General features: G+C 66.3%; 118 protein-coding genes and 3 tRNA genes (2 of these 121 running past the window's edge). 59 read left to right on the top strand and 62 right to left on the bottom strand.

Annotated elements, in window-relative coordinates:
- Together Q9235_RS16410 and Q9235_RS16405 are read right to left on the bottom strand one after the other, a co-directional pair.
- Positions 1-34: the 5' end (the start) of a TRAP transporter small permease gene (locus tag Q9235_RS16410; RefSeq protein ID WP_306222862.1), read on the bottom strand. The gene continues 551 nt to the left of window position 1, outside the view; only the first 34 of its 585 coding nucleotides appear in the window; it begins with the start codon at positions 32-34; its stop codon lies off the left edge, out of view.
- 98 nt (positions 35-132) lie between these two features.
- A complete protein-coding gene (locus Q9235_RS16405; RefSeq protein WP_306222861.1) occupies positions 133-945 on the bottom strand; it encodes an alpha/beta fold hydrolase in 813 nt (270 codons plus the stop codon).
- A gap of 158 nt (positions 946-1103) precedes the next feature.
- Here Q9235_RS16405 and Q9235_RS16400 point away from each other — a divergent pair, with 158 nt between their 5' ends.
- Positions 1104-2003 (top strand): LysR family transcriptional regulator, encoded by a 900-nt coding sequence (locus Q9235_RS16400; protein ID WP_306222860.1) that lies wholly within the window; start codon positions 1104-1106, stop codon positions 2001-2003.
- 698 nt (positions 2004-2701) lie between these two features.
- On the opposite strand, the gene Q9235_RS16395 is transcribed toward Q9235_RS16400, so the two are convergent.
- Positions 2702-2786: transfer RNA gene (locus tag Q9235_RS16395), tRNA-Tyr, on the bottom strand.
- A 170-nt stretch (positions 2787-2956) separates the two neighbouring features.
- Positions 2957-3514: an AAA family ATPase gene (locus Q9235_RS16390; RefSeq protein WP_306222859.1), complete on the bottom strand. Its 558-nt coding sequence runs from the start codon at positions 3512-3514 to the stop codon at positions 2957-2959.
- Between the two features lie 98 nt (positions 3515-3612).
- Between Q9235_RS16390 and rlmB the strand changes: the two genes are divergently transcribed.
- From rlmB to Q9235_RS16375, 3 genes are all read left to right on the top strand, one after another.
- A complete protein-coding gene (rlmB, locus tag Q9235_RS16385; RefSeq protein ID WP_306222858.1) occupies positions 3613-4410 on the top strand; it encodes a 23S rRNA (guanosine(2251)-2'-O)-methyltransferase RlmB in 798 nt (265 codons plus the stop codon).
- A gap of 446 nt (positions 4411-4856) precedes the next feature.
- Complete coding sequence (locus tag Q9235_RS16380; RefSeq protein WP_422678201.1) at positions 4857-6530, top strand: MFS transporter; 1674 nt, start codon at positions 4857-4859, stop codon at positions 6528-6530.
- Positions 6531-6719: 189 nt separating this feature from the next.
- Positions 6720-6794: transfer RNA gene (locus Q9235_RS16375), tRNA-Thr, on the top strand.
- Between the two features lie 71 nt (positions 6795-6865).
- Here Q9235_RS16375 and Q9235_RS16370 read toward each other — a convergent pair.
- Complete coding sequence (locus Q9235_RS16370; protein ID WP_306222857.1) at positions 6866-7354, bottom strand: DUF3617 domain-containing protein; 489 nt, start codon at positions 7352-7354, stop codon at positions 6866-6868.
- A gap of 183 nt (positions 7355-7537) precedes the next feature.
- On the opposite strand from Q9235_RS16370, the gene Q9235_RS16365 reads away from it, so the two are divergent.
- The 5 genes from Q9235_RS16365 (at position 7538) to Q9235_RS16345 (ending at position 10955) form a co-directional block, all read left to right on the top strand.
- The gene (locus Q9235_RS16365) at positions 7538-7825 is read left to right on the top strand and encodes a hypothetical protein (protein ID WP_306222855.1); all 288 of its coding nucleotides are present in this window, start codon (positions 7538-7540) and stop codon (positions 7823-7825) included.
- 245 nt (positions 7826-8070) lie between these two features.
- Positions 8071-8427: a hypothetical protein gene (locus tag Q9235_RS16360; protein ID WP_306222854.1), complete on the top strand. Its 357-nt coding sequence runs from the start codon at positions 8071-8073 to the stop codon at positions 8425-8427.
- A gap of 120 nt (positions 8428-8547) precedes the next feature.
- Complete coding sequence (locus Q9235_RS16355) at positions 8548-8970, top strand: hypothetical protein (RefSeq protein ID WP_306222853.1); 423 nt, start codon at positions 8548-8550, stop codon at positions 8968-8970.
- Between the two features lie 76 nt (positions 8971-9046).
- Positions 9047-10030, top strand: coding sequence for an MBL fold metallo-hydrolase (locus Q9235_RS16350; RefSeq protein ID WP_306222852.1), 984 nt, complete (start codon positions 9047-9049; stop codon positions 10028-10030).
- Positions 10031-10181: 151 nt separating this feature from the next.
- Positions 10182-10955: an NAD kinase gene (locus tag Q9235_RS16345; RefSeq protein WP_306222851.1), complete on the top strand. Its 774-nt coding sequence runs from the start codon at positions 10182-10184 to the stop codon at positions 10953-10955.
- A 7-nt stretch (positions 10956-10962) separates the two neighbouring features.
- Here Q9235_RS16345 and Q9235_RS16340 read toward each other — a convergent pair whose 3' ends face one another.
- A complete protein-coding gene (locus tag Q9235_RS16340) occupies positions 10963-12177 on the bottom strand; it encodes a DUF2336 domain-containing protein (protein ID WP_306222849.1) in 1215 nt (404 codons plus the stop codon).
- A complete protein-coding gene (locus tag Q9235_RS16335) occupies positions 12174-13259 on the bottom strand; it encodes a lytic transglycosylase domain-containing protein (RefSeq protein WP_306222847.1) in 1086 nt (361 codons plus the stop codon). Before Q9235_RS16335 ends, Q9235_RS16340 begins: the two co-directional genes overlap by 4 nt.
- Positions 13260-13432: 173 nt before the next feature.
- On the opposite strand from Q9235_RS16335, the gene Q9235_RS16330 reads away from it, so the two are divergent.
- Genes Q9235_RS16330 through Q9235_RS16320 form a run of 3 tightly spaced genes read left to right on the top strand, consistent with a single transcriptional unit; the run spans position 13433 to position 15065 of the window.
- Positions 13433-13948, top strand: coding sequence for a MaoC family dehydratase (locus Q9235_RS16330; protein ID WP_306222845.1), 516 nt, complete (start codon positions 13433-13435; stop codon positions 13946-13948).
- A gap of 3 nt (positions 13949-13951) precedes the next feature.
- Positions 13952-14830, top strand: coding sequence for an HpcH/HpaI aldolase/citrate lyase family protein (locus tag Q9235_RS16325; RefSeq protein ID WP_306222844.1), 879 nt, complete (start codon positions 13952-13954; stop codon positions 14828-14830).
- A gap of 19 nt (positions 14831-14849) precedes the next feature.
- A complete protein-coding gene (locus Q9235_RS16320; RefSeq protein ID WP_306222843.1) occupies positions 14850-15065 on the top strand; it encodes a heavy-metal-associated domain-containing protein in 216 nt (71 codons plus the stop codon).
- Between the two features lie 6 nt (positions 15066-15071).
- On the opposite strand, the gene Q9235_RS16315 is transcribed toward Q9235_RS16320, so the two are convergent.
- Both Q9235_RS16315 and Q9235_RS16310 read right to left on the bottom strand, forming a co-directional pair.
- The gene (locus Q9235_RS16315; protein WP_306222842.1) at positions 15072-15677 is read right to left on the bottom strand and encodes a flavin reductase family protein; all 606 of its coding nucleotides are present in this window, start codon (positions 15675-15677) and stop codon (positions 15072-15074) included.
- A 4-nt stretch (positions 15678-15681) separates the two neighbouring features.
- Positions 15682-16251, bottom strand: a complete 570-nt coding sequence (locus tag Q9235_RS16310) for a nitroreductase family protein (RefSeq protein ID WP_306222840.1) — start codon at positions 16249-16251, stop codon at positions 15682-15684.
- A 157-nt stretch (positions 16252-16408) separates the two neighbouring features.
- Between Q9235_RS16310 and Q9235_RS16305 the strand changes: the two genes are divergently transcribed.
- Positions 16409-17272 (top strand): hypothetical protein, encoded by an 864-nt coding sequence (locus Q9235_RS16305; protein WP_306222839.1) that lies wholly within the window; start codon positions 16409-16411, stop codon positions 17270-17272.
- Positions 17273-17289: 17 nt separating this feature from the next.
- Here Q9235_RS16305 and Q9235_RS16300 read toward each other — a convergent pair whose 3' ends face one another.
- The 6 genes from Q9235_RS16300 to yidD form a co-directional block, all read right to left on the bottom strand.
- Complete coding sequence (locus Q9235_RS16300; protein ID WP_306222838.1) at positions 17290-18015, bottom strand: SGNH/GDSL hydrolase family protein; 726 nt, start codon at positions 18013-18015, stop codon at positions 17290-17292.
- A 23-nt stretch (positions 18016-18038) separates the two neighbouring features.
- Positions 18039-19262 (bottom strand): OpgC family protein, encoded by a 1224-nt coding sequence (locus Q9235_RS16295; protein WP_306222837.1) that lies wholly within the window; start codon positions 19260-19262, stop codon positions 18039-18041.
- A gap of 424 nt (positions 19263-19686) precedes the next feature.
- On the bottom strand, positions 19687-20304 hold the full coding sequence (locus Q9235_RS16290; RefSeq protein ID WP_306222836.1) for a GDYXXLXY domain-containing protein: 618 nt from the start codon (positions 20302-20304) through the stop codon (positions 19687-19689).
- Positions 20304-21593, bottom strand: a complete 1290-nt coding sequence (locus Q9235_RS16285) for a DUF2157 domain-containing protein (RefSeq protein ID WP_306222835.1) — start codon at positions 21591-21593, stop codon at positions 20304-20306. The genes Q9235_RS16290 and Q9235_RS16285 overlap by 1 nt, the downstream gene beginning before the upstream one ends.
- A gap of 204 nt (positions 21594-21797) precedes the next feature.
- Complete coding sequence (gene thrS / locus Q9235_RS16280; RefSeq protein ID WP_306222834.1) at positions 21798-23795, bottom strand: threonine--tRNA ligase; 1998 nt, start codon at positions 23793-23795, stop codon at positions 21798-21800.
- 65 nt (positions 23796-23860) lie between these two features.
- Positions 23861-24136 (bottom strand): membrane protein insertion efficiency factor YidD, encoded by a 276-nt coding sequence (gene yidD / locus Q9235_RS16275; protein WP_210339838.1) that lies wholly within the window; start codon positions 24134-24136, stop codon positions 23861-23863.
- A gap of 173 nt (positions 24137-24309) precedes the next feature.
- On the opposite strand from yidD, the gene Q9235_RS16270 reads away from it, so the two are divergent.
- On the top strand, positions 24310-25056 hold the full coding sequence (locus Q9235_RS16270) for a phosphatase PAP2 family protein (protein WP_306222833.1): 747 nt from the start codon (positions 24310-24312) through the stop codon (positions 25054-25056).
- Positions 25057-25063: 7 nt separating this feature from the next.
- Here Q9235_RS16270 and Q9235_RS16265 read toward each other — a convergent pair whose 3' ends face one another.
- Complete coding sequence (locus Q9235_RS16265) at positions 25064-25510, bottom strand: iron-sulfur cluster assembly scaffold protein (RefSeq protein WP_306222832.1); 447 nt, start codon at positions 25508-25510, stop codon at positions 25064-25066.
- 185 nt (positions 25511-25695) lie between these two features.
- Between Q9235_RS16265 and folE the strand changes: the two genes are divergently transcribed.
- From folE to Q9235_RS16250, 3 genes are all read left to right on the top strand, one after another.
- On the top strand, positions 25696-26340 hold the full coding sequence (gene folE, locus Q9235_RS16260; protein WP_306222831.1) for a GTP cyclohydrolase I FolE: 645 nt from the start codon (positions 25696-25698) through the stop codon (positions 26338-26340).
- Positions 26341-26630: 290 nt separating this feature from the next.
- Positions 26631-27038, top strand: coding sequence for a phosphoribosyl-AMP cyclohydrolase (hisI, locus tag Q9235_RS16255; protein WP_306222830.1), 408 nt, complete (start codon positions 26631-26633; stop codon positions 27036-27038).
- A gap of 202 nt (positions 27039-27240) precedes the next feature.
- Positions 27241-28218, top strand: a complete 978-nt coding sequence (locus tag Q9235_RS16250) for a patatin-like phospholipase family protein (RefSeq protein ID WP_306222829.1) — start codon at positions 27241-27243, stop codon at positions 28216-28218.
- Positions 28219-28243: 25 nt separating this feature from the next.
- Here the strand turns inward: Q9235_RS16250 and Q9235_RS16245 are convergent, their stop codons facing one another.
- Together Q9235_RS16245 and Q9235_RS16240 are read right to left on the bottom strand one after the other, a co-directional pair.
- Positions 28244-28675 carry a CBS domain-containing protein gene (locus tag Q9235_RS16245; protein ID WP_047578714.1) on the bottom strand — a complete coding sequence of 144 codons (432 nt, stop codon included), beginning with the start codon at positions 28673-28675 and terminating at the stop codon, positions 28244-28246.
- 195 nt (positions 28676-28870) lie between these two features.
- On the bottom strand, positions 28871-29683 hold the full coding sequence (locus Q9235_RS16240) for a rhomboid family intramembrane serine protease (RefSeq protein WP_306222826.1): 813 nt from the start codon (positions 29681-29683) through the stop codon (positions 28871-28873).
- Between the two features lie 412 nt (positions 29684-30095).
- Between Q9235_RS16240 and Q9235_RS16235 the strand changes: the two genes are divergently transcribed.
- On the top strand, positions 30096-30665 hold the full coding sequence (locus Q9235_RS16235; RefSeq protein WP_306222825.1) for a PAS domain-containing protein: 570 nt from the start codon (positions 30096-30098) through the stop codon (positions 30663-30665).
- Between the two features lie 127 nt (positions 30666-30792).
- A complete protein-coding gene (locus Q9235_RS16230) occupies positions 30793-31341 on the top strand; it encodes a PilZ domain-containing protein (RefSeq protein ID WP_422678200.1) in 549 nt (182 codons plus the stop codon).
- Positions 31342-31374: 33 nt separating this feature from the next.
- Here the strand turns inward: Q9235_RS16230 and Q9235_RS16225 are convergent, their stop codons facing one another.
- A complete protein-coding gene (locus tag Q9235_RS16225; RefSeq protein ID WP_306222821.1) occupies positions 31375-32019 on the bottom strand; it encodes a glutathione S-transferase family protein in 645 nt (214 codons plus the stop codon).
- 351 nt (positions 32020-32370) lie between these two features.
- On the opposite strand from Q9235_RS16225, the gene Q9235_RS16220 reads away from it, so the two are divergent.
- A complete protein-coding gene (locus Q9235_RS16220) occupies positions 32371-33006 on the top strand; it encodes a transglutaminase-like cysteine peptidase (RefSeq protein WP_306222818.1) in 636 nt (211 codons plus the stop codon).
- A 144-nt stretch (positions 33007-33150) separates the two neighbouring features.
- On the opposite strand, the gene Q9235_RS16215 is transcribed toward Q9235_RS16220, so the two are convergent.
- Both Q9235_RS16215 and Q9235_RS16210 read right to left on the bottom strand, forming a co-directional pair.
- Positions 33151-33681, bottom strand: a complete 531-nt coding sequence (locus Q9235_RS16215; protein WP_306222817.1) for a gamma carbonic anhydrase family protein — start codon at positions 33679-33681, stop codon at positions 33151-33153.
- A gap of 54 nt (positions 33682-33735) precedes the next feature.
- Positions 33736-34062, bottom strand: a complete 327-nt coding sequence (locus Q9235_RS16210) for a DUF6949 family protein (protein ID WP_306222815.1) — start codon at positions 34060-34062, stop codon at positions 33736-33738.
- Positions 34063-34224: 162 nt separating this feature from the next.
- Here Q9235_RS16210 and Q9235_RS16205 point away from each other — a divergent pair, with 162 nt between their 5' ends.
- The gene (locus Q9235_RS16205) at positions 34225-34944 is read left to right on the top strand and encodes a hypothetical protein (protein WP_306222813.1); all 720 of its coding nucleotides are present in this window, start codon (positions 34225-34227) and stop codon (positions 34942-34944) included.
- Positions 34945-34996: 52 nt separating this feature from the next.
- On the opposite strand, the gene Q9235_RS16200 is transcribed toward Q9235_RS16205, so the two are convergent.
- Complete coding sequence (locus Q9235_RS16200; RefSeq protein WP_047578697.1) at positions 34997-35209, bottom strand: DUF3126 family protein; 213 nt, start codon at positions 35207-35209, stop codon at positions 34997-34999.
- Positions 35210-35339: 130 nt separating this feature from the next.
- On the opposite strand from Q9235_RS16200, the gene Q9235_RS16195 reads away from it, so the two are divergent.
- Both Q9235_RS16195 and Q9235_RS16190 read left to right on the top strand, forming a co-directional pair.
- Entirely contained in the window at positions 35340-36755 is a 1416-nt protein-coding gene (locus tag Q9235_RS16195; protein ID WP_306222811.1) for a serine hydrolase domain-containing protein, read from the top strand.
- Positions 36756-36836: 81 nt separating this feature from the next.
- The gene (locus tag Q9235_RS16190) at positions 36837-37175 is read left to right on the top strand and encodes a hypothetical protein (RefSeq protein WP_306222809.1); all 339 of its coding nucleotides are present in this window, start codon (positions 36837-36839) and stop codon (positions 37173-37175) included.
- Here the strand turns inward: Q9235_RS16190 and Q9235_RS16185 are convergent.
- Positions 37172-38494, bottom strand: coding sequence for a serine hydroxymethyltransferase (locus Q9235_RS16185; protein ID WP_306222806.1), 1323 nt, complete (start codon positions 38492-38494; stop codon positions 37172-37174). The genes Q9235_RS16190 and Q9235_RS16185 overlap by 4 nt on opposite strands.
- 126 nt (positions 38495-38620) lie before the next feature.
- Here Q9235_RS16185 and Q9235_RS16180 point away from each other — a divergent pair, with 126 nt between their 5' ends.
- Positions 38621-39511 (top strand): LysR substrate-binding domain-containing protein, encoded by an 891-nt coding sequence (locus Q9235_RS16180; protein ID WP_306222804.1) that lies wholly within the window; start codon positions 38621-38623, stop codon positions 39509-39511.
- Between the two features lie 5 nt (positions 39512-39516).
- Here the strand turns inward: Q9235_RS16180 and cysE are convergent, their stop codons facing one another.
- Positions 39517-40365 (bottom strand): serine O-acetyltransferase, encoded by an 849-nt coding sequence (gene cysE / locus Q9235_RS16175; RefSeq protein ID WP_306222803.1) that lies wholly within the window; start codon positions 40363-40365, stop codon positions 39517-39519.
- Between the two features lie 189 nt (positions 40366-40554).
- Positions 40555-41322: an alpha/beta fold hydrolase gene (locus Q9235_RS16170; protein WP_306222801.1), complete on the bottom strand. Its 768-nt coding sequence runs from the start codon at positions 41320-41322 to the stop codon at positions 40555-40557.
- A gap of 117 nt (positions 41323-41439) precedes the next feature.
- On the opposite strand from Q9235_RS16170, the gene Q9235_RS16165 reads away from it, so the two are divergent.
- The 4 genes from Q9235_RS16165 (at position 41440) to Q9235_RS16150 (ending at position 44369) form a co-directional block, all read left to right on the top strand.
- The gene (locus Q9235_RS16165; protein ID WP_306222799.1) at positions 41440-42399 is read left to right on the top strand and encodes a heparan-alpha-glucosaminide N-acetyltransferase; all 960 of its coding nucleotides are present in this window, start codon (positions 41440-41442) and stop codon (positions 42397-42399) included.
- 79 nt (positions 42400-42478) lie between these two features.
- On the top strand, positions 42479-42730 hold the full coding sequence (locus Q9235_RS16160; RefSeq protein ID WP_306222797.1) for a zinc-finger domain-containing protein: 252 nt from the start codon (positions 42479-42481) through the stop codon (positions 42728-42730).
- An 84-nt stretch (positions 42731-42814) separates the two neighbouring features.
- The gene (locus tag Q9235_RS16155) at positions 42815-43996 is read left to right on the top strand and encodes an FAD-dependent monooxygenase (RefSeq protein ID WP_306222795.1); all 1182 of its coding nucleotides are present in this window, start codon (positions 42815-42817) and stop codon (positions 43994-43996) included.
- A gap of 58 nt (positions 43997-44054) precedes the next feature.
- Positions 44055-44369, top strand: a complete 315-nt coding sequence (locus tag Q9235_RS16150) for a hypothetical protein (protein ID WP_306222793.1) — start codon at positions 44055-44057, stop codon at positions 44367-44369.
- 57 nt (positions 44370-44426) lie between these two features.
- Here Q9235_RS16150 and chrA read toward each other — a convergent pair whose 3' ends face one another.
- The 3 genes from chrA to Q9235_RS16135 all read right to left on the bottom strand — a co-directional run bounded on the left by chrA (position 44427) and on the right by Q9235_RS16135 (position 48049).
- Positions 44427-45824 (bottom strand): chromate efflux transporter, encoded by a 1398-nt coding sequence (gene chrA, locus Q9235_RS16145; protein WP_306222791.1) that lies wholly within the window; start codon positions 45822-45824, stop codon positions 44427-44429.
- The gene (locus Q9235_RS16140) at positions 45821-46654 is read right to left on the bottom strand and encodes a sulfurtransferase/chromate resistance protein (protein ID WP_306222789.1); all 834 of its coding nucleotides are present in this window, start codon (positions 46652-46654) and stop codon (positions 45821-45823) included. Before Q9235_RS16140 ends, chrA begins: the two co-directional genes overlap by 4 nt.
- A 132-nt stretch (positions 46655-46786) precedes the next feature.
- Positions 46787-48049, bottom strand: a complete 1263-nt coding sequence (locus Q9235_RS16135) for a hemolysin family protein (protein ID WP_306228306.1) — start codon at positions 48047-48049, stop codon at positions 46787-46789.
- A 126-nt stretch (positions 48050-48175) separates the two neighbouring features.
- On the opposite strand from Q9235_RS16135, the gene Q9235_RS16130 reads away from it, so the two are divergent.
- Positions 48176-48823, top strand: a complete 648-nt coding sequence (locus Q9235_RS16130) for a DUF938 domain-containing protein (RefSeq protein WP_306228304.1) — start codon at positions 48176-48178, stop codon at positions 48821-48823.
- A gap of 48 nt (positions 48824-48871) precedes the next feature.
- On the opposite strand, the gene Q9235_RS16125 is transcribed toward Q9235_RS16130, so the two are convergent.
- From Q9235_RS16125 to Q9235_RS16115, 3 genes are all read right to left on the bottom strand, one after another.
- Positions 48872-48958 (bottom strand) — tRNA-Leu (locus tag Q9235_RS16125).
- A 72-nt stretch (positions 48959-49030) separates the two neighbouring features.
- The gene (locus tag Q9235_RS16120; protein ID WP_306222787.1) at positions 49031-49717 is read right to left on the bottom strand and encodes a DUF1190 domain-containing protein; all 687 of its coding nucleotides are present in this window, start codon (positions 49715-49717) and stop codon (positions 49031-49033) included.
- A 17-nt stretch (positions 49718-49734) separates the two neighbouring features.
- A complete protein-coding gene (locus Q9235_RS16115; protein ID WP_306222786.1) occupies positions 49735-51300 on the bottom strand; it encodes an AMP-binding protein in 1566 nt (521 codons plus the stop codon).
- A 191-nt stretch (positions 51301-51491) separates the two neighbouring features.
- Between Q9235_RS16115 and Q9235_RS16110 the strand changes: the two genes are divergently transcribed.
- Complete coding sequence (locus tag Q9235_RS16110) at positions 51492-52085, top strand: DUF2239 family protein (RefSeq protein WP_306222785.1); 594 nt, start codon at positions 51492-51494, stop codon at positions 52083-52085.
- A 140-nt stretch (positions 52086-52225) separates the two neighbouring features.
- Positions 52226-53119, top strand: a complete 894-nt coding sequence (locus Q9235_RS16105) for a DMT family transporter (RefSeq protein WP_306222784.1) — start codon at positions 52226-52228, stop codon at positions 53117-53119.
- Between the two features lie 10 nt (positions 53120-53129).
- On the opposite strand, the gene gpt is transcribed toward Q9235_RS16105, so the two are convergent.
- The 5 genes from gpt to Q9235_RS16080 form a co-directional block, all read right to left on the bottom strand.
- Positions 53130-53639: a xanthine phosphoribosyltransferase gene (gpt, locus tag Q9235_RS16100; protein WP_306222782.1), complete on the bottom strand. Its 510-nt coding sequence runs from the start codon at positions 53637-53639 to the stop codon at positions 53130-53132.
- Positions 53640-53761: 122 nt separating this feature from the next.
- Positions 53762-55561, bottom strand: a complete 1800-nt coding sequence (locus Q9235_RS16095) for a methyl-accepting chemotaxis protein (RefSeq protein ID WP_306222780.1) — start codon at positions 55559-55561, stop codon at positions 53762-53764.
- Between the two features lie 318 nt (positions 55562-55879).
- On the bottom strand, positions 55880-56647 hold the full coding sequence (locus Q9235_RS16090; protein WP_306222778.1) for a competence/damage-inducible protein A: 768 nt from the start codon (positions 56645-56647) through the stop codon (positions 55880-55882).
- A gap of 93 nt (positions 56648-56740) precedes the next feature.
- The gene (locus Q9235_RS16085; protein WP_306222777.1) at positions 56741-57592 is read right to left on the bottom strand and encodes an FkbM family methyltransferase; all 852 of its coding nucleotides are present in this window, start codon (positions 57590-57592) and stop codon (positions 56741-56743) included.
- Between the two features lie 64 nt (positions 57593-57656).
- Positions 57657-58838 (bottom strand): HD-GYP domain-containing protein, encoded by a 1182-nt coding sequence (locus Q9235_RS16080; RefSeq protein WP_306222775.1) that lies wholly within the window; start codon positions 58836-58838, stop codon positions 57657-57659.
- A gap of 208 nt (positions 58839-59046) precedes the next feature.
- Between Q9235_RS16080 and map the strand changes: the two genes are divergently transcribed.
- From map to Q9235_RS16040, 8 genes are all read left to right on the top strand, one after another.
- Positions 59047-59868, top strand: a complete 822-nt coding sequence (gene map / locus Q9235_RS16075) for a type I methionyl aminopeptidase (RefSeq protein WP_306222774.1) — start codon at positions 59047-59049, stop codon at positions 59866-59868.
- Complete coding sequence (gene radC / locus Q9235_RS16070; protein ID WP_306222772.1) at positions 59865-60608, top strand: RadC family protein; 744 nt, start codon at positions 59865-59867, stop codon at positions 60606-60608. Before map ends, radC begins: the two co-directional genes overlap by 4 nt.
- A complete protein-coding gene (locus tag Q9235_RS16065; protein ID WP_306222771.1) occupies positions 60608-60976 on the top strand; it encodes a DUF488 domain-containing protein in 369 nt (122 codons plus the stop codon). Before radC ends, Q9235_RS16065 begins: the two co-directional genes overlap by 1 nt.
- 207 nt (positions 60977-61183) lie before the next feature.
- On the top strand, positions 61184-62599 hold the full coding sequence (locus Q9235_RS16060) for a circularly permuted type 2 ATP-grasp protein (RefSeq protein ID WP_306222770.1): 1416 nt from the start codon (positions 61184-61186) through the stop codon (positions 62597-62599).
- Positions 62600-62672: 73 nt separating this feature from the next.
- Positions 62673-63614 (top strand): alpha-E domain-containing protein, encoded by a 942-nt coding sequence (locus Q9235_RS16055; RefSeq protein ID WP_306222768.1) that lies wholly within the window; start codon positions 62673-62675, stop codon positions 63612-63614.
- A 54-nt stretch (positions 63615-63668) separates the two neighbouring features.
- Entirely contained in the window at positions 63669-64496 is an 828-nt protein-coding gene (locus tag Q9235_RS16050) for a transglutaminase family protein (RefSeq protein WP_306222766.1), read from the top strand.
- Positions 64497-64554: 58 nt separating this feature from the next.
- On the top strand, positions 64555-65304 hold the full coding sequence (locus Q9235_RS16045) for a proteasome-type protease (protein ID WP_306222764.1): 750 nt from the start codon (positions 64555-64557) through the stop codon (positions 65302-65304).
- Between the two features lie 135 nt (positions 65305-65439).
- Positions 65440-67620 carry a putative bifunctional diguanylate cyclase/phosphodiesterase gene (locus tag Q9235_RS16040; RefSeq protein WP_306222763.1) on the top strand — a complete coding sequence of 727 codons (2181 nt, stop codon included), beginning with the start codon at positions 65440-65442 and terminating at the stop codon, positions 67618-67620.
- Positions 67621-67650: 30 nt separating this feature from the next.
- On the opposite strand, the gene Q9235_RS16035 is transcribed toward Q9235_RS16040, so the two are convergent.
- Together Q9235_RS16035 and Q9235_RS16030 are read right to left on the bottom strand one after the other, a co-directional pair.
- Positions 67651-68250: an exopolysaccharide biosynthesis protein gene (locus tag Q9235_RS16035; RefSeq protein ID WP_306222762.1), complete on the bottom strand. Its 600-nt coding sequence runs from the start codon at positions 68248-68250 to the stop codon at positions 67651-67653.
- A 119-nt stretch (positions 68251-68369) separates the two neighbouring features.
- Entirely contained in the window at positions 68370-68639 is a 270-nt protein-coding gene (locus Q9235_RS16030) for an usg protein (protein ID WP_306222761.1), read from the bottom strand.
- On the opposite strand from Q9235_RS16030, the gene bcsS reads away from it, so the two are divergent.
- A complete protein-coding gene (bcsS, locus tag Q9235_RS16025; protein ID WP_306222760.1) occupies positions 68620-69531 on the top strand; it encodes a cellulose biosynthesis protein BcsS in 912 nt (303 codons plus the stop codon). The genes Q9235_RS16030 and bcsS overlap by 20 nt on opposite strands.
- Before the next feature lie 7 nt (positions 69532-69538).
- Here bcsS and Q9235_RS16020 read toward each other — a convergent pair whose 3' ends face one another.
- From Q9235_RS16020 to Q9235_RS15975, 10 genes are all read right to left on the bottom strand, one after another.
- A complete protein-coding gene (locus Q9235_RS16020; protein ID WP_306222758.1) occupies positions 69539-71140 on the bottom strand; it encodes a molybdopterin-binding/glycosyltransferase family 2 protein in 1602 nt (533 codons plus the stop codon).
- A 9-nt stretch (positions 71141-71149) separates the two neighbouring features.
- Positions 71150-71842 (bottom strand): XdhC family protein, encoded by a 693-nt coding sequence (locus Q9235_RS16015; protein WP_306222756.1) that lies wholly within the window; start codon positions 71840-71842, stop codon positions 71150-71152.
- A gap of 3 nt (positions 71843-71845) precedes the next feature.
- Positions 71846-72475 (bottom strand): LysE family translocator, encoded by a 630-nt coding sequence (locus tag Q9235_RS16010; protein WP_306222755.1) that lies wholly within the window; start codon positions 72473-72475, stop codon positions 71846-71848.
- A 1-nt stretch (position 72476) separates the two neighbouring features.
- Positions 72477-72800 carry an XdhC family protein gene (locus tag Q9235_RS16005; RefSeq protein ID WP_047574650.1) on the bottom strand — a complete coding sequence of 108 codons (324 nt, stop codon included), beginning with the start codon at positions 72798-72800 and terminating at the stop codon, positions 72477-72479.
- A 41-nt stretch (positions 72801-72841) separates the two neighbouring features.
- Positions 72842-74041 (bottom strand): vWA domain-containing protein, encoded by a 1200-nt coding sequence (locus Q9235_RS16000; protein ID WP_306222754.1) that lies wholly within the window; start codon positions 74039-74041, stop codon positions 72842-72844.
- Between the two features lie 142 nt (positions 74042-74183).
- The gene (locus Q9235_RS15995; protein ID WP_306222753.1) at positions 74184-74561 is read right to left on the bottom strand and encodes a nuclear transport factor 2 family protein; all 378 of its coding nucleotides are present in this window, start codon (positions 74559-74561) and stop codon (positions 74184-74186) included.
- A gap of 31 nt (positions 74562-74592) precedes the next feature.
- Positions 74593-75507: an AAA family ATPase gene (locus Q9235_RS15990; RefSeq protein WP_306222752.1), complete on the bottom strand. Its 915-nt coding sequence runs from the start codon at positions 75505-75507 to the stop codon at positions 74593-74595.
- A 120-nt stretch (positions 75508-75627) separates the two neighbouring features.
- Positions 75628-76431 carry an FAD binding domain-containing protein gene (locus Q9235_RS15985; RefSeq protein ID WP_306222751.1) on the bottom strand — a complete coding sequence of 268 codons (804 nt, stop codon included), beginning with the start codon at positions 76429-76431 and terminating at the stop codon, positions 75628-75630.
- A 17-nt stretch (positions 76432-76448) separates the two neighbouring features.
- On the bottom strand, positions 76449-78812 hold the full coding sequence (locus Q9235_RS15980) for a xanthine dehydrogenase family protein molybdopterin-binding subunit (protein ID WP_306222750.1): 2364 nt from the start codon (positions 78810-78812) through the stop codon (positions 76449-76451).
- Positions 78813-78908: 96 nt separating this feature from the next.
- A complete protein-coding gene (locus tag Q9235_RS15975) occupies positions 78909-79409 on the bottom strand; it encodes a (2Fe-2S)-binding protein (RefSeq protein WP_306222749.1) in 501 nt (166 codons plus the stop codon).
- 288 nt (positions 79410-79697) lie between these two features.
- Here Q9235_RS15975 and Q9235_RS15970 point away from each other — a divergent pair, with 288 nt between their 5' ends.
- Entirely contained in the window at positions 79698-81053 is a 1356-nt protein-coding gene (locus Q9235_RS15970; RefSeq protein ID WP_306222748.1) for a methyl-accepting chemotaxis protein, read from the top strand.
- 9 nt (positions 81054-81062) lie between these two features.
- Here the strand turns inward: Q9235_RS15970 and Q9235_RS15965 are convergent, their stop codons facing one another.
- Complete coding sequence (locus Q9235_RS15965) at positions 81063-81515, bottom strand: SRPBCC family protein (protein ID WP_306222746.1); 453 nt, start codon at positions 81513-81515, stop codon at positions 81063-81065.
- A gap of 147 nt (positions 81516-81662) precedes the next feature.
- On the opposite strand from Q9235_RS15965, the gene Q9235_RS15960 reads away from it, so the two are divergent.
- Together Q9235_RS15960 and Q9235_RS15955 are read left to right on the top strand one after the other, a co-directional pair.
- On the top strand, positions 81663-82922 hold the full coding sequence (locus Q9235_RS15960; protein WP_306222745.1) for an aconitase X: 1260 nt from the start codon (positions 81663-81665) through the stop codon (positions 82920-82922).
- Complete coding sequence (locus Q9235_RS15955; protein ID WP_306222744.1) at positions 82913-83323, top strand: aconitase X swivel domain-containing protein; 411 nt, start codon at positions 82913-82915, stop codon at positions 83321-83323. Before Q9235_RS15960 ends, Q9235_RS15955 begins: the two co-directional genes overlap by 10 nt.
- Before the next feature lie 182 nt (positions 83324-83505).
- Here the strand turns inward: Q9235_RS15955 and Q9235_RS15950 are convergent, their stop codons facing one another.
- Positions 83506-84021 (bottom strand): flavin reductase family protein, encoded by a 516-nt coding sequence (locus tag Q9235_RS15950; RefSeq protein WP_306222743.1) that lies wholly within the window; start codon positions 84019-84021, stop codon positions 83506-83508.
- Positions 84022-84315: 294 nt separating this feature from the next.
- Between Q9235_RS15950 and Q9235_RS15945 the strand changes: the two genes are divergently transcribed.
- The 7 genes from Q9235_RS15945 (at position 84316) to Q9235_RS15915 (ending at position 90569) form a co-directional block, all read left to right on the top strand.
- Positions 84316-84642, top strand: coding sequence for a cupin domain-containing protein (locus Q9235_RS15945; RefSeq protein WP_306222741.1), 327 nt, complete (start codon positions 84316-84318; stop codon positions 84640-84642).
- Between the two features lie 396 nt (positions 84643-85038).
- The gene (locus Q9235_RS15940) at positions 85039-85962 is read left to right on the top strand and encodes a branched-chain amino acid ABC transporter permease (protein WP_306222740.1); all 924 of its coding nucleotides are present in this window, start codon (positions 85039-85041) and stop codon (positions 85960-85962) included.
- Between the two features lie 4 nt (positions 85963-85966).
- The gene (gene livM, locus Q9235_RS15935; RefSeq protein WP_306222739.1) at positions 85967-87352 is read left to right on the top strand and encodes a high-affinity branched-chain amino acid ABC transporter permease LivM; all 1386 of its coding nucleotides are present in this window, start codon (positions 85967-85969) and stop codon (positions 87350-87352) included.
- Positions 87352-88218, top strand: coding sequence for an ABC transporter ATP-binding protein (locus Q9235_RS15930; RefSeq protein WP_306222738.1), 867 nt, complete (start codon positions 87352-87354; stop codon positions 88216-88218). The genes livM and Q9235_RS15930 overlap by 1 nt, the downstream gene beginning before the upstream one ends.
- Positions 88215-88946, top strand: a complete 732-nt coding sequence (locus tag Q9235_RS15925; protein WP_306222736.1) for an ABC transporter ATP-binding protein — start codon at positions 88215-88217, stop codon at positions 88944-88946. Before Q9235_RS15930 ends, Q9235_RS15925 begins: the two co-directional genes overlap by 4 nt.
- A 2-nt stretch (positions 88947-88948) precedes the next feature.
- Positions 88949-89323: a DUF6867 family protein gene (locus Q9235_RS15920; protein WP_306222734.1), complete on the top strand. Its 375-nt coding sequence runs from the start codon at positions 88949-88951 to the stop codon at positions 89321-89323.
- A gap of 130 nt (positions 89324-89453) precedes the next feature.
- Positions 89454-90569: a branched-chain amino acid ABC transporter substrate-binding protein gene (locus Q9235_RS15915; RefSeq protein ID WP_306222733.1), complete on the top strand. Its 1116-nt coding sequence runs from the start codon at positions 89454-89456 to the stop codon at positions 90567-90569.
- A 94-nt stretch (positions 90570-90663) separates the two neighbouring features.
- On the opposite strand, the gene Q9235_RS15910 is transcribed toward Q9235_RS15915, so the two are convergent.
- The 8 genes from Q9235_RS15910 to Q9235_RS15875 all read right to left on the bottom strand — a co-directional run bounded on the left by Q9235_RS15910 (position 90664) and on the right by Q9235_RS15875 (position 97257).
- Positions 90664-90876 carry a hypothetical protein gene (locus Q9235_RS15910; RefSeq protein WP_306222732.1) on the bottom strand — a complete coding sequence of 71 codons (213 nt, stop codon included), beginning with the start codon at positions 90874-90876 and terminating at the stop codon, positions 90664-90666.
- Between the two features lie 92 nt (positions 90877-90968).
- On the bottom strand, positions 90969-91754 hold the full coding sequence (locus Q9235_RS15905; protein ID WP_306222731.1) for an alpha/beta fold hydrolase: 786 nt from the start codon (positions 91752-91754) through the stop codon (positions 90969-90971).
- A 37-nt stretch (positions 91755-91791) separates the two neighbouring features.
- The gene (locus Q9235_RS15900) at positions 91792-92370 is read right to left on the bottom strand and encodes an RBBP9/YdeN family alpha/beta hydrolase (RefSeq protein WP_306222730.1); all 579 of its coding nucleotides are present in this window, start codon (positions 92368-92370) and stop codon (positions 91792-91794) included.
- A complete protein-coding gene (locus Q9235_RS15895; protein ID WP_306222729.1) occupies positions 92367-93386 on the bottom strand; it encodes a cobaltochelatase CobT-related protein in 1020 nt (339 codons plus the stop codon). The genes Q9235_RS15900 and Q9235_RS15895 overlap by 4 nt, the downstream gene beginning before the upstream one ends.
- Positions 93387-93389: 3 nt before the next feature.
- Positions 93390-94697 (bottom strand): adenylosuccinate lyase, encoded by a 1308-nt coding sequence (gene purB, locus Q9235_RS15890; RefSeq protein WP_306228302.1) that lies wholly within the window; start codon positions 94695-94697, stop codon positions 93390-93392.
- A 140-nt stretch (positions 94698-94837) separates the two neighbouring features.
- Positions 94838-95521, bottom strand: coding sequence for a ribulose-phosphate 3-epimerase (gene rpe / locus Q9235_RS15885; protein ID WP_306222728.1), 684 nt, complete (start codon positions 95519-95521; stop codon positions 94838-94840).
- Between the two features lie 36 nt (positions 95522-95557).
- Complete coding sequence (locus Q9235_RS15880; protein ID WP_306222726.1) at positions 95558-96241, bottom strand: glutathione S-transferase family protein; 684 nt, start codon at positions 96239-96241, stop codon at positions 95558-95560.
- Between the two features lie 44 nt (positions 96242-96285).
- A complete protein-coding gene (locus Q9235_RS15875) occupies positions 96286-97257 on the bottom strand; it encodes a hypothetical protein (RefSeq protein WP_306222725.1) in 972 nt (323 codons plus the stop codon).
- A 264-nt stretch (positions 97258-97521) separates the two neighbouring features.
- Between Q9235_RS15875 and Q9235_RS15870 the strand changes: the two genes are divergently transcribed.
- The 3 genes from Q9235_RS15870 (at position 97522) to Q9235_RS15860 (ending at position 101117) form a co-directional block, all read left to right on the top strand.
- Positions 97522-98772 carry an NAD(P)/FAD-dependent oxidoreductase gene (locus Q9235_RS15870; protein ID WP_306222724.1) on the top strand — a complete coding sequence of 417 codons (1251 nt, stop codon included), beginning with the start codon at positions 97522-97524 and terminating at the stop codon, positions 98770-98772.
- 198 nt (positions 98773-98970) lie between these two features.
- Positions 98971-100110: a dipeptidase gene (locus Q9235_RS15865; RefSeq protein ID WP_306222723.1), complete on the top strand. Its 1140-nt coding sequence runs from the start codon at positions 98971-98973 to the stop codon at positions 100108-100110.
- A 179-nt stretch (positions 100111-100289) separates the two neighbouring features.
- Positions 100290-101117 (top strand): RNA methyltransferase, encoded by an 828-nt coding sequence (locus tag Q9235_RS15860; protein ID WP_306222722.1) that lies wholly within the window; start codon positions 100290-100292, stop codon positions 101115-101117.
- Between the two features lie 56 nt (positions 101118-101173).
- Here the strand turns inward: Q9235_RS15860 and Q9235_RS15855 are convergent, their stop codons facing one another.
- Positions 101174-103444 (bottom strand): TonB-dependent hemoglobin/transferrin/lactoferrin family receptor, encoded by a 2271-nt coding sequence (locus tag Q9235_RS15855; protein ID WP_306222721.1) that lies wholly within the window; start codon positions 103442-103444, stop codon positions 101174-101176.
- Positions 103445-103840: 396 nt separating this feature from the next.
- Here Q9235_RS15855 and Q9235_RS15850 point away from each other — a divergent pair, with 396 nt between their 5' ends.
- On the top strand, positions 103841-105118 hold the full coding sequence (locus Q9235_RS15850; RefSeq protein ID WP_306222720.1) for a flavin monoamine oxidase family protein: 1278 nt from the start codon (positions 103841-103843) through the stop codon (positions 105116-105118).
- Between the two features lie 6 nt (positions 105119-105124).
- Here Q9235_RS15850 and Q9235_RS15845 read toward each other — a convergent pair whose 3' ends face one another.
- The gene (locus tag Q9235_RS15845; protein ID WP_306222719.1) at positions 105125-106063 is read right to left on the bottom strand and encodes a bifunctional helix-turn-helix transcriptional regulator/GNAT family N-acetyltransferase; all 939 of its coding nucleotides are present in this window, start codon (positions 106061-106063) and stop codon (positions 105125-105127) included.
- 184 nt (positions 106064-106247) lie between these two features.
- On the opposite strand from Q9235_RS15845, the gene murI reads away from it, so the two are divergent.
- The 4 genes from murI to Q9235_RS15825 all read left to right on the top strand — a co-directional run bounded on the left by murI (position 106248) and on the right by Q9235_RS15825 (position 108631).
- Positions 106248-107114, top strand: coding sequence for a glutamate racemase (gene murI / locus Q9235_RS15840; protein WP_306222718.1), 867 nt, complete (start codon positions 106248-106250; stop codon positions 107112-107114).
- A gap of 61 nt (positions 107115-107175) precedes the next feature.
- Positions 107176-107427: a hypothetical protein gene (locus tag Q9235_RS15835; RefSeq protein WP_306222717.1), complete on the top strand. Its 252-nt coding sequence runs from the start codon at positions 107176-107178 to the stop codon at positions 107425-107427.
- Between the two features lie 168 nt (positions 107428-107595).
- Complete coding sequence (gene rpsD / locus Q9235_RS15830) at positions 107596-108213, top strand: 30S ribosomal protein S4 (protein ID WP_306222716.1); 618 nt, start codon at positions 107596-107598, stop codon at positions 108211-108213.
- 133 nt (positions 108214-108346) lie between these two features.
- Positions 108347-108631: a hypothetical protein gene (locus Q9235_RS15825; RefSeq protein ID WP_306222715.1), complete on the top strand. Its 285-nt coding sequence runs from the start codon at positions 108347-108349 to the stop codon at positions 108629-108631.
- Between the two features lie 63 nt (positions 108632-108694).
- Here the strand turns inward: Q9235_RS15825 and Q9235_RS15820 are convergent, their stop codons facing one another.
- On the bottom strand, positions 108695-108847 hold the full coding sequence (locus Q9235_RS15820) for a hypothetical protein (protein ID WP_170843344.1): 153 nt from the start codon (positions 108845-108847) through the stop codon (positions 108695-108697).
- 200 nt (positions 108848-109047) lie between these two features.
- Between Q9235_RS15820 and Q9235_RS15815 the strand changes: the two genes are divergently transcribed.
- Positions 109048-109290, top strand: coding sequence for a hypothetical protein (locus Q9235_RS15815; RefSeq protein WP_306222714.1), 243 nt, complete (start codon positions 109048-109050; stop codon positions 109288-109290).
- A gap of 95 nt (positions 109291-109385) precedes the next feature.
- On the opposite strand, the gene Q9235_RS15810 is transcribed toward Q9235_RS15815, so the two are convergent.
- On the bottom strand, positions 109386-109476 hold the final stretch of the coding sequence (locus tag Q9235_RS15810) for a Spy/CpxP family protein refolding chaperone (RefSeq protein WP_306222713.1). Its footprint extends 551 nt past the window's final position; only the last 91 of its 642 coding nucleotides appear in the window; the start codon falls outside the window, past its right edge — the gene reads right to left on this strand; the stop codon is at positions 109386-109388.

Genomic DNA, 109476 nt, shown 5'->3' with positions numbered 1-109476 from the left:
CCTCTGCGGTGCCGTCCTGGCTGTTATCCCCCATGCCCTCTCCCGGCGATCGCCGGCCTTCTTTTCGTTACTTCGACCCTCGATGACCCGCCGCAGCGCCTTATCCGGCCAAGAGGTCCACCACTTCGCCCCTCACGGCGCATGCGCGAGCAGAAAGTCGCGCGTGCGATTCATGGCGGCGTCCCGATACCCCTCGCCTTTCCAGGGAGCGATGACCTCCGCCTTCGTCAGCCGTTCGAGATCGGCCGACACGGAAGCCGGGTGCATGGTGTCGTCGCCTGGCATGAGAAGAGACGGCACGCCGCAGCGCCCCGTGAACTCGCGCGTCACGCTGAAGATGAAGTCGGTCGCGAACATGTTCCGGGCTGCGGCTTGCAGCAGCGCCGGCTCGACTCCCGGCCGCTGTACCAGCTTCTCCATCCATTGCCGGACCTCGTCATCGACCGCGTCGCGGTTGGTGTCGGACAGACCGATGGGATTTTGCAGGACCTGCGCCGATACCGTTCCAGGGGCGGCTTGTTCGAGCGCCAGCGCAAACGAGACGCCGATACAGCCCCCCATGACGTGACAACGGTCGACGCCGAGATGCTTCAGCAAGCGGAGATGATCGGCCGTATAGGATGCCCACCCATAGTCGGGACCGACCTCGGCCCAGGACGCCCCGGCATTGCGAACATCGAGGGCAATAACTCGGAAATGCGGCTCGAGCACCGGGATGGGGTCGCGCCAGGCTTGCGGCACGCCGGGCTTGGCGGGATTGGATCGCCAGCGTTCGATCCGGGAGCTCAGGAAGCCCGGCGCGAACAGTAGGACGGGATAACCGTCTTCCCTACCGGAAAGCTCGTAATGGAGCTCCCCCTCATCGATCGGTATCCTGGCCATCGTGCCTGCACTCCCCGACACCGGCGCTCGCGCGCCTTGCGTCGATCCTCCACGCGCGGGCATCGGCCGTGAGAAGTCCGATCCCGCTACAGGCGCATCGTTCACGGAGCCCGGATGTCTATGACCGAGAACCGTGCTTCGCCGTTGGGACCATCGATAACAGCTTGAAAGCCGCTTAAAAAATCGATTGTTTATGGGACTTATGATAACCTGAGACTATCATGAGCATTACCCTTTCGCAGGTCCGCGCGTTCGAGCGCGTCGCCCGTCTCGGCAGCTTCCACGCCGCTGCGAAACATGTCGGCATCACGCAACCGAGCATCTCCCAACGCATAAAGGATCTGGAGCACACCCTCGGCGTCGAGCTCTTCATCCGCAACGGGCCGCGCGTTTCACTGAGCTCAGACGGCCATGCGCTGCTGGAACACGCCGACCGGCTGCTAGAGAATGCGGACGATATGATCATGCGCTTCAAGCGCCGTGACCCGTTGCTCGGGCTCCTGCGCATCGGAGTCAACGAGAGCTTCGGCCTGGTGTGCCTGACCGACCTGATGCGCAGGCTCGAACGGCATTACCCGAAACTGAAGACATCCGTCATCGTCGGCGACACCAGCAAGGTCAGCGGCCTGCTGAACGATCACCAGCTCGACCTCGCCGTCATCTCGGAGGCTGGCGTCGCGAGCCATGTCCATCGCGTGCCGGTCGGCCGGAACGAGCTCGCCTGGATGGCAAGCGGCGATATAGAACTCCCGTCCGGGCCGTTGACGCCGGCCCAGATCGCGGCGCACCACCTCATCGTCAGCCCACAGACCGCGCGCCTCCACACCACCATGACAAACTGGTTCGCGCGCGCTGGCGTCGTTCCCGAGCGGGTCAGCACCTGCGACAGCTTATCGGTCACGATATTGATGATCCGGAGCGGCTTCGCGATCGGCCTCGTCCCGGTCCGCGTGGTGGCCGACGAACTTGCACAGGGCAGGATGGTGACCATCCCCGTCACGCCGACCATAGGAGCGCACGAGGTCTCGCTCTGCTACCAGATCGCACAACTGGGGCCGAATCTACAGGCGATCGTCGATCTGACCAGGGAGCTGATTGTTCATCACCAGCTTTTCAAGTAGCGGGTCTGGCGAGATCCGAGGAGCGCTTCCGATACCATAAAAGCACGGCCGAACGGCTCGCTGAACAGCATGCCTGTCTTCGAACGGCACGGTCTACCGCTATTACAAGTGCGCCTCAGCCATCAACAATGGCGCCGGTACGTGCAAGCTTAAGGCTATCTCTCGCGACGCCGCCGAAAACCGGGTGATGAGCGAACTCGTCGCATGGTTCATGACTCCTGATGGGATTGCCGGAATTCTGGCCGCCCTGCACCAACGTAGAGCTTCGAAACAGGAACGGTCCATCGCCGCATCGCCCAACTGCAGCACGAGGCCGTCGAAGCGGAGAAGGCGCTCCAGAATCTCTACCTTGCAATCGAATCCGGCATTCTCGATGCCGCCGAGCCCCCGCTCCAAGGCCGCGTGAAGGACATCCGGAAGAAGCGGGATAACGCTCAGGACGCGTTTAAGCGCGCCCGGGTCAATTTCGTCGACCAGTCCATGTTCGATGCGCAGGTCGTGGAAAAGTTTCAGCAGGCTCTGATCGAGCGGCTCTCCAATGGATCGGTCGAGGGCCGCAAAGTCTGGCTCAGTGCAATCGTCGGCGCCATCATCGTCGAACCCGGAAAATCCGCGTTATCGGCAAAAACGGCAATTTTGAAAGTAACTTGCGAAGCCAAGCCGCCGGTCGCGTCCCGGTTCGCAGTTCTGATCGGAAGTGGTGGGGGAAGCAGGACTCGAACCTGCGAAGGCATAGCCAGCGGATTTACAGTCCGCCCCCTTTGCCGCTCGGGACATTCCCCCGCCTGCGCCCTTGATCGGCTCTGTGAGCCCAGGGCCACCGATATGTCACTTTCGCGACGACCGGTAGGCGCGGCCGGACTTATGGTGACCGGGCCGCGCCCTGTCAACGGCAAAAAGACCGATGATGCGAATTCGTTGTGAAGGCGCCACGAGCCATCCCGGAAAACCGCTCACTTCGAGGCGCGCAACCGGTCGAGCAAAAAGCTGACCCGCTCGGCGACGCTCGCACGGGGCAGTTCGACGAGCGCATAGCCGTAGCGGGGATAGGTTGCAGCCATCGCCGCATAGGTGCGCCCCGCCTCGGCGAAATCCTGCTTGCGCTCGGCGTCCTGGCTGAAGATCTCGCGCCAGGGCGGCGCGATGAAGACCATGCGGTTGTAGCGCAACGACTGGGCCGCCCGCTCGACATGTTCGGGAATCGGCAAGCCGCAGAGCGCCAGATATCCCGCGATATCAGGAATGCCGCGGTCGAAAAAGACGCGTTCCCCCGCCGCAGCGGCCTCGGCATGGCCGTGCATGTCGGCCGCCAGCATCAGCCCGGCGAACAGGGCGGGATCGACCCAGGGCAGTCCCCTGCCGCCGATCGCCTGCTGGTCGCGGATGATCGCGCGCCCGGCCTCGGGCCGCACTGCATGGCCGCCCGCCGCCAGCGCCTCGATCAGGCTCGTCTTGCCCGCTCCCGGCCCCCCGGTGATCACGATCAATCGGTCGGTCTCGTCTGGCATCATGCGTCCTTTCCGCGTGGATGTGTTGGCTAAAGGCCGGTTCGCGCTGGCCAAGCGCGTCGCGCCGTGGCACGGCAATCCGGCAATCACTGGAGAGAGCGATGGCTCCGCCGTTCCGCCCGAAACATGCCAGGCCCGCTGGGGGCAGACAGGGCGCCCGCCGTAGCGACGGTCCGCCACCGCACCGGCCGGGCGATATCGACGAGGCCGTGCTCTACGGCGTGCATCCGGTCGTCGAGGCGCTGAAGAATCCGCAGCGCCGCCACAGGCGCCTGCTCGCCACCGAGAATGGCCTGCGCCGCCTGCAGGAGCAAATCGATCCTTTGCCGCTCCAGGCCGAGATCGTACGCCCCTCCGAGATCGACCGCCTGCTGACACCTGATTCGGTGCATCAGGGCCTCTACCTCGTCTGCGATCCCCTGCCCTCGCCCGATCTCGACAGCCTGCCGGACGACGCCGTCGTGCTCGCGCTCGACCAGATCACCGATCCGCACAATGTCGGCGCCATCCTGCGTTCGGCCGCCGCCTTTGCCGCGGCAGCGGTGATCGTCACGATCCGCCATTCCCCGGCCGCGACCGGGGTGCTCGCCAAATCCGCCTCGGGCGCGCTGGAGCATGTGCCGCTGATCGCCGTGCGCAATCTCGGCGACGCCCTGGAGACGCTGGGCAAGCGCGGCTTCCTGCGCGTCGGCTTCGATTCGGATGGCGATGTCGCCCTCGATGACGTCGCGTTGCGCCGCCCGCTGGTGATGGTGATGGGCGCCGAGGGCAAGGGCCTGCGCCAGCGCTCGCGCGAGCTCTGCGACCATGTCGCGCGGCTCGAGGTGCCCGGCACGATCACCAGCCTCAACGTCTCGAACGCCACCGCGATCGCGCTCTACGCGGCCAGCCGCCGCTGAGCGTATCCGCCACGGAGCGGCGGAGATAGACGATCATTCGCCCTCCCCGAGCGCGGTCTCATCCCGTCTCGGTGCAGCGCGCAGCGATGCGCCGCAGACACGTGATCGTGCAACGAGAAGGCGCCTTTTCCTGCGGACGATCCCGCATCTGCGCAGCAGCACGACGTGCCGCAGCACGTGCGGGATGACACCCTCTGCCGACACGCTGCCAGTACGCCACCACCCGCGTAGCGGCTCTTCACCGATAGTCTCATAGACGAACGGTGCAAGACCAAGTGCCTGATTGCCCCTGCGACAATCCGCGCGCAATCCTTTGAAGCGAGCTGGAATGACGGGACTCACCCGCCATCCGGCCGCGCGGCCACCGTCATTCAGAACGCGAACCGCGCGAAACGAGGTTGCCGGGCCACCCCGGCTTCAGGGCTTCTACAGGGGAGATAAGCGCCATGAGCATGGCATCGCAAGCATCGGGGACGAGGGCCGCGCCCCGCCCGATGACCAAGGAGGAACGGAAGGTCATTCTGGCCTCGTCGCTCGGCACGGTGTTCGAGTGGTACGACTTCTATCTCTACGGTTCACTCGCCGTCATGATCGGCGCGCACTTCTTCTCAGCGTTCGACGCCAACACCCGCGCGATCTTCGCGCTGCTGGCCTTCGCCGCAGGCTTCCTCGTCCGCCCGTTCGGCGCGCTCTTCTTCGGCCGGCTCGGTGACCTCATCGGCCGCAAATACACCTTCCTGGTCACGATCGTGATCATGGGCGCCTCGACCTTCCTGGTCGGCCTGCTGCCCAGCTACAACTCCATCGGCTGGATCGCCCCGGTCATCCTGATCGTGCTGCGCATGCTCCAGGGCCTCGCGCTCGGCGGCGAGTACGGCGGCGCGGCGGTCTATGTCGCCGAGCACGCTCCCGTCGGCCGTCGCGGCTTCTACACCTCGTGGATCCAGACCACGGCGACGCTCGGCCTCTTGCTGTCGCTCATCGTCATCCTGGTCATCCGCGTCAACATGGGCGAGGCCGAGTTCGCAGCCTGGGGCTGGCGCATTCCCTTCCTGCTCTCGATCTTCCTGCTCGGCATCTCGGTCTGGATTCGTCTCCAGATGCAGGAATCGCCGGCCTTCAAGAAGATGAAGGAAGAGGGCACCGGCTCGAAGGCGCCGCTCTCCGAGGCCTTTGGCCAGTGGAAGAACGCCAAGATCGCTCTGATCGCCCTGTTCGGCCTGACCATGGGCCAGGCGGTCGTCTGGTATACCGGCCAGTTCTACGCGTTGTTCTTCATCCAGAGCATCCTCAAGGTCGATCTCTACTCGGCGAACGTGCTGATCGCCTGGGCGCTGATCATCGGCACGGGCGGCTTCATCTTCTTCGGCTCGCTCTCGGACAGGATCGGCCGCAAGCCGATCATCCTGGCCGGCTGCCTGATCGCCGCGCTGACCTACTTCCCGCTGTTCGGCGCGCTGACCAAGGCGGCAAACCCCGGCCTCGCTGCTGCCCATGACAACGTCAAGGTGCAGGTCGTCGCCGATCCCGCCACCTGCGGCTCGGTCTTCGATCCGGTCGGCGTGCGCACCTTCACCCAGCCTTGCGACATCGCCCGCCGCACGTTGGCGACGCAGGCCATCGTCTACACCCAGACTCCGGCCCCGGCGGGCACCGCCGCCAAGGTCGTGGTCAACGGCAAGGACGTCGCCATCGACGCCAGCTTCGCTGCGAACATCGCCAAGGAAGCCATCGCCGCCGGCTACCCGGCTGCCGGCGACGCTCGCATCGTCAAGACCGGCTTCTTCGGCGCGCTCTTCGGCGGCCAGTCGCTGACGGTGATCGCGATCCTGACGGTGCTGATCATCTACGTCACGATGGTCTACGGACCGATCGCGGCGGCGCTGGTCGAGCTCTTCCCGACCCGCATCCGCTACACCGGCATGTCGCTGCCCTACCATATCGGCAACGGCTGGTTCGGTGGCCTGCTGCCCGCCACCTCCTTCGCCATGGTGGCCGGCACGGGCGACATCTTCTACGGTCTCTGGTACCCGATCGTCTTTGCCCTCGCGACCTTCGTGATCGGCTTGCTGCTGGTGCCCGAGACCAAGGATCGCGACATCATGACCTACGAGAACTGAGCTGAAGCAGCCAGTCTGACGAACGAGCCCCGGCCTCACGGCCGGGGCTTTTTCATGGAACGGAGACATGTCTATTTCATGCAGCCGAGATGCTTGCCCTCGCCGCCATCGGCTGGTAACCGCTAACCGCATCGTCGGAGGACCTTCCGCCCGACGACTGCCCCCGGCCGCGAGGCCGGGTGCGATGGCGCCGGCGTAGCACAGCGGTAGTGCAGCGGTTTTGTAAACCGAAGGTCGGGAGTTCGATCCTCTCCGCCGGCACCACGTCCATCGGGAGCCTCCACGCCCGCGCGACCGGCTCTTCCCGATATCGTCCTATCCGTCCCTGGCCGCGCTTACGGCGCAGGCTTCGCCGGAGGCATCGAGATCACCTTTCCGTCCGGCATGATGATGTCGCCCGGCTTCTGGCCGGGCGCGCAGTCGCCGAGGCGCTTCGCCTCGACCACGAGCTTGCGCTCCACCGGCGCGGGCTGACCGGGCATGCCGCTGATCTTGGTCGTGCCCTCGGTGCGGACGGAGGTCTGGAAATCGCCGGTGATGACGCTGTTGCCGGAAGCCTTGATCTGGCCGATCGTGCATTCCGTCTCCACCGCGTAGCCCGTGGCGGTCTTGGTCACCAGCATCTTCGAGCAGGCGCCGGCGGCCAGGCCACCGACGATCGACTGATCGGTACCGGGACCGACGCATTGCTTGGCGGTGGTTTCGCCCTCGTTACCCGTCGATTTGGTTTCCCATAGTCCTGGCTTGCGCTGGGGCATTTGCTGCTGTGCCGCCACAGGCAGCGCGACGAGGGTGCCGAGCACGGCGATCAACGCGAATTTCATGGACGGATCTCTCCAGGGTGAATCGGCGCGGGCCAAAACAAGACGGGCGCCAAGGCCAGAATGAGGCGGCGCCATGCACACCCAGTGGCGGGATCACACCGAAACCGCCTTGACAGACGGGCCTCTCCGGGAACGTTTGACGAGCCGAACAGTTACCTGTTTTGCCAAGCTCCGGAGGCTTCCATGAAAGCCATTGTCATCGCACTTGCCCTTCTGCTCCCGGCGGGAATCGCAGCCGCGCAAACACGCCCCTCGACCGTTTCGCGCCCCTGCGCAGCAAGCCAGCGCGATGTCCAGGTCAACGGTGCCATTGTTCTCGGAACCGGCGGCTACACCTATGACCGCTTCGTGCGCGATCGCAGCTTCTGTCTGGTGAATGAAGTAACCGACCCGGCCTTCGCGCCAAGCGCCGACACCCAAGCGTGCTTCGTCGGCTATCGCTGCAAGAGCAAGATGCGGTTCGACGATTGAGATAGCCGCCGGGCGGAACCTCGCGCCCTGCGCCACGTTTCTTCGTGGGGCGAAACCCCGGTTCATCCAGGGAGGTTCGCGTGCGTCGCTTTCTTCTCGTCACGGCTTCCGTCGCGCCGCTGCTTTTGGCCAGCGGTCTCGTTTTGCCCAGCGGTCTTGCGGCATCGGCCCAACCCCATTTTGGGGGCGCCGGCTTCAGGCATGGCGGCTTCCCTGCCCGCGGCATCGGCATGAGGCCGCACGGAATGCGGCCGGCATTCCCAGCCTATCGCCAGAATATCCGTGCCGGATGGCATGGCAGCGGCTGGGGCTGGCGCCGCGCCGGCCATTATCCCTATCGCGGATATCGCGGCGGTTATCCCTACTGGGGCACGGGTCTGGCTGCGGCAGCGACACTCGGAGCGATCGCGACCTATCCGGCCTACCCCGTCTATCCCACCTACCCGGTCTATCCGGCCTATGAGGCTGTGCCGGCCGCCGAAGGCGGGCAATGCAGCACGCCGGTGAAGACCTGCACGCTCTATGAGCCAGCGCCGCTGGGGATAGGCTGCTCCTGCCGCGTGCCGGGCGGCCATGCCCGCGGGGTGGTCGTCGGCCCTTGAGGCAAGCGCCGGCCGGTCTCGTCATTCCATGACTGGCCGGCAGCCGCGATCATCGGTAGAAGTCGCAGCTTGCGATGCCGGCATCGCCTCGCACGGATCTCTCTCTTTTTACGGACCCGAATGGACGACCGGTCTCACCTTCTGACGCTCGCAGCCCGATGCGAGGCTTCCAGCAAGCCCAATCGCGAGCTCGATGCCGATATCTACGAGGCTTTGGGCTTCGTCGTCCGGCGCAAGCCGGCTCAGCTGGTCAACCGCCGCACGCCGGCCGGCGGCATCTACCAGCATGGCTCCTTCTGGAAGACGCTCGGCACCGTCAGCGCGGATATCGATATCGCCGTGTCGCTGCTGCGGCAGAAGGCCCCCGGCTGGAACTGGAGCCTGCAATGTCTCGCGAACGAGGAGAGCCTGGCCTTCCAGGCGCTCGTCGCCGACTGCTCCGGCCAGGGCGTCATGGGTTCGCTCGCCCTCTGCGCCGCGATGCTGCGCGCGCTGGCGCGGCGCGAGCCGGCCGCACCGGAATCGGGCCTCACGGAAACTTGACCTTCCGGCAAGCCCTTGCGGTTGAAAGCAGGATGGCCGTCGCTAGTCTGCCAATCACCCGAGGGGAGACCAGACCATGCAGGACACAGAATTCTCGCGCCGTGCGGCCCTTGTCGGCGCCGGCGCGCTCGTTGCCGCTGCGACATTCGATCTGCCCGACATCAGCAAGGCCCAGGCACAAGGAGTTCCCGTGAACCAGGCTCCCGGTTTTTACCGCTACAAGGTCGGCGACATCACGCTGACCGCGATCAACGACGGCTTCGGCAAGCGCCCGCTCGAAGGCTTCGTCCGCAATGCCGAGCTCGCCGACGTCAAGAAAGCGATGGAGCAGGCCTTCCTGCCGCAGGATGCGCTCAACATCACCTTCACCACGCTGGCAATCCAGCAGGGCGGCAAGCTCACCCTGATCGACACCGGCAACGGCGATTCGGGCGCCCCGACCTCCGGCACCTGGATGGCGAATTTCAAAGCGGCCGGCCTCGACCCGAAGGATGTCTCCAGCGTCGTCTTCAGCCATTTCCACGGCGACCATATCAACGGCTTCCGGCTAAAGGACGGCACCGCCGTGTTCCCCAATGCCGAGGTGATGGTGCCGGCGGCCGAATGGGCCTTCTGGATGGACGACGCCAAGATGAACGCCGCGCCCGATGGCATGAAGGGCGCCTTCGCCGGCGTGCGCCGCGTCTTCGGCCCCGTGGCCAAGGATGTGAAGCAGTTCGAGCCGGGCAAGGAGCTCCTGCCCGGCCTGACGCCGATCGCCGCCCCCGGCCATACGCCCGGCCATACGGTCTTCGCGCTCAGCTCCGGCAACGGCAAGTTGATGATCATGTCCGACACGACCAATCATCCCGCCCTGTTCGTGCGCAATCCCGACTGGTCGGCGGTCTTCGACATGGACGGCCCCCAGGCGGCGGCGACGCGGCGCAAGCTGCTCGACATGGTCTCGGCCGAGCGCATGCAGGTTGCTTTCTATCACGCCCCGTTCCCCGCGACCGGGCACATCGCCAAGAGCGGCAACGGCTTCGAGATGGTGCCGGTGCAGTGGAGCACGGCGCTCTGAGCGCCATCTCCCCGTCGGCTCGCATCGAGGCCGGGCGAAAGCCCGGCCTTTTCGTCGACCGGGCTTTATCGTGGCCGCAGGGTCGCCGCCCGCCATTCGATCGTGTTAAGCCTGCCCCGGATACCGTAGGGCCTGCCGTCCAGGACACGCTATGACCGAACGATTCGGCGCGATCTCCTTCGTCGCCAGCGACACTCCTGAAGCGCAGGCGGCGCTCGACAAGCTGGTCGAGCGCTATGGCAATGCCGTTCCGGCCGAGGCCGATGTCGTGGTCGCGCTCGGCGGCGACGGTCTGATGCTGCAGACGCTCCACCGCTTCCTGGGCACCGGCAAGCCGATCTACGGCATGAATCGCGGCTCGGTCGGCTTCCTGATGAACGAGTTCAAGGAGCGCGGCCTGACGAAGCGGCTCGATGCGGCCCAGCGCAGCATCGTGCATCCGCTCTCGATGCAGGCGACCGACCGCAACGGAGCCACAGTGCAGGCCAAGGCGATCAACGAGGTCTCATTGCTGCGCCGCTCCTACCAGGCGGCGAAGCTGCGCATCTCCGTCGACGGCCAGGTGCGCCTGTCCGAATTGATCGCCGACGGCCTGCTGCTGGCGACGCCGGCCGGTTCCACCGCCTATAATCTTTCGGCCAACGGCCCGATCCTGCCGCTCGACGCGCCGCTGCTGGCGCTGACGCCGATCTCGGCCTTCCGGCCGCGACGCTGGCGCGGCGCGCTGCTGCCGGACCATGCCAAGGTCTTCATCGAGGTCCTGGAAGCCGAGAAGCGTCCGGTCAGCGCCGTTGCCGATCACACGCAGATCGACGAGGTCAGCTCCGTCGCGATCGAGATCGACCGCGATGTCGATCTCGTCATGCTGCATGATCCCGGCCACAGCCTCGACGAGCGCATCCTGCGCGAGCAGTTCGGGTATTAAGAACCGACTAGGCCGCGTCGCGCAGATCGCTCTCGGCGAGCTCGATCAGGAAGGACGGATCGGCCTCGACCAGCAGCGCGAGCGCGGCATCGTCCGCCAGCGAATCCGCCAGGCTGCGCGCTTCCTCGCGGGCGGCTTCCGCATCCATCCGGCGCAGCATGCCCATCAAACCGTCAGCCTCAGGCCCTTCCGATCGCTCGCAAGCGATCAGCACGGCACGCAACAGGCCGCGGTCGAGGCCGGTGTCGGTTCCACCGCGGTCGAAGCCGCGCGCATTGAGGGCGAGGATGGCGGCGGAGAAGGCCGGCTCCAGCGAAGCCGGCAGCCCGGCCTTGCGACAGAGCGCCTTGAGCCCCGCGCCGCGCTTGTCGCGCAACAGGGCCGCGACGCGCTCTTCCGGCAGGCCGGACAGCGCGACGAAGGCAGCCTCGGCCAGGGCCGGCTCGCCGCTGAGCAGCGAACGCAGCATCAACCCCGAGGTCAGGCGCCCGGTCACCCTGAGCACCTCGACGATCGCCGGCGCATCGCTGGCTTCGCCGCCGGCGGCAAGCGCAACCGCGACCCGCTCGGTCGATTCACGCGCGAGCCGCGCGCTGCGCTCCGGCGTCAGCCAGCCGCAACCCGCGACGAAATTCGCCAACGTGTCGGAGACCTTGGCCGCGATGGCTTGCCTCAGACCGCCCGGCAGGTCGGCGCGCTCGAGCAGGGCCTCGCGCAGGGCGCCGCTGTCGCCATGGCGCTCGATCATGCGTTCGAGCGAGAAATCGGGGATCTCGGCCGTGCGGTTGCCGGCGAGCGTAACGAGCGCCTCCGCGCAGCCGACTTCGGCGAGCGCGGCACAGACGCCGAGCGGCAGGCAGCGGCGCATGGCGATGGCCTTCTGGGCGAGCGTATCGCCGATCGCGGCGGCATCGACCAGATCGGCCTCGGTCAGGACCGGCGAATGCGCCAGGACGAGCGCGGCGACCTCGCTCTGGTCGGCGATCAGGCTGAGAGCGAGATTGCGCGGCGTGCGCATCGACGGCGCCATCTCCTCGGCGATCGCCCGGCGCACCAATGGCGAGGGGTCATCGATCAAGGCCATCAGGGCCGTCTCGGCCTCGTGCCGGTCCTCATCGGACATGCCGGAGCCGAGATAGGACGCCGCCAGACTGGCGGCACCGCTCGCGCGGGCCTCCGCCGGTGCGGTCCGGGCCCAGAGCAGAAAGCGCCGAACGATCATGCCCCGCTCCGCTGGATCATGAAGGAAGACAGGTCGAGCGGCCCGCTGCGGCGCTTGGCCGCTGGCTGCGAGGTCGCAACATCAGGCACCGACAGATCGCTCGGCCGCGATGGCGGCAGCGGCGCATTGACCGCCTTGGCCGCGGCCCCGACGGATGCCGCGCCTGCGACCTGATTGGCATCCGACATCGTGGTTTCGGTTTGTCCGGAGCGCGGGAAATAGCGTTCGCCGCCCTCGAGCGAGGCCATGCGCGTGCCGCCGCGCGGCGGTGTCGTCCAGAGATTGGCGACGGCCTTCGAGACCGGATCGCGCGAGCCGCCGGTCGAGAACAGGCCGACAAGCCCCTTGGCGCGCTCCGGCCGCAGCGCCGCAGCGATCTCCGCGACCGGGATATCGCCCTGCCCGGCTTGCCCGGATTGCGCGTTCTGCGCCACATTGGCTGCGACCTGCGTGCTGGCATGGCTCGCCGCCAGCACGCCATAGACCTCCTGCACGCTGCGCGCGCGGCCGGCCTTGTCGTAGAAGATGCCGCGGTTGGCGGCAGCCGCCTCCGGGAAATCCCGCGCCGCGACACGGCTTGGATCGCTCGCAGCCGCGCGGATCAGGTCGGAAGCGCCGCGCGCCCCGAGCACATGTGCCATATAGAGCTCGCCGGCCTGCGGCTGGCGGCCGAGGCTGCCAGCGAGCTGGTCGCGATTCTTCTGGGTGAGCGCGCCGGCCATCACGGCCGCGACCTGCGGATCGTTGCGCAATTGCAGGATCTTCTCGCGCGCCGCCGGATCGGCGACGCTGAGGCGCCCGCCATTCTCGGTGATCGCGTCGGCATATTGCGAGAGGCCTTGCTTCGGCCCCTCCTGCTTGACCATGGCGAGCCAGGTCTGCTCGATGAACTGGAACAGCCCCGTGGCGCTCGATGTGCTCGCCTTGGCCGTCGGCTCCAGCGAGGATTCGCGCTGCGCCGTCTTGAGCAGATAGTCGAACCCCGCCCCCGTCCGCTCTGCGCCCTGGCGGATGGCGCTGACGACCGGGTTCGCTGGCTGCGTTTCGCGGCTCTGGCTCTGCGGCGTGGTGAAGAGGAACATCGAGACCTTCGGCGACGGCCCCACGCGCATTGCGAGGGCCTTGTCCGAAATTGCCTCCATTATGGTAAGCGAACCGTTAAGACCGGCTCACGCCGAAGGCCGCCCGCGCTTTCCGCTTCCCTCCCAAGAGGCGGCCCTTTACGACTTCTGGTTCCGGCTCGGCAGCCGGCCTGATGAAGACGGAGGCGTCGATGGCGGAACTGGTGCGTCACAAGCGTGGCGGAATCTATTTCGAGGATTTCCAGGTCGGCGCGGTCATCGAGCACGGCCTGACCCGCACCGTCACGCAGATGGACAACATGCTGTTCTCCAACATGACGCTGAACCCGCAACCCCTTCATATCGATGCGCATTTCTGTGCGACCGAGACCGAGTGGGGCAAGCCGCTGATGAACTCGCTGTTCACGCTCGGCCTGATGATCGGCATCTCCGTCAACGACACCACGGTCGGCACCACCATCGGCAATCTCGGCATGACCGACGTGCTCTTCCCCGCCCCGCTCTTCGAGGGCGACACGGTCAACTGCACCAGCGAGATCGCCGCCAAGCGCGAGTCGCGCTCACGGCCCGATGCCGGCATCGTCGAGTTCGTACACAAGGCCTACAAGCAGGATGGCACGCTGGTCGCCCAGTGCCGCCGCCAGGCGTTCATGCGCAAGCGCCCGGCTCCCGACACCGTCGCGGTCTGATCCATGCGTTCGCTCCTGTTCGTGCCGGGCGACAGCCCGAAGAAGCAGCAGAAGGGCCTGGAGTGCGGCGCTGATGCGCTGATCCTCGACCTTGAGGATTCCGTCGCGCTCGATGCCAAGCCGCAGGCGCGCGAGATCACCCGCGCCTTCATCGAATCCGCCCGCGCCCTGCCGAAACGCCCGCTGCTGATCGTGCGCATCAACGGCCTGACAACCGGGATGAGCGATGCCGATCTCGACGCGGTCATGCCGGGCGCGCCCGACGCGATCATGCTGCCCAAATCCGAGGGCGGCACCGATGTCGGCCATCTCGCCGCCAAGATCGCGGTGCGTGAGGCCGAGGCCGACCTGCCCGATGGCATGACGCGAATCCTGCCGATCACCACCGAGAACGCCAAGGGCATCTTCGGGCTCGGCAGCTACAGCCGCTCCTCGCATCGCCTGATGGCGCTGACCTGGGGCGCGGAAGACCTCTCGGCCGATCTCGGCGCCGAGACCAACCGGCTGGAGGACGGCTCCTATGCCGATCCCTACCGCCTCGCCCGCGCGCTCACCCTGTTCGGCGCGACGACGGCGCAGGTCGACGCGATCGACACGGTCTTCACCAATTTCCGCGACGATGCCGCTTTCCGCGCCGAGTGCCTCGCCTCACGCCGCGACGGCTTCACCGGCAAGATGGCGATCCACCCGGCGCAGGTCGCTCCGATCAACGAGATTTTCGCGCCCTCGCCGGCGGCGCTCGCCAAGGCCCGGCAGATCATCGCCCTGTTCGAGGCCAATCCCGGTGCCGGCGTGATCGGGCTCGATGGCGAAATGCTGGATCGTCCCCATATGATCAAGGCACAGCGGCTCGTCGCGCGAGCTCGCAAACTGGCTGAATGAACGGCCGGAGGCGATTCGAATGACTCAGGTTTTCGAGGTTTCAGGCATGCATTGCGGCGGCTGCGCCTCGCGCGTCCAGCGCGCCGCGACGGCGCTCGCGCCCGGCACTACGGTGACGCTCGATCCGCCGCGCCTCATCCTGCCGGCCGGCGTGAGCCTCGATGCCGAGGCGATCGACAAGGCGCTGGCGGAATTCGGCGATTACAGCGCCGTGGGCCCCTTGCCGCAGGGTTGAGAACCCCTACCCGCCCGGCGGGCGCGTGATCGAGAACAGACTCGTCACCTCGGCATAATCGGCATAGCCGCAGCGCGCGATCGGGTTGGCGCCGGCCGTGTCGAAGCGCCCGTCCTTGACATAGGCGTCGTCGACGAAGGTTCCGACGACCTGCCCCAGTACCATCCAGCGTGGCACGGCGTTGCCGTCGAGGTCCTGCAATTGCTGGATCGAGAGCAGCTTGCATTCGAGCGCGGCCGGCGTGCCCGCGACGCGCGGCGGCTTGACGAAACGCGACGCCGCCATCTCCAGCCCGGCATGGGCGTACTCGCTCTCGCCACGCGGCAATGGCGCGGAGGTCAGGTTCATCGGATGCGCCAGCGCCTTGGTCACCAGCGAGCAGGTGAACTCGCCGGTCTCCTCGATGAAGGCGACGGCGTCCTTCTTGTTCTCCGAGGAGAACATCACGATGTTCGGCCGCGACGAGATCGCGTTGAAGAAGCTGTAGGGCGAGAGATTGACCTCGCCCCTGGCGCTCAGCGCCGTGATCCAGCCGATCGGCCGCGGCGCGACGATCGCCTTGAACGGATCATGCGCGAAGCCGAGATCGTCCTTCGTAGCCGAATAGATCATCGCGTCAGGTCCCGTAATAGCTGACGATATCGGTCATCACCGGCCGGTCGCGATCGGTGATTGGCGCGGTCGGGGTGCCCAGATGGACGAAGCCGGCCATCCTCTCGTCATCCGCCAAGCCGAAGGCGCTCAGCACCTGCCGGTCGAACGAGAACCAGTTGGTCAGCCAGGAGCCGGCATAGCCCATGGCATAGGCGGCGACGAGCATGTTCATGCAGACCGCGCCGGCCGAAAGCTCCTGCTCCCAGAGCGGGATCTTGGCATGCTCCCGCGCCCGCGAGACCACGGCGACGATGACGGGGGCATGCAGCAGGCGCTTGCGCTCGAATTCGACCTGGTCCTCGCTCGCCTGCGGATTCTTCTCGCGGAAGATGCGTGCAACGATCTCGGCCGCCTCCTCGCGGGCCGCGCCCTTGAAGACGATGAAGCGCCAGGGCGCGAGCTTGCCGTGGTCGGGCACGCGCGCGGCGATGGCGAGGAGTTCGTCGAGCTGGGCGCCATCGGGACCGGGCGCGGTGAGGAACTGCGGCGGCACGGAGCGACGCAGCTTGAGCAGAGAGAGCGTATCGGTCATGAAACATCCGGACAGTGGCTTTGGAATTGACCTATTCCTTCGCCATGATGAGGACAAGCGGAGCTGCTCATACATCGCCGCAGAGCCGCCGAGGACGAAAAGCATGCTTGAATTGGAGGGGTTTAAAGCTCGCGGCTTTGTCGCAGTGGCATTCGCCATGGCCGTCCTGCTTGCGCCGGACCTCGCCGGTGCCCAGGCTGTCGATCCCGGCCCGGGAGCGGACGCTCCACCCCCTGCCCCCATGCAGGGCCAGCCGGTCGCGCCGAACGGATTGGCGCGGCTCTCCGTCTCCGCCCAGTTCGCCGCCGACCGCAAGCCGATCCGCTCCGGGTTGAACTGGCGCGTCCTCAGCGAAACCGCCGACGGCGCCTCGCCGCGGATCGTCGCGCGTTCCTCGGAGCCGGAGCCGGCCTTCTCGCTGCCGGCGGGCAACTACATCATCCATGCCGGCTATGGCTTCGCCAGCGGCACCAAGCGCGTCAGCCTCGGCCAGCAAGGTTTGCGGGATCAGGTCCAGATCAGCGCCGGGGCGCTCTCGCTGGCGGGCTCGATCGGCGATGCGCCGATCCCGGCTCCGCTGCTCTCCTTCTCGGTCTTCGTGCCCCTGCAGGGCAACTCCGAAGGCCGCCTGATCACCAGTGGCGCCAAGGCGGGCGAGGTCATCCGCCTGCCGGAGGGCACGTATCACGTCGTCTCGACCTACGGCGATTCCAACGCGATCCAGCGCGCCGACGTGAAGGTCGAGACCGGCAAGGTCACGGATGCGACGCTGCATCACCGCGCTGCCAAGGTGACCCTGAAGCTCGTCGCCAATACCGGCGGCGAAGCCTTCGCCGGCACCGCCTTCAGCGTGCTGACGCCAGGCGGCGACGTCATCCGCGAGGCGATCGGCGCCTTCCCGCAAGTCATCCTGGCGGAAGGCGACTATGTCCTGATCGCCCGGCAGGAGGGACAGGTCTATTCCCGCGACTTCAAGGTCGAGTCAGGCAGCGACCGCGATATCGAGGTTTTGGCGAAGTAGCGGCGGGTTGACCGCCCTCAGTTCGTCGGCCTTGCACCCTTACCGGCCGTCTCGATCCTGACGGGCCCGATCCCGGCGACGATCCCGTCAGCCAGCCGCAGCGCCAGGCAGCGATAGCCGGCATCGACGAGATGCAGACCATCCATGCCCACAAGCTCCTCCGGCGTGAACTGGCGCGAATTCGACCAGCCCTTCATCATCGCATAGCGCGGGAACAGCGAGATGCCCTGGTCCTGCGCCGTCTTCGTCAGCACGGCGCGGTAATCGTCGTAATGCGGATAGCGCCCTTCGCGCGGCAGCCAGGGCAGGTCCATCAGAATCATCTCGATCCCCGCCCCGCGGGCCTTGCCGACCCCCTTGCGCAGGATCTTGCCGAGCTTGTCCTCCCCGATATCGCGGATGGCGTCGTTGATGACGGTCTGCCAGATCACGATCGCCGGCTTCTCGTCGATGACATCGGCCTGCATGCGCAGCAGCATGTCATAGGCCGACTGGCCACCGACACCCTTGTTGACGACCCTGACCTCGGCACCCGGCAGGCGCCGGCGCAGTTCGGCCTGCAGGACGGACGGATAGCTCTTGTCGTCGGCGCTGGCGCCTGAGCCGGCCGTGGCCGAGGAGCCCAACGCCACGACGGTCAGGCGGCCGGTTTCCTGGAGCGCCTTGCGCGCGGCCGGCAAACTCGGCTGGAAGGCAGCCTTGGCCGCTTCTGCGCGGCAGCGGGTATCGGGCGGCGGCGGCATCGGCGCCCCGCTCGCTTCCGAATTCAGCGCGAGGAGAAGGACGGCCGCGGCGGCGCGCCACGGGCCGGGGCAGACTCGGCGCTTGCGCCGCGTTTCGTGATCGAACGGTACCACGACAGGAAAATCCCTAACCCTGTCAGAATTGTAGCGCCACCAGCGCATATCAGCAACTGAACGCCCAGATCGAAGGATGTTTCCGCGAGCAGTATCTGTCCGATGATCGACAGCACGATGCCCACGCAGAAGACATGGAGCGAATTCTGCCCGGCATGGGCGAGCATGCGGCCAGGCGCGGCCTTCGCCAGCGCGGTGCCGGCCGGCAGCCAGCGGATCGCCAGCCAGGCCAGCGCGGCGATATGCAGGATGCGGGTCCAGGCCAGATTGGTCTTGTCCGAGCCAAGCTGAACGGAATCGAACCAGTCGTTCAGCGAGACGATACCGGTCGGATTGCCGCTCGAGGTCTTCACCACCCAGGCGAAGATGATGAAGGCGACGGCCGCGAGATCGAGCCAGATCAGGCGCGGCGCGCGGATGCCGAACTGCGTCGCCCGGCCGATAACGACGCCGAGCGTGAAGACCACCTGCCAGGCGAACGGATTGAAGAACCAGACGCCCGCGCTGCCGTTGGGCAGGTTGAGCTCGAAGGCGAGCGCCGCCTGCCAGATCGCCAGCGAACAAGCCAGCGTCAGCAGCGGGCTCAGGCGCGCCGCGTAGTAGATCACCGGAAACAGCGCGAGCAGCACGATATAGAGCGGCAGGATATCGAGATAGGACGGCTGGTAGGTCAGCGTCAGCGCGCCGATCAGCGCCTCGACCGTGTCGCGGAAGAAGGGCTGGATATTGATGGCCTCGATATAGAGCGGGTTCTGCGTCCGGGTCACCGCCGTGGCGACGACGCCGCAGACGATGATGAACACCGCGAGATGGGCGATGTAGAGCGTCCAGAGCCGCGCGCCGAGCTTCAACCCTGCGACCGCGAAGCCGCGCTGCTCGATCAGCCCGCCATAGGCCAGCGTCGCCGAGACGCCGGCCAGCAGCACGAAGATGTCGGCTGCATCCGAGAAACCGAAATTATGCGGCATATAGGCCGAGACCACGTTCCCCGGCATGTGGTTGATGAAGATGATCAGCAGGGCGATCCCACGGATCACGTCGATCCGCGCATCCCGCCCCGGCGCGGCCAGCACCGCGTCCACGGCCGGTCGGCCGAGAAGCAGGAAGCGCCTGAAGGAAGAATGGGAGGACACGGGACGCAAGTCCTTCAGCAGGCCGGAATTCAGGGTCGAAACGCTGGTGGGCCGATGCATGTTCCCGGCTCGCCGCTCTCAAGATGAACGTTCGTTGTCGAACCTGTTCATCTGCCGTTCATATAACTCCTGAGGATTCGCGTCACGCGGCGTGTTGTCACAAGCGCGTGTGGCGGATCATCAGCGGCTTTGCGGCAGGGTTGAGACGAAGCGGCGCCGACACGGCAATGTGATGCCGAGTGCCTCCCGGGCCCAATGAGGCTCAAGGAAAACACGCGAGTCATCCCGGGCTTGAACCGGGATTCATGCCGGAGCGCTTCTGATGAAGGTTCAGGCATGGATCCCGGATCTCCGCTTCGCTGCGTCCGGGATGGCTCGCGCTTTCAAGAGGTCGCAGCGCGGCGGCGCCAGCGGCCGGCGTGCCTCAATAGGGCGGTTCGGCGTAGACCGGCTTGCCGTCGATCAGTAAGCGCTTGATCGCGGCCTCTCCGGAGGGCGAAACGGCGGCCACGACCTCGATCCGGGCCTTGTCGGTCGTCTCGATCGCCTTGCCCTCGCCCTGCGGCACGAAATAGCTCTCCAGCCCATAGGCGATGCGCAGGCGGTTGCGCCGGCCGCTGCAATCGACATCACCGTTCGCATTGGTGGCGCAGGCCGAGGTCGCGGTGACGCGCCCGGCGATCACGACAGTGCCGTCGCCGGCCTTCGGCCAGTCGCGCGTGACGCCGGTCGCCTTGGCGAAGCCCTGCTCGTCGCGGCCGAGGCTGACATAGACCCGCTCGCCGCGCTCGAACTCGGCCTTGCCGGCGGCATCGGTCTCCACCGTGCTGATCGGATAGCTCAGCACGACGTAATCGCCACGGAAGAGATCGCGCGGATCGACCGGCACACTCCGCAGCCGGATCTCGGTGCCGCCCCGCAGGATGCGCGCCCGCTGCTCGACCAGCGCGAGCAGGACGAGCCCCAGCAGCAGCGCGGTTGCGAGCGCGCGCCAGGGCAACGGCACCTTCGCAACGAGGCTATCGGCCGAAAGCGCGCGCATCAGGCGGCTTCCTTCTCAGGCGGGTTGAGACGGGCGAAGAGGCGCCGGGCGCCGGACGCGATCGCCAGCAGGGTCGCGCCCGCGACCAGGAAAAACAGCGACTGGTCGAGCAATGTACCGATCGTCTGCCAGAGCAGGATCAGGATCGCCACGCCGAACAGGACAGAGCCCGCCAGTACCAGCCGCCGGATACCGCCGACAGAACCGGCCACCAACAGCGCCGTCGCAGCCAGCAGAACGAGGCTCGCGACGATGATCTTGCCGGCCATGGCCGTGACGATGCCGGTCCAGAACACGGCAGGCACCAGCAATGCGAAGGCGAGCCCGGCGGCCAGCGGCCAGGCGAAGCGCCGCTCCTTCGCGAAGCCCGCCAGGCAGGCGACGACCGGAAGCGCGATGGCATAGGCCAGGAAGACGAAGCGGAAGGCGTGACCTGCCCGCGCCTCATCGCGATCGAGGATGCGGATCAACTCCGTGTTCAGCACGAGAACCAGCCCGAGCAGCCCCCATGGCAGGCAGGCGGTCAGCACCGACGGCAGCCCCCGGTCGAGCGCCAGCGCGCCCAGCGCCACATAGAACACGGCGAGCGCCAGCCCATAGGCCAGGAGTCCGTAGTCGAAACGGTCGAACAGGCCGTAGCCCGGCGCCATCGCGAGCCAGGCCGCAGCCGCCAGCACGACGAGATGATGGACCAGCCGGTTGTCGCGCGACAGCGAGAGCCACAGCGCCGGCAGATAGAGGATGAAGAAGCCGAGATGGGCGCCGCTGCGCGCCTCCTCCCAGCGCCCGCCGCTCCAGGCGCAGATCGCGATCAGCGCGATCGCCAGCGCGCCGTTCGAGCGCATCAGGACGGCGGCGATCAGGCCGCCGAGCGCGACCAGCAGGGCCCCGCCCGGCCAGTCCGCGGGGAGATGGTACATCTGCCCGACCAGTGCCAAGCCTGCACCGAAGATCAGCACGCCGCAGGTCACGGCGGCATCGGCGCCGCGCGGCGAACCTTGCCGCTCCAGCCGGAAGGCATAGGCGATAAAGATAGCGATCGCCGCGAGGATCATGCCGAGCTTGACGAGGCGCGGGATGGCCTCCCAGCCCGCCGCCACGAAGGCGGCGACACTCGCCGCAATCAGCAGACCGCCGAGCAGGCCGATTACGGCCGGCAGGCGGATGCCGCCCTGCTCGCGCGCGACCGAGCGCCGGATCGCGCCGGCATTTTCGGCGCTGAGCCAGCCCTCTGCGACCCAGCGGGGAAGATCGGCTTCGAGCCGCTTGCGATAGGAGCCTGTCAGCATTGCCGGCAATCTGCCACGGCAGGGCCGGGATTCGCTAGGGGCGAGCAAAAAACGGCTGTCATTCCGGGGCTTCGCGAAGCGAAGAACCCGGAACCCACGGCTGGGTGAAACATCCGATACCCGTCACGAGCAGTTCACCCGGTCGTGGGTTCCGGGTTCGCGCTGACGCGCGCCCCGGAATGACAACCGTTGGGCGCCAGGTCGTCAGCCCGCCTTCACAGCCTTCTTGCGCGCCAGATCAGGCGCAAGCGCCTCCTGGCCCAGCGCCGCGAGAGCCTCGTCGAGGGTCATCACCGTCTGCGCCTGGCTGCCGAGGCGGCGGACCGTCACCGTCCTCTCCTCGGCCTCGCGCTTGCCGACGGCGAGGATGACCGGAACCTTGGCCAGAGAATGCTCGCGCACCTTGTACGAGATCTTCTCGTTGCGCAGATCGGCGCGAGCGCGCAGACCCGCACCCATCAGGGCCATCGTCACGTCCTCGGCATAGGCGTCAGCCTCCGAGGTGATCGGGCAGACCACGATCTGCTCCGGCGCCAGCCAGAGCGGGAAATGCCCGGCATGGTGCTCGATCAGGATGCCGGTGAAGCGCTCCAGCGAGCCGCAGATGGCGCGGTGGACCATGACCGGCTGCTTCTTCTCGCCGTCGGCGCCGATATAGAAGGCCCCGAACCGCTCCGGCAGGTTGAAGTCGACCTGCGTCGTGCCGCATTGCCAATCGCGGCCGATGGCGTCGCGCAGGACATACTCGAACTTCGGCCCGTAGAAGGCACCCTCGCCCGGATTGATCTCGGTCTTGATCCGGTTGCCGGACTGCTTGGCGATCCGCTCCAGCACGCCGGTCATCACCTGCTCGGCATGGTCCCAGACCGCATCGGAGCCGACGCGCTTCTCGGGCCGCGTCGAGAGCTTGATCACGAGCTCCTCGGTGAAGCCGAAATCCTCGTAGACCGACAGGATCAGGTCGTTGATCTTCAGGCACTCGGCCGCGAGCTGCTCTTCCGTGCAGAAGATATGCGCATCATCCTGCGTGAAGCCGCGCACGCGCATCAGCCCATGCAGCGCGCCGGACGGCTCGTAGCGATGGACATTGCCGAATTCGGCAAGCCGGATCGGCAGATCGCGATAGCTCTTCAGACCATGCTTGAAGATCTGGACATGGCCCGGGCAGTTCATGGGCTTCAGCGCGAAGACGCGATGGTCGCGCTCGGCATCGGCCGGGTTCTCGAAGGCCGAGGCCGACTTCACCGCGAACATGTTGTCCTGGTACCAGCCCCAGTGGCCCGAGGTCTCCCAGAGCGACTTGTCGAGGATCTGCGGCGCATTCACCTCCTCGTAGTCGGCGGCGAGGCGCCGGCGCATATAGGCGATGATCTCCTGGAACAGGCGCCAGCCCTTGGAGTGCCAGAACACGACGCCCGGCCCCTCCTCCTGGAAATGGAACAGGTCCATCTCCCGGCCGAGCTTGCGGTGGTCGCGCTTCTCCGCCTCCTCGAGCTGCTTGAGATAGGCGTCGAGCTCTTCCTGCTTGGCGAAGGCCGTACCGTAGATGCGGGTCAGCATCGCGTTGTTGGAGTCACCGCGCCAATAGGCGCCGGCCGTCTTCATCAGCTTGAAGGCGTTGCCGACCTTGCCGACCGAAGTCATGTGCGGGCCGCGGCAGAGGTCGATCCACGCTCCTTGAGCATACATCTTCAGCGTCTGGTCGGCGGGGATCGCATCGACCAGCTCGACCTTGTAGGCCTCGCCCTTGGCGGCAAAGAAATCCTTGGCCTTGTCGCGGCTCCAGACCTCCTTGGTGAAGGATTTGTCGCGCGCGATAATCTCGCGCATCTTCTTCTCGATCGCCGGAAAGTCCTCCGGAGTGAAGGGCTCGTTGCGGGCGAAATCGTAGAAGAACCCGTTCTCGATCACCGGGCCGATCGTCACCTGCGTGCCGGGAAACAGCTCCTGCACGGCCTCGGCGAGGACGTGGGCGGTGTCGTGCCGGATCAGCTCCAGCGAACGCGGGTCTTCCCGGTTCAGAAGCTCGATCTTCGCGTCAGCAGTGATCGGGTCGGCGAGGTCGACGACAGTGCCGTCGAGCGCCATCGCGACGGTGCGCTTCAGGAGGGAGGGAGAGATGCCCTTGGCGATCTCGACTCCGGTGATGCCGGAGGGGAATTCGCGCTTGGCGCCATCGGGAAATGTCAGGGAGATCGTCATCGATCGTGCTCCTGCTCACTCGGGGATACGGACCCCGTAAGTCAGACCGGCTGCGAATGTGAGGTTTACGTCCCGTCGCCCGCAGTCGGTTCGGCGTCGGAATCGAAAGCCGCCGGCACGTTTGTCCCGCGCCAGCGGCCATAGGACCATGGCCTATACCACCTCGCCGCGGGCGGCAATGCCTCGCAGACGATGTCGACGCCGCTCGTGCCCCATGGATTGCAGCGGCAGATACGGGCGAAACCGACCCAGCCGCCGCGCCACAGCCCGTAGCGCAGGATCGCCTCGTCGGTATAGGCCGAGCAGCTCGGCCAGTGCCGGCAATGCCGCCCGACCAGCATGGAAAGGCTCAGTTGATAGCCGCGGATGGCAAAATGTGCGGTCTTTCTGGGGAAAAGCGCGACGCTTCGCAGCAGCGAAAATCTTTGCTTAACAAAGAGACGCTGGAATAGATCGTCTGCTTCGTTTCGTTCAGCCACAACCAGAACCGCTTCCCTTGCTCGATACCGGACACATGATGCGCGCCGCTCGCTTTCGCCAAGCCCTCATTCGCAAGGCCCTGCTCGGTGCCGGGCTGGCCGTGGGCCTCGGCCTCGCCATGCCAGCCTCGGCCCAGCAACGGCCTTACCTGCTCTGGCTCGACGGTGCCAAGCTCGACATCGCCAAGATCATCGGCCTGCCGCCGGCGCAGAACAGCCCCGAGGGCAAGGCCGAGTTCGAGCAGGTGCAGCAGATCGCGCTGAACCGCACGCCAGAGCGTGAGCAGGCCGCCATCGCCGACCAGCGCGTCGCGCTGGTCAACTTCCTGAACGGCATGGACACCGGCTATATCGATGGCACGCATCGCGAGGTCCGGCTGCTCTTCCGCGAGGCGCAGGTCGAGCTCGGCATCCTCCTGAAGAGCGTCCACCGCCTCACCAGCCGCCAGCGGCCCTTCTCCGTCTGGGCCAAGGTCCGCATCAAGCCCTGCCCCGGTGCCCGCCCGGAGGGCACCTCCTTCCCGTCCGGCCATGCCGCCACGGCGGCGCTCTATGCCGAACTCCTGAAAGCGGCGGCCCCCGAGCTCTCGGACAAGCTGGAAGAGCGGGTGAAGAGCTATGGCGAGAGCCGTCTCATCTGCGGCTTCCACTACCCCAGCGACCTCGTCGCCGGCGACAAGGTCGGGCGCGCCGTCGCCAAGGCCCTGCTCGCGGACCGGGCCTTCAAGGTGCGTTACGACGAGACCGTCCCGGAAATCCGCACCGCCTTCGGCGTGAAGTGAGCGGGCTCTAGGCTGCCGCCTCGCGCCGCTTGGCTTCGATCTGGTCGATCGCATCGACCACCGCGTCGAAGGTCAGCATCGTCGAGGCATGGCGCGCCTTGAAGTCGCGCACCGGCACCAGCACGGCAAGGTCGTCCCACTTCCCCTCCGGCGGCGCGGCATTGTCCTTCAGGATGGCGTGGGCCTGCTCGCGCACCGCGCGCAATTCCGCAGCCGTCGAGCCGACGACATGGCGCGCCATGATCGAGGACGAGGCCTGCCCCAGCGCGCAAGCCTTCACCTCATGGCCGAAGCCGGTGACGACATCCCCCACCATGGTGACATCGACTGTCACGGTCGAGCCGCATAGCTTCGAATGCGCGCGCGCCGTCGCATCGGGCGACGGCAGGCGCTGCAGCAGGGGGATGTTGGCGGCAAGCGAGAGGATGCGCTTGTTGTAGACGTCGTCCAGCATGGCTCGATCTCTCGCCGGTCTGGAATGACCGGCACGCAGATCCAATATAGGGTTGATCGTCGCAAAACGGGAGGGCATGGGAACCTCTTCCGCCGCGAGGCATCAAACTTGTCGCACCGGCTTCGCTGCCGCGGCCCCGAAAGGGCGGCTTGCGAGGCCTTCATCGTCCCAACGGGAGGCACCACATGATCCCTGTGGTTAAGTCCTTGTCCGTCGAGGGGGCCGTTGGCCCCTCCGCTGACAAGTTTCTGGTCCGCAAGCCCACGCAGGAAGAGGCCGAGGCTGCTGTCCGCACGCTCCTGCTCTGGGCGGGCGACGATCCCTCCCGCGAAGGCCTGACGGACACGCCGCGTCGCGTCGCGAAGGCCTACAAGGAATTCTATAAGGGCTATGCCGAGGACCCGCACCATATCCTCGACCGCGTGTTCGAGGAGGTCGAAGGCTATCGCGACATGGTCCTCGTCCGCGACATCCCGTTCTATTCGCATTGCGAGCATCACATGGTGCCCTTCGTCGGCAAGGCGCATATCGGCTACTACCCGTCGAAGGGTGTGGTCGGCCTGTCGAAGCTCGCCCGCATCGTCGATGTCTATGCCCGTCGTCTCCAGACGCAGGAGACGATGACGGCCCAGATCGCCGATGTGATCGAGGAAGCGCTGGAGCCGCGCGGCATCGCCATCCTCGTCGAGGCCGAGCATATGTGCATGTCGATGCGCGGCGTGCAGAAGCAGGGCTCCTCGACGATGACCACGCAATATCGCGGCGTGTTTCGCGACGACCCGGCCGAGCAGGTCCGCTTCTTCACGATGGTGAAGTCGCCGGGGCTTTAGGCGCTGTTGACGCTTGGTCACGCGGGTTTCGCTCCGCTCTTGTCATTCCGGGGTGCGCCGCAGGCGCGAACCCGGAACCCACGACCGGGTGAGACATTTTATGCCGGGTTGTCAGCCGCTCGCCCGGTCGTGGGTTCCGGGCTCTTCGCTGCGCGAAGCCCCGGAATGACAAGGGTGGTTCCGACCACGGGTCTGCGATAGCTGTCTGCACCACTTGGCGGCTCCGTTAGCCGCTCCTGGCACTCTCATTACAAGGCGCGTCATAGTGACCGCCTTTAACCGGAGCCGAGATGAGCCTTTTCCCCACCGCGCCTGACAAGCACGTCCTCGAGGAGGGCACGGTGCTCAGCCCCCGCTTCGACGCGAACGGCCTCGTCACCGTCGTCGCGACCGAGGCCGATAGCGGCGCGGTGCTGATGGTCGCCCACATGAATGCCGAGGCGCTCAAGCGCTCGATCGAGACGGGTGAGGCCTGGTACTGGTCGCGCTCCCGCAAGGAACTCTGGCACAAGGGCGCGACCTCCGGCCAGATCCAGACCATCGTCGAGATGCGGGTCGATTGCGACCAGGACGCGCTCTGGATCAAGGTGAAGGTCGCCGGGGACGGCGGCTGCTGCCATACCGGGCGCTGTTCCTGCTTCTACCGGGTGCAGCCGCTGCGAGGCGAGGCGGGCAAGCCGCTGATCGTTTGCGACTGACGGGGCTGAACCCGGCACGCATCGGCGATGCCGCCGGCAGGCCTTCACGGATCCGTCAAATACAGGCGATAATCGCCAAAGGCTGGCCGTTCATCTTTCGCTCATCGGCTTCTGACACCCTCTTGATCCACGGAGGGACGAGCCCATGCGGTGGGATGGTGTCGCGCGGCGAGCCTTTGGTCTCGGCGGAGGTGGTGCCGTAATGAACGATATGCGCCCGATCGAGGGGCAGCCTGCCCTGGTCAGGCCGAAGATCGGCCTCGCGCTCGGCGGCGGCGCGGCCCGCGGCTGGGCCCATATCGGCGCGCTGGAAGTGCTGATCGAAGCCGGCTTCGCGCCCGATGTCATCGCCGGAACCTCGATCGGCGCCGTGGTCGGCGGCTGCCTCGCCGCCGGCAAATTACCCGAGCTCAGCGAGTTCGCCACCAGCATGACCAAGCGCCGCATCGTCGGCTTGATGGATTTCCATATCGGCGGCGCCGGCCTTATCTCCGGCGGACGCCTGAAGCGCCTGCTCGAACAGCACCTGAACGGCCTCCGGATCGAGGATCTGAACCACCGCTTCGTCGCCGTCGCGACCGAGCTCGGCTTCGGCCATGAGATCTGGCTGACCCATGGCCCGCTGGTCGAGGCGCTGACCGCTTCCTATGCCCTGCCCGGCATCTTCGACCCCGTGAAGCTCGGGGGGCGCTGGCTGATGGATGGTGCGCTGGTCAATCCGGTTCCGGTCACGGCGGCGCGCGCGCTCGGCGCCGATGTCGTGATCTGCGTCAACCTCAACAGCGACCTCACCGGCCGCGGCACCACCATCCAGGACCAGAGCTCCGATCCCGACCCGCTCGTGCCGGAATTACGGATCGAGCCGGAGCCACGCTGGTATGACGGGATCAGCGGCGCGGCCAAGCGCGTCCGCAACATCGTCGGCCGCCCGGCCGAGAACCGCCCCGGCCTCGCTGGCGTGATGATCGATGCCTTCAACATCACGCAGGACCGCATCTCGCGCTCGCGATTGGCTGGCGATCCGCCCGACGTGATGATCGGCCCCAAGCTTGGCCGCATCGGCCTGTTCGATTTCCACCGCGCCGGCGAGACCATCGAACTCGGGCGGCAGGCGGCGCGGCGGTCGCTCGACGACATCGCCGCGCTCGTCGCCGCCAATCATATCGCGCCGGAGAGCTGACGCCCTCCAGGGCTTTTGCATCCCGTCAGGCCATCGCGATGTAGTCGCGCATCGCCTGGCTCTCGGCCTCGATCGCTGCGACCCGGTGCTTCACCACGTCGCCGATCGAGACGAGGCCGGTGACGCGGCCGTTCTCGACCACAGGCACGTGACGGAAACGGCCGGTCGTCATGATCTCCATCAGCTCGTCGACGCTGGTCTGCGGCCGGCAGGTCACGACCTTCGAGGTCATTGAGCGCGAGACCGCGCTCTCAAGCGCGCCGGCACCCAGTTCGCCCAGAGCCCGGATGATGTCGCGCTCGGACAGAATGCCGACCAGCGCTCCGTCCGCTCCCATGACCACCACGGCGCCGATGCGCTTCTCGCTGAGAGTCCGGATCGCCTCGGCCAGCGTCCGATGCGGCTGCACCGAGATCACATCGTGCCCCTTGCCGCTCAGCAACTGCTCGACATTCATGGACCGTTCCTCCTCGCAGGCGCGCCGTCGCCGGCGCGCGGTTTCGCTGGAACTTCGCGAGGGCCGGCAAAACTCTTCATGCCGGGCCGGCTCGGGAAGTGCTTCGCAATGAGGCGAGTGTGGGCGAAGACCTTGGCGCAGGCAAGGTTTCCGAAACGGTTCTAAAGAGCGTTGGATACGGGCCGACCGCCGGCGTCAGCGTGCCTTTTGCCCGCGATCGAGCAGCGGAAACAGCAGAAGCCCGACGACGAAGCCGCCGATATGAGCCTCCCAGGCGATGCTGGTCTCTTCGCCGAAGATCGGCACAAGCCCCGCACCGAACAGGATGTTCGTCACGAACCAGATCGCGATGAACAGCAGCGCGCGCGAGTTGCGCCAGAGCTGGCCGAGCGGCTCGGCGGGGATAGCCCGCACCACCGCATCGTCGCCGAGCTCGCCGAAGCGCAGGCCCGGCGCGAAGACGAAGCGGACCGCCGCCGCCGTCGCGCCCGAGATGCCGGCGGAGGCGCCGACCAGCGGCAGCACGTCCAGATCGCGCGACCACCAGTGCAGCAACGCGCCGCCGATGGTGGCCAGAGCCATCAGATTGAGGAAGCGCCCCGGCCCGAGCCGCCGCGCGACCGGGCTGCCGAAAGCCGCGAGCCAGACAGCGTTGGAGACGAGATGCAGCCAGGAGCCGTGCAGGAAGCCGTAGGTCAGGACGGTCCAGAGCCGGACGCCGCCATCCGCGAGCAGGATCCTGACGAGCTGCAGACGCTCGGCCACGTCCTGTCCGGCCGTGGCCTGCGCCATCGCGCCCACAACATCGTCGATGCGGCCCGGCGAGAGCCAGAGCGTCAGGCGCGCCGGCACGAAGGCGAACCAGGACATCAGCTCGTAGTCGCCATAGTCGGACAGCAGCGCGCGGCCAGCCTGGATCAGGACCAGGACCGCCAGCAGCCAGACCACGACGGAAGGCAGGTTGAAGACGGGCTCGCGCCCCGGCGGGGGAGAATATTGGGAAGCCATGCGGCCGTCACACTTGCCGAAGCGCCGGCGCGGCGCAAGCGGCCGGCGCTCCGGGATTCAACGAAAAAGGGGAGCAGCTCGCGCCGTCCCCTTTTTCGCCGGCTGTGAGGCCGCCCGGTCATGCCGGACGGCTGGCTCACGCCCCCCTCCACCTCGTTCTGCGAAAGGCCGTCGCCATCCGCGAATTCCGGAGCGATTCATGCGCATTTTAACGATCATCCACAATCGTAAGACTTGATTAACCCTAACGCCCCTGCCGCCTCCCCCGACTCAGCACGGGGTGGCAAGACGGCACGGCGAATGCGTCAGCGGTCTTCCAAGAGATTGATTCGTCCTCCTTTCGAACGGATCCGCACCGTCTTCGGACGCCGGACCGCTCCAGGGAGAGACAGACGGGCGATATGGGCACAGGATGAAGAACGCGAGCACACGTCTGGTTTTCGAATATTGGGACGGGTTGCGCGGCGACCGGGCTGCGCCGGAGCGCGGCGAGATCGAGCCCGGCGCCTTGCGGCATGCCCTTGCCGATACCTTCGTGCTGGAGAACGAGCCGATCGGCCCGGTCTTCCGGCTCGCGGGGACGCGGCTCTGCGCCCTGATCGGCCAGGAACTCCGCGGGCGCGCCTTCTCCGCGCTCTGGGCCGATGTCGAGGCCCAGGGCGACATGCGCCGCCTCGTCCAGACCGTCATGGACGAGAGCGCAGGCGCGGTCGCCGGTCTCTCCGGCAAATCGGTGACCGGCACGCCGATCTATCTCGAATTGCTGCTGCTGCCGCTGCGCTATCGGGGCCGCACCCATGCCCGCGTCCTGGGCGCGCTCTCGCCCGCGTTGTCGCCGGACTGGCTCGGCCTCGACACGATCGAATCGATGCGGATGATCTCGCTCAGGATGCTCTGGCCCGCGGCAGCCGCACGCCCACCCGCCGCGCAGCGCCGTGTTGAACCGCCCCGTCTCGTGGTATTACCGGGCGGGCGGGCTTGATCGGAACGATACGTTAACCGAAACCGGCCTAGGATTATCAAGGAATCTAGGTCGGTTATTGATGTTGAGCGCGCTCAAAACGCCCCGTGCGGCTGCCTACCCTGCCGAGCGCAGGCGGCATTACCGTATGAAAGTGGTGTTGTTGGGCCGCTACATGCTGCCGAACCGCATGGAATACCCCTGCCAGTCGATCGATATCTCGCCCGGCGGCGTTCATCTCGCAGCGCCGGCCAAGGCCAGGCCCGGCGAGCGCGTCATCGTCTATCTCGAGCATCTCGGCCGCATCGAGGGTACCTGCGTCCGCACCACGGCCGAAGGCTTCGCGATGACGATCACCGCGACCAGCCGCAAGCGCGAGAAATTCACGGCGCAACTGACCTGGCTCGCCAATCGCGAGGAGCTCGGCCTGCCCGAGGACCGGCGCCACGAGCGCATCGTGCCGCGCAATCCGCGCTCGACCCTGGTGATGGATGACGGCGTCGAGCATATCGTGCGCATCATCGATATCTCGCTGTCGGGCACCGCCTTCTCCAGCGATCTCGACCTGCCGATCAACACGCCGGTTCGCTTGGGCACGACCCCGGCCCGTGTCGTGCGTCGCTTCGACGGCGGCTATGCCGCCGAATTCCGCTTCCCGCTCTCGGCCGACCTGCTCGACGAGAACCTGGAGCTCTGACGCCCGCCATCGCGGGCCTCATCCTTCTCGACATCACATCGCAGCGCTCCGCTTCCCGTCCGCCGTCTTGAACAAGGCGATCTGATCGGCCTGCGCCTTGCTGAAGGCCGGGCGATCGGTGATGCGGGCGACATAGGCCTCGCTTGCCGGGCGATCACCGAAGGCACGCACCTTCTCGACCCGCAGCACATCCGCCATCAGCAGATCCGCGACGGTGAAGCGGCCGGCCGCGAGCCATTCGCGCTCGCTCAGCACCTGTTCAAGCTGGCCGAGGCGCATGCCCAGCCACCCTGTCAATGGATTCTCGGCGGCGCCGGTCACGGTCAGGAACCACCAGGGCACGCTGACCATCTCGATCGAGTTGAGCGCGGCCAGCGTCCATTGCAGCGTTTCCGCTTCTCCAGCCGGATCGAGCGGCATCAGCGCCTCGCTCTTCCGCGCCAGGTGCAAAAGCCCTGCCCCGCTCTCGAACAGCTTCAGCGCGCCATCGTCCAGGAACGGAACCTGACCGAAGGGCTGGCGGGCGAGATGGTTTGTCTCGCGGCCGTCAAACGGAATCGTGCGGACGTCATAAGCGAGCCCCGCCTCCTCGCAGGCCCAGCGCAACCGCAGATCACGCACGAAGCCGCGTGGGCCTTCGGGAACCCAGTCATAAGTCCAGATGGTCAGTGTGCTCATCGCGAAGGCGGCCTCCTGCTTGGTTCGATCGGGAACAATCGCCCATCGCCCGCCAACGTTCCAATCGCCCACGCCGCCGCAGCGTTTCCGCTGCCCACAGCCTCCCCTCCGGCCACCTCCACGCAGTAAGGAATGCGTAGGTTAATCAGCCCTTGCCGTACAACGAACAATTAACGGTTAACGATTGGTTTTACCATCGATGCAAATCGTTACTTCCGCTTTCCAACAAGATTGAGGCTGACATTTACTTGGTCGCTCCAAAGGCCGAATACATAAATTTGTACGTTTCCATTTCAGCTCGAATCCATCCGCTGCCGCACATCGTCATCCCCGGGACAGAAAGGGGACGACATGTTTTCACTTCATCGCAATCTGATTGGTACCGCTCTCGCCGCCATGGTCATGATGACCGGCGCAGGCACGGCTCAGGCGCAGGGTTCGGCCGGCATTCCGGTCGCGAGCCTTCCGGCCGAAGCGTCGGGCGACGCCCGCGCGCCTTATGCTTGGGTCGATTTCTGCAAGCGCATGCCGTCTGAATGCCGCGTCGACACTCGCGAGCCCGAGCGGATCGAACTGAACTCGAAGATCTGGAAGACGATCGTCGCGGTCAATAACAACGCCAATCGCGAGATCGAAGCGATCACCGACGAGGACCATTGGGGCGTCGTCGACCGCTGGGATATCCCGACGGACGGCAAGGGCGATTGCGAGGACTATGTCCTGCTGAAGCGCAAGCGCCTGGCCGAAGCCGGCCTGCCGCGCCGCGCCATGCTGGTCACCGTCGTGATCGACGAGGAGAATGCCGGCCACGCCGTGCTGATGATCCGCACCGATCGTGGCGATTTCGCCCTCGACAACAAGCGCAACGCGATCCTGCCCTGGAGCCAGACCGGCTACGTCTACGTCAAGCGCGAGTCGCAATATCGCACGGGCTGGACCTCGCTCGGCGGCGCGCAGACCCCGACGGTCGCCTCGGTACAGCGTTGATGAAGACTGCCGCTGCCGTATTCGGGCTGCGGTAAGGAGGACGGCGAGGCTCGGTCACGTCCCCACCCACCCGTCCCCAAGGGATCGGGTTTCGCCAAGGGCCGGCTTGCCTTCGCGGGCAGCCGGCCCGCTTCGTTTCCGGCTTCAGTCGAGCCGTTCGAGCCCGGCTGCAAACTGCCGCCAGCGCTGGACATAAGCCTTCGCCGAGGCGGTGATCCCTTCAGCCGCCTTCTCGTCCAGGGTCCGCACCGCGCGGGCCGGCGAGCCGACGATCAGCGAATTGTCGGGGAATTCCTTGCCTTCGGTCACCAGCGCATTGGCGCCGACGAGGCAGTTGCGGCCGATCTTGGCGCCGTTGAGCACCGTCGCGCCCATCCCGACGAGGCTGTTCTCGCCGATCGTGCAGCCATGCAGGATAGCCCGGTGGCCGATCGTGCAATTCGCCCCGACCGTCAGCGGAAAGCCCATATCGGTATGGAGCACGCAACCTTCTTGGATATTGCTGCCCGCGCCGATCTTGATCCACTCGTTGTCGCCGCGCAGCACGGCGCCGAACCAGATCCCGACTCCGGCCGCGAGCCGGACCCGGCCGATGACATGCGCATCGGGCGCCAGCCACCAGTCTCCGGCCTTCGCGGTGTCCGGCCTTGTTCCATCGAGCGCATAAAGGGGCATCGGCTTGTCCTGACGGTTCGAGCCCTCAGGATTGCAGGCGGGCCACGCCTGTCGTCAAGCGCCGAGCAGATACAGCAGGTCGAGCACGACTCGACCCGAGACCAGACTCCAGATACCGGCGGTCAGGCTCGCGAGCATCAGGAAGGAGAACGGCCGACCGTCGCTTTCCCGGCCCTGCATCGTGTTGCGCAGGATCAGAACGGGAGCACTGAAGATCACCACCGGCACGCTGGCGACCGCGGTGAGACCACCCGCTTGCAGCAGCTTGAAATCGGCGCGCCGCTCCGTGAACAGCTCGAATGCGCTCGCCAGCAGCCCGGCGAAGGCAAAGCCCATCAATAGGGATTGCAGGGCCTCGACGGCCGAAGGCTCGATGGTCACGGACGCAAACTCTCGACAGAGCGACACCGGAGCCTGCCGCATGGTTTACGAACTGTGAAGGACAGATTTAACCGATGGTTAACCGTACCGGCGCGGTTATGGTTTACGCCGCATTAAGCCATCGGTGATTCAGTGGATGCGACTTGATCGCAAGGCACTGGAATGACCGCATCGCTGCCCTATCACCGGCCCGGCCACCAGGCCGCCCATCTGACCTCGATGGTGCGCATGCGCCTGCAGCAGCAGGCCGCCCCGCTGCCGCGCGCCGACGGGGCCTTGCTGAAAGCGATGCTGCTGATCCTGACGGCGGGCGCGCTGGCGACGGCGCTGGCCGTCTATCTCACTCATCGCCGCGATGAACCCGTGGCAGCTCCGCAGCCGGCCCGCGTCGGCGATGTCGCGCTGATGATTCCGAAGGATCTGACCGGCATCGATGACGATGGCGATACGAGCCGGCTCGTCGGCATGGTCCGCCTTCGCCTGGATTGGCCGAGCCTCGGCCCGGCCGTGGCGGAGAACCGCAAGCGACTGCTGATCACGCTGAGCCCGCCCGACCGGGTCAACGAACCGGCCAGGCAGCTCGCGACCTATGCCCGCTTCCTGACGCCGACCGTCTGGTCGAATCCCGGCGGCCTCGTGGTGCGCGGCTTCCGCAAGGGCTCGCCCTTCGAGCAGGACGAGTTCTACGTCTCCGTCCCCGACGGAAAGGGCTTCGCCGCGCGCTGTCCGATCGAGACCGGCGCCGGCCTCGAAGAGCCCTGCCGCATCACCTTCCAGCATCGCGGCATGGACGTGAACATCCGCTTCCCGCGCGCCATCATCGCCGACTGGGCGGTGATGCTCGGTGGCGTCAGGCGGACGCTCGACGGGCTGATCCGCTGACGCGTCGAGGAAGCCGGAAAAGGCTTCCTCCCAAACGCTGGCGCGAAGCGCCTCAATCCTCGAGATCGACGTCGAGGATCGCCATGGTGAAATTGAACGAGCGGTCGCCATCCTCGTCGTCGACATGGATGATGCCGATGAACTCCTCGCCCAGATAGACCTCGGCCGAGTCGGTCTTCTTCATCCGGGCGCGCACGCTGATCGCGTGGTTGTTGAAGGTACGGCGAAGATAGCCTTCCAGCTTGGCGAGTTCTGTCTTGTCCACGGTCCTGGGTCCTTTCGAATTGGCCGGGAGCGATGCCACGACAGGCCACGAAGGGCAAGCGAAAGCAGCCACTGCGGACATGGCAGGCCTCATCCATCCGGTGGTTGTCGGCCCCCGGCGGAATCGTGCCATGCTCATGATCTTCCGGAACCGTGACGGACCTGAGATCATGAAGCCGTGGCTTGCTCCCGCCCTCGATTATGTCGCGTCCTGGCTCGATTTCCAGCGCCGCCACCATGACCAGCCGGGCTGCGCGGTCGCGATCGCGGATGGCGGCGAGATCGTGCTGGAGGCCGCCTTCGGCAGCGCGAACCTTGCCACCGGCGAAGCGCTGACGCCGCGCCACGGCTTCCGCATCGCCTCCCATTCCAAGAGCTTCACCTCGGCCGGCATCATGCGCCTCGTCGACGAGGGCCGCCTGCGTCTCGACGACGAGGTCGGCAGCCTGATCGACGGGCTGCATCCGGAGGTCGCCAAGGTCACCGTCGGCCAGGTGCTCTCCAACAGCGCCGGCCTGACGCGCGACGGCCCCGATGCCGGTCAGTTCCTCGACCGCAAGCCCTTCTGCAGCAAGGCGGAACTGCTCGCCGATCTCGCGAAGCCGCCGGTCCTCCCCGGCTCGCAGCGCTTCAAATACTCGAATCACGGCTTTGCCCTGCTCGGCCTCGTCATCGAGGCCGTGACCGGGCAGGACTACAACGACTGGATCACCAGAGAGGTCGTCACAAAGGTCGGCCTCACCGAAACCGCGGCCGATATCGGTCTTTGGGGCCAGCGCCCGATGGCTAAGGGTCATACCGGCCGGCAATTGCTCGGCAGGCGCGCAATCATCCCGGCCGATAATCACTGCCATGCGATGGCATCCGCCACCGGCTTCGTCGGCACGGCCGCCGATCTCGCCCGCTATTTCGCGCAGCTCTCGCCCCATGCGGAACGCAGCATCCTCTCGGCCAAGAGCCGCCGCGAGATGACGCGCCGGCTCTGGCCGGACGACGAATCCAGCCTCGGCCGCCATTACGGGCTCGGCACCATCTCCGGTGGCGAGGGCGACTGGCGCTGGGTCGGCCATTCCGGCGGCTTCCAGGGCTTCATCACCCGCACCGCCATCATCCCCAAGCAGGGCCTGACGATCTCTGTCCTGACCAATGCCATCGACGGCCTCGCCCATCCCTGGCTCGACGGCGTCGTCCATATCCTGAAGCTCTTCGCCGAGCGCGGCGGCCCCTCCGCCGAAACGCGCGACTGGAGCGGGCGCTGGTGGACGCTCTGGGGCGCGACCGATCTCGTGCCCGTCGCCGACCGCGTGCTCTGCGCAGCCCCCGCCCTGCTGACGCCCTTCCTCGATGCCGCCGAGATCACCGTCGAAGCGCCCGACACCGGTCGGATCGTCCGCGCTTCCGGCTTCCACAGCCCCGGCGAAACGGTCGCGCTGGAGCGGGATGGAGCCAAGGTGCGCTCGGTCAGGATGGCGGGCTCGCGCCTGCTCGGCGCAGACGCCATGCGCGCGGAGATGGAGGAGCGCTACGGCGGCGGATCGGGCGCTTAGCCCGTTCCGCTCGAACGCCCCGGGGGCTTCGCCACGCATTCGCCGCCTTCCGGTCGCAGCCTCTCTTCCGAGGGTTGGCCGATGCGTGTTCTTGCCTCGATGATCGCTGCTGTCCTGACTTCAGGAGCGACGGTCGCGCTCGCCCATCAGGCGCCGAGCGGCTGGGATTACCCGTTTTATTGCTGCCTCGATTCCGATTGCTCGCCGATCGAGGCGGAAGCCGTGCGGGAAGTCACCGGCGGCTTCGTCGTCACGATCGCCCCCGGCAAGCACCCGATGTGGTCGAGCGAGCGCAAGAAGCCGCTGACGCTCGAAATCCCGCAGGACAAGGCCAAGCAATCGCCGGACGGCCGCTGGCATCTCTGCATCGACGACTCAGGCGAGTTGCTCTGCTTCTTCGCGCCGGGCAACGATTCCTAGCGCATGAAATGCAGCGTCCGGAACCGGCCGCGGAAGGCCGTCACGTCCTTCGCCACCGCTTCGGCAGGGCGCGAGCCGTTCAGCCCCTCGGCGATATAGCCGGCGAGTTCCGGCATATCCGCTGCCGTCATGCCGAAGCGCACGATCTCCGGCGTGCCGAGCCTGAGGCCGTTCACATCGCCTTCCACCGCCGGCAGCGGCAGGCCGATGCCGCAGGACAGGATGTTGACAGTGCGCAGCTTCTTCGCCGCCGCCTGCCCGCCGCCATAGGCCGCGGCCTCGATCGCGAACTGATGTGAAGTGGTCACGCCCCGGTCGCGGGCGAAGACCGGCACCTGCCGCTCGCTGAGCGCTTCGGCCAAAGCCTTGGCCGTCTTCGCCATTTCCTGCGCATAGGCGCGGCCATGCGCCTTCCAGTCGAGCAGCGAGACAGCCAGCGAAGCCGATTTCGCCGCGTCGAAATTGGCGGTGAGGCCGGGATAAGCGATGGCGTCGAGCCTCTTGGCAATCTCGGCATCGTTGGTCACGATCAGGCCGGAAGGCGGTCCGCCCAGGCTCTTGTAGGTGCTCATCGTCATCAGATGGGCACCCTCCTCCAAAGGCTGCTGCCAGCCATGGCCGGCGATCATGCCGGACATATGTGCCGCATCGAACAGCACGATCGCGCCGACCTCGTCGGCGATGGCGCGTATCTCGCGGATCGGGTGCGGGAAGAGATTGAGGCTACCGCCGATCGAGATCAGCTTCGGCTTGAGGCGCAGCGCATCGGCCCGCAGCTTCTCGATATCGACGGTGTAACGCACCGGATCGATCGGCGCCGGATGGGTGACGATGCCGTAGAGCCCGGCCGCGCCCGCGCCGTGATGGGTGACATGGCCGCCGATCTCGCCGGGCGGCGCGATGATGCAGTCACCGGCCTTGGCCGCGATCATGAAGGCGTAGAGGTTTGCGATCGCGCCGGAGGGCACACGGATTTCGGCATATTTCGCGCCGAACACCTCGGCCGCGAGCTCGGCGGCGATGATCTCGATCTGCTCGATCGCCTCCAGCCCCATCTCGTATTTGTCACCGGGATAGCCGAGCGAGGGCCGCGCCCCGATCCCCGCCGAGAGCAGCGCCTCGGCCTTCGGGTTCATGACATTGGTGGCGGGGTTGAGATTGACGCAGTCGCGCTCGTGGATCGTCCGGTTCTCGCTCGCAAGCGCATCGATCCGCGCCGCGATCGCGTCGAGCGGCTGGCTCGCCGTCTCACCGGCAATCTTGAGTACGTAATCCTCGCTAGCTTGCGGAACCCAGTCGCGCCTGCCCAGTGCCGTCATGTTGCCTGTCTCCCGAACCGACCAATCCCTCGTTGCCGTCATAACAGCGGTTTGCCGGCCCGTGTGCAAACGAGTATTCATCGCTCGCAGACTTAGGAATTCTCAGCCTCAATCTGGAGTTTCGCCTTGCCGGTCAAGCCGCCGCGCCCGCGCCTGCCCTCGCTCAATGCCTTGCGTGCCTTCGAGGCCGCGGCACGGCTGGAGAGCTTCGCCAAGGCGGCCGACGAGATCGGTGTCACGGCCGGCGCCGTCACCCAGCAGATCAGGCAGCTCGAAGCGACACTGGGTTTCGCGGTCTTCCGCCGCCTGCCGCAGGGTGTCGCCCTGACTGAGGCCGCGCGCGAAGCCTTGCCGCGCCTGACCCGCGGCTTCGACATGCTGGGACAGGCGGTGCAGGCCCTGCGAGAGGCCCAGCCGCATCGGCCGCTCGCCATCGCCGCCCTGCCCTGCATCGCCCAGCTCTGGCTCTCGCCGCGCCTGCCGGCATTGCAGGCGGCGTTCCCCGACCTGCAGGTTTCGATTGCAGCGATGGAAGAACCGCCCGATCCGCAGCGCGATCCCTGTGATCTCTCACTGTTCTACCGGGAGGGCCCGCCGACCGGCGGTGGGCTCCAGCTCGGAGCCGACGCGATCCTGCCGGTCTGCGCGCCGTCTCTGGCTGCGAAACTGTCTTCGCCAGCCGATCTCGCCGCGCAGACCTTGCTGCACGACGCGGTCTGGCGCAGTGACTGGGCGCGCTGGCTCGCTTTCGCCGTGCCCGGCACCAAGGTCGATCCGAATCGTGGCCCGGCCTTCTCGCTCTACAGCCTGGCGCTGGATGCCTGCCTGTCGGGATCAGGCGTGCTGATGGGACGGATGAGCCTGGTCGGCGCGCATCTCGCGGCCGGCAGGCTTGTTGCGCCCTTCGCGCAGGCCATGCCGATGCCGGACCTCCTGACGCTGGCCCCGGCAACGGCAACCGGCGCGCATCCGCGCCGGGCCGAGATCATGGGCTGGCTCGCCGGCTCGGCCGGCTGAGTGCGTCAGATATAGGCGCCGCAATCGCCGGCGAGCGTCTGATCCATCGAGCGCGAGGGCTCGGCACAGCCGGCCTCCCCGACCACCTTGGCCGGCACGCCCGCCACGGTCTTGTTGCGCGGCACGGGCTGGAGCACGACCGAGCCGGCCGCGATGCGGCTGCACTGGCCGACCTCGATATTGCCGAGAATCTTGGCGCCGGCGCCGATCAGCACGCCCTTGCGGATCTTCGGATGGCGGTCGCCGCCCTGCTTGCCGGTGCCGCCCAGCGTGACGCTGTGAAGCATCGAGACATCGTCTTCGATGACGGCGGTCTCGCCGACGACGAGGCCCGTAGCATGGTCCAGGAAGATGCCTTTGCCGATCCGCGCCGCCGGATTGATGTCGGTCTGGAAGACCTCGGAGGAGCGCGCCTGCAGGTAGAGCGCGAAATCGCGACGGTCGCGCTCCCAGAGCCAATGCGCCAGACGATGACATTGCAGCGCATGGAAGCCCTTGAAGAACAGCACCGGCTCCAGCACGCGGTAGCAGGCGGGGTCGCGGTCGAGCACGGCCATCACGTCGGCGCGCATGCCGGCACCGATCGTCTCGTCATGGGCCATCGCCTCGGCAAAACCCTGCTCGATCAGGTCGGCCGTCACGGCGGGATGGCCGAGCCGTGCCGCGACGCGATGCGCGACTGAGGCCTCGAAGCTCGGCTGGTTGAGCACGGAAGCGACGATCAGCGTGCCGAGCGCCGGCTCGGCGGCAACCGCGGCCTCGGCTTCTGTCCGCAGGCGGGACCAGGCGGGATCGACCCGGTCAAGCCCGGTGGCGAAGTCGCGTGCTTCCACGACGGAGCGCCCTGACGGCATGGTCATTCTCCGAAAAAGGTGGTTCGGCGAAAGGACAGCCTAGCCCGAAGCAGGCGTCCGCATCAAAAGCTCTGGCCGAACCGAAGTTGAATCGAAAAGCGAGGCAGCGGAATCAGAATTTCAGGGAAGATCGACAACACATTGGCGTCGCCCGCTTTTCCGGATTGCCTCTATTCACCTCCGAGGTTCTCACAAACGCGCGAGGAAGTCGAGGACGGCCTGCTTATGGCTCTTGTCGCCAACCGCGAGATTGTGGTCGCGCCCGACGATGTCGAAGGCCTCGGCGCCCGGAATGAGCTTCGCCAGCTCCGGGCCGGAGCCGGACACATCATCCTTGGTACCAACGCTGATCAGGGTCGGCACCGAAATCTGTCCGACCTGCTCTGCGGTCAGCGTCTGGCGCGAACCGCGGATGCAGGCGGCCAGCGCCTTGAGATCGCTCTTGGTCTGCTCGGCGAAGGCGCGGAACATCCGCTGCATCGGATCGGTCAGCACATCGAGCGACGGCGCCTCCATCGCATCGGCGATGCCGAGCGGCAGCCCGACGCCCTCGACCAGATGGATGCCGAGCCCGCCGAGCAGCAAGGCCTCCAGCCGGCGCGGATGCGCCAGCGCCAGATGGGCGGAGATGCGCGCGCCCATCGAATAGCCCATCAGCGCCGCGCGCGGGATGTCGAGATGGTCCATCAGCCGGCGCACGTCCTCGGCCATGACCTGCGAGGAATAGGCGGCGGGGTCGTAGAGCTTCTCGCTCTCACCATGACCGCGATCGTCGAGCGCGACGACGCGGTAGCCGGCATGGGTCAGCGTCTTCGTCCACTGGGTGTTGACCCAGTTGATCACATGCGACGAGGCGAAGCCGTGGACCAGCACGACGGTGCGGTGCTTCGGCTCGTCGCTGGTCGGCGCCATGTCGATGAAGGCGATCTTCACGCCGTCGGAAGAAAAGCTCTGCATGCGGGTCTCGGATCGCAAGATCGGAACAGTCACCTTTCCCTGCCATGACCGGGGAGCTTTGGGTACCCGCCATGGCGCGACTTGCTTATGAGCGCCCACCATGATGAACGATGGCTCATGACCCAGTCCGCGCCACGCGAATCGTCACGCCTCGCCATCGTCGACATCGCCCGCGGCGTCGCGCTGCTGGCGATGATCGTATACCATTTCGCCTATGATCTCTCGATGTTCAGGCTGATCGAGACCGATATCGCCACCGAGCCCGGCTGGCGATTATTCGCGCGCGGCATCGCCGGGAGCTTCCTGACCATCGTCGGCTTCAGCCTCGTCCTCGCGACGCGCAAGGGACTCGATCACACCACCTATCTCAAGCGCCTCGCCATGGTCGCGGGCGCAGCCGCGCTGGTCACGCTCGGCACCTGGTTCGCCATGCCTGGCGATTTCATCTTCTTCGGCATCCTCCACCATATCGCGGTCGCGAGCCTGCTCGCCCTGCCCTTCCTGCGCCTGCCGACCGTGGTGGCGGCAGTGGCGGCGGCCATCGCCTTCGCGCTGCCCTCCTTCCTAGCCCATCCGCTCCTCGACCAGCCCTGGGCGGCCTGGCTCGGCTTCTCCCGCGCAGCGATCAAGACCGCGGATTTCGTGCCGGTCTTTCCGTGGTTCGGTTGCGTCTTGAGCGGCATCGTGCTGGCCCGCCTCATCCTGCCGCGTCTGACCGGCTCCGCGCTCGCCGGTTGGCGGCCGGGGAACAAGGCGACCCGCGCCATCGCCTGGGGCGGGCGCCACAGCCTGCTGGTCTATCTCGTCCACCAGCCGCTCTTGATCGGCGCGCTGATGCTGGCGACTCAGGTCATCGCCCCGCCGCCGCCGGAGGAGCGCGCCTTCCGGACCGAATGTCAGCGGAGCTGCGCCGGCCCCAATGTTCCCGAACAGGTCTGCCGAATGGTCTGCGCCTGCACCGTCGACGGCCTCAAGCGCGAAAAGCTCTGGCAGAAGACGCTCGACAACCTGCTTTCGCCGCAGGAAAGCGCGCGGATGGCCGAGCTGGCACAGAGCTGCCTGCGCGACGGGCGCTGATGCAAAATCGCGCACTGGCGTTAGATCGGCTCACGCGATAGGTTGCGGCCGAATTTCAGGCTTTCGAAGAGCGACGATCATGGCCGCCACCGGCATCCCGCATTTCCACAACGACCTCGGCGTCCCCGTCATCCAGGTCGGCGCGCACGAGTTCATGTGCATCGGCGCCAAGCCGCCCTTCGACCATCCGCATGTCTTCCTCGACATGGGCGCGGACCACGAGATCATCTGCCCCTATTGCTCGACGCTGTTCAAATACGAGCCGTCGCTGAAGGGCGCCGCCTGCATCCCGCCGGAATGCGCCTACACGGATTCGGCCAAGGCGGCCTGAGGCTCGTCAATTGCACTGGGCGCGCGGGTTCTGAGGGGCATCCGCGCCTCGTCTTCCAGCTCTGTCATTGAAGGCGTCCATCCCGTGTCCGCTCCTCATTTCGTCATCGCCGGCGCCGGCATCGGCGGCCTGACCATGGCCCTCTCGCTGGCGCGGCGCGGCATCGCCGCGACCGTCGTCGAGAAGCGCACCGGCTTCGGCGAGACCGGAGCCGGCCTGCAGGTCACCTCCAATTCCGGCCGCGTGCTCGATGCGCTCGATCTCGCCCTGCCACTGAAGCGCATCAGCGTGACCTCGCACGGCCTGATGATCCGGCGTTGGGCCGATGGTTCACAGGTGCTGGAGATGCCCTCCAGTCCCGAGCGCATGCCGACGCCGTTCCGCATGATGAAGCGCAACGATCTGCACACCCTGCTGCTCGACGCCGCCCGCGCGATGCCGAATATCCGCCTGATGGTCGGCCGCAGCGTCGACGAGGTCAGCCAGAGTGCCGACGGCGTCACGGTCGGTCTCGCTGCGCGCGACGGTGTCGGTGGGACGCTCTCGGCGCTTGGCCTGATCGGTGCCGACGGCCTGTGGTCGCGCGTCCGCGATCTGACCGGCGATGCCTCCCAGCCCGTCTTCACCGGCTACGAGGCCTGGCGCGCCGTCGTGCCGGCCCGCGCCGGCGACAAGCCGCGTGTGACGCTGCATATGGGCTCCGGCCGGCATGCCGTGCATTATCCGGTGGCTGGCGGCAAGGAGATCAACATCGTCGTCGTGCGCCAGGCGAAGGAAGCCCGCGAGGGCTGGTCTCGCGACGGTGACCGCAACGTCGTCACCGAGCATCTCGCCGGAGCGTCCTTGGCCCTGCGCGAGCTCACCGGCGCCGCCGAGGGCTGGCAGGTCTGGTCGCTGTTCGATCGCAAGCCCGCCGCCATGGCCAGGGGCCGGGTCGCGCTGATCGGCGATGCCGCCCACCCGATCCTGCCCTTCCTCGCGCAAGGCGCCTCGCTCGCTATCGAGGACGCGGCCGTGCTCGCCCGCCTGCTCGCCGAGACCCTCAGCCGCGAGGGTGCCGACGGGGTGCCCATGGCCTTCGCCGCCTATGCCGCTGCCCGCGCCCAGCGCGTCGCCCGCGTGCAGGAGGAAAGCCGGGGTAACGGCCGCAATTACCATATGAGCTGGCCGCTCAGCATCGCCCGCGATTTCGCGCTGAAACGGCTAGGGCCGGACGGCCTGCGCAGCCGCTATGGCTGGCTCTATGACTGGCAGGATGCGGCCTGACCTCGTCAAAGCCGCAATCGGTTCCTATCTCTGTCCCGAGGGAAGGAACCGACATCCTATGATCCGCGTGAATCTCTACGAGCAGCTCAGCGGCCGCACCCGCGCCATGCCGCGCTGGCAGGCCTGGCTCGCCATGGCGGCGAGCCTCACCGTCGGCGTCGCACTTTTTGTGCTGGCCGCGAGCCTGGCACTCATCCTGATCCCGGTCGTGCTGGTCGTCGGCGCGATCGCGGTCTGGCGCCTCAAGGCCAAGCTGAAGGCGGCGGGCATCGACCCCGCCAATCCTTTCGCCAATCAGCCGCGCCAGCCGGACCGCGTCGAGGTCATCGACGCCGAATACCGCATCATCGAGCCGGAAGAGCCGCGGCGCTGAAGCATCGGCCCGAAAAGTGGAATGCGGTTTTCGGAAAGGCCGATGCAAAGCTGAAGTTCAGAACCCGCCTTTCAGGACGATGCCGGCGACAGCACAGATCGCCAGGACCGGCATCATTCCGAGCTTGAAGCGCAGCAGCGCGACGGCCGCCGCTGCGGCCAACAGCGCCGCGCGCCAGTCCAGCGACGTTAGGACGGGCACTTCCGGGCTCATGCCGAGGAAGGACAGGCTGTAGACCTCGCGGAAGAGGACATGCAGCCCGAACCAGAGCGCGAGATTGGCGATGACGCCGACCACGGCGGCGGTGATCGCACCGAGCGCCGCCGAAATCGCCCGGTTGCCACGCAAGGCCTCGACATAGGGCGCTCCGAGGAAAATCCAGAGGAAGCAGGGCGCGAATGTCACCCAGACCGTCAGCAGTGCCCCGAACCCGCCGGCGACGAGCGGCGGCAGGCTGCCCGGCGTCCGGAACGCGGCGAGGAAGCCGACGAATTCGAGCACGAGGATGAGCGGCCCCGGCGTCGTCTCGGCGAGGCCCAGCCCGTCGAGCATCTCGCCGGGCGCAAGCCAGCCGAAGCCGTCGACCGCCGCCTGCGCGACATAAGCCAGAGCCGCATAGGCGCCGCCGAAGGTCACGACCGCCATCGCGCTGAAGAAGCCGCCGATCTGCGTCCAGACGCTGGCCGAGCCGGCAACCAGCCAGAGCAGCGCCACAGGCCCGAGCCAAAGCGGCAGCCAGACCACGAGTATCTTCACGGCCCGGTTCGCCGAGGGCTTCACATGGGCGAGCTCACCTCGCGCGAGCAGCCCGTCTAGAAGCCCCTCGTCCGCGGTATCCGCAGCGCCATTCGCATTCGCCTTGCCGAACCAGCCGGGCCTGATGCGGTTGCCGAACCAGCCCGCGAGCCCCGCCAGCAGCACGATGAGCGGAAACGGCAGCTTGAACAGGAAGATGCCGGCGAAGGCCGCGACAGCGACGCCCACCATCGCATCGGTCTTCAGCGCCCGGCGGCTGATCCTCAGGCCGGCCTCGATGACGATGGATAGCACCGCCGCCTTCACGCCGAAGAACACCCCGTCGATCAGCGGGACATGACGCCAGGTGACATAGAGGATGCTCAAGCCAAGCATCACAAGCGCGCCCGGCAGGATGAAGAGCAGCCCCGCGATCAGCCCCCCGATCGTCCGGTGCATCAGCCAGCCGATATAGACGGCTAGCTGCTGTGCCTCCGGCCCCGGCAGGAGCATGCAGTAGTTCAGCGCATGCAGGAACCGCTCTTCGCCGATCCAGCGGCGCTCCTCGACCAGCTCCTTGTGCATCAGCGCGATCTGGCCGGCCGGCCCGCCGAAGGACAGGAAACCGATCTTCGCCCAGATGCGTGTCGCCTCGCCGAGCGTTGGCAATCGCTCCGTCGGCTGCACCGCCATGGCGACCTCCGTTTCCGCGACGCTCATCGCTGCGCCTCCCCGGCCGGCTTCGGCACGGGCCAGTTATGGGTTTCCTCGCCGGCATCGCGGCACCAGCGATAGAAGGCGTCGTAGAGCAGCATGCCGGCCTCGAGCTGCTCGAGATCGTGCTTGTACATGCGCGACAGCCCGAGCGAAGCCGCGAGCAGGCCGGCGGCTTGCGGCTCGGCCTCCAGCGTCGCGGTATCCGCCGCTCGCACGATCCGCGCCAATCGGTCGAGCGCCGGCGACGCCAGCCGGAACTCCGCGATCATCGTGTCGAAGGTGCAGAGCAGCCCGCGATGGCTCCAGAACACGCCGTCGATATCGAAGGGCGTGGCGCCGAAGCGATCGGCCACCGCCTCGACCTCGGACGGCGCGACGAAGAGGAACACGGCCCGCCGGTCGATGAAGCGCCGGATGAGCCAGGGACAGGCGATGCGATCGACCTTCGGCCGCGCTCGTGTCACCCAGACGCTGCCGCCTGACGCTCCCGGCCGCGGCAGATGCTCCGGCGAGAACAGCATCCCCGCGGCCTGGCGCCAGGCCTGATGCCCACCCTCAAGGGCTTCCGCGGGGATGCCGAGATGGCGCAGCCAGGCGGCGACGCCTTCGCTGAGCTTGAGGCCGCGATGGCAGACCACCACCACGCGGCGCTGTCCGACGAAATCAGCGCCCCAATCGGCGACAGTACGATAGTCGCGGCGAACCGAGCCCGGCAGGAAGACGGGATCCGCAGCGACATCCTCGTCGATGCGGACATCGATGATCGCCGGCGCATCGGGAAGGCCGACCAGCCGTAAGAGCTGGGCGACCGTGATCTGTTCGTTGGAAGACATGGCTTGCGTCCATCCTGAAGCGAGGAAGTTGGACGCGAACATTGGGCCGAAGCCTCACGGGGTCGTCGCGATGGAACCCCTTGGCACCCAATAGACCATGCAGGCTCCGCCGGCGTCAACGCCGGCAGCAGCTCACTCGATCCGGCTGACCAGGATCTTGTCGATGCGGCGGCCATCGAGATCGACCACCTCGAAGCGCCAATGCCCCTTGTCGAAGCTTTCGCCGACATTCGGCAGATGGTTCATCTCGGCCAGGATGAAGCCGGCGACCGTCTGGAAATCGGCATCGCGCGGGATCGGGATGCCGAGCTCGTGCGAGAACTCGTCGACCTGCATCCAGCCGGCGACGAGATAGGAGCCGTCGGCGCGGGTCACGATGGCCGGCTCGCCCTCCTCTTCCTCCTGGAAGACGCCGATGATCGCCTCCAGCACGTCGCCCGGCGTGATGATGCCCTCGAAATGGCCGTACTCGTCGAAGACCAGCGCCATATGCACGCGGCTGGAGCGGATTTCGCGCAGCACATGCAGCGAGTCGGCCGTATCCATCACGATCGGGGCCTCCTGCACCAACGCGCGCAGGTCCTGCACCTCGCCGGTCTGAAGGAACTCGATCAGGTCCTTGACGAGGATAACGCCGACAATCGCATCAGCCTCGCCATCCTGCACCGGCAGGCGCGAGCGGCGCGTCGCGCGCAATTGCTCGCGGATTTCCTCGGCGCTGTCCTCGAGATCGATCACCTCGACCTCGCGGCGCGGCGTCATCAACGCCCTGGCCGAGCGGTCGGCGAGGCGCATCACGCCCGCGATCATCTCGCGCTCGTCACGCTCCAGCACGCCCGCGGTCTCCGCCTCGGCGATGATGGTGCGCACCTCCTCCTCGGTGACTCTCTCCTCGGATTCGCCCTTCTGACCGAGCAGGCGCAGCACCGCCTTGCCGGAGATATCGAGCAGGAACACCACAGGCGCGCCGACCTTCGAGAGCAGCGACATCGCCGGAGCGACCCGCGCCGCCACCCGCTCGGGATCGCGTAGCGCAACCTGTTTCGGAACGAGTTCGCCGAGGATCAGCGAGAGATAGGTGATCGCGACGACGACGGCGCCGACGCCGAGCGTATCCGATACCGATGGCGAGAAACCATGCGTGCCCAGCCATTCCGACAGGCGCGCGCCGAGCGTGGCGCCGGAGAAGGCGCCCGAGAGCACGCCGACGAGCGTGATTCCGATCTGAACGGTGGAGAGAAAGCGACCGGGATCTTCCGCGAGGCGCATCGCGGTTGCGGCGCCCTTGCTGCCCTGATCGCTGAGAACCTTGAGGCGCGCCGTGCGCGACGAAACCACGGCGAGTTCCGACATGGCGAGGAGTCCATTGACGATCGTCAGCGCCACGACGATCAGGATTTCGGTTAACAAAACCAGCCTGCTTGCTGCGAAGCCACGACATATGGCGGCCCGCTTCCTCGCCCCTTATAGCGGATCATGGCCCCAACGCGATGGGCCGGACGAAAGATTTGTGAGCGGATGATGAGCAAACCCAATTTCTGGCAGCCGACCACCGAGGCACAGGCCGGTGCCGACCCTCGCCTGCGCGCGCCTTCGGCGCAGCGCAATCGCGATGCGATCCTCGCCGTCCTGGCCAATATCCTGCCCTCGTCCGGGATCGTGCTGGAGATCGCCTCCGGCTCGGGCGAGCATGCCGTGCATTTCGCCGGCGCCCTGCCCGGCCTGAGCTTCCAGCCGAGCGACCCCTCACCGGACGCGGTCGCCAGCATCGCGGCCTGGACGGCGGAATCCGGCCTCGGCAACATTCTCCCACCGCTGGTCGTCGATGCCAGGGCGTCGGATTGGCCTATCGAAACCGCCGACGCCATCCTCTGCATCAACATGATCCATATCGCGCCCTGGGCCGCGGCCGAGGGATTGTTCAAACATGCCGGCCGGCTGTTGAAGCAGGGACAGCCGCTCTATCTCTACGGCCCCTATAAGCGCCCGGACCGGCCGCTGGAGCCGAGCAACGCGGCTTTCGACGATAGCCTGCGCGGGCGCGACCCGGCCTGGGGCCTGCGCGATCTCGAAGCTGTTACAGCGCTCGGCACGATCAATGGCTTCGGCGCGCCGGAGGTGATCGAGATGCCCGCAAACAATCTGAGCGTGATCTTCAGGAAGGCCTGACCGATCGGAATCGCACGATCCCGCAAGTCGGAATCACCAGGGGCCGGATGGTGCGGACGGCGGGACTCGAACCCGCAAGCCTTTGAAGGCGCAAGATTTTAAGTCTCGTGCGTCTACCAGTTTCGCCACGTCCGCGAGCCGCACAGCGATAGCCGGCAGGCGCAGCCGGCGCAAGCCTCACGGATCGCGCTCCAGCCGCGCTGTCGCTCAACGCCGGCGGGCGGGCTTGTACCACTCGACCCCGTCGGGATCGACATAGAGGCCGGGCTTCACATCCGAGCCGATCACCTTCTCCTCCATGGGCACGCGCACCGTATCGTCGCGGTCACCGCGCTTGATATAGGGCGTAGCGCCCTGCCCGGTCTGGCCATGCGCGCCGCGCCCGGCGCTGCTGGCCTGCCCGATGATGCCGCGCCGCCCGGAGACCTTGTCCTGCAATTCCGTCACCGGACGCCCGGCGAAAGCGACCTTGGCCGTGCCCTCGACCACCGGCACCGCCCGGCGCGCCGCGCCCTCGCCGGTGACGCGCAAGCCGACGAAGCGCGGAACATAGCTCGCACCGCCCTTGCCGAAGGATTCCCAGCCGCCGGCCGAGATCATCTGCGCGCCGCAGCGCTTGTGGTTGCGCTCGCAGGCCGCGCGCGAGCCATAGCGCGGCGCCGCCTGCTCGAACTCGGCACGGGCGTTGCGATAGGCGAACTCGCATTGCTCCGCCGTCAGCTTGCCCGCCTCGACGCATTCGTCGCGGCGCACATAGAGCGCGGCCTGTGCTTGTGCCGCCAGATCGGAGGGGCCGGTCAGCGACAGGGCGGGAGCGAGAGTGGCGACGCGCAGCAGCGCCAGAGCGGAACCCGGAATCATCATCCGGCGCAATAGGATTACGATTGTGGCCATAAGGCAGCGGAGCGGCCTCACAGCAGCGACCTCCGCGATGCCGCGAGCTCCCGCGTCGAACCGTAGTCGATCTTGCCGTTTCCCAGCACCGGGATGGCCTGCGTCACCAGAATCGCGCGTGGAACCCAAAGTTCCGGAAAGCCCTGCTGCTTCGCCGCCTCCTGCAGCGCGGCGCGGTCGGCATGCGGCGTCTCGGTGACCAGCACTAGCTGCTCGCCCTTGCGCGGGTCGGGCAGCGAGACGACGACATGGTTCTGGTCCGGCCAGACCTTGGCGACCATGGTCTCGACCGCCGCGAGCGAGACCATCTCGCCGCCGAGCTTGGCGAAGCGCTTGGCCCGGCCGCGGATCGCGATGAAGCCGTCCTCGATCACGACGATATCGCCGGTATCATGCCAGCCGCCTTCCGGCGGGATGATCCGGCCGGGCTGCTCGGGGTCGAGATAGCCGGCCATGACGTTCGGCCCGCGCACGGTGAGCCGGCCGCCCTCATGGATGCCCTCGACCGGCTCCAGCTTGGCCTCGATGCCGGGCAGGAGCTTGCCGACCGTTCCCTCCCGGGTCGCGGCCGGCGTGTTGACGGCAAGCACCGGCGAGCACTCCGTGCAGCCATAGCCTTCGAGGATGGTGGTGCCGTAGGGCTCCCACATCCGCTTGGTCTCGGCTTTTACGCGCTCGGCGCCGGCCACGACATAGCGCACGCTGTCGAGATCGTCCTTTTCCGCAGCGCGCGCGTAACCCTGAAGGAACGTATCGGTGGCGAGCAGGAAGGTCGCCTTCATGTCGCCGATCAGCTTCGGCACCTGCTTGTAGTGCAGCGGGCTCGGATAGAGCACGACTTTCATGCCGTGCAGCAGCGGCACCATCAGCCCGGCCGTCAGCCCGAAGGAATGGAAGGCCGGCAGCGGATTCATGAACACGTCCCGCTCGGAGATCGCGCCGGCCGCATGGGCGAAGACCTGCCTGGCGTTAGAGACGATATTGGCATGGCTCAGCGCCACGCCCTTGGGCTTGCCCTCGGTTCCGGAGGTGAAGAGGACGACCGCGATATCGTCGGGCTGCGCCTCATGGGCGCGATGGACGAGCCCCGGCGCGAGGCTCTGCATGGCACCGAGCGCCTTGTCGAAGCTGGTGATCTCCTTGCGGACATCTTCCAGATAGACGACGCGACGTCCCTCGCCGAGCGCTGCGATCTCGTCGTCGAGCTTGCCCTGGTCGACGAAGCGGCGCGAAGTGACGATGGTCTTGAGCTCGGCCAGCTCGGCCGCCGCGCGCAGGTTGCGGACGCCGGCCGTGAAGTTCAGCAGCGCCGGCACGCGGCCATAGGCAAAGAGCGAAAACAGCGTCACCGCCATGCCCTGCATGTTGGGCAGAAGCACGCCGACCTGCTCCTTGGGCGCCGTCAGCGCAGCGAGCTTGCGCCCCAATACCAGCGCGCCGAGCACGAGCCGACCGTAGGTGATCGGCTGGCGCTCCGGATCTTCGAGCGCGATCCGGCCCTTGCCGTGACGGGCGATGGTCTGAAGCAGGGCGCGGAAGATGGTGATCCGCGCGCCCGCGGCGTCGAAGCTGGTGGCGGCCATGTCTGGCGCGTCTCCCGTCGGCGTTTCCTCTACCGGTTAAACTAGTGAGATCGGCGCCGGTTTCAAAGCCGGGCCGGCACTCGGCCTCTTTCGCGGACGAGGCGTCGGCCGGCGCCAGGCTAAATATTTTACCCGGATCATATTGCAATAACGAATTCGTCCGGATAATAATCCCGCATTCGAGGAGCCCCATGTCCGAGCCTACGCCCCATACAGCCTTCCATGACGCAACACGCATCGCCGGCGGCCCGCTTGCGACCGTGGCACTGGCCGTGAGGGCTGTACTGACAGCCGACCCAGCCGCCGCGATTCTCGTCTTCGACGATGCGACGGGAAAGGTCGTCGACCTCGACCTGCGCGGGAGCGAAGCCGAGATCGCGGCACGCTATACGTCTCGCGATAACGCTGCGGCGGCAAGCGATGACGCGCCACGAGGCCGGGGGCGACCAAAACTCGGCGTCGTCGCCCGCGAGGTGACCTTGCTGCCGCGCCATTGGGGCTGGCTCGCCCTGCAACCGGGCGGAGCCTCGCAAGCCCTGCGCCGGCTCGTCGACGAGGCCCGCAAGGCGGATGGAGGTCGCAGCCGGACACGCGCTGCGCAAGCCGCCGCCTATGCTTTCATCGCAACCATGGCGGGCGACCGCGAAGGCTTCGAGGAAGCCTCGCGTGCCCTCTTCGCCGGAGATGACGAGCGTTTCGCCGAACACAGCCGGACATGGCCGCAGGACATCCGCACCCATACGGAGAAACTGCTGACCGGCGATCATCTCGCGGACGGCGGATAGCGCCCAGCGCAAGCAGCATTGCTTGTTCCAAAAGCATCCCGGCCTCGCTCCCGCAGCGGGTTGCTGGCCGGGCACGGCGCGGGCATAGCAGCGCCTTGAAACCTCGCCGCCCGCGTCGCCCTGCCGAAAGCCGCACCGTCATGACCTCCCGCGCACAATGGCTCGGCATTCTCTGCGGCCTGCTGACCGCGCTGATCTGGGGCGTCCAGTCGGTCGTATCGCGGCACGCTATGCTGATCGACCTGACGCCGGCCGATGTCACGATCCTGCGCTTCGTCTCGGCCGCCGCCGTGCTGCTGCCCTGGGCACTCCGGCACATGCGCCCCTTTCCGGTCGGCTCGCTCGGCTGGCCGCGCGCCTGGGTGATGGCGCTGCTGATCGGGCCGCTCTACAGCCTGATCCTCGTCGCCGGAGCTTCGTTCGCGCCGGCGCTGCACTCCTCGATCATCTCGCCCGGGCTGATTCCGGTCTTCACGGCCTTGCTGATCTTCCTCGTCACCGGCGAGCGCGCCGGGCGGATGCGGCTCATCGGCCTCGGCATCATCGTGCTCGGCATCGGCATCTTCTCGCGCGATGCGCTCGCGCTGGCACCGTCCCGGCCCGATGCCTGGATCGGCGACCTGCTCTTCGTCCTGATCGCTTTCCTCTGGGCGATCTTCGGCCTGCTCGCCCGGCGCTGGGGCGTGAGCTCGCTCGAGGTCACCGCGGCCTCATGCATCCTCTCGGTGCCGCTGCTCGTGATCGTGGCGCTGCTGCTGCCGATCCATATGGCCCGGGCGCCCTTCGCGGAGCTTCTGCTGCAGGCGCTCTACCAGGGCGTGCTGGTCGGCGTCGTCGCGCTCTATCTCTATGCGCGCTCGGTCGAGACCCTGGGTGCAGCCAGGGCGACGCTGTTCCTGCCGCTGGTCCCGATCGCAACCGCCGCCGCCAGCGCCCTTCTGCTGGCGGAAGTGCCCTCCACCACCGAGCTCGTCGGCATGGCAATCGTCGTCACCGGCATGCTGGTTGCCTTCCGCTCGCCCTCGGTGGGCTGAACGCGGCCTCTCAGCCCTTGTGCCCCTTGGCGATCGGCTCGACATAGGAGAGCCCCATATCCCAGGGGAAATAGATCCAGGTGTCCTGGCTGACTTCGGTGATGAAGGTATCGACCGTCGGCACGCCGGCCGGCTTGGCATAGACCGTGGCGAAATGGGCGTTCGGCAGCATCTCGCGCACGACGCGGGCCGTCTTGCCGGTATCGGTGAGATCGTCGACCACCAGCACGCCCTTGCCCTTGCCGTCGCCGATCGCCTTGATGTTCGGCGCGACGTCCTTGAGCACCTTGAGCTCGGTCTGGTTCTTGTAGTCGTGATAGCTCGCGACGCAGACCGTCTCGATCATGCGCAGGCCGAGCTCGCGGCAGATGATCGCTGCCGGCACCAAGCCGCCGCGGGTGATGCAGACCATCGCCTCGAAGGGGCCCTTCTCGGCAAGACGCCACGCCAGCGCGCGGGCATCGCGATGGAACTGATCCCAGGAAACCGGGAAAGCCTTGTTCGAGGACGGTTCGGCCATGGACAGCGCTCCGGACTTGGCCCGACGCGAGAAGGCGCCGGTTTCAGACCGAAAAGCCTATCGGCGCGCGCCTGACAAGAGGCACGCGCCGAACATCCCCAACCGAGCGTCGATAACCCGCCTCAGAATTCCGCCCAGCCATCGGCCGTGCCGCCGCCGGCAACGCGCCGGCCCCGCATCACCGGCGCCGTCGCCCGTGGAGCCGCAGGAGCCGAATGGACGAGCTGCGGCATCGGTCTGTGCCCTTCGCCGCCGAGCTGGAAGGCCGAGACCATCGTGCTGAGCGCCGCGGTCTCCTGCTGGAGATCGCGGGCGACCTTGGCGCTCTGTTCGGCGAGCAGCGAATTCTGCTGCGTGATCTCGTCCATATGCGCGACGGTTCGGGCCATCTCGTCGATGCCATTGGCCTGCTCGGTCGTCGCCTGCGAGATCTCGCTGACGGTCGAAGCGACCTTGGAAGCCGCGCCGACGATCTCGCCGAGCGTCGTCCCGGCATCCTTGACCAGCCCGACGCCGGCTTGAATCTGCTGCGCAGAATTCGCGATCAACGTCTTGACGCCATTTGCGGATTCGCTGCAGCGGGCAGCCAGCGCACGCACCTCCGTCGCCACCACGGCGAAGCCGCGCCCGGCATCGCCGGCCCGCGCCGCCTCGACCGCGGCGTTCAGAGCCAGCAGATTGGTCTGGAAGGCGATTTCGTCGATCATCGAGATGATCTCGGAAATCCCCGACGAGGCCTGCTCGATGCGCCCCATCGCCGCAACCGCCTCGGTGACGATGGCGCCGCCGCGGGCCGCGACCTCGCTCGCCTCGTTGCCAAGCTGGACCGCCATCTTAGAATTGCCGGCGCTGTGCTTCACCGATGCGGCAAGCTCCTCGGTCGTCGCCGCGGTCTGCTGCAGGCTTGCGGCATTGGCTTCGGTCCGCTCGGCCAGTTGCTGGCTGTCCGAAGTGATCTTGAGCGAGGCGTTGTCGATGCGGACGGAGATGTCGCGCACCGTGCCGACCACCTCCGCCAGTGTATCCAGCAGATCGTTGACGCCCGCGCAGAGCGTAGCGACCTCCCCGCTCTTGCCGTCGAGCGGCACGCGGCCGGTCAGGTCCTTGCCCTTGGCCCGGTCGATCACGGCGCTCGTCTCCTGCACGGCCGCTTCGAGCTGCTTGCCCTTGAAGGTCGCAGTGATGTCGGAGGCGAACTTGACAACCTTGTAGGGCCGCCCCTGCGCATCGAGGATCGGGTTGTAGCTCGCCTGGATCCAGATCTCCTTGCCGCCCTTGCCGATGCGCCGATACTGGCCGGCATCGTATTCGCCCCTGCCCAGCCGCTCCCAGAAGGCGCGGTAAGCCGGCGTATCGCGCTCGGCGGGATCGACGAACATGCGGTGGTGCTGCCCGACGATCTCGGAGAGCGAATAGCCGAGCACGCTGAGGAAATTCTGGTTCGCGTTCAGGATCTTGCCGGTCAGGTCGAACTCGATCACGGCCTGCGCCTTGTCGATCGCGGCGCGCTGCCCTTCGAGATCGGCCAGGCGGTTCTTCTGCTCGGTGACGTCGAAAGCGTATTTGATGACCCCGACCGGCTTGCCGCCAGCTCCCAGGATCGGGTTGTAGCTAGCCTGGATCCAGATCTCCTTGCCGCCCTTGCCGATGCGCAGATATTGCCCGCGCGAGAACTCGCCGCGGCCGAGGTCGGCCCAGAACTGCTTGTAGGCCGGGCTTGCCTTCTCCTCGGGCGTCACGAACAGGCTGTGATGCTGCCCCTTCACTTCGGCGAGCGTGTAGCCCATCGCCGACAAGAAATTTTCGTTGGCGTCCATTATCTTGCCGTCGAGATCGAACTCGATCCGCGCCTGCGATCGGTTGATCGCGTCGAGTTGACCCGCGGCGTGCCGATTCGAGAAAAGGCCGGAAAAGAGCGGCATCTGCGATCCCCCTCGGCGCAGCCCGCCCATGAGGTTTCATCGGGCCAGCACCGTCCTGAAAGCCGTTTTTGGGCGCCCGCGACGCGGAAGCGCGACAGGAGAAGCCGAATGCTGTCCGGCCACGCCTCAAATATCGCATCAACCGGTTTATGAATGGTTGCCGCCTAGATTGCGACTCAACTTTTAGTAGAAAAATCACATAAAGACGGTATAAAGCCGTTAAGATATACGACAGGGAACCGTCCAAAGATCAATTTTCTGAAATAAGAAACAAAAATTCTCAGTAAAGTTGTATAAAAATCGCAAAAGTTGTATTTTTTATTTTGTATTGGCCGAATTCTGCTTTTCAAAAGCAACCATGGATTTCACCGCAGCCATTGCCGCGAGCAGTTTCTCTGGGTCGCGCGACCTGACGACGATATTGGTGTCAGGCCCGGTCTCCGACCAGAATGGATAGGAGCCGATCGAAACCGCTGGATGGGCCTTGGCGATCTCGGCCAGCGGGCCGCCGATATCGCCCTCGCGCAGCCCGGTCTGCACCGTGTCCGACAACATTTTCGCGCCTGTCCGCAAGGTCGGGCCGATGACGTCGAGCATCGCCTGCATGATCGCGGGCACACCGGCCATCACGTAAACGTTACCGATGTTAAAGCCCGGCGCCTTCGAGATCGCGTTCGCGACCAGATCGGCCCCCGCGGGGATGCGCGCCATCCGCATCCGGGCCTCGTTGAGCTCCGCAGGCGAGAACCGTTCCGACAGCATCGCGACGGCACGCGGATCATGGTCGATCGTTACGCCGAACGCGGCGGCGACCGCATCGGCCGTGATGTCGTCATGGGTCGGCCCGATTCCACCGGTCGTGAAGACATAGGTGTAGCGGCCGCGCAGCGCATTGAGCGCAGCAACGATCTCCTCGGCAACATCCGGGACGACGCGGACCTCGCGCAGGTCGACGCCGATATTGGTGAGGTATTCGGCGATGTAGCCGATATTCTTGTCCTTGGTCCGCCCGGACAGGATCTCGTCGCCAATCACCAGGATCGCGGCCGTGACGATGGTGGCGGAACCGGTTTCGTTCGAGGACATGCGGCGCTCCTGACTGTCGCACAAGAGCTAGGCGTTCCGTGCGACGCGCTCAAGCACCCGCAGGGGCGCCCCGGCCATGCGCCGCAGGCGCGCTCAGGCCGGCTTGCGTTCGAACACCAGATTGAGCCGTGTCTGGGCGACGAGCTTGTAGCCGTTGCGCTCGAGCAGGCCGGCCAGGTCGGTCTGCCAGCGCTGGCGCGAATCCTCGATGATCACGAAGCCCGGCCATAGCGACGGCGGCGCATCGCGCAGGAATGGTTCGAGAATCAGGTCCTCGGCACCCTCGACATCGAGCTTGATCGCATCGATGCGATCGTAGCCCTCGCCCTCGACCAGCGAGAGCAGCGTCATGGCCGGCACCTTGACCGAGGCCCCGGCGCTCGAATTGAGGATGCGGACGCTCGATTCCCCGCGATTGGTCGGATCGATGAACAGGGTCAATTCGCCCGGCTTGTCGGCAAGCGCGCAAGCCACCGCCTTGACGGTTCCGAACGGGTTCTGCGCGATATTGAAGGCCAGCCGCGCGAAGATCTCGGGCTGCGGCTCGACCGCGAGGATGCGCGCGCCCCGCCCGGCCCGGGCCGCGACGAAGAGCGAATAGGCGCCGATGTTCGCGCCGATATCGATGAAGGTGAAGCCCTCGCGCAGCCGCGACGCCAGCAGTCCGCGCTCGACCGCGTCGAAATATTGCGGCGTGAACAGCACGCGCTTCTCGCAGACATTGCCGTCCGGATAGAGGCGCATCTTCGCGCCCAGCGACTCGATGTCGACCGGCGCACCGTCGAGCGCGCGCAGGCCGAGGCGCCGCAGCGCATAGGCGATCTTGCGCCCGAGGAAGCTGTCGGAGGCCCCGCGCGTCCGGGCGATGATGCGGGCGAGATAGGCTTTCGGCGCGAAGGTGCCGAAAGGCCGCTCTTCCGCCGGATTCTGTTCGATGATGGCCATTGCGCCAGCCTGATACACCTCGCCGCGCCCGTGCGCCAGTCGTCGGATGCGCGGCGGCCCGGGATCACCCGCCGTCGGCGAAGCGGGTGTGGATCTCGCCGAACCGGGGCGCGATCTCCTGGAAGACGTCGACAAGTCGTGGGTCGAACTGCCGGCCGCGCTCTCTCGTCACCACGGCGACGGCCGCATCATGCGTCATCGCCTCCTTGTAGACCCGCTTCGAGACCAGCGCGTCATAGACGTCGACGATCGCCATCAGGCGCCCGGAGAGCGGGATGGCCTCGCCGGCAAGCCCTTGCGGATAGCCGGTTCCGTCCCAGCGCTCGTGATGGGTGTGGGCGATCTCCTTGGCGAGCCGCAGGAAGGAGCTGGAGCCGCCGAGATAGCGCTCGGCATTGCCGATGGCGATGCGCCCGAGTTCGGCATGGGTCTGCATCGTCGCACGCTCGCCCTCGTCGAGCGGGCCGGGCTTGAGCAGGATACTGTCGGGAATGCCGACCTTGCCGATATCGTGCAGCGGCGCCGACTTGAACAGCAGGTCGAGCGTCGCGTCGCCGAGCTCTCCCACGAAAAGCCCGCGCTCCCGCGCCCCCTCGGCCAGAACCCGCAGATAATGCTGGGTGCGCCGGACATGATTGGCCGTCTCATTGTCGCGCGTCTCCGCGAGCGAGGCCATGGCCAGAATGACGGCATCCTTGGCCCGTTCGGCCTCCTCCAGCGCTGCCGACAGCGAGTTCACCAGCGCGATATTGGTCATGGCGACCGCGGCGCTGTTGGCTATCCGCCGGAGCGCCCGCACCACCTCCGGCGCCGGCCGGTGGCGATGCGCCCAATAGGCGCCGATCGCGGCGACGGGATCGTCCTGCCGTACGGGCACCATTACCAGGCTGCGCACGAAGGTCGGCTGGTAGGCCTCGTGGGGAATGCGCTCGTCGTGGTCGATATCCTCGATGACGACGACCTCGCCATGCTGCATCGCCCAGCCGGAAATGCAGCGCTCCATCGGGAAGCGCTGTCCTTTCCAGAGCGGCGCGATGGCATCCTCGTCGGCATAGTAGCAGCGGCCGTTGTCGCGCAGGATGAAGCTGATGCCGTCCGCGCCCGTCAGTCCGCGGGCATTGCGGCCCACCACGCCCATGACCTCGTCGACGCCTCGCGCCATCGCGAGGTCGAGCGAGAGCTGGTCGAGCGCGCTCAGCGTCGGGTCCGAAGCATCGGCGAGCGGAGAAGAAACAGACGCTTTCATGTGTCCTAAGGGAATCGGTCCGGGGCAGACGAAAGGTTCAGCGGCACTTTGCCTCAAAAACGTTACAATTCCGCCAACGCCACCACAACGATTACAGGCGCATTGCTGACCTGCGACAGCGCAGGCGCTGCAGCCGCGCCCCGCTCACGACCGGCTTGCGTGCGCCATCAAACGCAATAGATATGAGGCGAGGAGTTTTCCGCGCGCAATGACCTTCGAAGATACCATCGGCCGCTCGCGCTCGCGCGAGCCCGCCATCAAGATTCACGGCCCCGAGGCCTTTGCCGCCATGCACAAGGCCGGCCGGCTGACCGCCGCGGGCCTCGACATGCTCGGCTCCTACGTCAAGCCCGGGGTCACGACCCAGCGCCTCGACGACCTCGCCTTCCAGTTCGCCATGGACAACGGCGCCTATCCGGCGACCTTGTTCTATCGCGGCTACACCAAGTCGATCTGCACCTCGATCAACGATGTTGTTTGCCACGGAATTCCCAACGATAAGCCGTTAAGAGTTGGGGATGTCGTGAATATTGACTACACGCTAATTGTGGATGGATGGCACGGTGACTCGAGCCGAATGTTTGCAGTTGGCGACTTGAAACCTTTTGCATCTCGCCTAGTCTCGGTGGCCTACGAAAGCCTGCAACGTGGAATTAAGGCGGTTCGACCCGGCGCCACCACCGGCGATATCGGCTTTGCTATCCAGCGCTATGCCGAAAACGAGCGCTGCTCGGTTGTGCGCGACTTCTGCGGTCACGGCATCGGGCAGCTCTTCCACGATTCCCCGAACATCCTGCATTACGGCAGCCCCGGAGAAGGCATCCTGCTCAAGCCCGGCATGGTGTTCACCATCGAGCCGATGATCAATCTCGGCAAGCCGGGCGTTCGGGTCAAGAAAGACGGTTGGACCGCGGTAACAAAAGACGGCTCGCTCTCGGCCCAGTTCGAACATCAGATCGGCGTCACCGAGCAGGGCTGCGAGATCTTCACGCTCTCACCCGCCGGCCTCGGCAATCCGCTCGCGAAATGAGCGCCGGCATCGGCAAGGGGACAGGCAAGGGATCGCGCAAGGCGACCTCGCCTGCCGCCTCTGCCGAGGTGCCGCATTATCACGGGCATCGCGAGCGCCTGCGCAGCCGCTTCGAGGAGGCGGGCGCCGAGACGCTGCCTGACTACGAATTGCTGGAGCTGCTGCTCTTCCGCTCGATTCCCCGGCGCGACGTCAAACCGCTCGCCAAGGAACTGATCCAGCGTTTCGGCTCCTTTGCGGAGGTCTTGGGCGCCCCCGCAGCACGGCTTACCGAAATCGACGGCGTCAGCGAAAGCGTCGCGCTCGACCTCAAGATCGTGGAAGCCGCGCTCAAGCGCATGGCCAAGGGCGCGGTCGGCAAGCGGCCGGTGCTCTCCTCATGGTCTTCGGTGCTCGACTATTGCCGTATGGCGATGGCCTTCGCCGAGCGCGAGCAGTTCCGCATCCTCTTCCTCGACAAGAAGAACATCCTGATCGCTGACGAGGTTCAGCAGACCGGCACGGTCGACCACACCCCGGTCTATCCGCGCGAGGTGATGCGACGGGCGCTCGAACTCTCGGCCTCCGCGATCATCCTCGTCCACAACCACCCCTCGGGCGACCCCACGCCATCGGGCGCCGACATGCGGATGACACGCGAGCTCGTCGACATCGCCAAGCCTCTGGGCATCGCCATCCATGACCACATCATCGTCGGCCGCGACGGCCATGCCAGCTTCCGCAGCCTGGGGCTGATCTGATGACGAACCTGACGGTGAAGCGCATCTACGATGCCCCTGCCCCCGGCGACGGCACGCGTGTCCTCGTCGACCGGCTCTGGCCGCGTGGCATCGCGAAGGACCGGACCGATCTCTGGCTCAAGGATCTCGCGCCCAGCGACGCGCTGCGCCACGAATTCCACGGCCATCCCGACCGCTGGGACGAGTTCTGCGCCGCCTACGCGACCGAGCTCGGCAGCCCCTCGGCGCAGGCGGCTCTCGCCGCTTTGGCCGCCGAGCGGAAGAAGGGCCCGGTCGTCCTGCTCTATGCGGCGAAGGACGAACACCGGAACAATGCGGTGGCCCTCCGCCTCTGGCTGGACGGCCGCACGATTTCGGTCCAAGAATAGCAAGGGCATAGCCGCAGCGCGCGGCAGGATGGAAGAACCGTCGCATTCAGCGAGCCGGATCATCTTTGCCGATATTATCCAAAGCAAACTCTATCTGATCAATACTGCCCGTGAAAAAGGCAGATTTGATGAGTTACATGGATATTCTCCCTCTTCCCGAACGCCAGCGAATGCGCATAGGCTGGCCTCAACGGGGAAGAGGGCTGCATGGTCGCATTCGATGAAATGACCGGTTCGGGAGCCGAGCTGAGGCCCGCCTACGAGGCTCTGGATCGCTGGCTGAAGGAAGCGCCGCCCGAGACGCTGGCATTGAGGCGAAGCCAGGCCGAGCTGTTCTTCCGCCGCATCGGCATCACCTTCGCGGTCTATGGCGACGAGGAATCGACCGAGCGCCTGATCCCCTTCGACATCATCCCGCGCGTGCTGACCAAGCCGGAATGGACCAAGCTGGAAGCCGGCCTGCGCCAGCGCGTCACCGCCCTCAACATGTTCCTGGCCGATGTCTACGGCCCCAAGGAATGCCTGAAGGCCGGCATCATCCCGCCCGATCTGGTCTATCGGAACGCCTGCTACCAGCTCGAAATGGTCGATTTCAAGGTTCCGCACGACATCTATTGCCACATCGCCGGCATCGATGTGGTGCGCGTCGACGCCGATACCTTCTATGTCCTCGAGGACAATGCCCGCACGCCCTCCGGCGTCTCCTACATGATGGAGAACCGCGAGGTGATGCTGCGCCTCTTCCCGGAGCTGTTCTCGACTCATCGCGTCGCGCCGGTCGACAACTATCCCGACCAGTTGCTCGCGACCCTGCGCTCGGTCGCGCCGCGCAGCGCCTCCTCCGATCCGACAATCTGCCTGCTGACGCCCGGCCAGTACAACTCGGCCTTCTACGAGCACTCGTTCCTGGCCGACAAGCTCGGCGTCGAACTGGTCGAGGGCTCGGACCTGCTCGTGAAGGACGACATCGTCTACATGCGCACGACCCAGGGGCCGAAGCGCGTCGACGTGATCTACCGGCGCATCGACGACGACTTCATCGACCCCCTCGCCTTCCGCAGCGACTCCGTGCTCGGCGTCCCCGGCATCATCGGCGCCTACAAGGCCGGCAACGTCACGCTGGCGAACGCGGTCGGCACCGGCGTCGCCGACGACAAGGCGGTCTACAGCTACATGCCGGAGATCGTGAAGTTCTTCACCGGCGAGGAGCCGATCCTGAAGAACGTCCCGACCTTCCGCTGCCGCGAGCCCGAGGCCAATGCCTATGTGCTCGACAATCTGGAGAAGCTCGTCGTCAAGGAGGTCAACGGCTCGGGCGGCTACGGCATGCTCGTCGGCCCGCATGCCAACAAGGCCCAGATCGAGACCTTCCGGCGCAAGCTCAAGGCACAACCCGAGGGCTTCATCGCCCAGCCGACACTCGCTCTCTCGACCTGCCCGACCTTCGTCGCTTCCGGCGTGGCGCCACGCCATGTCGACCTGCGCCCCTATGTGCTTTCCGGCGCCAACGGTATCTCCTGCGTGCCCGGCGGCCTGACCCGCGTCGCGCTCAAGGAGGGCTCGCTCGTCGTCAATTCCAGCCAGGGCGGCGGCACCAAGGACACCTGGGTGCTCGACGCATGAGCATCCCGGCCACGTCCTCGCCTGCTCTTCTCTCGCAACAGCCTGCCATCCCGCGGAAAGGCACACGCTGACCATGCTTTCGCGTACCGCAGACAGCCTGTACTGGGTTTCCCGCTATGTTGAGCGGGCCGAATATCTCGCCCGCATCCTCGACGCGACGACGCGCCTGACCAACCTGCCGACCACCTATGGCGGCGCCGGCACGGAATGGCAGAGCGCGGTTCTCACCGCCGGCTGCGAGGAGGCTTTCGCCAAGGCCTATGGCGAGGCCAATGAACGCAATGTCTGCGACTTCCTGACCTTCAGCCCGGACAACCCGTCCTCGATCCGCAACTGCCTGGCCCAGGCGCGCTCGAATGCGCGGGCCGTGCGCACCGCGCTGACCTCGGAGATGTGGGATGCGCTGAACGGCGCCTGGCTGGAGTTGCAGCGCTTCGAGAAGAAGCGCATGGACCGCGAGGAATTCGCCCGCTTTCTCGATTGGGTGAAGAACGTCTCGCTGGTCTTCGACGGCTCTGCCTACCGAACCATGCTGCGCGACGACAGCTACTGGTTCTCGCGGCTCGGCGTCTATCTCGAACGCGCCGACAACACCGCCCGCATCCTCGACGTGAAATACCATGTGCTGCTGCCGGCCGACGAGCAGGTCGGCGGCTCGCTCGACTATTTCCAGTGGACCACGGTGCTGCGCGAGGTCTCGGCGCTGACCGCCTATCACTGGGTCTATCGCGAGGCGGTGAAGCCGATCCTCGTCGCCGATCTTCTGGTGTTGAACCGGCGCATGCCGCGTTCGCTCGCCGCCTGCTACGAGAACATCTCCCGCTTCCTCGACGCGCTAGGCGATGCCTATGGCCGCCAGGGTCCGGCCCAGCGCCAGGCCCGCAAGACGCTGGCGAATCTCAGCAACACCCGCATCGATGATGTCTTCGAGCACGGGCTGCACGAGTTCATCGAGGAGTTCATCACCGAGAACAACCGCCTCGGCAACACCATCTTCGAGCAATATCTGCAATGAGCCATTCGCCTGCGTTCGCGGCGCGACTGCCGTAACCCTGCCCCGGACTGGATTATGCGGATCAGGATTTCCCATACGATCGGCTACGATTATGCCGAGCCGGCACGCCACATCACGCAGATCCTGCGCTTGACGCCGCGCGATCATGACGGCCAGCACGTCATGTCCTGGCGCATCGAGCCGAATGTCGACGGGCGCCTGCGCGCCTCGCAGGATGCCCATGGCAATATCGTGCATTCATTCTACGCAGACGGCCCGATCTCCTCGCTCGCCATCCGCATCGATGGGCTGATCGAGACGATCGACCTCGCCGGCGCCGTTCGCGGCGGGCTGGAGCGCGTGCCTTGCGAGGTCTATTGCCGCGACACGCTTCTCACCGAGCAGGACGAGGCCCTGCGCAGCTTCGCCGAGGAGGTCACGGCCGGCGCCGGCACGCCGCTCTCGCGGATGCATGCACTGATGGCAGCGGTCGGCGACCGCATGGACTGCGTCGAGGCCAGCGGACGCAGCGGCGTCGGCGCAGCCGCTGCCTTTGCGGCACGCGAAGCGATCGCGCAGGACGTCGCCCATGTCTTCATGGCCTGCGCCCGGCATCTCGGCCTGCCGGCCCGCTATGTCTCCGGCTATGTCGCAGAATCCGACAGCCTGCCGCATGGCAACGGCGCCCATGCCTGGGCCGAAGTCCATCTCGACGACTATGGCTGGATCGGTTTCGACTGCGCCAATGCGCTCTGCCCGATCGACACGCATGTGCGTGTTGCGATAGGGCTCGACTACGCGGACGCCGCACCGGTTCGCGGCTCGCGCCAGGGCGGCGAAGGCGAGAACCTCAACGTCCTCGTCAGTGCCCGCGAGGCCGAAGGCCGCTTCGCCAATCAATAGCCGCCCCTTCCGGCGAGGATGGCCGGGAAGTCAGGGCAAGAAGACAGGGACTGAACCCGTGACCTATTGCGCCGGAATCCTCGTGCAGGATGGGCTCGTCATGATCGCCGATACCCGCACCAATGCCGGGCTCGACGACATCTCGACCTTCCGCAAGCTCCATGTCTTCAACTGGCCGGGCGAGCGCAATTTCGGCCTGATGACGGCCGGGAATCTCTCGATCACCCAGTCGGTGGTGAGCTTTCTCCATGAAGGGCTGCCGAATCCCGAGACCGGCGAGCTCGACACCCTGCAGAGCGTGAGCTCGATGTTCCGGGCCGCCCAGCTCGTCGGCCGCTGCATCCGACATGTCCGCGACATCGACGGCGCGGCGCTGGAGGATGCCGGCGTGAAGTTCGAGATCGGCATGCTCTTCGGCGGCCAGATCAAGGGACAGCCGATGCGGCTGTTCATGATCTACAGCGCCGGCAACTTCATCGAATGCGGCATCGATTCGCCGTTCCTGCAGATTGGCGAGCACAAATACGGCAAGCCGATCCTCGATCGCGCCGTCACCTACAAGACCCATCTCTACGACGCCTTGAAGGTCGGGCTGATCTCGATGGATTCGACCATGCGCTCGAATCTCGGCGTCGGCCTGCCGATCGACCTGATCGTGATGCGGCGCGATGCCGACGATTTCGAGCTCAACCGCCGGATCGAAGCGGGCGAGCCCTATTTCCACGATCTGCGCGAGCGCTGGTCGGCTGCGCTCAGGGCCGCCCATATGGCCATTCCACGCCCACCCTATGCGCCTTCGGGGACTTAAGCGCCTGAAAACCCGTTCTCAGGCAACGGGATGTCAATAATTCAGGCCTTAAGTCGCAACACGAAGACCATTCCTGGACGGATAATGCCTGCATTCAATGCCGCGAAGATGACGAATGCGGGTTCCTCCGCTCGCATGTTCGCGAGCACCGTGGTGACGCTGGGCTGCGCCTTCCTGCTGCTGATGGCCGCCGGGATCGGCGTTGTCGTCGCGATCACCCGCGAAGCCAATCGCCTGGAGGCCCAGCGCCAGGGCGAGCGCATCGAGGCCGCCGTCAACGCCCAGATCAAGCTGAACGAACTGAGGCTGGAACGGCTTGTCGCCGCCGGCGACCTGCCTGAAGCCCTGCAGCAATCCGGTGCGACCGCCACGCTGCAGGCCGCGCTGAAGCGCCTGAGCGGGCAACTGATGGATTTCGACGGTGCCTTTATCAGCGGAACCGGCGAAACCGTGCTGGCATGGGCCGAAAACCCGGCCGCCGCGGATCATGCCAAGAGCAGCGGCCCGCATCATATCGAGGCCCTGCAGCGCGGCGCGAGAAATTCCTTCGTCGCCACCCTCATCGGCGATGAAGTCACGCCCCAGTTCGGCGCGGCACGCTCGACGATCGTCACCGATGGCGACGAGACCCTGATTCTGACGGCGATCGACCTCTCCCGGATCGCCTCCTTCACCTCCGAAAACGGCTCGGCGCCGCTGTCCTTCATCGCCTATCGGCACCTGTCGAGCGCCTTGCTCTCCGAGCTGGCGGAGCGCAACCGCGTCACCGACATCCAGCTCACGACCACCCAGCCCACTGACGCGCTGTCGAAGCTTGGGCTGCGTGCTGCCGACGGCAAGATCGGCGCTTGGCTGACCTGGTCGCCGGCCCGCCCGGGCGACGTGATGCTGCGCCGCTTCCTCTGGGCGCTCATCGCGGTCGCCCTGCTGTTCTCGGCGATCTTCGTCTTCGTCGTCCAGCGCCTGCGCGCCTCGGCCGAGCAGATCGAATTGCGCGAGCGCCAGATCCAGCGCCTCGCCGGACAGGACGAACTCTCGCTGCTGCCGAACCGCCGCAGCTTCGACCTGACGCTCGACCAGACTCTGGCCCATATCCAGGATGATGACGGCCCCAGCCTCGCCGTGCTGCTGATCGATCTCGATCGCTTCAAAGCCGTCAACGACACCTATGGCCACACCGCCGGCGACGAATTGATCCGCCAGGTCGCCGTTCGCCTTTCCGGCGCGGTCCAGGTCGGCGACACGGTCGCCCGGCTCGGCGGCGACGAGTTCGGCATCATCCAGACCCATTCGGCGACGCCGGCCGGCTGCGCGGCGCTCGGCGAGCGCATTCTCGCCAGCCTCACCGAGCCCTTCACCATCACCGGCGCCGAAGTGACCATCGGCTCCTCGATCGGCATCGCCATGGCGCCCCGCGACGGCACCAGCCGCGAGGCCCTGCTCAAACTCGCCGACACCGCGCTCTACGAAGCCAAGAATAGCGGCCGCAACCGCTACGCTTTCTTCGAATCGCAGATGAACCGCTCGATGCAGCTCAAGCGCATGGTCGAGGACGATCTGCGCCATGCCATCGATAACGACCAGCTCATGCTGCACTACCAGCCGCAGGTCTCCGTCGACGGCTCCACCATCGTCGGCGTCGAAGCGCTGGTGCGCTGGCAGCACCCGGCCCATGGCATGATCCCGCCCTCGGATTTCATCGCCATCGCCGAGGAACGCGGCCTGATCGTGCCGCTGAGCGAATGGGTGCTGCGGCGGGCCTGCACCGAGGCCAGACGCTGGAAAGGCATCCGCCTAGCCGTCAACGTCTCGCCGATACAGTTCCGCCACAAGGACTTCGTCGCCAACGTCATCCGCACCATCGCGGAAACGGATTTCGACCCGGCCCAGCTCGAGCTCGAACTGACCGAGGGCGTGCTGATCGAGGATGCCGACGCCGCCGAAGCCGCCATGATGGACATCCGCGCCCATGGCGTCGGCCTCGCGCTTGACGATTTCGGCACCGGCTATTCGAGCTTGATCTATCTGCGCCGCTTCGCCTTCGACAAGATCAAGATCGACCGCTCCTTCCTCGAATACATGGAAGCGACGGGCGAGTCGGCGATCCTGGTCCATTCAATGGCCCATCTCGGGCGGGCGCTCGGCCTGCGCGTCTGCGCCGAGGGCGTCGAGACCGCCGAGCAGCACCGCTTCCTGCAGGCGATCGGCTGCCACGAATTGCAGGGCTTCCTGTTCTCCAAGGCCGTACCCGCGACCGAGATCGACCGCCTGCTCGGCCTCGACAATCCCTTTGCCGAAATCCTCGCTGCCGCCTGACGACCCACGAGCCGGACGGGCGGCGGACCTCTAGAAGAACAGCTCGTGGATGCCGCTGAAGATCGCGTAGGCGAAACCCGCGCTGAGCAGCAGGCCGATAGCCCCGATCACCGCTCCGATGATGATCAGCACGCCGTCGCGCTCGACAAGGCCGAGCCCGACGAGGCAGACCGAGAGCCCGAGCGGGATCTGGCCGATGAAGGGCGCGGCAACGATCAGGCCGAGCGCCAGGATCAGGATTACCAGCCCCAGAACCGGGATCGCCCAGGCGCTGCCCAGCATGGTCAGGCGCGGCTGCGAAAAGCGCTCCAGCCAGGTGAGCGCCGGCAGCGCCCGCGCCACCGCCCGGTTGAGCTCCGGCTTGCCGATGCTGCGCGCGAGCAGCGCCTGCGGCAGCCAGGGCATCCGCCGCCCCGTCAGCATCTGCACCGCGACGAAGGCGAGCACCAGCCCGCAGACCAGCGGGATCGGCGGCGGCATCGGCAGGCAGTTCGGCAGGCCGAGCAGCACGACCAGCAACGCATAGGCCCGGTCCTCCAGCGCGGCGACGATCGTGCCGACGGCGAGGCGCTCCCCGGGCAGGCCCGCCAGCGCCGTCAGAAGTCCGGATGTACGCAGAGGAGATGACAAAGGAGCAGGCCGTGCCGAAGCGGAAACGCCCGCCTAGCACGCCCAGACACTCGCCAACAAGCGAGCCGGACGCAGGTTTTCAATGCCCCAGGCTCGGGGCCGGCGGGCGGGCGGAGCGCTCATTGGAGGGTGAAGACGCCATTCACATTGCGGATTTCCGCTGGCCGGATCAGGCGCGAATGCGCGACCGTGATCGAATGAAGCGGGCCTTCCAGCTCGCGCTTCCAGAACGCCAGGAAGTCCTGGAGCACAGGGAAGCGCGGCGCCAGATCGTATTGCTGCCAGATATAGGTTTGCAGGACGCTGAGGTGATCCGGCATTCGGTAGAGGATCGTCGCCGTGGTCAGCCCGTAGCCTTCGAGCTGCCGGATGAAATCGGTCGAAACCATCGCCACCTCCCCCCTGCTGCGGGCCGAAAGCTTTGCCGGACAGATCGAGCCTGCTCCCGCCTGGTTAACAAAGGCTTGCCAGCCTACTGCCAAACTGCTGCAATCTCGAGGCAGGCCGCCGGAGAGGGCCGCCTGTGCAATAGCGGGCGTGGGGGCTTGCGTGGCGTACCGTGTGGGCAAGGCCGGACTGGCCGGGCTGGCGATGATCGTCGCCGCCGCCCCGATCTGCGGCGCGAGTGCCGAGGAGGAGGAAGCCGAGCGCAGCCCGATCTCGATGGTGATCTTCGGCTCGATGGAGGCCGGGCCGACCAAGACCTTCCTTTCCGTCGGGATGAAGCGCGCCATCGGCGGAGGCCTCGCGGAAAGCGGTTTCCGCCTCTTCGTCAAGGCCGGCGGATCACAGGAGCAGACCCGCCGCCGCCAGCCGCACGGCATCACCTACAAGAGCGAGGCGCAGGCGCTGCTTGGCTATGAATGGCGCATCGGCAGCAGCTTTATCGCGCTCTATGCCGGCTCGGATGCCGAAACCGAGCAGCGGGTCGAAGCCTTCGGCCCCTCCGTCATCGCCACCCGCTACGGAGTCCGGGTGCAGGCCGATCTCTGGATCGTTCCGACGCCCGGAACGATGATCCAGGCCAATGGCTATGTTTCTTCGCTGAACGGACGCCTCTGGGCGCGCGTCGCGCCGGGCTGGCAGATGCCGACGGGCTTCTATATCGGCCCCGAAATCGAAGCCTATGGCGACCGCGACTACCGCAAATACCGGCTCGGCCTGCATCTCACCGGCCTGCGTTTCCTCGGGCTGGAGTGGCGCGTGTCCGGTGGCTTTCAGCAGACCAGCGACCGCCCCTCCGCCTATTACGGCACGGTCGGACTGCACTGGCAGCGTTGAGAGACGATCAGCCCCGCAGCGCTCGCAGGGCCTCCGGCGTATCGACATCGATGGCGATGGCAGGGTCCTCGAAGGGAACGTCGACGACACGCTCCCCGGCCTCGTCGAGCAATCGCCGCGCACCGCGATCGCCGCTCAGCAGCGACACGGCCGGGAAGATCGCCCGCGCCAGCAGCACCGGATTGCCGCGCTGGCCGAACAGCGTCGGCACGGCCGCGAGCGCCTCGGGCCGCGCGCGATACGCCTCCGCCAGGCGCTCGATGACCGCGGGCGTGACATTCGGCATGTCGCCGAGCGAGATCACGGCCGCAGCGATCGCAGGCGGCAGCGCTGCCACGCCGGCCTTGAGCGAGCCGGCGAGGCCGGAGGCATAGTCGGGATTATGCACGAGCTGTACAGGTAGTTCCGACAGCACCGCCTCGACCTCCGCAGGCTGGTGGCCGGTCACGACGATCACGGGACCGAGGCCCGCTTCCAGTTGTGCCTCGACGGCATGGCGGAGGATCGGCTTGCCACGCAGCGGTTGCAGCAGCTTGTTCTCCGCGCCCATCCGCGTCGACTGCCCCGCCGCCAGCACGATCCCCGCCAGCAGGCCGCTCCCGGCCGAGCCCGGAGTACGTGGCTGTGGCCGCGAGACGATCTCCATCAGCAGGCCGCCGACTCCCATCTTCTGGGCATCGCCGCGCCCGACCGGAATGCCCGCCAGATGACGCTGCAGTACCCAGTCGAAGCTGTTCTCCTTGGGCGAACGGGCGCAACCGGGAGCGCCGATCACCGGCTTGCCGGCAATGCGGCCGAGCATCAGCAGGTTGCCGGGATCGACCGGCATGCCGAGGTGCTCGACCTCGCCGCCGGCTTCGACCAGCGCCTGCGGGATCACGTCGCGCCTGTCGGTGATGGCGGAGGCGCCGAAGATGACGATGATATCGGCCTCCCCCGCCGCCTGCTCGGCAATGGCCGCGGCGAGCGGCTCGGCTTCGTGCCGGACGCGCCGATCGGCCGCCAGCACCGCCTCTGCCGGCTCCAGCCGGTCGCGCATGATCCTTAGCGTCTTGTCGACCACGCTCGGTTTCAGCCCCGGCAGCAGCGTCGAGATCACTGCGACGCTCGATGGGCGATAGGACGCAACCGAGACCGGCGGCATGCTGCCGAGCGCATCGAGCGCCTGCTCCACCAGCGCCTGCGGCACGGCATAGGGAATGATCTTGACGGTGGCGACGAGTTCGCCCGCCACGACCGCCTTCAGCGCCGGCAGGGTCGCGACCGTGATTGCCTCGTCCACGGCGTTGAAGGCATCGATCGCCGCGACATCGATGCTCAGCACACCCGCCTGCATCGCAAACATGTTGACCCGTCCGGTGAAGGGCGATTCAGCCATGATCGCATCGCCGGTCATCCGCTCGGCCAATCGCGCCGCCGCAGCATTCTCGTCGATATCGCCGGGTTCCAGCCGGACCGCGACGATTTCGGTTACGCCAGCCGCCTTGAGCTTCGCAGCAAGCTCGGCCGTGATGGCCGCGCCCTTCTTCACGATGGTCCCGTCGGCGCGGATGGTATGCGCCGCGATGCAGCCGACGGCATCCGCAATGGCGACAGGTCCGAACTGCATTGTCTATCCTCAGGCAGGCTTGCGGCGTGGGCCACGCAACGTCGCGACGATCTCGGCGAGGATCGCGAGCGCGATCTCGGCCGGCGAGACCGCGCCGATATCGAGCCCGATCGGCGCATGGATGCGCCCCGTCGCCGTCTCGTCGAAGCCGGCTTCCGTCAATCGCTCCAACCGCCGGCCATGGGTCTTACGGCTGCCGAGCGCGCCGACATAGAAGCAGTCCGAGCGCAGGGCCGCGACAAGCCCGGGATCGTCGATCTTCGGATCATGGGTCAGCGCGACGAAGGCGGTGTAGGCATCGAGCCCGATCCGCGGAAGCGCTTCCTCCGGCCATTCGGCCAGCAGCGTCACCTCCGGAAAACGCTCGGGCGTGGCGAAGGCGGTGCGCGGATCGACCACCACGAGGTCGAGATCGAGCGCTTTCGCCATCGGCGCCATCGCCTGCGAGATATGGACGGCGCCAGTCACGACCACGCGCGGATGCGGCGCCTGCACGGTCAGGAAATAGGATGCCCCATCAGCCTCGACCATGCCGCTCTTGCCGGAGCGCAATTGCCGCTCCAGCAATTCCGCCAGCGGATCGGCGGCGATCTCAGCCTGCTTCACCAGTCTCTGGGTACCACCGGCGAGATCGCTCACCAGCACGGCGGCGCGGCGCGCCTGCCGCTCTTCGTTGAGCGCAGCGAGGGTCGAAAGCTCCACGGCTCAGCCCCTGTCCGTCGCGAGCTTCAGGCCCAGCGCAATCATCAGCGAGCCGCCGATCCAGCGCCCGAAGGCAAAGCTCGCCCTGGTCTTCTTCATCGCGCCGACGACCAGCGAGGCGCCGAAGACGGTGACGAGATCGGCCGAGGAGAAGGCGAAATTCACGACCATGCCGAGGATCAGGAACTGCGCCCAGACCGGCAGCGAAGCGGCGGGATCGACGAACTGCGGCAGGAGCGCGATGAAGAACAGCGCGACCTTCGGGTTCAGCACCTCGACGATGAAGGAATCGAGCAGCGCGCGCTTCACCGTCTTGGGCGGGGCGACCGGCTGGCCGGGCGAGCCCAGGCGGGAGCGGATCATGCCGATGCCGATCCAGATCAGGTAGAGCGCGCCGGCGATCTTCACGGCCATGTAGAGTTCCGGCACATGCTTGAACACGGCCGAAAGCCCGAAGGCGGCGGCGAAGACATGCAGGTAGCAGCCGAGATGGATGCCGAGCATCGCCATCAGCCCGGCCTTGCGGCCATGGCTGATCGTCTGGGCGGCGGTATAGAGCAGCGCCGGCCCCGGAAAATAGGCGACGAGGATGGTCACCGTCGCGAAGGCGACGAGGGTTTCCCAGGAAGCCATCTCAGTTCACCTTCTCGACATAGACCTTGATACGCCCGCCGCAGGACAAGCCCACCTGCCAGGCCGTCTCGTCGGCGACGCCGAACTCCAGCATGCGCGCCTTGCCATCGGCGATCACGTCGGCGGCCTCCGCCACCACAGCGCCCTCGACGCAGCCACCCGAGACCGAGCCGAGGAAATTCCCCTCCCCGTCGATGACGAGATGCGAGCCAACGGGCCGCGGCGCCGAGCCCCAGGTCTCGACCACGGTCGCGATGGCGACGCCGCGGCCGCCGCGCGCCCAATCCTCGGCGGCGCGCAGGATGTCGGTTTCGGTGCTGATCATGATGTCACCTTACGCCTGAATCTGGCACCAGACATCATGCCTCAACCGGCCTTCTTCAACCACAGGCGCGGATCGCTCTCCCGCCCTGCATCCAGCGACAGCGCGGCGCAGAGATCGGCCATCGCCGCGAGATTATGGATCGGCCGGAACGAGTCGACATGCGGCAGCATCGCCCGGATGCCGCTGGCCCGCGCCGCGAAGGCGTCGTAGCGCAGGAGCGGGTTCAGCCAGACCAATTGCCGACAGGAGCGATGCAGGCGGTCCATCTCGAAACCCAGGCTGTCATCGAGATGCCGCTCCAGCCCGTCGGTGAAGAGCAGCACGATCGCCCCGCCCGCCAGCACGCGCCGCGACCAGACGCGGTTGAAGTCGTGCAGCGCCGTGGCGATGCGCGTCCCGCCCTCCCAGTCCGGCGCGGCCTTGCCGGCCAGCGCGAGCGCCTCGTCCGGGTCGCGTGCCCTGAGCATCCGCGTAACATTGGTCAGGCGCGTGCCGAAGACGAAGGAATGCACGCGCCGGCGCTTCTCGGTCAGCGCATGCAGGAAATGCAGGAAGATGCGCGAATATTCGGCCATCGAGCCGGAGATATCGACCAGCGCTACGATGGGTGGATGCACCTCGCGCCGCTCGCGGAAAGCGAGATCGATCGAGGCGCCGCCGCCGCGCAGCGACTGGCGGAAGGTCCGGCGCGGATCGATACGCGTGCCGCGATGCGCCGGCCGGAAGCGGCGGGTCACGATGCTGTCGTCGGGCAATCTCAGCTCGGCGATCAAATGCTTGGCCCGCGCTATCTCGGCCGCGCTCATCTGGGCGAAATCGCGCGATTTCAGCATCTCGCGATCGGATACGGTGAGCCGTGCCGTCAGCTCGGTCAGCTCCTTCGGCGGCTCGTCCTCGCGCGGCGGCGGCGCGAAGGCTTCCGCGACCCGCAGCGCCCCGGCTTCGGCCTTCTCCGGCTGGCTGTCGGCGCGGGGCGAAACCGGCGACATCTGCGCCATGATCTTCTCGATCAGGTTGCGCCGGCGCCAGAACAAGCGGAAAGCCTGATCGTAGACCGGGCTATCCTCATGCTTCTTCACGAAGATCGCATGCAGCGCCCAGTACACATCGTCGCGCCCGCCGAGCGCACCGTCGCCCAGCGCCGCGATCGCCTCGACCACGGCACCCGGCCCGACCGACAGCCCCGCCGCGCGCAGGGCACGGGCGAAATAGGCGACGTTCTCGGCAAGCTTGCCGCTCACGGCTGCCCAACCCCACAGCCCTCATCCTGAGGAGCCGCGGCACGCGGCGTCTCGAAGGATGGTTCAGGAGGCTCCGGAACCATCTGGACCATCCTTCGAGACGGCCCTTCGGGTCTCCTCAGGATGAGGGCTGAGGATGAACTCAACCCCGCGTCTCCGTCATGAACACCTTCTGGACGATCTGCCAGCGGCTCTCGATCTTCAAGAGCGAGAGCAGGTCGGTGAAATAGCGCGGCGGCATCTGGCACTTGACCTTGACCAGCGCGAGCGTCGGCCCGACGAGGTCGATCGTCAGGATATGGTCGTCGCGCTGCATCCCGGCCGCCTGCGGCGCCGGACGGTTGCGCACGGCGTCGAGCCAGGCGTCGCGCTGGACGATCTGGATCGCACCATCGTCGCGCGCCGTGGTCAGCGCGCTGGTCGGATGGAAGACATGGACGAGCTTCTCGGCATCGCCCTCGTAGAGCCCGTCGAGATAGGTCCGGACCGTCGCCTCGACGGCCTTGATGTCGGCGTTCATGGCAGCACCCTCTCGCTTCGCGGGGCAGAGACTAGCGCCCCGCCTCCGCCTTGGCCCGATCCAGAAGCTCCTTCACCTGCGAGCCCTGCATCGCCTGGATATCGTCCTGATACTTCAGCAGCGCCCCCAGCGTATCCGAAACGATGGCCGGATCGAGCGCGACGGCGTCCAACTCGACCAGCGCCGTCGCCCAGTCCAGCGTCTCGGCGACGCCCGGCGCCTTGAACAGCTCTTCCTTGCGGATCGCCTGCACGAAGGCGACGAGCTGCTTCGAGAGCTTGGCCGGCGCCTCCGGCACCTTCGCCTTCAGGATCGCGAGTTCGCGCGTAGCATCAGGATAGCCGACCCAGTGATAGAGACAGCGGCGCTTCAGCGCGTCATGGATCTCGCGGGTGCGGTTCGAGGTCAGGATCACGATGGGCGGCTCGGCCGCCCGGATCGTGCCAAGCTCGGGGATCGTCACCTGCGCATCGGCCAGCACCTCGAGCAGGAAGGCCTCGAAGGCTTCGTCGGTGCGGTCGAGCTCGTCGATCAGCAGGATCGGCGCCCCACCCTCCTGCGGCTCCAGCGCCTGCAACAGCGGCCGCTTCACCAGATATTTCTCGGAGAAGATGTCGCCTTCCAGCCGGTCGCGATCGTCGGCGACGCCGCCGGCTTCCGCCAGCCGGATCGCCATCATCTGCCCGGCATAGTTCCATTCGTAGACGGCGGAGGCGAGATCGAGCCCCTCATAGCATTGCAACCGGATCAACCGCCGGCCGAGCCCCGCTGCCAGCACCTTCGCGATCTCGGTCTTACCCGTACCGGCCTCGCCTTCCAGCAGGAGTGGCCGCTTCATCCGGAGAGCCAGAAACAGTACCGTCGCGAGCGCGCGGTCAGCGACATAGCCCTGCGATTGAAGCAGCGCGAGCGTGGCGTCGATGGAGGAAGGCAGAGGAGAAGACATGGCGGCTCGCGTCATGCCCGGGCATATCCCGGACATCCCTTGTTCGAAGGCAAGTAAGGTCCTGAACGAGATGGCCGGGTCAAGCCCGGCCATGACGCGCGCGAAGTCAAAGCGCTTCGCTTACTTCCCCGTCGCCTGCGCCACGGCCTGCTTGGCCATCACGCCGATCAGATGGGCGCGGTATTCGGCATCGGCATGGATGTCGCCATTGATGCCCTTGGCCGTGTGCTTCAGCCCGTCCAGCGATTTCGGCGCGAAGCGCGCCTTCAGCGCGGCTTCCGCCTCCGGCCAGCGGAAGACGCCGCCCTCGCCCGCCCCGGTCACCGTGACGCGTATCTCGCTGCCGCGCTTGGCGACGAAGACGCCGACCATGGCATAGCGCGAGGCCGGGTTGCGGAACTTGGCATAGCCCGCCTTCGAGACCAGCGGGAACGAGACCTTGGTGATGATCTCGCCCTCGTCCAGCGCGGTCTCGTAGAGCCCGGTGAAGAACTCCTCCGCCGTCAGCTTGCGCTTGTTTGTGACGACGGTGGCGCCGAGCGCCAGCAGGGCCGCCGGATAATCCGCCGCCGGGTCGTTATTGGCGACCGAGCCGCCGATCGTGCCGCGATGGCGCACGGCGGGATCGCCGATGCTTCCGGCGAGGAAGGCGAGCGCGGGGATCGCCTCCTGAACCTCGGCCGAGTTCGCGACCTCGCCATGGGTCGTCATCGCACCGATGACGAGATTGCGGCCCTTGCGGCTGATGCCTTTCAGGTCGGCGCAGGCGCCGAGATCGACCAGCGCGGTCGGCGAGGCCAGCCGCTGCTTCATCGTCGGCAGCAGGGTGTGGCCGCCGGCCAGGAGCTTGGAATCCTCCTTCTTGGCGAGCAGCGTCGCCGCCTGCCGGGCGCTCGTGGGTTTGTGATAGGTGAAAGCGTACATGGACCTGTCCTTTCAGCTCACTCGGCCGCCTGGCGGCTGATCGACTTCTGCGCCGCGCGCCACACCGCCTGCGGCGTGGCCGGCATCGCGATGTCCTCGTGGCCGAGCGCATCGGTGATGGCGTTGATGACGGCGGGCGGCGAGGCAATGGCGCCGGCCTCGCCGCAGCCCTTGATACCCAGCGGGTTCGACGGGCACGGCGTCACGGTCATGCCGACATCGAAGGATGGCAGGTCGTCGGCGCGCGGCATGGTGTAGTCCATGAAGCTCGCCGTCACGAGCTGGCCGTCGGCATTGTAGCGGGCGCCTTCCAAGAGCGCCTGACCGACGCCCTGGGCGATGCCGCCATGGACCTGCCCCTCGACGATCATCGGGTTGATGACATTGCCGAAATCGTCGACGGCGGCCCAGCGCTCGATCTTCGTCACCCCGGTTTCGGGATCGATCTCGACCTCGCAGATATGGACGCCGGCCGGGAAGGTGAAGTTGGTCGGGTCGTAGAACGCCCCCTCCTTCAGCCCCGGCTCCAGCTCCTGCCCGTTGAACTTGTGCGCGACATAGGCCTGCAGCGCGCAGGAGCCGAAATCGAGCTTGCGATCGGTGCCCTTCACCGAGAAATGCCCGTCCGCGAAATCGATATCGGCCTCGTCGGCCTCCAGCACATGGGCAGCGACCTTCTTGCCCTTGGCGATCACCTTGTCGATGGCCTTGAAGATCGCGGACATGCCGACCGCGCCCGAGCGCGAGCCATAGGTGCCCATGCCCATCTGCACCTTGTCGGTGTCGCCATGGATGATCGAGACATTGTCGATGGGAATACCGAGCCGGTCGCTGACGAGCTGCGCGAAGGTCGTCTCATGGCCTTGGCCGTGGCTATGCGAGCCGGTGAGAACCTCGACCGTGCCGACCGGATTGACCCGGACCTCGGCCGATTCCCAAAGGCCGACGCCGGCACCGAGCGAGCCCACCGCGGCCGACGGCGCGATGCCGCAGGCCTCGATATAGGAGGAGAAGCCGATGCCGCGCAGCTTGCCGGCACGGGCCGAGTCGCGCTTGCGCTTGCCAAGCCCCTTGTAGTCGATCATCTCCAGCGCCTTCTTCATGGAGGCGCCGTAATTGCCGGCATCGTACATCATGATGACCGGCGTCTGGTGCGGGAACTTCCTGATGTAGTTCTGCATCCGGAACTTGGCCGGGTCCTTGCCGAGCTGGCGGGCCGTCACCTCGACCAGACGCTCGACCACGAAGGTCGCCTCCGGCCGCCCGGCGCCGCGGTAGGCATCGACCGGCGCGGTGTTGGTGTAGACCGCGTCGACCTCGCAATAGATCGCCGGGATGTCGTACTGGCCGGACAGCAACGGCGCGTAGAGATAGGTCGGCACCGAGGACGAGAAGGTCGAGAGATAGGCGCCGAGATTGGCCGTGGTCTTGACCTTCATGCCGAGGATCTTGCCCTCCGCATCGGTCGCCAGCTCCGCATGGGTGACATGGTCGCGGCCATGCGCGTCGGAGAGGAAGGCCTCCGTCCGGTCAGCCGTCCATTTGACCGGCCGCCCGACCTTCTTCGCCGCCCAGACGCAGACCGTCTCCTCGGCATAGATGAATATCTTGGAGCCGAAGCCGCCGCCGACATCCGGCGCGATCACCCGGAGCTTGTTCTCCGGCGCGATGCCGATGAAGGCCGAGAGCACGAGCCGCGCCACATGCGGGTTCTGGCTGGTGGTATAGAGCGTGAAGATGCCGTCACCCGCGTCGTAATCGCCGACGGCCGCGCGCGGCTCCATCGCGTTCGGCACGAGCCGGTTGTTGACGAGGTCGATCTTGGTGACGTGCCTGGCAGCCTTGAAGGCCTTCTCGGTCGCATCCTTGTCGCCGAGATGCCAGTTGAACACGCTGTTATCCGGCGCCTCGTCATGGACCACGCTCTTGGCGCCGATCGCCTTGGCGGTATCGACCACCGCCGGAAGCTCCTGGTAATCAACCGCGATGGCCTCGGCCGCGTCGCGCGCCTGGGCCAGCGTCTCGGCCACCACCACGGCGACATGGTCGCCGACATAGCGCACCTTGCCCTGCGCCAGCGCCGGGTGCGGACCGGCGCGCATCGGCGAGCCGTCCTTGTTGTGGATCATCCAACCACATATCAAACCGCCGATCTTGTCGGTGGCGAGATCGTCCCCGGTGAAGATGCCGAGCACGCCCGGCATGCCGGCGGCGGCCTTGATGTCGATCGACTTGATCTTGGCATGGGCATGCGGCGAGCGCAGGAAATAGGCATGGGCCTGGCCCGGCCAGTTGACGTCGTCGGTGTAGCGGCCCTGGCCGGTGATGAAACGGTGATCTTCCTTGCGGCGGACTGCGGCGCCGATTCCGGTGGCGGACATGGTGTTCCCTCCTCGCACGGCGCCTCTGCCGGGCGCCTCACTGCATGGAACGCATGAAGGATGAAGAGCCCGCGCAGCAGAGCGCGGACGACTGCCTCATTCGGCGGCCTGGCGGGCCGGCGTTCCCGCCTTGCCCATGGCCTCGGCCCCGGCGGCGATCGCCTTGACGATGTTGTGGTAGCCGGTGCAGCGGCAGATATTGCCGTCGAGATCCTCGCGGATCGTCTTCTCGTCGAGGTCGTTGCCGCGGCGGTTCACCATGTCGACCGCGGACATGATCATGCCCGGCGTGCAGAAGCCGCATTGCAGACCGTGATGCTCGCGAAAGGCCTCCTGCATCGGATGCAGCGTGTCGCCGTTGGCGAGCCCCTCGATCGTCGTCACGGAAGCGCCGTCCACAGACGCGGCAAGGGTCGTGCAGGATTTCACCGCCTTGCCGTCGAGATGCACGAGGCAGGCGCCACACTGGCTGGTGTCGCAGCCGACATGGGTCCCGGTCAGCCGCAGGTTCTCTCGCAGGAACTGCACCAGAAGGGTGCGCGGGTCGATGTTGGCGGTGACGGCTTTGCCGTTCACCGTCAGCGAAACAGTGGCCATGAGCATATCTCCTGTGACCCGTCTCTGAAGCCGGTCCGTCCCCTCCCCGGGATCGGGCCGCGCTGAAGCCCAGGAAGTGGCCGGCCTCATCAGGCAGGCTTTCCTTGGAACAGCTCAAAAATGAATGTGGACCCGCATTTTTCCGGGGTCAAGCGGAACGAGGCCTTCCGAAAGCCGCGATTTTCGCCGAATTCCGGGAGATTTCGCCGCCCTGGTCTTCCTGTGGCGCATATTGGCGAAATCTTAATGAGCCGACGTCACAATCCTTCGCGTGGCAGGCCATCCCACATGAGCGACTCCGTGTCTCTGATCATGGACCAGATTCAGCGTCGCCTGAGGGCGATCGGCTATGGAGAGGCGCAGCGCGAGCGCCTGCAGCGCTACCGGCCGCTCGTCGATCGCTTGATAGAGGGACTGGTCCAGGCCGATTTCGATCGGGCCTTCATCATCCACCCGCCGCTTCGCGATACGGTCTTGCCCGTGGCCGAAGCGCTCTACCCCGCCGAGGCGAGCCATTTCCGCCTGCTGTTCACGGGCGCCTTCGACGCAGCCTATCTCGCCTCGATGGATCAGCTTTGCCAGCTCGAACGGCGGGCCAGTGTCCGCAGCCGAGCCCGCGCCTCGATCGCCTTCTCGCTGGTGCGCGAAATCTGCCTCGCCAACCGCAAGCGCTCGCTCGTCTCGCCCGCGAAATTCGCCGCGGACCTCTTCATCATCGAGCGAATCCTGACCTACGACGTCAACACGGCGATGACGATCAGCCAGGAGATCGAAGCGAACGACGCCCGCCGCCGCACGGCCACGCTCGACGAGGCCGCAGTCAAGCTAAGAACCCGTATCGCCAATCTCGACGACACGATCAGCGATGCGGTCGACCAGTTCGTCGCAACGGCAGACGAGACAGGCCGGACCACCAGCTTCATCAAGGATACCGTCGGGAAGGTCGCCAGCGCCTCCGTCATCGTGCGCGAGAAGTCGCTCCAGACCGCCGCCGCGACCGAGGAGATGTCGGCCAATATCGCCGATATCGGTCAGCGCGCCCGGCAGAGCCTGTCCATCACGCAGCAGGCGGTGCTCGACGCCAGTGAGATGAACGAAGCGGTCGTCCGCTTGCGCGAAGCGACCGGCAGCATCGGCAAGGTCGTCGGCATGATCGCCGACATCGCCGCACAGACCAACCTTCTGGCGCTCAACGCCACGATCGAGGCCGCCCGCGCCGGCGAGGCCGGGCGCGGCTTTGCCGTCGTCGCAGCTGAGGTGAAGTCGCTGGCGACCCAGACGGCGAGCGCTACGCAGGACATCGCCGGCCAGATCGCCGAGCTCGCAGCGAGCGCCGAGGCCTGTGGCACCCATGCGGCGGCGATCGCTGCCACGGTCGACGCGATCCGCCTCGATTCCGAGGCGATTTCGGAAGCGGTCACCCAGCAGAGCGCGGTCACTGCCACGATCGCGCATGATGCCGCCATGGTCGCGGACTCATCGGACGAGGCCATCGAAAGCGCCAATGCCGTCAACGGCAGCCTGGACATGACCCAGACGGCGCTGGAGCGAGCCAACGCCGCCGCCGCCAATATCGCGCTCCAGGTCGGCGCTGCCGAAGCGGCCGTGACCCAGGCGCTGGCTGCGCTGCGCGAAGCCTCCTGAGCGGCGGCCTCAGCCTTCGCTCACCGCCTTGGCGAAATTGGCGAAGAACTCGTCGGCCAGTTTCTTCGAGACCGAATCGATCAGGCGCGAGCCTAGCTGCATCAGCTTGCCACCGACCTGCGCCTCGACCTCGTAGCGCAGCAGGGTCTGGCCGCCCTCGGCATCCGACAGCATCACCCTGGCGCCACCCTTGGCGAAGCCGGCGATGCCGCCCTCGCCCTCGCCCGAGATGCGGTAGCCGTTCGGCGGATCGAGCTCGCTGAGCTCGACCTTGCCCTTGAAGGTCGCCTTCACCGGGCCGAGCTTGACCTTCACCACGGCCGAGAGATGCGTGTCGTCGTCCTTGGTGAGCTGCTCGCAGCCGGGGATGCAGGCCTTCAGCACCTCCGGATCGTTGAGCTTGGCCCAGACCACCTCCTTGGCGGCCGGCAGCGTCGCCTCGCCGTTCATCGTCATCGCCATGGCGTGTCTCCCGCATCAGCTCACCGCGGCACGGACGATTGCGGCCGGCACGGTTCAAAGGTTATCCAGTTCCCTATCCATGGTCGCAAAGCCCCCGCCTGCACAAGAGGCGCCCGGCATGGAGCCTTCGCCCATCCGGGAGGACCGATGCTGGAACTCACCCAAGACGAACGCGCGATCGCAGGCGGCACTGCCGGCGAAGGCGCGGCCATGGCGATGCGGATCGTGGCCGAGGCCGCCCGCCTGATGGGTGCGCCGCGCCTGATCCGGGTCGCCTCGGCTCATATCGACGGCGCGCTCTATCATGGCGATTCCGGCACGCTTTTCGCCGAGAAGCTGGTCGCGGGCGGCGCCCGCGTCGGCGTGCGCGCCAGCCTGAATGTCGGCTCGCTGGCCCCGGCCGGCTGCGCCGCGATCCGTCTGCCGCCGCATGAGCGCGACATGGCCCGGCGCATGATGCGGGCCTATGAGGCGATGGGCTGCGAGCCGAGCTGGACCTGCGCGCCCTATCAGGCCGGCCACCGCCCAGCGCGGGGCAGCGATGTCGCCTGGGGCGAATCCAATGCGGTCGTGTTCTGCAATTCGGTGCTGGGCGCCCGGACCAACCGCTACGGCGATTTCCTTGACATCGCTTGCGCCATCGCCGGCCGCGCGCCTGACTATGGCCTGCATCGCCCGGAAAATCGGGTCGCGACACTGCTGATCGACGTGAGCAATCTCTCCCGCGAGCTCCGCTCCTCGGACGTGTTCTATCCCGTGCTCGGCACCATCCTCGGCCGCCGCGCCGGCAGCGACGTCGCCGTCATCGAAGGCCTGCAAGGCTGCACCACCGAAGACCGGCTCAAGGCGCTTGGCGCGGCGGCAGCGTCCGCCGGAGGCGTTGGGCTCTTCCATGTCGCGGGCGTGACACCCGAGGCGCCGGACAGCACCGCGGCACTTGAAGGGCTCCCGCCCCGCGAAACGATCACGCTGACGCCCGCCGACATCGCCACCGCCCTCGCCCGCCTCTCGACGGCCGGATCGACGGATCGCGTCGATGCCGTCGCCATCGGCTCGCCTCATCTGTCGCTGGCCGAGATCGACGAACTCGAAGGCCTCATGGCCGGGCGCCGGCTGAAAGTGCCGCTCTACGCCAATACCGGCCGCCATGTCGTCGGCCCGCTGGAAGCGCAGGGAAGGCGCAGCGCTCTGGAGGCGGCCGGCGTCGTCTTCGTGGTCGACACCTGTGTTGTCGTCACCCCGATCCTGCCTGAGCTCGAGGGCGCGGTTCTGATGACCAATTCCGGCAAGTTCGCCCATTACGCACCGGGCAATACCGGCTACGCCGTGAGCTATGGCTCGCTCGCGGAATGCGTCGAGAGCGCCGTCGCCGGCCGGCTCGTCAGGGAACCGCGCGCATGGAGCTGAAAACGGAAATCCTTCTGCCCGGCGACGCCGTCACCGGCGCATGCCTGGCTCTCACCGCCCCGATCAGCTTCTGGGGCGGCGTCGATCCGACGAGTGGCGCGATCATCGATGCCCGCCATCCCGAGCGCGGACAGACCGTCGCCGGCCGGATTCTCGCCTTGCCCGGCACGATCGGCTCGTCCTCCGCCTCGGCCGTGCTGCTGGAGCTGGTCCATGCCGGCAAGGCGCCCACAGCCCTGCTGATGGATGCGCCGGATGCGATCCTGCTGCTAGGCCTCGTCGTCGCCCGCGAGATGGGCTGGCCGACGCCGCCGGCATTCCGCCTGCCCGCGGCCGATCAGAAGGCGCTCGCCAGTCGCACGGTCACGATCTCGGCAGAGGGGCGGATCACGACGGTTTAGCGGCTGTTCGATCCCGGTCACAACCACTTTGTCATTCCGGGACTTCGCGCAGCGAAGAACCCGGAACCCACGACCGGGTGAGCCGCCGGCTACCGAACACGTTGTGTCCCACCCGGTCGTGGGTTCCGGGTTCGCACCTTCGGCGCGCCCCGGAATGACAACCGTTGATGCAGAAGCCGCTTCTAGGCCGCGCTGAAGCGGCGATGGCGATAGATCAGCCCCGCCCCGCGCCCTGCACCGCCGAGGCCCGCGACCTCGCCGATCACGATGCGATGACTGGCGACGTCATGCGTCGCGACCAGCCGGCAGTCGAAGGCCGAGATCGCGTCGAGCAGGACCGGCGCCCCGGTGGCGAGCGTTCCCCAGCGGGCCGTCTCGAAGCGCGCCTCGCCCTCGATGCCCCGCCGGCTGGCGAAGATCTCCGCGAGATCGACGAGCTGTTCCGGCAAGGTGTTGATGCAAAAGACTCCGCTCGCCTCGATCGCCGCCAGCGTGCGGCTGCCCCGCGCGATGCAGGCGAGAACCGTCGGCGGCGAATCGGAAACGGAGGCGACGGCCGTCGCCGTCAGCCCAATGCGCCCGCCTGGCCCGTCGGTGGTCACGACATGCACGGCGCTTGCGACCTGCGCCATGGCATCGCGGAAGACATGAGCGTCCGGATGGTCCAGTGGCGGCAAGGGGTGAACGGTCTTCGTCATCGGCTCGATCGGTTCGATGTCCCGGCTCCGGCGGAACAGCAGTCCATGTAGAGACTAGAAAGCGCCGGCGCCAGCCATGGCACGGCCGGCGGCTCGCTCCGACACGCCGTCGGATAATAGCAGATGGCCCTCCCGCTTCCGTTAACGGGCCGTCCTCGAAGCGGGCGCTGCAGCTTGATATCGCCAGGCCGATCGATCAGGCTCGGGTGATGTCGGCTGCCGGCGGCCGGGCCGGAGCCTGATCGGTGCCGCCGGCGAACGAAGCGGGCCGGCGTTCCGACCAAGGAGCTCCCGATGGCCTTCGCCTGCACGATTCCCGCCACGCCGACCGTCCAGCAGGACGACGAGACGATCCGGATCACCCGCTGGGATTTCGAGCCCGGCGCCGTGACCGGCTGGCACGAGCATGGCTGGCCCTATTTCGTCATCATGCTGACCGCCGGAACGCTGCGAATCCACAACGGCACCGATGTCTCGTACGTGCCGCTGGCGCAGGGCCAGGCCTATATGCGCCCGGCCGGCATCCGCCACGACGTCATGAACGGCTCCGACCACCCGATCGCCTTCGTCGAGATCGAGGTGAAGCAGCCCGGAGCCCTCAAGGAACTCTCGTTGCCGTGACGGAGAAGGCCTAGCAGGCACTGCCGAACCGCACGGCGACGCGGTGCCCTGCCATGCGTTTTTCCGATCCGACGATCGACTTTTCGTATTCGTCTTTTGGATAACCCGCCCTCAGGCGCATGGCAGATCATCATCGCCCCGATGGCAGGAAATGCGGTCCAGCCAAGTTTTCACAGCCCGCAACGCAATCATCATGCGCAAAATGCCCACTGTCCCGCAGAGTATTCTGCACATTTTCGCGCCGTTTCGTTCGTAATTGCTTTTGACAGAAATTTGGCGCGGAGCGATTGTCCCCAGCACGAGCCGTTGGTAGCTCTGCACGGCAATCGCATCCCGCATGCGCCGGTGTCATGCCGGTGACGAGAACGGGAGCTGGTTCGAGGGGTCGGCGTTTTCATGGAAGTCTTCCTGCAGCAGCTCATCAACGGGCTGACACTGGGATCGATCTACGGTCTCATCGCCATCGGCTACACGATGGTGTTCGGCATCATCGGCATGGTGAACTTCGCCCATGGCGACATCTTCATGCTCTCCGCCTTCATCGCGCTGATCTTCTTCATGCTGATCACGGCGGTGGTCGGCACCGGCGCCGGCATGGTCATGCTGGCGCTGATCGTGGTGCTGGGGCTGGCGATGTTCTTCACCTCGCTGTGGAACTGGACGATCGAGCGGGTGGCCTACCGGCCGCTGCGCGGCTCCTTCCGCCTGGCGCCGCTGATCTCGGCCATCGGCATGTCGATCTTCCTGATGAACTTCGTGCAGGTCGTGCAGGGCCCGCGCAACAAGTCGATCCCGCCGCTGCTCAACAAGTCGATCACCCTGATCGAGAGCACGACCTATTCGGTCCAGATTTCCTACAAGCAGATCGTCATCATCCTGACGACGGCGGTGCTGCTCGCGGCCTTCTGGTACATCGTGCAGAAGACGCCGCTCGGCCGCGCCCAGCGCGCCTGCGAGCAGGACCGCAAGATGGCGGCGCTGCTCGGCATCGACGTCGACCGCACGATCTCGATCACCTTCGTCATGGGCGCTGCGCTCGCGGCGGTGGCAGGCGTGATGTATCTCGTGCTCTACGGCGTCGTGAACTTCGCCGACGGCTTCACGCCCGGCGTCAAGGCCTTCACCGCGGCGGTGCTCGGCGGCATCGGCTCCTTGCCCGGCGCGGTCATCGGCGGCCTGCTGATCGGCCTGATCGAGGTGATGTGGTCGGCCTATTTCACGATCGACTACAAGGACGTCGCCGCCTTCACGATCCTGGCGATCGTGCTGGTCTTCATGCCCTCCGGCCTGCTTGGGCGCCCGGAAGTCGAGAAGGTCTGAGCTCATGGCGAACAACCCGACCGCAAACCCGGCCGCTCCCGGCCGCGACCTGAAGGCGGCCTTCAAGGAGGCCGGCTTCGCCGCCCTCGTCACGCTGGGCCTCTGCATCCCGATCATCGCCTGGGGTACGCGCCAGAACATGGACAATGTCCTGGTGCTAGACCCGCGCTGGGATGCCGTCGCCTGGGCCGTCGCCATTGTCTTCGTCGGCCGCTTCCTGGTCGCTCTGCGCAAGCAGAGCAAAGACGAAGGCAAGGCCACCGTGCGCCTCCTGCCGCACGGCACGATCGCTTTCTTCCAGCGCAACTCCCGCATCTTCTCGCTGTTCGGACTGGGTTTCCTTGTCACCTTCCCGGCAATCGCGATCGGCTTGGCCGGCTGGGGCGGCGCGCTCAAGTGGATCGACAATTTCGGCGTCCAGATCCTGATCTACGTGATGCTCGGCTGGGGCCTGAACATCGTCGTCGGCCTCGCCGGCCTGCTCGATCTCGGCTACGTCGCCTTCTATGCCGTCGGCGCCTATTCCTACGCGCTGCTGGCCAAGAATTTCGGCCTGTCCTTCTGGCTGCTGCTGCCGCTCGCCGGCATCCTCGCCGCCTTCTGGGGCATGCTGCTCGGCTTCCCGGTGCTGCGTCTGCGCGGCGACTATCTCGCCATCGTGACGCTGGCCTTCGGCGAGATCATCCGCCTCGTCCTGATCAACTGGACGGAGTTCTCGAACGGCTATGCCGGCATTTCCGGCATTCCGCGCCCCACCTTCTTCGGCATTCCCTTCACGGCGGCGGATAATGGTTTCGCCGCCGTCTTCGGTCTGGAGTTCACGCCGCTCTACCGAACGATCTTCCTCTATTATCTCATCCTGTGCCTGGCGCTGCTGACTGCCTTCGTCACGCTGCGCCTGCGCCGCCTGCCGGTCGGGCGCGCCTGGGAGGCTCTGCGCGAGGACGAGATCGCCTGCCGCTCGCTCGGCATCAACACCACCAACACCAAGCTCACCGCCTTCTCGATCGGCGCCATGTTCGGCGGCTTCGCCGGCGCCTTCTTCTCGGCACGGCAGGGTTTCATTTCGCCTGAATCCTTCGTCTTCATGGAATCGGCCGTGATCCTCGCCATCGTGGTGCTCGGCGGCATGGGCTCGCTCTGGGGCTGCGCCATCGCGGCGATCGCGATGATCGGTGGCACCGAGCTCCTGCGCGAACTCGAATGGATGAAGCAGATCTTCGGCAACGACTTCGACCCGACGAAGTACCGCATGCTGATCTTCGGCTTCGCCATGGTGGTGATTATGATCTGGAAGCCGCGCGGCCTGATCTCGACCCGCGAACCCACCGCCTTCCTCAAGGAGAAGAAGGCGATCTCCGCCGACATGGTTCAAGAGGGGCACGGCTGATGGCCACCAACGCTCCCCAGCTCACCCCGCAGGGCCGTGCCCTGCTGGAGGTGGAGCAGGTCACCATGCGCTTCGGCGGCCTCACCGCCGTCAACGCCCTCTCCTTCCAGGCCCGCAAGGGCGAGATCACCGCGCTGATCGGCCCCAACGGCGCCGGCAAGACCACGGTGTTCAACTGCATCACCGGCTTCTACAAGCCGACGCAGGGCATGGTTTCGCTCAACCATGACGATGGTTCGAGCTACCTGCTCGAGCGCATGCCGGACTTCCGCATCTCGTGGAAGGCCAAGGTCGCCCGCACCTTCCAGAACATCCGCCTGTTCGGCGGCATGACGGTGCTGGAAAACCTGCTGGTCGCCCAGCACAACCCGCTGATGGCCGCATCCGGCTTCACCTTCCTCGGCGTGCTCGGTATCGGCGGCTACAAGGCCCGCGAGAAGGAAGCGATCGAGAAGGCCAAGTTCTGGCTCGACAAGATCAACCTCACGCATCGCGCCGACGATCCCGCGGCCGACCTGCCTTATGGCGATCAGCGCCGGCTGGAGATCGCACGGGCCATGTGTACCGACCCCGTCCTGCTCTGCCTGGACGAGCCGGCCGCGGGCCTCAACCCGCGCGAGAGCCTAGACCTCAACACGCTGCTCCTCTCGATCCGCAAGGACCTGGGCACGGCGCTGCTGCTGATCGAGCACGACATGTCGGTCGTCATGGAAATCTCGGACCACGTCGTGGTCCTCGACTACGGCACCAAGATCGCCGACGGCACGCCGGCCGAGGTACAGGCCGACCCGAAGGTCATCGCCGCCTATCTCGGCGTCGATGACGAGGAGGTCGAAGAGGTCGAAGCGGAGGTCGGCATCTCGTGACTGCAGCCCAGCCCCTGCTCGCCGTCCGCGGCGTGAAGACCTATTACGGCAAGATCATCGCGCTGAAAGGTGTCGATATCGACGTCAATGCCGGCGAGATCGTCACCATGATCGGCGCCAACGGCGCCGGCAAATCCACGCTGATGATGACGATCTTCGGCAATCCGCAGGCCCGCGAAGGCTCGGTCACCTATGAGGGCCGCGACATCACGCGCATGCCGAGCCACGAGATCGCCCGCCTTGGGATAGCGCAGTCCCCCGAAGGACGCCGCATCTTCCCGCGCATGACGGTGTTCGAGAACCTGCAGATGGGCGCCGCCGTCCGCAATTTCGAGCATTTCGACGAGGATCTCGAAAAGATCTGCGTGCTCTTCCCCCGCATCAAGGAGCGCCTGCAGCAGCGCGGCGGCACGCTCTCGGGCGGCGAGCAGCAGATGGTGGCGATCGCGCGCGCCCTGATGGCGCGCCCGAAGCTCCTGCTGCTCGACGAGCCTTCGCTGGGCCTCGCACCCCTGATCGTGAAGCAGATCTTCGAGGCAATCCGCGAGCTCAACAAGACGCAAGGGCTGACCGTCTTCCTCGTCGAGCAGAACGCCTTCCATGCCCTCAAGCTCGCCCATCGCGGCTACGTGATGGTCAACGGCGTCATCACGATGAGCGGCACCGGCAAGGAGCTGCTTGCCAATCCGCAGGTGCGGGCAGCTTATCTCGAAGGCGGGAGGCACTGACGATGCAGGGCATCCTCTACGAAGAACCGACGATCTGGCTGTTCCTGCTGGTCACCGTCATCATGGGCGGCTGGCTCGCCTGGATGGCCGGCCGCGCCATCGCCTTGACCTGGCGGCCGAACTGGCAGCTCCTCGTCTATATGCTGGTGCTCGGCCTGTTCGTGCGCTTCATCCATTTCGCCCTGTTCCAGGCGACGCTGCTGACGCTGCACTATTACATCGTCGACACGATCCTGCTGATCGCCTTCGGCTATGCCGGGTGGCGCTACACCCGCGCCAAGCAGATGACGCGGCAATATCACTGGCTGTTCGAGCGCGCCGGCCCCTTCGGCTGGAAGGCGCGGGCGGGCGTCGAAATTCGGCCTGAACTACTCTGAAAGTCTGAAGAGCTTGTCGCGTGACAGACCATCGGAAAAGCGCAAGACTGCGGCTCACGGTGGCCATAACGCGCCGAGACGGGCGGCCCGTCCAGCCCGTTGATCAATCAATACAGGGGAGTTGCATCACATGAAGAAACTGCTGTTGGGCGGCATTGCGCTCGGCGCGGTCCTTGCCTTCTCCGGCATGGCCAATGCGCAGATCAAGCTAGGTGTCGGCGGCCCGATCACCGGCCCGAACGCCGCGTTCGGCGCGCAGCTCAAGAACGGCGCCGAGCAGGCCGTCGAGGACATCAACGCCGCCGGCGGCGTCCTCGGCCAGAAGATCACGATCTCGGTCGGCGACGACGTCTCCGATCCGAAGCAGGGCGTCTCGGTCGCCAACAAGTTCGTCGGCGACGGCGTGAAATGGGTGCTCGGCCACTTCAACTCCGGCGTCACCATGCCGGCCTCCGAAGTCTATGCCGAGAACGGCATCCTGATGATCTCGCCTTCGGCCACGAACCCGAAGATCACCGAGCGCGGCCTGTGGAACACCTTCCGCACCTGCGGCCGTGACGACCAGCAGGGCGGCGTCGCTTCGGCGTATCTGATCAAGAACTTCAAGGACAAGAAGATCGCCGTCGTCCACGACAAGACGACCTATGGCCAGGGCCTTGCGGACGAGACCAAGAAGGGTCTCAACGCGGGTGGCGTCAAGGAAGTGCTCTACGAAGGCGTCAACGCCGGCGAGAAGGATTTCTCGGCGCTCGTCTCGAAGATCAAGGCCTCCGGCGCCGACTACCTCTACTGGGGCGGCCTGCACACCGAAGGCGGCCTGATCGTGCGCCAGATGCGCGACCAGGGCCTGAAGACCGTGCTCGTCTCGGGTGACGGCATCACCACCGACGAATTCGCCACGATCGGTGGACCCGGCGTCGAAGGCACGCTGATGACCTTCCCGCCGGACCCGCAGAAGCGCCCGGAGGCGGCCGCCGTCCTCAAGAAGTTCGAGGCCCGCAACTTCAAGCCGGAAGCCTATACGCTCTACAGCTACGCCGCGGTCCAGATCATGGCCGAAGGCGCCAAGCGCGCGAACTCGGTCGATCCCAAGAAGATCGCCGCCGCGCTGCATGGCGGCCAACCGGTCAAGACCGTGATCGGCGATATCGGCTTCGACAAGAAGGGCGACATCACCCGTCCGGACTACACCGTCTACACCTGGAAGAAGGGTGCGGACGGCAAGATCACCTATGTCGAGAATTGATCTCGACGGCTGATCCGACTCCCTAGATCAAGAGCCCGCTTCGGATAGTCCGGGGCGGGCTTTTTCATTGGGAGAGTCGATGGCTTACAGGCAGTCAGCGACCGTCTCGCCCGCGCCCTCCGAATCGCGCCAGCAGGTTGGCGGCCTCGATCAAAGCCATGTTGACGAACATCCGCAGGCTCGGCGCCTGCGCCCGATCAGCCTCGCGGCGCGCCTCGATCAGATGGCCGCTGGCCCGCTCCAGTGCCTCGACATGCTCGTCGTACCCGTCGCCATCGCCATCCGGTCGTCGTTGTGCCTGCGGCATGGGAATGCTCCCTACTGGTTCGGGAGACAACACATGCAAATTTAGGTTGTTCCAACCGTTCGACGGCTACCGGCGGTCGGCCCTCGTCCATTTTAGCCGCGAAACACAGCCTCGCGGATGAAGGTATCGAGCAGGCCGACCAGCCTGTCCGGGTCCTCACGATGCGGGACATGGCCGATGCCGTCTAGGATCGCCACCTCTCCCCGCCCCGCTGCGATGCGCCTGGCATGATCGACGGAGCCGTATTCGTCGTCCCGCCCGTGGACCGCCAGAACCGGGCAGTCGACCTGCGCGAGCGCCTCGTCGAGCGAAAAGCCTGCGAAGGCAGGGTCGAGCCAGGTCCCGATCCAGGCATCGACGACCCAAGCCGGATCGCGATGGTACCGGCTGAGGCGCACGAGATTCTCGGGCTTGGCGAACTCGGCCTGCGCCACCCTGATCCCGTCGCGGATGCGGTCGTCGACGAAGGCCTGCGCGCCCATCGTGATCAGTCCCACGCAATCCTCCTGGAGATACGCCGCGGTTTCGACGGCCATCCCGCCCCCGACGCTATGGCCGCAGGCGATGAAGGAGGAGAAGCCGAGTTGCCGCTGAAGGAGAGGAACGATCTGACGCGCCTCCTCCAGAACAAAATCGATGGCGAGCCTGCCCTGAAACGGGTCGGAGCGCCCAAAACCGAGCCGGTCATAGGCGATGACGCGCCGACCGGTCGCGACGGCCAGCTTTTCCGGAAAGCCGCGCCATAATTCGACACTTCCGAGGGAATCGTGAAACAGCAGGATCGGAGCGATCGAGTCGTCCAGACTCCCCCAGCTACGAGCGAACAGCAGACCTCGGCCTGTCTCGACCTGCCGGTCCTGAACGTCGATTTCAGTCAAGCAAGCCCCCGAAAGCAGAGTGCGGACTGCCGCCCGCCTACTGACTCAATGTCTGCGGAACGACGCTCAAGCTCTTGAGAAAGCCCGCGAAACGCAAGAGACCGTCAGGCCAGGGGCCATGCCCGGATTCGCTGTTGAGGTGGCCGCTATCGCCGGCATCGACGAATTCGGAACCCCAGACTTCGGCCAATTCCTTCGCCTCGTCCTGCGTGCAATAGGGATCGGTCGCGCTGGCGATCAGCACGGAGGGGAATGGCAGCTTCTCGCGCCGATGCGCGATGAAATCCGGCCCGATGCCGGGCACCGCGCCCTTCGCCTTCTCGGAAGCTGGCGCGACCAGGAAGGCGCCGGCAACCTCACCGGGATGCAGATGCTCGGCGGCGAAGGCGATCGCACTGCAGCCGGCCGAGTGCCCGACCAGCACGACGGGGCGTGTGGCGCTGCGCACGGCCTTCACGATCTCATCGGCCCAGACATGGCGCGAGGGCTTGTACCAATCCGCCTGCTCGACGCGGCGCGCCGTCTTGAGCCGGGTTTCCCAGCGGCTCTGCCAATGGTCGGGCCCGGAGCCCGACCAGCCGGGAATGATGAGGATATCGACGTCGGAGGATTTCATGTTTCACGCAGAATTTTTGCGGGTTTACTGCTTTGCTCTCCATCTTCATCTAGCTGATCCACAAGCGGAGCATTGCCCTCTTTGGGACGCTTGGACTTAAGGAAGTTCAGCAAAGTGCGGAAAAGCGCATCCAATAATTCATCCGGCGTCGCCGCAACCTGCGACGTCGGATAGTATTGCGCAGGGCTGTAGTCGATCCCGATTCCAAAAACCTCGATCTCGGAGCGCTCTCGAACAATCTCCATAATCTCTTGAAGGTGATCGCTCAGAATATCCGGTTCATTGGCCGAGAGTGTTGCATCGTCGACCGGCGCCCCATCAGAAATGACGATCAGAGCACGCCGCTCAACCTGTCGAGCCATTAGGCGAGAGCATGCCCACTCGACCGCCTCGCCATCGATATTCTCTTTGAGAAGATCTGGACGCAGCAATAGCGAGAAATTGGCGAGGCGAGCGCTATCCCGCACATCAGCATCAGCAACGACGAGGTGCAGTAGATCGTTGAGGCGGCCGGGCCATCGAGGTTTCCCAGCCTTCACCCAATCTTCTCTACTCCGGCCGCCGCGCCATCCCAGCGTTGTAAAGCCAAGAATCTCGCATTGCATGCCGAACGCCTGCGGCACGACGCCAAACACACCCAGCGCCCCTACTACCATCATCATTTTCTGGCCGCGCATCGAGCCGGACAGGTCGAGTAAAATACACACGGCTGCGTTGCGGCGATCAACGTCAGAAATAATTTCAGCTAGCTGATTGCGCCAGAGCAACGCTCTGATGTTTGCCTCGGCCTGCCACTCCTTCAGCCCAATAGAGCAGGCTTGCTTGCTGGCTTCGAACTCGCGGTGTTGGGCCACATCCATCGGCCCCAAGGCGGCATCCAAGTCTTCGAGACGAATCTCGCGATCATGAGCTTTCGTGAAGACCCGATATTCGTCGGGTGCTGGTAGGTTCGGCACATGCGCGGGCGGCTGGCTGAGCCAACCACCCATACGCTGCAGCATCGAACGCCAGCGCATCGATCAGCTTTCCCCGAACACCCGGTGGAAGATCGTGTCGACATGCTTGAAGTGATAGCCCTCGTCGAACATCGCCTTGAGCTCGGAAGCGGAGAGCTTCTCGGCGACGTCCTTGTCGGCCATCAGATTGGTCAGGAAGTCCTCGCCATGCTCCCAGGTGCGCATCGCGTTGCGCTGGACCATGGCGTAGCTGTCCTCGCGGCTGGCGCCGGCCTGCGTCAGGGCCAGCAGAACGCGCTGCGAGTTATGCAGGCCGCCGAGACGGTCGAGGTTCTTGCGCATGTTCTGCGGGTAGACCAGCAGCTTGTCGACAACCCCGGTAAGGCGCGCCAAGGCGAAATCGAGCGTCACGGTGGCATCGGGGCCGATCATGCGCTCGACCGAGGAATGCGAAATGTCGCGCTCGTGCCAGAGGGCGACGTTCTCAAGCGCCGGCGTGACCATGCCGCGGACGAGACGGGACAGACCGGTCAGGTTCTCGGTCAGGACCGGGTTGCGCTTGTGCGGCATCGCCGAGGAGCCCTTCTGGCCCGGCGAGAAATACTCTTCCGCCTCGTAGACCTCGGTGCGCTGCAGGTGGCGGATCTCGGTCGCGAGCCGCTCGATGCAGGAGGCGACGACGCCAAGTGTGGCGAAATACATCGCGTGACGGTCGCGCGGGATCACCTGGGTCGAGACCGGCTCGACGGTGAGACCCATCTTCTCCGCGACATAGGCTTCGACCTGCGGATCGATATTGGCGAAGGTGCCGACGGCGCCCGAGATCGCGCAGGTCGCGATTTCCGCCCGGGCGGCGACGAGGCGGGCGCGGCAGCGGTCGAACTCGGCATAGGCCTGCGCGAGCTTGAGCCCGAAGGTCACCGGCTCGGCATGGATGCCGTGCGAGCGGCCGATGGTCGGGGTGAGCTTGTGCTCGAAGGCACGGCGCTTGATCGCTGCGAGCAGCGCATCGACATCGGCGATCAGAAGATCGGTGGCGCGCGCGAGCTGGACCGAGAGCGTGGTGTCGAGGATGTCCGACGAGGTCATGCCCTGGTGAACGAAGCGCGCCTCCGGCCCGACGATCTCGGCCAGATGCGTCAGGAAGGCGATGACGTCATGCTTGGTGACGCGCTCGATCTCGTCGATGCGCTCGACGTCGAAGACGGCGTCCTTGGCCTTGGCCCAGATCGTCGCGGCAGCTTCCTTCGGCACCACGCCGAGCTCCGCGAGCTTGTCGGTCGCATGCGCCTCGATCTCGAACCAGATGCGGAACCGGGTCTGCGGCTCCCAGATGGCAACCATCTCGGGGCGGGAATAGCGCGGGATCATCGTCTCGTCCTTGTCACCCAATGAGCCCTCATCCTGAGGAGCGCTCTGAAAGAGCGCGTCTCGAAGGATGATCCAGCGCACTCTGGAGCATCCTTCGAGACGCCGCTTCGCGGCTCCTCAGGATGAGGGCTGCGATACCATCAAACCCACGACCCGCGCGCGGCTTCGGCCGCCCCACGGATCGCTTCGATATTGCCGGCATAGGCCGAAGGCCCGCCCTTGAACACGGCCGAGCCGGCGACCAGCGTATCGGCGCCGGCCTTGACGACCAGCGGCGCCGTCTCGGGCGTCACCCCGCCGTCGATCTCGAGCGTGATCGGCCGGTCGCCGATCAGCGCCTTCACCTGCGCAACCTTCTCGACCACCGAACGGATGAAGCTCTGCCCGCCGAAGCCCGGATTGACCGTCATCAGCAGGATCAGGTCGACATCCTCGATCAGGGCTTCGGCGGCGCTCGCCGGCGTGCCGGGATTGAGCACGATGCCGGCCTGCTTGCCCTGCGCCTTGATGGCCTGGAGCGTGCGGTGCGGATGCGGACCGGCCTCGACATGGAAGGAGATCAGGTCGGCACCGGCCTTGGCGAAGGCTTCGACATAGGGGTCGACGGGCGCGATCATCAGATGCACGTCGAAGAACTTCTGGGTATGCGGGCGGATCGCCTTGAGCACATCGGGACCGAAGGTGATATTCGGCACGAAATGCCCGTCCATCACGTCGCAATGGATCCAGTCGGCACCGGCAGCGTCGACCGCGCGCACCTCCTCGCCGAGTTTGGCGAAATCGGCCGAGAGGATCGAGGGGGCGATGCGGATGGGACGGGTCATGCCCGGGGGTTTAACGCCATGCCCCTGACGCTGCAATCACGCGGAGCGCAATTTCACCGGAAAGGACAGCCTGCGGTCCGCTTCCGCCATCTCCGCCACGACCTGCGCGAAGGCCGGGCGCAGCTTCAGGCGCGCATACCACTCCGCCAGCCCCGGATAGCCGTCGAGCGAGGGCCCGCCGAGCCGGCGGATGAAAAGCATGCTCATGAACAGCGCGATATCCGCCATCGACAACCGGCCACCGAAGAACGGACGCCCCGCCAGCTTCTGCTCCAGCACGTCGTAATGGCGCAGCAGCCCCTCCTCGGCGATCAGCGCATCGGCCTCCTGCGCAATGCGGCGGTCGCGATCCGGCGAAGGCGGCTCCGTACGGTGCATCAGCGGCTTTAGGGCCTGGAACAGGATCTCGTCGCCATAGAGCTCGTCGAGCCGGCAGCGGGCCCGATCGACCGGCGAGTCCGGCATCAGCTTCGGCTCGGGATAGGCCTCGTCGAGATATTCGTTGATCACCGTGGAATCGTAGAGCACGAGCCCGCAATCGGTCAGCACCGGCACCTGACGCTTCGGATTGAGCGCCAGCACCTCCGGATGGCGAGGGTCATAGCCCGTCGTCTGGTTGAACGGCACCATGATGCGCTGGAAGGCCAGGCCCTTCTCGGTCAGCGCGATCTCGACCTTGCGAGAGAACAGGCTCAACGGCCCGGAATAGAGTGTGATCATGGCACGGCTCTCCTGCGACGGGGAAAGCCTCGCAAGCCCCAGCGTCAACGCCCGTCAGCAGCCTCCCGGCGCCGAATCCGGGCGGCAATGCCGCCAAGCAACCAGGGCAGCAGGTAGATCGGGAACTGCGCCAGCGCGAAATAGAGGAAGGTGGTCGGCGAGACCCCTGCCCCCAGAGCAGCGACCAGCAGACCCATGTTCCGCTGCCCGGTGCCGTAGCCGATCATGAAGCGCTCGGAGGCCGGCAGCAGCCGCAGCACCAGCCAGCTCGATGCCAATCCGGCAGCCGAAACCGCGAAGACGCATCCGAGCACGAACAGCACGAGCCGGGGATTGTCGAGCGCGGCCTTGGTCACGCCGTCCATCGCCGCGATCGCGAAGATGAAGTACATCAGCACGCCGAAGCCATCGAGATTGGCCTTCATGGCCTTGATCCGGGCAAGGCCGAGCCAGAACCGGATCGCAGCCGCCACCGCCATGCCGCCGCCGATGAAGATCAGGAGCCTCAGCGTCAGCGCCCAGCGGTCGAGCGGCACCGCGGCACCTGCGAGCAACTCAACCAGGATCGGTGCGACGATCGGGCTCACGATCGTGGTCAGGATGACGCTGGCGATGATCAGCGAGGGCTCGAAGCCGTAGAGGATCGCGACCGCCGGCGAGGACATGATCGGCGGCGCCGCCCCCATGATCGCCAGCCCCAGCACGATGCCGGGATCGAGGTTCTCGCGCCCGACCAGCAGCAGCGCCCCGCCGATCAGCAGCACCGGGCCCACGATCAGCCAGGCACAGCTCGCCGCGAGCTTGGCCGGGCGCCGCAGCAGCCCGAGCGTCACGCTCATGTCGAGCCGCATGAACACGACCGTGGTGAAGCAGAAGATCGTGATAGGCAGTGCCGGCCGCGCCATCGCCGAGAATTGCGGCAGCGCGAGGCCGAGGAAGATCGAGAGCGCGAAGCCTTGCGTGCCATGGCGGCCGAGCCACGCAAGCGCGGCAGCGAGGAAGGCAGCGGGATGCATCGGCTTGGGCTCTGGAATCGCTCTCGAAACAGACGCACACTGGCTGAAGGCAGGCGCAGCGTCACCTGCCGGCGATGCGGGCCGGTCCTGCGCCGGCATAAAATTGCGCACCGCATAACCGAGAGGCGAGCAGGGCGGCCAATCCAGGAAAATTGACGCACAAACTGCGAAAGATTACGCTATTCCGCGCAAAATACGGTCGTACCGCTGACAAGCTCCCGCAAACCGGTATTTTCAGGGAAAAGGGGTTGGCAGGAGCAGGTCATGAAGGTGGATACGATCGTTCTCGGCGCCGGTGTCGTCGGCATTTCGGTCGCGCTTCATCTCCAGAAGGCCGGACGCGCCACGTTGCTGGTCGACCGTCGCGCGCCGGGCGAGGAAACCAGCTACGGCAATGCCGGTCTGATCCAGCGCGAGGGCGTCTATCCCTACGGCTTCCCGCATGATTTCGGTGCGCTCATCCGCTACGCGATGAACAACACCATCGACGCGCACTATCACTGGAGCGCGATCCCGAAGCTCGCGCCCTTCCTGTTCTCGTACTGGATGCATTCGCGCGCCTCGCATCACGAAGCGATCGCGCATAAATACGCCAAGCTGATCGAGCATTGCGTCACCGAGCACGACGCGCTCGCGCAGGAGGCCGGAGCCACCAACCTGCTGCGCCGCGACGGCTGGATGAAGGTGTTCCGCACTGAGCAGCAGCGGGACGAGCGCCTCGCCGAAGCCGAACGCTGGAACCGTGAGTTCGGCTTGAACTACCGCGCGCTCGACATGGCGACGCTCAAGGCCGAGGAGCCGCATCTCGACCATGGCAGCCTGATCGGCGGCCTGCACTGGACCGACCCGACGACCGTCGTCGACCCGCTCGGCCTGTCCAAGGCCTATGTCGCGCTGTTCGAGAAACTCGGCGGCCGGCTCGCCATCGGCGATGCCGGCACGCTCCAGCAGAACGGCGCCGGCTGGACCGTCACCCTCGCCGACGGCACCACGGCCGAAGCCAAGGATGTCGTCGTGGCGCTCGGCCCCTGGGCCGACGTGCTCAGCAACAAGCTGGGTTACCGTCTGCCGCTCGCGGTCAAGCGCGGCTATCACATGCATTACAAGCCGCAGGGCAACGCCGTGCTCAACCACCCGGTGCTCGACACCGAGCGCGGCTATTTCCTCGCCCCCATGCTGCAGGGCATTCGCCTGACCACCGGCGCCGAATTCGCAGACCGCGACGCGCCGAAGACTCCGGTGCAGCTCGCCCGCGCCGAGCCGATCGCCAAGAAGCTCTTTCCGCTCGGCGAGCGCGTCGATGCCGAGCCCTGGCTCGGCCGCCGGCCCTGCACGCCGGACATGATGCCGATCATCGGCCCGGCGCCGAAGCACAAGGGCCTGTGGTTCTCCTTCGGCCACGCCCATCACGGCCTGACGCTCGCCGCCGTGACCGGCCGCATGATCGCGGAGATGGTCACGGGCCAGAAGGTCTTCGTCGACCCGGCGCCGTTCGCGCCGGCGCGCTTTTCATAGAGCAATTGTCATCCCGTGCGCGCCGCAGCGTGCAACGCTGCTGCGCAGACACGGGATCTGCGCAGCAGCAATGACGTGCCGCCGCGCGTGCGGGATGACACCTTTACGTGCGGGATGACCGACCTGCGTCCGGCCCCCTCGCCTCATGGCCCGCACCCTGCCACGATCCGGCTCCCGATTCCCGACCGAGACCTCGCCATGGCCCTCGCCAAACCGCCCGTCCAGGACAATGCCTACGCCGCCGCGCTCGCACTGCTCGATCGCGTCCCGCTGATCGACGGCCATAACGATCTGCCCTATGTCATGCGCAAGGACGCCAAGGCGAAGGGCGATGTCGCCGCCTACGGCCTCGACAAGGTCCACGCCGAGGGCGACACCGATATCCCGCGCATGCAGGCCGGCAAGATGGCGGCGCAGTTCTTCGCGGCCTATGTCCCGCCGAACCATCCCAGACCCGCAGGCTTCGCGCTCGCCCAGATCGCGCTGATGCGCGACATCCTCAAGCGCCATGCCGACGTCTTCCGGCCCGGCCTCTCCGCCGCCGATGTCGAGGCCGCCAAGGCCGAAGGGCGCATCGCCCTGTTCATGACCATCGAGAACGGCTCTGCGGTCGATGGCGAACTCGACTCGCTCGACGCCTATTACGATCTCGGCGTCCGCCTGATGACGCTCTGCCACAACGACACCACCGACTGGTGCGATTCCGCCACCGACGCCCCGCGCCATAACGGCCTCACCGCCTTCGGCAAGGACGTGTTGCGCCGGATGAACAAGCTCGGCATGGTCATCGACCTCGCCCATGTCGCGCCGAAGGTGATGCATGACGCGCTCGACGTCTCCAGCGCCCCGCTGGTCTGGTCGCATTCCAACGCCTTCACGCTCTGCGACCACCCGCGCAACGTCCCCGACGACGTGCTCGACCGCGTCGCCGGCAATGGCGGCGTCGTGATGGCGACTTTTGTGCCGGACTTCATCAGCCAGGCCTCGCGCGACTGGCATCGCCCGGCCAAGGACCAGTACGGCAAGAGCCCCGAAGGCGTCGACCATGACAAGGTCGAGGCCGAGATCGCCGCCAAGTCCGGCCCGCGTCCGAAGGCGACGCTTCCCGAGTATTGCGACCATGTCGAGTACCTCGCCAGGCGCATCGGCCACGACCACATCGGCATCGGCTCGGACTTCTTCGGCTGGGTCAATCCGGACGGGCTCGAGGACACCACGACCTTCCCGTCGGTGATCGCCGAGCTGATCCGCCGCGGCTGGTCGGAGGAGAACCTGACCAAGCTCGCCGGCGGCAACACGCTGCGCGTGCTGCGGGCGGTCGAGAAGGCCGCGGGCTGACCAGCTCGGAGATCGTCATGGTCGGGCTTGTCCCGACCATCCACGTCTTTGCTTGTCGGACGTGGATCAAGACGCAGATGCTCGCCACAAGGGCGAGCATGACGTATGAGCTTGCCCAACGCACCCGGCCCTCTCGGGCGCGAAGCAAGCCTCACCGCAAAGACAAGACCTGATTTCCCATGACCGGTTCCGGCACCGACCGCACCCGCCCGGCCGTCCAGGCCCCTGCCCCCATCGTCATCCTGGTCGAGCCGCAGCTCGCCGAGAATATCGGCATGTGCGCCCGCGCCATGGCGAATTTCGGCCTCTCCGAGATGCGCCTCGTCGCTCCGCGCGACGGCTGGCCGAGCGGCGGCGGCCTCAAGAAGGGCGCGACCGCGGCCGCCTCCGGCGCCACCCATATCCTGGAGAACGCCCGGCTCTTTGACACCGCCGCCGAGGCCATCGCCGATCTCAACCATGTGCTCGCAACGACCGCCCGCGAGCGCGGCCAGATGAAGCGCGTGCTGACCCCGGCCGAAGCGATGCCGGAAATGGCCGGCCGTATCGGCTCCGGCGAACGCGTCGGCATCCTGTTCGGGCGCGAGCGCATCGGCCTGACCAATGAGGAGATCAGTCTCGCCGATGCGATCCTGACCTTCCCGGTCAATCCCGCCTTCGCCTCGCTGAACCTCGCCCAGGCCGTGCTGCTCAACGGCTATGAATGGTTCAAGACGACCAATGGCGAGCCGCCCTTCCGCGAGAACAATCCTTCGCCGCCGGCCAAGCGCGAGATGATCCTGTCGATGTTCGACTATCTCGAGGGCGAGCTCGATCTCTGCGGCTTCTTCCCCCCGGGCAAAAAACCGGTGATGACTGCCAATCTCCGCGACGTTCTGCATCGGCTCGACATGACCGAACAGGAAGCCCGGACGCTGCGCGGCGTCTTCAAGTCGCTGGTCGAGGGGCCGAAGAAGGCGCGGCTGCTCGCGCGGCAAGCGGATGAGGCGGACGGCGCCGAAGGATAAAAAAAGCCGACCCCGAAGGGCCGGCTCGTCTGGTCGGGGGGTCTCGAAACGCCCGGTCAGAACTGATACTTCAGCGTCGCCTTCACGGTGCGGCCCGGCTCGCTGTAATAGTCGCGGGCCTGAGCCAGAACACCGGTCGGCACCGTCACGGCATCCCAGTATTTCCTGTCGAAGATATTGTAGACGCCGACCTGCAATTCAAGGTCTGCGATCTGCGGCATCGGGCGCCACCAGGCCATGGCGTTGAAGATCGCATAGCCCGGAGCCTGGAAGCCCTGTGTCGAGCCGGTCGTGGCGACGCTCTTGCGGCCGCCGGCCAGCTTCGTCGACAGCTCGCCGCCCCAATTCTCGTTGCCATAGGCGATCGCGAGGATGCCCTGCACCGGCGGGATCGAGTTGAGACCGATGCCGGTGATCTTGTTCTTGCCGTCGGTATAGGCAAAGGAGCCGCGCACCAGCCAGTTCGGTGCGAACGCATACTGCATGTTCGCCTCGACGCCGGAAATCTCGACGCGCGCCACGTTCTGGTAGCTGGTGATGCCGCCCTGCGGATAGAGTCCGCCCGGAGGCGCGATCTGCACCGTCTCGATGAAGTTGCGGTAGTTCGTGTGGAAGAAGGTCACCGAACCGCCGAACGCCTTGTCGCCGAAGCGGAAGCCGACATCGATGCCGTTGCTGGTTTCCGGACGCAGATCGGGATTGCCGCTGCGCAGATAGGTGCCGACCGCGCCGAAATTCGCATAGAGCTCGCTGGCGGTCGGAGCCCGGAAGCCCTTCGACCACTGCGCGAACAAAGTGACGTCCTTCACAATCGGCGCGTTCTTGATGATGTCGTATTCCAGCCGCACGCGCGGCGACCAGGCGTCGTCGCTGGACGCGGCCGGCATCCCCGCGAAGGACGAGCTCCTGAGATAGGCTGCGGTCCCCTTCGGATTTTCCTCATATCGGTCGAAGCGGACGCCGGGCGTCAGGCGAAGCGTGTCATCGAGGAAGCCGAGCTGATGATGCGCGTAGAACGCCATCATGTTGCCCTCGACCCGCGGCGTGTCGGACTGGTTGGTGTGCAGGTTGTTGCAGGCGGTGAACGCGCCCGTATAGGGGCGGCGACAGCTATCCAATCCCGCCGAATACTGGTCGAGCGTCGATGCGCGCAGTTCCGTGCCGAGCGTGAGCTTGTGCGAGACGGGCCCGGTGATGAAGCTCTTGATCAGGTGCCCGTTGAAGCCGAAGGACTTCTCCTCGACCTCGTTGTTGCGGGCATAGGGGCCGACCACGCTCGTGTAGCGATAGGCGTTGAGGATCGAGTTCCGCGTGACGCCCTGCCAGTAGAGATTGGCATGCGCCTCGTCGATGAAGCCGCCTGGCTGCTTGTAGTCATAGGTCAGCGAAACGCGCTTGCGCTCCACGTCTTCCTGGGTCTGGTGCGCGCCGGGGCGGTAGTTGCCGGTGAGCGAGACCGCGTTGGTCCGCGTCTGGATCTTCTCGTCGCGCTTGAAGATCTCGCCGGTCAGCCCGAAACGATGCGCCTCGTTCACATACTGATGGACCTTGGCGAGGAAGCTGTACTGATTGAAATCAGCCGGGTTCGGCTCGGTGCGAGCCGCGCCGATCGTCGGATTCGAGCCGCGGCTATCGGTCTCGTTCCCCTTCCGGAAGCCGCCCTGCAGCAGCACCCAGGTATTGTGGAACCGCCCGGCCACCGCGCCGCTGCCAAACCAGGCCTTGTCGGTCGTGTCGAACCCGGTCTTCGCGAGACCGCCGATCGTCTTGCCTGGACGGATAAGGTCTTCGGGATCGAGGGTACGCACCGCCAGCGCGCCGCCGAGCGAGCCCGAGCCGAGCGTGCTGCTGCCGCTGCCGCCGCGCAGCAGGTCGAGCGTCGAGAGCGCGTCGAAGTCGAAGGCCGTGCCGATGCTGCGGTCGATGCGGTTGTCCTGGATGAAGGGCTGGCGGATGCCGTCGACCGTGGTCAGCACGCGCGCGCCGTCCAGGCCGCGGATGTTCACCGAGCCGTTCACCCGGTTGAAGGAGATGCCGGCTTCGAGCCGCTGCGACAGGTCCGCGACGCTCTGGATCTGCTGGCGGTCGAGTTCCTCGCGCGTCGTGCGCGTCGTGGTCGGTCCGCCCAGCAGCGCTCCGCCCGGCTGCCCTTCGCCCTGCACGTTGATCTGATCGAGGACGACCGGGGCCTCGGCGGCCTGTGCAGCAGGCGCGGCGCGAGTCCGGCTCTGCTGCTGCGCGATGGCGGGCGATGCGAGCAGCAGCACCACCACCATCAAGCTGCCGAGCGCGACCCCTTCGCGCAATCTGCCGGAATACGTCCCCATGGCCTTGACCCGTCCTTCTGAACGCTGCGGACCGGGGCCGCCGCGCTTCGCAGTTTTAAATTAATACAAACAAGATCTTATCCGCCCGATAAGACAGTATTCGGATATGGATCGACTCGATAACTGTCAATCACCTGCCACATGAAGGACATCTTCCGATGCAGGAAGATCACAATGGTAGAATTCATCTAAAGAATAATAATTGATCGCATCGTTCTAAGCTGACGCCACTCGACCTCGCCTGACGGCCCTGCGGGGCTCCCGATCTCGTGATCGCGCCTTGCCGCTCTGCCGTCAGCTTGCCGTTGCAATGCGAGGGCAAGGCTCCAACATGCGGAGCATCATGGGATTCCAGAGATGCTAGACCGCCGGACGATCTTGACGGGAACGGGCGCCATGGCCGCGAGCTTCGCCATCGCCGGCCGCGCGGCCGCCGCGACCGATGTGGATGTCGTCGTGATCGGGGCCGGCGCCGCCGGCATTGCAGCCGCCCAGGCCCTCCAAGCCGCCGGAAGGCGTGCCGTCGTGCTCGAAGCGCGTGGGCGCGTCGGCGGGCGCGCCTTCACCGACGCCTCGCTCGGCCCCGCCTACGATGCCGGCGCGATGTTCATCCACTGGGCGGAGCGTAACCCCTGGGTCCAAATCGCCCGCGATCTCGGCATCGCCACGCCCGCCGAAGCCTGGGGCAGCGGCTTCAAGGTCTTCGCCGACGGCAAGCCGATGGCGGATTCCGACCGCAATCGCCGCCGGAGTGCCTTCGGCCAGATCGACCGCCGTCTGGAGACGGTCGATCTCACGCAGCGCGACATGTCGATCGCCGAATTGCTGGGCGATCTCGGCCCGGAGCTCGCGCCCATCGCCGCCTCCGGCTTGCTGCTCTCGATCGGCGAGGAATCGAGCCGCATCTCGGCGCGCGACTATCAGCGCCTGTGGTCAGGGGACGATCTCATCGTCCCGTCGGGCTACGGCAATCTCGTCGCGCGCTCGGCTGCCGGGCTCGATATCCGTCTGAACGAGCCGGTCGAGACGATCCGCTGGGACGGGCCGGGCGTGACCGTCACCACCCGCTCGGGAACGCTGCGCGCCAATGCCTGCATCGTCACGGTGCCGGTCGGCGTTCTGAAGGCCGGTACGATCCGCTTCATCCCGGAACTGCCGGCCGCGACACGCGACGCCCTTGCCGGCCTGCATATGGGGGCGCTCACCAAGATCGCGCTCAAGGTCGAGGGCGATCGATTCGGCATCACGCCGGGTACGAGTTTCCTCGAAGCCGCCGCACCCGAGCGTATGATGAATCTCGACATGTTCCCCGGCGGCCAGGATATCGTCATCGGCTATTGCGGCGGCGACTATGCCCGCAAGCTCTCCGAGGCAGGCACCGAGGAGGCCCGGGCCCATCTCGTCGACCTGCTGGTCAAGATGGTCGGCTCGGACTTCCGCAAGGCTGTTAAACAGGTCTCCTTCCCGGCCTGGTGGACCGATCCCTTCGCCCGCGGCTCCTATTCGATCTGCGACCCCGGCCATGAGGCGGCGCGCGACGCTCTCGCCCGGCCGATCGGCAACCGGCTCTTCATCGCCGGCGAGGCGACGGCCGGCGGCGGCGCCATGACGGTCGGCGGCGCGACGCTCGCCGGGCGCGCGGCAGCAGCGGCGATCGCGCGCCTGAAGGCCTGACAGGCCTCAGCCCGCGCTCGGCCGCAAGGCCAGTTCCCAGTTCTGCCCGACGAGGTCCTTGCCGAAGGAGTGATGCTTCTCCTCTGCCATCAGCCGGAAGCCCTCGCCGACATAGATCCCGCGCGCCGCATGCAGGATGTCGTTGGTCCAGAGCACCATGCGCTCGTAACCGGCGGCGCGCGCGAAACCGATCGCCTCGCGGACCAGCCGCTTGCCCAGCCCCAGCCCATGCGCCCGCTTCTCGACGATCACGAGCCGGAGCTTCGCGGTCCTCTCGTCCTCCTGCACGACGAAGGCCGAGCCGACAGGCTGGCCATCGAACTCGGCGATGAAGCAGCGCTCGCGGCCGGGCTTGAATTCGCGCAGGAATCTCGCGGCGATCTCCGCGACCAGCGCCTCGAAATGCAGGTCCCAGCCATAGTCTTCAGCGTAGAGCCGGCCATGGGCGGCGATCACCCAGCCCATGTCGCCGGCCCGGTGCTCGCGGATGATCGGCGCGGCGCGATCGCGAACATCGCCCGATAGAAGCCGCTCGGTATCGGCGAGCGCATCGACGAGGCGGGCCTGCTCGACCGGCGCCAGCCGTTGCAGGATCGCTCCCGCCTGCGTGCTGGAGGCCATGTCGAGCGGCTGAAAGGCGGCCCTGCCTTTGGCGGTCAATCGCAGGCGCCAGGCCCGGCCATCGGCGGCCGAGCGGCTGCGCTCGAGCCAGCCCTGCCCCGTAAAGCGCTTGAGGATGCGCGAGAGATAGGCCGGATCGAGATCGAGCGTCTTGGCCATCTCGGCCGCTTGCCAGTCGTCGCGCTGCGCCAGCTCGTACAGCACGCGCGCCTCGGCAAGCGCGAGACCCGAGCCGTGCAGGCTGCCCCCGAGCGCCCCGACCCAACGCGTATGGAAGCGGTTGAAGCGGCGGATGGCAGCTACCGCTGTCTCGGTGGTTTCCATGGCGCGCCTCCAGCGAGAGCATGTCCGGGCACAAAACCGCGCCGCGGTTTTGCCGAGTGGTCCGCGATGCCATTCGATTTAGTGGACGGAGTCAACTAAATTCGACACAGCCGCTGAACGCCGCATTGACCGTCCCTTAACCCGTCTCTGGCGGAGTCATGCTTTGGAATTCCGCGGCATCATCATGCAAGTCGATCTCCTCGCCGGCACGGGCCACCGCCCCCTCGCGATCCCCCGCTCCCAGCCGACCATTCTCGTCTTCGATTCCGGCCTCGGCGGCCTCACCGTGCTCTCGCGCACCACCCAGGCCTGCCCCGGCGCCCACATCGTCTATGCTGCCGACGATGCCGGCTTTCCCTATGGCCGCCTCGGCGAGGACGAGCTCGCAATCCGCATCCTCGCGGTGACGGAGCGCCTGATCGCGCGCTTCCACCCCGACCTGGTCGTGATCGCCTGCAACACCGCTTCGACGCTGGTCCTGCCGTCCTTGCGGGCGCGCTTCGCGATTCCCTTCGTCGGCACCGTGCCCGCGATCAAGCCGGCCGCGGCCGCGACCCGCAGCGGCATGATCTCCGTGCTGGCGACGCCCGGCACCGTGGCCCGCGTCTACACGCGTGAACTGATCGAGAGCTACGCTGCGCATTGCGACGTGACGCTCGTCGGCTCGACGCGCTTGGCCGGCCTCGCCGAGCAGGCGCTGAGAGGCGAGCCGGTCGACGACGACGCACTGCTGGCCGAGATCGCCCCTTGCTTCGTCGAGGCCAATGGCCGCCGCACCGATGTCGTCACCCTCTCCTGCACGCATTATCCGCTGCTGCTGGAGCGCATGAGGCGCCTGGCGCCCTGGCCGGTCGAATGGCTCGATCCCGCCCCCGCGATCGCGCGGCGCGTCATGCAATTGCTCGGCCCGTCTGATCCGGCCAGCGTGCCCTGCCCCGACGCCACCGCAGTCTTCACCTCCGGCGCCGGCCTGAGCGGCCCGTTGCGGATCGCGCTGGCGGGCTACGGCCTGGCCCAGGTCGCGATCGAGCCCATGCCGCTGACAAACTGACGAAACCTGCCGCAGATCCACCGTTCCCTGCGATGGCGCACATCGCAAGGAGCGAACGTTTATGAGAAAGCTGCCATTGCTGTTCGCACCTGCCATCGGCTTCGCCTTTGCGGGCGCTGGCACCCACATCGAAGGGCAGGCCAAGTCCCATCGCTGGAACAAGGCCACGGACATCACGGCTTCGACCGCCGCGGCCCGCGCCGGCATCTCGGCAACCATTATGGCTGGTACAAGCACCGTCCGCGCCGCCACTATGATTATCGGCCTTATGGCTACTGGCGCTGAGAGCGGCTTTTCGCCGTCCCGGAATTGACTCGAAGCCGGCTTTCCGTCATACGCCCTCTCGTCGCGCGGCTCCTCACGGGGCCGCGTGGCTTTTTCCGCACCCGTGATCCGCTCTTCTTCGGAAGCTGGATCTGTCGTCCCGCAAGGGAACAGGAGGGCGCGGTCCTCAACTCGCGAACCTGAGAGGACACGCGACATGTCGAAGCGCCATGAGGCGAAGTACAAGATTGACCGCCGCCTCGGTCAGAACATCTGGGGCCGCCCGAAGTCCCCGGTCAACCGTCGTGAATACGGCCCCGGCCAGCACGGCCAGCGCCGCAAGGGCAAGCCGTCCGACTTCGGCACGCAGCTCCGCGCCAAGCAGAAGCTGAAGGGCTACTACGGCTCGATCTCCGAGAAGCAGTTCCGCCGCTACTACGCCGAGGCCATCCGCCTGAAGGGCGACTCGGGCGAGAACCTGATCGGCCTGCTCGAGCGTCGTCTGGACGCGGTGATCTACCGCGCCAAGTTCGTGCCGACCGTCTTCGCGGCCCGCCAGTTCGTCAACCACGGCCACATCACCGTGAACGGCAAGCGCGTCAACATCGCCTCCTACCAGGTGAAGCCGGGCGACGTGATCGCGGTCAAGGAGAGCTCGCGCCAGCTCGCCATCGTCATCGAGTCGGCCACGCTGGCCGAGCGCGACGTGCCGGATTACATCGACGCCGACCACGGCAAGTCCACGGCCACCTACACCCGCACCCCGACCCTGTCGGACGTGCCCTATGCGGTGCAGATGGAGCCGAACCTGGTCATCGAGTTCTACTCGCGCTGATCGGCGGCAACGCCCTCTGCCTTTCAAGGCCGGGACGACATTCAGGGGATGGCCTTCGGGCCGTCCCCTTTTTCGTTCTGCGGACGGTCTGCTATCGACAGTGAATGTCGTCTGCAGCGATCGGGAGAATCACATGGCCACGCTGAAGGCGATGTCCGGCACGCTGGTCGTGCTCGCCGGCCTGGTCATGATGGCGACGGGTATAAGCCTCACGCTGTCGTCGGCTGCGACCGCAGAGGTCCGTTTCGGACGCAATGTCCGGGTCGGCGGGCACGATTTTTCGAATCAGAGCTTCAATCGCAAGCGGCGCGCGCAGATCTATCTCTACGACCGCACGCCAGCCCGCTCAGGTTGCGCCTGGCGCTCGGATGGCCGCGGCGGCAAGGTGAAGACCTGTCACCTGCGCCGGATCAGGTAGAATGCGTCGTGCGGCAGGGCGGCGAAAAGCGGCCTTTCGGAGCGAGGCTCGCCGGGCAGCGACTCAGAGATGCGAACCGACCTCATTGCGGAAGAAGTAGCAGCCTACCCCCAAGCAGCCGATCAGGATCGACAGCGCATAGGGCCCGAACAGGCAGACGATGAAGACGGACCCGATGAAGGCCCGCATCGCCCAGCATGACCATGTCTGCTTCATGGTTCACCTTTCGCATCGCAATCACTGACAAAGCGTAAATGGCGAGCCGTGAATCCAAACTGAATGGATATGGTAAATGCCTGAATCCCATGCAAATTCCGTGTGTTAGGGATTTTGGCGAAAGCGGGGCGGCATCACTCTACCCCGTATCTCCCGGCAGCGCGGTAGCGTAGCGTCATCTCCCCGGAGAGGAGATTCGCATGACAAGACTTCTGCTGACCGCGTTCGCCGTGTGCTGCATGGCCGGCGCCGCCCAGGCGCAAAGCTGCAACCTTCAGGCGACGGACAAGAAACTGGCCGGCGCGGCGAAGACCAGCTTCCTGACCAAATGCGAGAAGGACGCGGGCGCCGCGTGCGACAAGCAGGCCGCCGACAGGAAACTGGCCGGCGCCGCCAAGAACAGCTTCACCAAGAAATGCGTCTCGGACGCGGTCGGCACCTGAAGGCCGGCACCTGCAAACCATAAGCGAAGAGCCGCGCCCGAACCCGGACGCGGCTCTTTTCAACCATGGAGCTGAAGCCCGGCTGAGCCCCGGCCTCAATCCTCGTTCTGGTCGTCGCGACCCTGCCAGTGCCGGCTTCCACCGCGGTCGCCACGATCGCCGCGCTCCCAGCGGTCGCCCCGGTCG

The sequence above is a fragment of the Bosea beijingensis genome, from assembly GCF_030758975.1.
Taxonomy (GTDB): Bacteria; Pseudomonadota; Alphaproteobacteria; order Rhizobiales; family Beijerinckiaceae; genus Allobosea; species Allobosea beijingensis.
This window is presented reverse-complemented; position numbering and strand designations above follow the sequence as displayed.

Coding starts and splice junctions, on each gene's coding strand:
- Q9235_RS16005 (WP_047574650.1), bottom strand. CDS start 72,800: ATGATCAGCACCGAAACCGACATCCTGCGCGCCGCCGAGGATTGGGCG.
- rlmB (WP_306222858.1), top strand. CDS start 3,613: ATGGCTCCGCCGTTCCGCCCGAAACATGCCAGGCCCGCTGGGGGCAGA.
- Q9235_RS15970 (WP_306222748.1), top strand. CDS start 79,698: ATGAGCGACTCCGTGTCTCTGATCATGGACCAGATTCAGCGTCGCCTG.
- Q9235_RS15975 (WP_306222749.1), bottom strand. CDS start 79,409: ATGGCCACTGTTTCGCTGACGGTGAACGGCAAAGCCGTCACCGCCAAC.
- cysE (WP_306222803.1), bottom strand. CDS start 40,365: ATGCCGTCAGGGCGCTCCGTCGTGGAAGCACGCGACTTCGCCACCGGG.
- Q9235_RS15985 (WP_306222751.1), bottom strand. CDS start 76,431: ATGTACGCTTTCACCTATCACAAACCCACGAGCGCCCGGCAGGCGGCG.
- Q9235_RS15820 (WP_170843344.1), bottom strand. CDS start 108,847: ATGAAGCAGACATGGTCATGCTGGGCGATGCGGGCCTTCATCGGGTCC.
- rpe (WP_306222728.1), bottom strand. CDS start 95,521: ATGACCCGTCCCATCCGCATCGCCCCCTCGATCCTCTCGGCCGATTTC.
- Q9235_RS16245 (WP_047578714.1), bottom strand. CDS start 28,675: ATGAATGTCGAGCAGTTGCTGAGCGGCAAGGGGCACGATGTGATCTCG.
- Q9235_RS16230 (WP_422678200.1), top strand. CDS start 30,793: ATGAAAGTGGTGTTGTTGGGCCGCTACATGCTGCCGAACCGCATGGAA.
- Q9235_RS16265 (WP_306222832.1), bottom strand. CDS start 25,510: ATGCTGGACGACGTCTACAACAAGCGCATCCTCTCGCTTGCCGCCAAC.
- Q9235_RS16330 (WP_306222845.1), top strand. CDS start 13,433: ATGAAGACGGAGGCGTCGATGGCGGAACTGGTGCGTCACAAGCGTGGC.
- Q9235_RS16010 (WP_306222755.1), bottom strand. CDS start 72,475: ATGGCTTCCTGGGAAACCCTCGTCGCCTTCGCGACGGTGACCATCCTC.
- Q9235_RS16170 (WP_306222801.1), bottom strand. CDS start 41,322: ATGCAGAGCTTTTCTTCCGACGGCGTGAAGATCGCCTTCATCGACATG.
- Q9235_RS16290 (WP_306222836.1), bottom strand. CDS start 20,304: ATGCGCGCGCTTTCGGCCGATAGCCTCGTTGCGAAGGTGCCGTTGCCC.
- Q9235_RS16050 (WP_306222766.1), top strand. CDS start 63,669: ATGCGGATCAGGATTTCCCATACGATCGGCTACGATTATGCCGAGCCG.
- Q9235_RS16110 (WP_306222785.1), top strand. CDS start 51,492: ATGTCCGAGCCTACGCCCCATACAGCCTTCCATGACGCAACACGCATC.
- Q9235_RS16140 (WP_306222789.1), bottom strand. CDS start 46,654: ATGTCTTCCAACGAACAGATCACGGTCGCCCAGCTCTTACGGCTGGTC.
- livM (WP_306222739.1), top strand. CDS start 85,967: ATGGCGAACAACCCGACCGCAAACCCGGCCGCTCCCGGCCGCGACCTG.
- Q9235_RS16365 (WP_306222855.1), top strand. CDS start 7,538: ATGAAAGCCATTGTCATCGCACTTGCCCTTCTGCTCCCGGCGGGAATC.
- Q9235_RS16225 (WP_306222821.1), bottom strand. CDS start 32,019: ATGAGCACACTGACCATCTGGACTTATGACTGGGTTCCCGAAGGCCCA.
- folE (WP_306222831.1), top strand. CDS start 25,696: ATGATCCCTGTGGTTAAGTCCTTGTCCGTCGAGGGGGCCGTTGGCCCC.
- Q9235_RS16320 (WP_306222843.1), top strand. CDS start 14,850: ATGACTCAGGTTTTCGAGGTTTCAGGCATGCATTGCGGCGGCTGCGCC.
- hisI (WP_306222830.1), top strand. CDS start 26,631: ATGAGCCTTTTCCCCACCGCGCCTGACAAGCACGTCCTCGAGGAGGGC.
- Q9235_RS15965 (WP_306222746.1), bottom strand. CDS start 81,515: ATGGCGATGACGATGAACGGCGAGGCGACGCTGCCGGCCGCCAAGGAG.
- yidD (WP_210339838.1), bottom strand. CDS start 24,136: ATGCTGGTCGGGCGGCATTGCCGGCACTGGCCGAGCTGCTCGGCCTAT.
- Q9235_RS16165 (WP_306222799.1), top strand. CDS start 41,440: ATGACCCAGTCCGCGCCACGCGAATCGTCACGCCTCGCCATCGTCGAC.
- Q9235_RS16235 (WP_306222825.1), top strand. CDS start 30,096: ATGAAGAACGCGAGCACACGTCTGGTTTTCGAATATTGGGACGGGTTG.
- radC (WP_306222772.1), top strand. CDS start 59,865: ATGAGCGCCGGCATCGGCAAGGGGACAGGCAAGGGATCGCGCAAGGCG.
- purB (WP_306228302.1), bottom strand. CDS start 94,697: ATGATCCCGCGCTATTCCCGCCCCGAGATGGTTGCCATCTGGGAGCCG.
- Q9235_RS16120 (WP_306222787.1), bottom strand. CDS start 49,717: ATGGCCACAATCGTAATCCTATTGCGCCGGATGATGATTCCGGGTTCC.
- Q9235_RS15865 (WP_306222723.1), top strand. CDS start 98,971: ATGGCCCTCGCCAAACCGCCCGTCCAGGACAATGCCTACGCCGCCGCG.
- Q9235_RS16090 (WP_306222778.1), bottom strand. CDS start 56,647: ATGTCCTCGAACGAAACCGGTTCCGCCACCATCGTCACGGCCGCGATC.
- Q9235_RS16335 (WP_306222847.1), bottom strand. CDS start 13,259: ATGTTCCTCTTCACCACGCCGCAGAGCCAGAGCCGCGAAACGCAGCCA.
- Q9235_RS16030 (WP_306222761.1), bottom strand. CDS start 68,639: ATGGTTTCGACCGATTTCATCCGGCAGCTCGAAGGCTACGGGCTGACC.
- Q9235_RS16115 (WP_306222786.1), bottom strand. CDS start 51,300: ATGGCCGCCACCAGCTTCGACGCCGCGGGCGCGCGGATCACCATCTTC.
- Q9235_RS15815 (WP_306222714.1), top strand. CDS start 109,048: ATGACAAGACTTCTGCTGACCGCGTTCGCCGTGTGCTGCATGGCCGGC.
- Q9235_RS16340 (WP_306222849.1), bottom strand. CDS start 12,177: ATGATCGTTCGGCGCTTTCTGCTCTGGGCCCGGACCGCACCGGCGGAG.
- Q9235_RS16310 (WP_306222840.1), bottom strand. CDS start 16,251: ATGACCGATACGCTCTCTCTGCTCAAGCTGCGTCGCTCCGTGCCGCCG.
- Q9235_RS15955 (WP_306222744.1), top strand. CDS start 82,913: ATGGAGCTGAAAACGGAAATCCTTCTGCCCGGCGACGCCGTCACCGGC.
- Q9235_RS16205 (WP_306222813.1), top strand. CDS start 34,225: ATGACCGCATCGCTGCCCTATCACCGGCCCGGCCACCAGGCCGCCCAT.
- Q9235_RS16040 (WP_306222763.1), top strand. CDS start 65,440: ATGTTCGCGAGCACCGTGGTGACGCTGGGCTGCGCCTTCCTGCTGCTG.
- Q9235_RS16405 (WP_306222861.1), bottom strand. CDS start 945: ATGCCCGCGCGTGGAGGATCGACGCAAGGCGCGCGAGCGCCGGTGTCG.
- Q9235_RS16185 (WP_306222806.1), bottom strand. CDS start 38,494: ATGACGGCACTGGGCAGGCGCGACTGGGTTCCGCAAGCTAGCGAGGAT.
- Q9235_RS16065 (WP_306222771.1), top strand. CDS start 60,608: ATGACGAACCTGACGGTGAAGCGCATCTACGATGCCCCTGCCCCCGGC.
- Q9235_RS15995 (WP_306222753.1), bottom strand. CDS start 74,561: ATGAACGCCGACATCAAGGCCGTCGAGGCGACGGTCCGGACCTATCTC.
- murI (WP_306222718.1), top strand. CDS start 106,248: ATGCAAGTCGATCTCCTCGCCGGCACGGGCCACCGCCCCCTCGCGATC.
- Q9235_RS16220 (WP_306222818.1), top strand. CDS start 32,371: ATGTTTTCACTTCATCGCAATCTGATTGGTACCGCTCTCGCCGCCATG.
- Q9235_RS15880 (WP_306222726.1), bottom strand. CDS start 96,241: ATGATCACACTCTATTCCGGGCCGTTGAGCCTGTTCTCTCGCAAGGTC.
- Q9235_RS15950 (WP_306222743.1), bottom strand. CDS start 84,021: ATGACGAAGACCGTTCACCCCTTGCCGCCACTGGACCATCCGGACGCT.
- Q9235_RS15895 (WP_306222729.1), bottom strand. CDS start 93,386: ATGCGCTGGCGTTCGATGCTGCAGCGTATGGGTGGTTGGCTCAGCCAG.
- Q9235_RS16270 (WP_306222833.1), top strand. CDS start 24,310: ATGATGCGCGCCGCTCGCTTTCGCCAAGCCCTCATTCGCAAGGCCCTG.
- Q9235_RS15990 (WP_306222752.1), bottom strand. CDS start 75,507: ATGTCTTCTCCTCTGCCTTCCTCCATCGACGCCACGCTCGCGCTGCTT.
- Q9235_RS16285 (WP_306222835.1), bottom strand. CDS start 21,593: ATGCTGACAGGCTCCTATCGCAAGCGGCTCGAAGCCGATCTTCCCCGC.
- Q9235_RS16360 (WP_306222854.1), top strand. CDS start 8,071: ATGCGGCCGGCATTCCCAGCCTATCGCCAGAATATCCGTGCCGGATGG.
- Q9235_RS16085 (WP_306222777.1), bottom strand. CDS start 57,592: ATGGCCATCATCGAACAGAATCCGGCGGAAGAGCGGCCTTTCGGCACC.
- Q9235_RS16130 (WP_306228304.1), top strand. CDS start 48,176: ATGAGCAAACCCAATTTCTGGCAGCCGACCACCGAGGCACAGGCCGGT.
- Q9235_RS16345 (WP_306222851.1), top strand. CDS start 10,182: ATGACCGAACGATTCGGCGCGATCTCCTTCGTCGCCAGCGACACTCCT.
- rpsD (WP_306222716.1), top strand. CDS start 107,596: ATGTCGAAGCGCCATGAGGCGAAGTACAAGATTGACCGCCGCCTCGGT.
- Q9235_RS15845 (WP_306222719.1), bottom strand. CDS start 106,063: ATGGAAACCACCGAGACAGCGGTAGCTGCCATCCGCCGCTTCAACCGC.
- Q9235_RS16400 (WP_306222860.1), top strand. CDS start 1,104: ATGAGCATTACCCTTTCGCAGGTCCGCGCGTTCGAGCGCGTCGCCCGT.
- Q9235_RS16240 (WP_306222826.1), bottom strand. CDS start 29,683: ATGGCTTCCCAATATTCTCCCCCGCCGGGGCGCGAGCCCGTCTTCAAC.
- Q9235_RS15960 (WP_306222745.1), top strand. CDS start 81,663: ATGCTGGAACTCACCCAAGACGAACGCGCGATCGCAGGCGGCACTGCC.
- Q9235_RS16380 (WP_422678201.1), top strand. CDS start 4,857: ATGAGCATGGCATCGCAAGCATCGGGGACGAGGGCCGCGCCCCGCCCG.
- gpt (WP_306222782.1), bottom strand. CDS start 53,639: ATGGCCGAACCGTCCTCGAACAAGGCTTTCCCGGTTTCCTGGGATCAG.
- map (WP_306222774.1), top strand. CDS start 59,047: ATGACCTTCGAAGATACCATCGGCCGCTCGCGCTCGCGCGAGCCCGCC.
- Q9235_RS15930 (WP_306222738.1), top strand. CDS start 87,352: ATGGCCACCAACGCTCCCCAGCTCACCCCGCAGGGCCGTGCCCTGCTG.
- Q9235_RS15870 (WP_306222724.1), top strand. CDS start 97,522: ATGAAGGTGGATACGATCGTTCTCGGCGCCGGTGTCGTCGGCATTTCG.
- Q9235_RS16160 (WP_306222797.1), top strand. CDS start 42,479: ATGGCCGCCACCGGCATCCCGCATTTCCACAACGACCTCGGCGTCCCC.
- Q9235_RS16370 (WP_306222857.1), bottom strand. CDS start 7,354: ATGAAATTCGCGTTGATCGCCGTGCTCGGCACCCTCGTCGCGCTGCCT.
- Q9235_RS16355 (WP_306222853.1), top strand. CDS start 8,548: ATGGACGACCGGTCTCACCTTCTGACGCTCGCAGCCCGATGCGAGGCT.
- Q9235_RS16315 (WP_306222842.1), bottom strand. CDS start 15,677: ATGATCTATTCGGCTACGAAGGACGATCTCGGCTTCGCGCATGATCCG.
- Q9235_RS16080 (WP_306222775.1), bottom strand. CDS start 58,838: ATGAAAGCGTCTGTTTCTTCTCCGCTCGCCGATGCTTCGGACCCGACG.
- Q9235_RS16060 (WP_306222770.1), top strand. CDS start 61,184: ATGGTCGCATTCGATGAAATGACCGGTTCGGGAGCCGAGCTGAGGCCC.
- Q9235_RS16250 (WP_306222829.1), top strand. CDS start 27,241: ATGAACGATATGCGCCCGATCGAGGGGCAGCCTGCCCTGGTCAGGCCG.
- Q9235_RS15945 (WP_306222741.1), top strand. CDS start 84,316: ATGGCCTTCGCCTGCACGATTCCCGCCACGCCGACCGTCCAGCAGGAC.
- Q9235_RS15915 (WP_306222733.1), top strand. CDS start 89,454: ATGAAGAAACTGCTGTTGGGCGGCATTGCGCTCGGCGCGGTCCTTGCC.
- Q9235_RS15900 (WP_306222730.1), bottom strand. CDS start 92,370: ATGAAATCCTCCGACGTCGATATCCTCATCATTCCCGGCTGGTCGGGC.
- Q9235_RS16300 (WP_306222838.1), bottom strand. CDS start 18,015: ATGCCGCCGCCGCCCGATACCCGCTGCCGCGCAGAAGCGGCCAAGGCT.
- Q9235_RS15910 (WP_306222732.1), bottom strand. CDS start 90,876: ATGCCGCAGGCACAACGACGACCGGATGGCGATGGCGACGGGTACGAC.
- bcsS (WP_306222760.1), top strand. CDS start 68,620: ATGAAATCGGTCGAAACCATCGCCACCTCCCCCCTGCTGCGGGCCGAA.
- Q9235_RS15875 (WP_306222725.1), bottom strand. CDS start 97,257: ATGCATCCCGCTGCCTTCCTCGCTGCCGCGCTTGCGTGGCTCGGCCGC.
- Q9235_RS15855 (WP_306222721.1), bottom strand. CDS start 103,444: ATGGGGACGTATTCCGGCAGATTGCGCGAAGGGGTCGCGCTCGGCAGC.
- Q9235_RS16055 (WP_306222768.1), top strand. CDS start 62,673: ATGCTTTCGCGTACCGCAGACAGCCTGTACTGGGTTTCCCGCTATGTT.
- Q9235_RS16305 (WP_306222839.1), top strand. CDS start 16,409: ATGGCCGTCCTGCTTGCGCCGGACCTCGCCGGTGCCCAGGCTGTCGAT.
- Q9235_RS15825 (WP_306222715.1), top strand. CDS start 108,347: ATGGCCACGCTGAAGGCGATGTCCGGCACGCTGGTCGTGCTCGCCGGC.
- Q9235_RS16195 (WP_306222811.1), top strand. CDS start 35,340: ATGCTCATGATCTTCCGGAACCGTGACGGACCTGAGATCATGAAGCCG.
- Q9235_RS16325 (WP_306222844.1), top strand. CDS start 13,952: ATGCGTTCGCTCCTGTTCGTGCCGGGCGACAGCCCGAAGAAGCAGCAG.
- Q9235_RS15850 (WP_306222720.1), top strand. CDS start 103,841: ATGGCCGCGAGCTTCGCCATCGCCGGCCGCGCGGCCGCCGCGACCGAT.
- Q9235_RS16215 (WP_306222817.1), bottom strand. CDS start 33,681: ATGCCCCTTTATGCGCTCGATGGAACAAGGCCGGACACCGCGAAGGCC.
- Q9235_RS16190 (WP_306222809.1), top strand. CDS start 36,837: ATGCGTGTTCTTGCCTCGATGATCGCTGCTGTCCTGACTTCAGGAGCG.
- Q9235_RS16105 (WP_306222784.1), top strand. CDS start 52,226: ATGACCTCCCGCGCACAATGGCTCGGCATTCTCTGCGGCCTGCTGACC.
- Q9235_RS15940 (WP_306222740.1), top strand. CDS start 85,039: ATGGAAGTCTTCCTGCAGCAGCTCATCAACGGGCTGACACTGGGATCG.
- Q9235_RS15835 (WP_306222717.1), top strand. CDS start 107,176: ATGAGAAAGCTGCCATTGCTGTTCGCACCTGCCATCGGCTTCGCCTTT.
- Q9235_RS16150 (WP_306222793.1), top strand. CDS start 44,055: ATGATCCGCGTGAATCTCTACGAGCAGCTCAGCGGCCGCACCCGCGCC.
- Q9235_RS15980 (WP_306222750.1), bottom strand. CDS start 78,812: ATGTCCGCCACCGGAATCGGCGCCGCAGTCCGCCGCAAGGAAGATCAC.
- Q9235_RS15860 (WP_306222722.1), top strand. CDS start 100,290: ATGACCGGTTCCGGCACCGACCGCACCCGCCCGGCCGTCCAGGCCCCT.
- Q9235_RS15920 (WP_306222734.1), top strand. CDS start 88,949: ATGCAGGGCATCCTCTACGAAGAACCGACGATCTGGCTGTTCCTGCTG.
- Q9235_RS16390 (WP_306222859.1), bottom strand. CDS start 3,514: ATGATGCCAGACGAGACCGACCGATTGATCGTGATCACCGGGGGGCCG.
- Q9235_RS16095 (WP_306222780.1), bottom strand. CDS start 55,561: ATGCCGCTCTTTTCCGGCCTTTTCTCGAATCGGCACGCCGCGGGTCAA.
- chrA (WP_306222791.1), bottom strand. CDS start 45,824: ATGAGCGTCGCGGAAACGGAGGTCGCCATGGCGGTGCAGCCGACGGAG.
- Q9235_RS16020 (WP_306222758.1), bottom strand. CDS start 71,140: ATGCAGTTCGGACCTGTCGCCATTGCGGATGCCGTCGGCTGCATCGCG.
- thrS (WP_306222834.1), bottom strand. CDS start 23,795: ATGACGATCTCCCTGACATTTCCCGATGGCGCCAAGCGCGAATTCCCC.
- Q9235_RS16350 (WP_306222852.1), top strand. CDS start 9,047: ATGCAGGACACAGAATTCTCGCGCCGTGCGGCCCTTGTCGGCGCCGGC.